The sequence below is a fragment of the Microbacterium sp. EYE_78 genome (assembly GCF_023149035.1).
Taxonomy (GTDB): Bacteria; Actinomycetota; Actinomycetes; order Actinomycetales; family Microbacteriaceae; genus Microbacterium.
Map to the genome: position 1 here is coordinate 734,552 of NZ_JAHXMY010000001.1, position 111,256 is coordinate 845,807.

Genomic DNA, 111,256 nt, shown 5'->3' on the forward strand with positions numbered 1-111,256 from the left:
GCTATCTCAGCGGCATGATCCGCGGCGACGGCATGATCTTCCACGCGACCTACGCCGACGCGAAGCGCGTCCGCACCGTCCATCGCTTCCGACTCGCCCTGGCAGACGGGGAAGCGTTGGATCGCACGCGTCGATACCTCGAGAACGCCGGCATCCCGACCTCCGAGCGCGCGTTCACTCCGGCCACCCGGGTCCGCCGGGCGATGACGGCGATCCACACCGCTCGCGGAGGCGACGTCGCGGCGATCGAGACGATCGTCGCCCAGCCCGCGGAACCGTCGCCGGCATGGCGGGCGGGTTTTCTCTCAGGAGTATTCGACGCTGAGGGCTCGTGCTCGCGCGGCATCCTCCGCCTCGTCAACACCGACGAACACCTGCTCGAGACCGTCGCCACGTCGCTGCATCATCTCGGCGTACGGTTCGTCTGGGAGCCCCGTCGTCCAAGCGGCGTCGCCGCGATCAGGGTGGCGGGCGGCCTGCCCTCGCGCGACCGGTTCTTCCGCATCACGACCCCGGCAATCACGCGCAAGCTGTCCCTGATCGGAGCGGCCGTGAAGACGGTGACCGATCTGACGGTGGTCTCGATCGTCGACATCGGGGAGAGGGATCTCATCGACATCTCCACCGACACGCAGGACTTCGTCGCGGCCGGCGTCATCAGTCACAACTGCTTCGCCCGCAACACGCACACGTACCTCGACCTCGACGCCGGCGCGGACTTCGACTCCCAGATCGTCGTCAAGGTCAACGTCGCCGAGGTGCTCGCCCGCGAACTGGCGAAGCCGTCGTGGCGGCATGAGCCGGTGGCACTCGGAACCAACACCGATCCGTACCAGCGCGCCGAAGGCCGCTACCGGCTGATGCCGGGCATCATCGACGCGCTCACGTCGAGCGGCACGCCGTTCTCGATCCTCACGAAGGGCACCCTCCTTCGACGGGACCTCCCGCTGTTGACGGATGCCGCGGCCCACGTCCCGATCCACATCGCCATGTCGATCGCGATCCCTCACGAGCCTCTCCGGCAGTTGCTCGAACCCGGTGCGCCGAGCTTCCAAGCGCGGCTCGACACCGTGAAGGCGGCCACCGATGCCGGGTTCACCGTCACCGTCTTCCTCATGCCCATCGTCCCCCACCTGACCGACGGGGTCGACGTGCTCGACGACGCGATCCGGCGGATCGCAGCCTCGGGAGCGCAGCGCGTCGTGTTCGGAGCGCTGCACCTGCGACCGGGCGCGAAGGAGTGGTTCTGGCAGTGGCTGGAGCGCGAGTGTCCGGATCTCGTGCCGGCCTACCGCGGCCTGTACCCGGGAGTCTCCGTGTCGGCTCCGAAGGGCTACCGCTCGTGGCTGTCCGCGCGCGTGCGCCCGCTGCTGCAACGACACGGCCTGCACGGGCGGTTGGAGGAGGAAGACCTCCCGCCGCGGGGGTCTCGTCCGGGACCGGTCCGGACGACGGGGCCGGTCATGAAGACCGCGACGCGCGAGCAGGCCGCCGCGATGCTGTTCTGACTCAGTCGTCCGCGATGAGGCGCTTGCCGAGCACGGATGTCGCGTCGCGCTCGTACCCGATGCCGTCGTAGAACCCTGTGACGTCGTTGCCCTCGCGGACCATGAGCATCACCTTCGGGCAGCCGAGCGCCTGGAGCCGGCGCTCGGCCTCGGCGACCAGCATCCGCCCGATCCCCTCCCCGCGCCGCTCCGCCGAGGTCGCGAGGTAGTAGAGCCACCCGCGGTGTCCGTCGTAGCCCGCCATCACCGCGCCCACCACGGCGCCGTCGTCGACGGCGATCAGCAGCAGATCCGGCCAGACGGCGCGCGCACGTGCGATGTCGCGGCGCGGATCATTCCAGGGACGGGTCAGCCCCGCCTGTTGCCAGAGCGAGACCACCTGCTCGACGTCGGGATCACGGAGCGGGCGGAGGACGACCGGCATCCGACCACCCTATCGACGCCGCTGCAGGCGTAGAGTGCGTCTCGGGGAAGATCGCCGAGCTTTGGGGGAGCGGATGATCAGTCACGTCGTCGTGATCGGCGCGGGCATCGTGGGGCTCGCGACAGCGCAGGAGTTCGCCGCGCGCGGGCACCGGGTGACCGTGCTCGAGAAAGAAGCGGGCGTCGCCGCGCATCAGACCGGCAACAACTCGGGTGTCATCCATTCGGGGCTCTACTACGCGCCCGGCAGCCTCAAGGCCCGCTTCGCGGCGGCCGGCGCCCAGTCGATGCGGTCGTTCGCGGCCGAGCACGGCGTGACCGTCGACGTGTGCGGCAAGCTCGTCGTCGCCACCGACGAGTCGCAGCTCGGTCGCCTGCGCGATCTGCACGCGCGGGGCGTCGCCAACGGCGTGCCGTGCCGGCTGATCTCGGCGGGCGAGGCGCGCGACTACGAACCGCACGTCCGGGCGGTCGCCGCGCTCCGGGTCGAGACCACGGGCATCGTCGATTACCGGGGTGTCTGCGAGGCCCTGCGTGGCCTCATCGAGGCGGACGGCGGGGCGATCCGCTTCGGGCAGGGGGTCACCGGCATCCGTGACACCGGTTCGGGTGTCATCGTGACCACGGATGCGGACGAGATCGCCGCCGACCTGCTCGTGAACTGCGCGGGGCTGCACAGCGACCGCATCGCACGACTCGCCGGGCTGCGACCCGATGTGCGGATCGTCCCGTTCCGTGGCGAGTACTTCACGCTCACACGGGACGCCGAGCAACTCGTGCGAGGCCTCATCTACCCCGTCCCCGACCCGGCGTTCCCCTTCCTCGGCGTGCACTTCACGCGGATGTTCGACGGCACGGTGCACGCCGGACCCAACGCGGTGCTGGCCCTCGCCCGCGAGGGCTACACCTGGGGCGATGTCGATCCGCGAGACGTGGCGGACAGCGCGCTGTGGCCGGGGCTGTGGCGGCTCGGCGGGAAGTACTGGCGCACCGGGATCGACGAAGTGCGGCGCTCGCTGTCGAAACGGCGCTTCACGGCCAGTCTCAACGAGCTCATCCCCGACCTCGCGGCCAACCAGCTGCGTCCGACGCACGCGGGCGTCCGCGCCCAGGCGATCCGCCGCGACGGCAGCATGGTCGACGACTTCCACATCGAGCGCGGCCCGCGGCAGGTCCACGTGCTGAACGCACCGTCGCCCGCCGCGACGGCCGCGCTCGAGATCGGGAGGTCCATCGCCGACGAACTCGCGCCGGCGCCCCGATGAGGCTTACGCGTCGACGTTCGCGGCCTGGCGGCCGCTGAGCTCTTCGAGCACATCGTCGCCGGCGCGGACCTCCTCGAACGGGGCGTCGATCTCGGCACGCTCGAGCATCTCCGTCATGCGACGACGACGCTGACGCGTGATGAGCGTGACGACCGTGCCGGAGCGCCCGGCGCGGCCGGTGCGACCCGAGCGGTGCGTGTAGGTCTTGTACTCGTCGGGGGCGTCGGCCTGGACGACCAGATCGATGTCGTCGACGTGGATGCCGCGGGCCGCCACATCCGTCGCGACCAGCACGTTGACCTTGCCGTCGGTGAGGCGCTGCAGGTTGCGGGTCCGCTTGGCCTGGTTGAGGTCGCCGTGCAGGGCGACGGCGGCGATCCCGGCATCCTCGAACTGCTCGACGAGCATCTCGGAGAAGGCGCGCGTCCGTGTGAAGACGAGCGTCTTGCCGTCGCGGTCGACGAGCGAGGCGAGGATCTCGGCCTTGTCGCGGTGATCGATGACGAGCACGCGGTGATCGATCGTGCCGGTCTCCTGCGTCTCACCGGCCACCTCGTAGACGGCCGGGTCGACGAGGAACTCGTCGACGAGCGCGGCGACCTCGCGGTCGAGCGTCGCAGAGAAGAGCAGCTTCTGCGCATCGTCCTGCACGAGGCGGAGGATCCGCTGCATCGGCTCGAGGAAGCCGAGCTCGCTCATGTGATCGGCCTCGTCGAGGACGACGATCCCGACCTCGGAGAGGTCGAGCTTGCCCTGCTTCTCGAGGTCCTCGATGCGACCGGGGGTGCCGATCACGATGTCGACGCCCTTCTTCAGCGCGCCGACCTGGCGCCCCTGCGGGACGCCGCCGTACACCTGCGTGGTGAACAGGCCCACGCTCTGCGCGAGCTCCTGCACGGTGCGGTCGATCTGCAGCGCGAGCTCACGCGTCGGCGCGAGGATGAGCGCCTGCGGCGAGCGACCCCACGCACGGCGCTTGCCGGCCTGACCGCGCAGCACGCGCTCGACGAGGGGGGCACCGAACGCGATCGTCTTGCCCGAGCCGGTGCGGCCCCGGGCGAGCACGTCGCGCCCCTCGAGGATCGGGCGGACCGTGGCCGCCTGGATCGGGAACGGGCTCGACGCGCCGAGGCCCTCGAGGGTCCGGACGATGTTCTGGCCGAGCCCGAGGTCGGCGAACGATGCCTGCTCGACGGATGCGGCATCCACCGCTTCGGCCTGCAGTCGCTCGTGCACGACGTCGACGTGGTCCTGGTGCGCCTTCGCCTTCTCGGCCGCGTTCCAGTCGGATCGGTTCGCACGCTCGTCCCGACGGGGACGGTCGTCGAACGAACGAGCCGGACGGTCGCTCCGGTCGAACCGGGGACGGTCGCCCCGGTCGTCCCGACGCGGACGGTCATCGAACGAACGAGCCGGACGGTCGTCGCGACGCGGACGGTCGTCGAACGAACGGGCCGGACGGTCGTTCCGGTCGAACCGGGGACGGTCGCCCCGGTCATCCCGACGCGGACGGTCGTCGAACGAACGGGCCGGACGGTCGTTCCGGTCGTACCGGGGACGGTCGCCCCGGTCATCCCGACGCGGACGGTCGTCGAACGAACGGGCCGGACGGTCGTTCCGGTCGTAACTCCTCACCTCCGCGCCCGAACGGCGCGGATCGGTCCCGCGGGCAGGGCGCCGCGCCGAATCTGAGGAGTTGCTGCTCGCGCTCCGGTCGAACCGGGGACGCTCGCCCCGGTCATCCCGACGCGGACGGTCATCGAACGAACGGGCCGGACGCTCGTTCCGATCGAACCGGGGACGCTCGCCCCGATCATCGCGACGCGGACGGTCGTCGGACCGGTCGCCGCGGGCGTGCGAGCGGATGCCGCGGGCCTCGGCACGACCGGCGCGGTCCTGCTCCGTCCAACGGCCCTTCGAGGCCGCGCCCTCTTCGGGTGCACGGTAGCCGCGGTGGTTCGGGCTCTTGCTGCCGGCGGTGCCGGCGGACGACTGGCCGGGGCGGCGCTTCGCGTCCTGGTAGGAGGTCTTCTTGCCGTATCGGGGCTCGAAGTTCTGCGCGCGGCCGCCGGCCGGCTTCTTGTTCTTGGGCATGCGTGTGTCTTCCTGAGTTCTCGCACCACAACAGCGCCGTGCGCACGCACGGACATACCCGGACTTCCGTCGGCCGGGGGCCATTCCAGTAACTGGTTCCGAAACCGCGGATCGGGTTTCGAGATCGGCCCCGAGGACTACACAGGATGCCCGCGCACAGCGCGGTGTCCTCCGCCGACCGGCCCAGACTACCGGAGCACCCTGGGAACCCGCCCGTCGATACGCTGGCCGCATGGCCGCCGATCCCACCGGAACCCGCTTCTCCCTGCACGCCGGCGCCGTCACGGCGCAGATCACCGAGGTCGGGGCATCCCTCCGCGCCCTCCGCGTCGGCGACGTCGACCTCGTGCCCGACTATCCCGACGGCGTGCCCACCCCCGCCGCGTGCGGCGTGGTCCTCGTCCCGTGGCCCAACCGCATCCGCGACGGCCGGTGGACCGATGACGGCGAGGAGCGGCAGCTGGCGATCTCCGAACCGAAGCTCGGCAATGCGTCGCACGGTCTGCTCCGTTTCGCCGCGTACCGCGTCACGGAGCAGACGGATGCCGCGATCACCCTCGCGGCGCAGGTGTTCCCCCAGACCGGGTATCCGTACCACCTCGACACCCGCGTGACGTATCGCCTCACCGGCAGCGGGGTCTCCGTCGAGCACGCGATCACGAACGTCGGCGACGGTGACGCGCCGGTGGCCGTCGGCACCCACCCGTACTTCCGCATCTCCGACGTCGACACCGCCGATCTGTCGCTGCAGCTCGATGCGAGCACCTGGTTCCGCCTCGACGAGCAGAGCATCCCGGTGGCCGAGGAGACCATCGACCCTGCGCACGACCTACGCGCGCCGCGTCGGGTCGGTGAGCTGTCGCTCGATGCGGCGTTCACGGGCATCCCCCGCACCGATGGCCGGATCGCCGCGCACCTCGTCGCACCCGACGGACGTCGCGTCAGCGTGTGGGCGGGCGAGGGCTTCGACTACGTGCAGCTCTTCACGACCGATCGCTTCGCGGGGCACGACGTCGCGGTGGCCATCGAGCCGATGACCGCACCCGCCGACGCGTTCAACTCCGGCCGCGACCTGCGCCGCCTGGCGCCCGGTGAGACGTGGACGCTCGAGTGGGGCGCCGACCTCGTCGACGCCCCCTGACGATCAGCGCTGCTGGTCGTCGGGCTGCGGGTCGGACGACTGCTCCCCGGGCGACTGCTCGCCGGTCGACTGCTGGTCGTCACGGCCGGGAGCAGGGATCTCGACGTCCGGCGACTCCTCGATGACGAGCGCCGTGTCGACCGCGGCCGCACCGGTCACCGTGGCGGCCGCCGCGCTCTCGCGTCGCGCTCGGCGCGAGGCCGGCACCGAGACGGCTGCCCCGTCGGGGGTGGGTACGACCTCCTCGCCGCGCCCCGCGGCACGGCGCTCCTTCGCCCCTTCGACGAGGTTGTAGAGCGCCGGCAGCACCAGCAGCGTCAGCACGGTCGACGAGACGAGGCCGCCGATCACGACGAGGGCGAGCGGCTGCGAGATGAACCCGCCGTGCCCCGTGATGCCGAGGGCCATGGGCGTCAGGGCGAAGATCGTCGCCAGCGCCGTCATGAGGATCGGCCGCAGTCGTCGCGCACCACCCGCGAGCACGGCCTCGGGCGTCGACAGCCCCTTCTCGCGGTACTGGTTGACGAGGTCGATGAGGACGATCGCATTCGTCACGACGATGCCGACCAGCATCAGCACGCCGATGAGCGAGGCGACGCCGAGCGGGACGCCGGAGACGATCTGCAGCAGGATGGCGCCCGTCGCCGCGAAGGGCACCGACACCAGCAGCAGGATCGGCTGGCGCAGCGACTTGAAGGTCGCGACCATGACGATGTAGACGATGAGGATCGCCGCGAGGATCGCGAGGCCCAGCTGGGCGAACGCGTCCTGCTGCTGGGTGACGACACCGCCGATCTCGGCATCCGCTCCGTCGGGCAGATCGACGTCGGCGAGCGCGGTGGTGACGGTGGCCGACGATGCGTTCAGATCGTCGGAGCTGGGGGTGACGGTGACGGATGCCGTGCGCTGGCCGCGCTCGCTCGTGATCGAGGCGGGGCCCTCGGACTCCTCGACGGTGGCGACCTCGTCGAGGCGGACGAGGCCGTTCGCACTCGCGATCTCGAGGGCGCGCAGCTCGCCGATCGTCTGCGGGATGTCCTCGGCCTGCAGGTAGACGGTGAGCGACGCGTCGTCGATCTCGACGGTGCCGATCTGCCGCGGCTGCATCGTGTTCGACACGAGCCCGCCGACGGCGACCTCGGAGAGGCCGAGCGCTGCGGCATCCTCACGGTCGACCGTGACCGAGACGAAGGGGAGGGATGCCGAGAGGTTCGAGTCGACCTGCTCGACGCCGTCCGCGTCCTCGAGTGCGTTCACGACCTGGTCGGTCGCGTCGCGGAGCACGCCCGCGTCGGGGGCGGTCACGTTCACCTCGATGTCGGTCGACCCGAAGCCGCCCTGCGATGCGGCGACGGAGATCTCCCCGGCGTCGTCGAGGTCGGCGAGGGCGTCCTGCACGTCCGCGCGCACCTGCTCCTGATCGGCGTCCGTGTCGGTGGTGATCGAGTAGGTGATGCCCGCACCGCCACCCGAGAACGCGTCGCGCAGCTCGGACCCGCTCGAGCCGATGGAGGTCTGCACCGTCTCGATCCCGTCGACGCCGAGGAGCACGTCCTCAACCCGCTCGGCGGCGGCATCCTGCGCGTCGAGCGACGCGGTGTCGCCGATGTTCTGCGTGACGGTGAAGGTGTTCTGGCCCGAGTCGCCGAGGAAGTTCACCTTCATGAGCGGTGCCGCCGCGATCGTGCCGGCGAGGACGAGCACCGCGAGCACGAGGGTCACGGCCGAGTGGCGGAGGGTCCAGCGCAGGACGGGCAGGTAGCTCTTCTGCAGGCGGGAGGGCGGCGCCGCCGGGTCCTCGGGGTCGATCGCGCGGCCGCGCTCGTCGAGCACCGGCTTGCCGGGGCGCAGGAACCAGTACGCGAGGACCGGGACGATCGTGAGCGAGACGAACAGCGACGCGAGCATCGCGATCGTGACCGTCAGCGCGAAGGGGCGGAACAGCTCCCCCGTCAGATCGCCGACGAACGCGATCGGCAGGAACACGGCGACGGTCGTGAGGGTGGATGCCGTGATCGCCGCCGCGACCTCGCGCACCGCGAGCAGGATGGACGCGCGCTTGTCGGCGTCCCCGACGTAGTGGCGCTTGATGTTCTCGATGACCACGATCGAGTCGTCGACGACGCGGCCGATGGCGATCGTCAGTGCTCCGAGCGTGAGGATGTTGAGCGAGTAGCCGAACGCCTGGATCCCCACGAACGTGATGAGCACGCTGGTCGGGATCGAGATGGCGGTCACCAGGGTCGAGCGCACCGAGAGCAGGAAGACCAGGATGACGATGACCGCGAACGCGAGGCCGAGGAGCCCTTCCTGCGCGAGCGCCTCGATCGACTGCTCGATGTACGGGGCCTGATCGAAGACGACGGTGACCTCTGTCCCGCCGCCGAGCGACTCCTGCAGCTCGGGGATGAGCGCCGTCACGAGGTTCGAGACCTCGACGGTGTTCGCGGCCGGGAGCTTCGTGATCGAGACGGTGAGCGCCGGCTCGCCGTCGACCCGCGAGATGGAGGCGATGGGGTCCTCGGCCAGCGACACGTCCGCGACGTCGCCGACGGTCACCGCCCCCGCGGCGAACTGGTCGGCGTCGGTGGGGACGAGCGGCAGCGCCGCGATCTCGTCGGTCGAGGTGATCTTCGTGCCGGTCTGGACGGTGAGGGTCTGGTCGCCCTCGTCCACCGTGCCGCCCGGGAACAGCACGCCGTTCTGGTCGAGCGCATCGGTGATGGCTGCCTGCGTGTAGCCGCGTTCGGCGAGTGCCGCCTGGTCGGGGACGATCGTCACCCGCGCGGTCTGCCCGCCGACGATCTGCGCGGCGGCGACACCGTCGACGTCTTCGATGTCGGGCACGACGCTGTTCTCGAGGCGGTTCTGCACCGCGTCGGCGTCGTCGAAGCCGGTGACCGCGAGCGAGATGACCGGCAGGTCGTCGGTCGAGAACGCCAGGACGCTCGTGTCGATGCCGTCCGGCAGCGAGTCGTCGATGCGGCCGATCGCCTGCGTGATCTTCTGCTCGGCCGTCGCGAGGTTCGTGCCGTAGGCGAAGGACGCCTGGATGATGGACGCGTTCGTCGTGCTGGTCGCGGACGTCGACTCGAGGTCGGGCACGGCTTGGATCGCCTGCTCGATGGGCGTGGACACGTCGTTGTTCACGACGTCGGGCGATGCGCCCGGGTAGGTCGTGAGGATCGACAGCTGGGGCAGCTCGATCGGGGGGATCAGCTCCTGCTTCAGATTCGTCAGCGCCAGCCCCCCGAAGATCGCGGCGACGATCGTGATCAGGGCGATGAGGGCGCGGTTCTTCAGGCTCAGGACGGCGAGGTGAGACAACGAGGGCCCATTTCCACGATGCAGGGTGCGGGGATCGGCGTCAGTATCGCACGCGCGGGTTTCAGGATGCCTGATAGCCCGACGCGGGGTCAGCCGAGCGGTCGGACCGATCCCAGCATCAGCCCGACACCGGCGAGCAGGACGCAGAGGACGAAGGTCCCGAGGAGGTTCGCCCAGGCACGGTCGCGCCGCCCCGCCCGGGCGAGGCGCACGGTGTCCAGCGCCATCGTGCTGAAGGTGGTGAACCCGCCGAGCAGTCCGACGCCGATCACGGCCGGCCACGCGGCCCCGATCACGTCGCCGAGTCCCGTGAGGACACCCAGCGCGAAGGACCCGATCGCGTTGACCACGAGGATGCCGATCGGGAAGGCGTCCGCGGGCCGACGGCCCGACAGCGCCCGGTCGAGCAGGTGACGGAGCCCCGCGCCAACCCCGCCCGCGGCGGCGAGCAGCGCCACATCGACCGCGTTCACGCGGCGCCCCCGGAGGCGTCGCGTGCACGAGCGGTGAGCATGAGCCCCGCGGCCGCGGCGACGACGCCGCCGAACAGCGACACGGCGACGAGCAGCATCCCGACGACGGGGGCGTCCGTGAACACCTGGAGCGCCTGCACCGCGAACGCACTGTAGGTCGTGAAGCCGCCGAGGACGCCCGTGCCGAGCAGCAGTCGGAGCCCTGGGCGACGGTCGCCGAGTGCTCCGGCGAGCGCGCCGAGCGCGAACGAACCGGTGATGTTGATCGCCGCGGTGACGGCGGGGAGGACGAGCGGGTGGGCGTCCGCCGGGATCGGGAGCACGAGCGCCGCACGAGCCGCCACGCCGGCCGCGCCGCCCACCACGACGGTCAGCAGGGCGACCCACCAGACCGGACGCGCGGATGCCACGCGCCACACGCTAGCGGCGGCGAGGGGGGACGGATGCCGCGGGCACGCCGCATCCGTCCATTCCGATCAGCCGAGGATGAGCCGTCGGATGGCGGATTCGGGCGAGACCGTCGTATCGAGCAGGATGCCGCGCCGGTAGCGGTCGAAGACCCGGGGGTCGATGTACGAGCTCCGCGCGACGGACGGGGTGTTGCCCAGCGCCTCCGACGTCACCTTCACCGCGAGGACCTCGGCGCGCTTGAGGTCGGTCTTCTTCGTCACGGTGCCGATGCGCGCCAGAGCGTCGGCGGCGACGATCGTGCCTCGGAGTGTCCGGAAGTCCTTCGCCGTGAAGGCGCCACCGGTCATCGTGCGGACGTAGACGTTGACGTCACGCGGACTGAGGGCGACGCGTCGCCTCCCCCGCAGGAACGCGAGCAGCGGTGAGCTCGGCCGGCCGGCGACGAGTAGGCCGACTGCGGCGGCGAGGTCGATGTCCTCGACCTCCATCTCCTGCCGCTGCCCGCTCTTGCCGGGGAAGCGGAGGGCGACGACGTCGCCGTCCACCTCGGCGTCGCGACGGAGCAGCGTGGTCAGGCCACGGCTGCCGTGCTTGATGAGGTATCGCTCTGCCCCCACGCGGGGAGCTGCGAGGTCGAGCAGTCGGAAGGCGGCGGCGAGCACCCGTTCCTGGTCGATGTCCTCCCGGCGCAGCGACGAGGTCACGCGCCCGCGGGCGCGCGGCAGGGCCTCGGCGAGCAGCAGCGCCCGCGCGTACTTGCCCTTGTCCCGCCCCGCCGTCCACTGCGGGTGGTACATGTACTGCACGCGCCCGGCGTCGTCGACTCCCGTCGCCTGGATGTGTCCGTTCGCGTCCGAGCAGATCCACACGTCCTGCCATGCCGGTGGGATCACGAGTGCCCGGATGCGGTCGGCCTCGACCTTCGGCAGCGGCGCGCCGTCGGCATCCACGTATCGGAAGCCGGTGCCCGATCCGAGGCGCCGGTAGCCGATGTCCGTGCCGGGCCGGACGCGCTTCAGTCGCGGCAAATCAGTGCGAGCGGAGCATGTCGATCAGCTCCGCCTTCCGCTTGCTCGAGTACCCGCTCATGCCCAGCTCCTTGGCCCGCGCGCGGAGGTCGGCGACGGTCCAGCCCTCGTAGTCACCGGACCTCCCGCCACGACTGCCGACGGCCTTCCGGCCATCGCGGGCGGCCGCGTTCGAGATGCGCGCCGCCTTCTCCTTGGACGCGCCGTCCTTCCGGAGCTCCTCGTAGAGCTCCGGGTCCTTCAGGCTGTTCGAGCCCCGTCCTGCCGGCATGGTGCACCGCCTCATCGGTCCGGAATCAGGCGCGCTCGCGCCCACGTCCGGCCACGGTATGACATCGCGGCCCGAACCTGTCAAGGGGTGTCGCCAGCTGTGAGAACGCTGATAGCAAGGGACGGACGCACACCCGCGTCACTCCCGCCTGCGGGCGGATCAGCGGAGACGGAAGAGGGAGCCTCCCATGAATCTGGCACTCATCATCATCATCGTGATCGCCATCGTGCTGGCGATCGTCGGCGGTATCACGGAGGGGCTCCAGTTCCTGCTGTGGGTCGCCATCATCGTCGGTGTCATCGCCCTGATCGCATTCTTGCTGCGGGTACTGCGCAAGAACACCTGATCACCCGAACGCCTGACGCGCTCCCCCAGGTGCGTCAGCGGCGCTCTCCCCCAGGAGCGCGTGAGGCCCCCTCCCGTCTTCGGTCGAGGGGGCCTCTCCGTGTCGGCCGATCACGCGTCGTAATGCCGGCGAAGGGCGGCGCGCACGAACTCCGCGCCGACCGGGCCGCCGTAGTTCGCGCCGAAGCGCCCGTCCGCGACGTACATGTCTGCGAGGCCGAGGACGTAGGCGCGGACGTCGCCGCCGTCGGCTGCGGGCGTCCCCGGGATGCCGGTGAGCCACGCGACGTGCCGTGCGGCGAGATCCTGCGCCTCGGGCGATTCCGGGGGGATGCCGCGGGCCGCCGCGTCCGCCCATGCCCGGGCGAGCCCCTCGGACCGGCCCTTCCACTGCGCGCGATCCTCGCCGGACAGGCCGCGCCACCATGCGTCGCCCCGGGCGTACGCGTCGGCCCCCCAGCGATCCGTCACCTCCCTCTCGTGCTCCGTGTGATCGAAGCCGTCGAACATCGCCTGCGGCATGGGTTCCTCTCCTTTCTCCAGGGCGTCGATGGTCGACGCCACGGCGGCGATCTGCCGCGAGATCCGGTGCTGCTCGGACTGCAGCCAGGCCAGATGGGACGCGAGTGCGGTGGTCTCGTCGACGTCCCTCGCGAGGACGTCCGCGATCTGCGGCAGTCCGACGCCGAGCTCGCGCAGCAGCAGGATGCGCTGGAGACGACGGAGCGACGCCGCGTCGTAGTAGCGGTACCCGTTCGCCCCCACCCGGGCGGGGGCCAGGATGCCGACCTCGCCGTAGTGGCGCAGCGCTCTGCTCGTCGTGCCCGCCAGCCGGGCCAACTGCTGGATCGACCATTCCGCCGTCATGACGACCACGCTAGAAGTTGACGCTGCGTCAAGGTCAACACGCAACGCGAACACGTGATGACACTCGAGATATATCGTGTTATGGTTCGTCAACGCGATATATCTCGATTCGCGCTCGACCCAGGAGATGACATGACTCTCGAGAAGTGGCTGGTCCAGCCGGGTGAGACCCGGATCATCGACCTCGACGGCATCCGCCGACTGAAGGTCGGCCTCGTCGGCGGTCAGATCGACGTCGTCGCGCACGACGAACCCGGCGTGCGCATCGAAGTGCACTCGGTGACCTCGAAGGAGCTGCGCATCGAAGCACAGGACGGTTCGGTGGAGATCGACCACGCGCAGCTGCGCTGGGACAACTTCCTCGCCTCGTTCCGCAACTTCGGCAGCGGCGGGCCGCAGGCCGAGATCAGCATCGCCGTGCCGCGCGCCATCGCCCTCACCCTCGGCGTCGTCAGCGCGAGCGCGCTCGTGGCCGGGCTCGACTCCGACGCGAAGCTCAACACCGTCTCGGGCGACATCATCGTCGACGGCCTCGCCGGCGACGTGACCGCCAACTCGGTCTCGGGCGACGTGCAGATCCGATCGCTCACCGGCACCCTCAGCGCGAACTCGGTGTCGGGCGACGTCACCGCTGTGGGCACCATCCGGACGGCGACCATCGACACCGTCAGCGGCTCGGCGCTCATCGATTCCGCAGGGCCCACCCAGAACGTCTCGTTCAACACCGTCGGCGGCGCGGCGACCGTGCGTCTCGACGAGGGCGTCGCGGCCAAGTACGTGCTGCGGACCGTGAGCGGCAAACTGCGGGTCGACGGCGTCGACCGTTCGGGCGGCATCGGCTCGAGCTACACCGGCACGACCGGTGAGCTCAGCGGGTCGTTCGCGGACGTCCGCGCGAACACCGTCTCGGGCGACGTGACGGTCCTCCGCCGCGCCGAGGTGACCGCCGAGCCGGGCGACGCCCCGACCCCCGAGGAGTGGTGACCATGGCATCCGTCTTCTCCCACGGCGACCTGCGCCTGTACCTCCTGAGCCTGCTCGACGAGGCACCGCGCCACGGCTACGACCTGATGCAGGCGCTGTCGGACCGCACCGGCGGCACCTACACGCCGAGCGCCGGCACGGTGTATCCGCGCCTGGCCAAACTCGAGGAGGAGGGCCTCGTCACCAAGACCGTCGACGGTCGCAAGACCGTGTACGAGATCACGGATGCGGGCCGCGCCGAGGTATCGTCCCGGTCCGGCGACATCGAGGGCATCGAGGCGGGCCTGGCCGACAGCGTCCGATTGATCGCCCAGGAGGTCCGAGCCGGTGTGCGCGAGGCGATGAAGAGCCTGCAGGCGGACCTCGCCGCGGCATCCGTCACCACCACCGAGCACGCCCCCCGTCAGCACGGCGGCGACGCCCGCACGGAGGCGCGCGAGCAGGTGCGCCGGGCCGAGTCGCTGCTCGGGGACTTCCGCACCGATGTGCGGACCGAGCTGCGCAGTCACGTCGCGCGGGGCGGCGACCTCGCGGCATCCGTCATCGACGAGCTGGCGACGGCGCTCGACGATGCCGCCGCCGCGATCCGTCGAGCGACGCGCGGCTGAGCTCAGGCGCCGGGCCAGAGCTCTTCGGGCCAGGTGTTTTTCTTGGGTCGGAACGGATCCTCGTCGTCTCCCACGGGCTCACCCAGGGGGACGACGAGGATCGGTCGCGGCTGCCGGTGCGCCAGACGAGCGGCGACCGATCCGGTGAAGAACTCGCGGATCGAATCGCCGATGCCGCGCTTGCGGGTGCCGACCACGATGAGCCGCGCCTCGGTGCGCTCGGCGAGGTCCTTGATCGCGAGCGCGGGGTCGCCGGCGAGGAGCTCGAGCGACCACGGCACGTCGACATCGGCGAGGGATGCCTCGGCCTCGCCGCGCAGCCGCGCCGCGAGCTCCTCGCTGGGCACGGCGTCGAGGTTGATCGGCGCCGTGTGCACGTAGCCGTCGGGGTCCTCGTACGACACGAACCGCGTCACGTCGACGTGGGCGACCAGCAGCGACGCACCGTGCAGTTTCGCGTAGTTCGCCGCCTCGCGCAGCACGCGTGCCGACCGACCGGGCACGATCCCGGCGATGACGGGTCGGTGCGGTCGTCTGTTCACCGGAGGAAGCGGCGCGGCATCGGCCATGTCGGGTCACCTTTCGTCGATCTCCACCGTTCGGGGCGGCGGGAAGGCTCCGTGATATCCTGAATGCTACTCTTCCCGGCCTGTGCCGGACTATTGCTGCGTCGGGCTGTCGGATAGGCCCGCATTCGTGAAATGAGGGGGTTACGCATGGGGCGTGGCCGTCAGAAGGCGAAGAACACGAAGATCGCTCGTGAGCTCAAGTACGACACGTACAGCCTGAACATCAATGCGCTCGAGCGTGAGCTCGGCGCACCCGGCGACGAGCAGTACGAGGACAAGTGGGCCGACCAGTACGCCGACGAGGACGACGAGGACGACCCGTCTGCGCCGACGTCCGCGTCGTACGAGAAGGCCTGATCGACACGCGAATGTGACGGATGCCGGTGCTCACCAGGCGCCGTGACGCTGTTCCCACTCCTGCTCGACCGTCTTCCGTCGCGCCAGGACGAACCCGGCGGGCAGCGCGAGCACCGAGACCACCGCGAGCATGACGAGCGGGATCGTCCACGAGTCCGTCGCGTCGTGGAGCAGACCGATGCCGAGGGGCATCAGCATCGTCATGCCGTAACCGAGGCTCTGCATGAACGAGCTCAGCGCCACCGTCGCGTCGTGCGTGCGGGTCCGGAGGCCCACGAGCGTCAGCACAGCGGGGAACAGCAGCGGTGTGGTGCCGATGAGCGACGTCCAGAGCCAGGGCGCGGCCGCCGGGGCGAGCAGCATCCCGCCGTATCCGACGAGTCCTGCTCCTGATGCGATCATGAACAGCGGCAGCACCACCCCGCGCCGTGCGACGAGGGCCGGGACCACGAGCGAGGCGGGCAGGCCGATCAGCGCGAACAGCGACAGCAGCACACCGGCGACCTGCGGGGTCACGTCCGCGATGTCGACGAGGATCGTCGGCAGCCACGCGAAGGACGTGTAGGCGATCGCGCTGGAGACGAAGAACGCGATCGCGAGCGCCCAGGCGGTGGGGAGTCGCCACATCCGCCCGAAGACGCGGGTACTGACCTGCTCGAGGTCGACGTCGGCGGCCGCCGCCGCTGCCCGCTCGCGGATGGACAGCAGGATCCAGGGTACGAGACCCGCGACCGCGAAGACCGCCCAGAGCCCGAGGGAGGTGCGCCACCCCGCCGCATCCGACACCGGCACCGCGATGAGAGGTGGCAGGAACGTCGAGACCGCCATCATCGTCGAATAGAGCGTCGTCAGCAGCCCGATGCGGTCACCGAAGTACTTCTTCGTCAGCGCCGGGAGCAGGACGTTGCCGACCCCGACGCCGGCGAAGATGATCGCGGATCCCGCGAGGAGACCCCCGGCATCCTGGGCGGCGGCACGGGCGACGAGCCCGAGCGCCGCGGCGACGAGCGCGGCGATCGTGGTGCGCTCGAGCCCGAACCTCCGCTCGAGCCCCGCCGCGAGGAGGCCGAAGACCGCAAAGCACAGGGGCGGCACTGTGCCGATGAGGCCCGCGACTGCCGCGGGGACGGCGAAGTCCTCGGCGATCTCGCCGTAGAGCGGCGACAGCGAGGCGACAGCCGACCGCAGCGACAGCGCCAGCAGGACGATCCCCGCCAGGGCCAGCGCCCTCCCCCGCCAAAGCGGGCGGGATGCGGGGGTGCTCAAGACTCCTGGGTGCCCTCGACCCAGGCGAGGTACTCGTCGGTCACGGTTCCGGTGACGTACCGGCCGTCGAAGCAGCTCATGTCGAGGTCCTCGACGTCCGGCGCCCCGTCGAGGATCGCGGCCTTCAGGTCGTCGATCTCCTGGTAGACGAGGTAATCGCAGCCGAGCTCCTCGGCGATCTCGGGGATCGTCCGGTTGTACGCGACGAGCTCGTGACGCGACGGCATGTTGATGCCGTAGACGTGGGGGAAGCGGATGGGCGGGGCGGCGGAGGCGAACGTCACCGACTTCGCCCCGGCATCCCGGGCCATCTGGATGATCTCCCGCGAGGTCGTGCCGCGGACGATCGAGTCGTCGATCAGCAGCACGTTCTTGCCCTTGAACTCGGTCGACATCGCGTTGAGCTTCTGGCGCACGCTCTTCTTGCGGATCGCCTGGCCCGGCATGATGAACGTCCGGCCGATGTAGCGGTTCTTGTAGAAGCCCTCGCGGTACTCGATCCCGAGCTTGCGCGCGACCTGCATCGCGGCGGGGCGCGAGGAGTCGGGGATCGGCATGACGACGTCGATCGACCCCTCGGGGGTGTACTTGGCGATCGTGTCGGCGAGACGCTCGCCCATGCGCAGACGCGCCTCGTACACCGAGATGCCGTTCATCACGGAGTCCGGGCGAGCGAGGTACACGTACTCGAACGAGCACGGCACGAGCTGCGGGTTCGTGGCGCACTGCTTCGTGAAGAGGTTGCCGTCGAGGTCGATGAAGACCGCCTCGCCGGGTTCGACGTCGCGGACGACCTCGAAGCCGCCGTTCTCGAGGACCAACGACTCGGAGGCGACGGTCCACTCGTAGCGGCCGTTCTCGGCCTGGCGAGTGCCGAGGATGAGCGGACGGATGCCGAAGGGATCGCGGAACGCCAGCAGACCGTACCCAGCGATCAGCGCGATGGCGGCGTAGGAGCCCTCGACGCGCTGGTGCACCCGGGAGACGCCCTCGAAGATCTGCTCGTGGTCGAGTTCGAGACCCGAGATGACCGCTTGCAGCTCGTTCGCGAGGACGTTCACCAGCAGCTCGGTGTCGGAGCTCGTGTTCAGGTGACGGCGGTCGGTGCGGAACAGCTCCTCGGTGAGCTCACGCGTGTTCGTGAGGTTGCCGTTGTGCACGAGGACGATGCCGTAGGGGGCGTTGACATAGAAGGGCTGCGCCTCTTCTTCGTTCGACGCCGTGCCCTTCGTCGCGTACCGGACGTGACCGAGGCCGATCGTGCCGAGGAGCGACCGCATGTCGCGGGTGCGGAAGGCCTCGCGGACCATGCCGCGGTTCTTCGCGATGTGGAAGATGCCGCTCTGCTCGGCGGTCGCGATGCCGGTGGAGTCCTGACCGCGGTGCTGCAGCAGCAGCAGGGCGTCGTAGACCTCTTGGTTGGCGGGCCCCTGAGCGACGACGCCGACGATTCCGCACATTGGTGTAGCTCAGTCCGTTTCTGCGTAGGAGCCGACGAGACGCACCGCGCCGCCGTCGACGCCCTTCGCGCCCTGCTCGTAGTCGCCGGCCGGCAGTGCCGCATCCGACACCGTCCCGACCTGCCAGGTGTGGATGCCCTCTGCCGAGAGGGTGGATGCCGCGGCGTCGGCGGCCTCCGCCGAGACGACGGCGAGGAAGCCGATGCCGAGGTTCCAGGTGCCCTCGGTCTGCTCGAGCGACAGCCCGCCGAGGTCGGCGAGGACGCGGAACACCGGAGACGGCGACCAGGTGGAGCGGTCGACGTCGACCCAGGTGCCGACGGGAAGCACGCGCGCGAGGTTCGCCGCGATGCCTCCGCCGGTGACGTGGCTGAGCGAGTGGATCGCGCCCGGGTGCGCGTCGATCGCGCGCAGCAGCGGTGAGGTGTAGAGGCGGGTGGGCTCGAGGAGCTCCTCACCCCACGTCCGACCGAAGTCGGCGGCGTTGTCGCCGTAGCCGATGCCGGCGTTCGCGATGATATGCCGGATGAGCGAGTACCCGTTGGAGTGCGGCCCGCTCGAGGCGAGCGCCAGCACGACATCGCCGGAACGGACGCGGTCGGCGCCGAGGACGGCATTTGCCTCGACGACACCCGTCGCCGCGCCCGCGACGTCGTAGTCGTTGACGCCGAGGAGCCCGGGGTGCTCGGCCGTCTCGCCGCCGACGAGCGCCGTGCCCGTGGCCGAGCAGCCGTCGGCGATGCCGCGGACGATGTCGGCGATGCGCTCGGGGAAGACCTTGCCGGTGGCGATGTAGTCCGTCATGAAGAGCGGCTTCGCGCCGACCACCACGATGTCGTCGACGACCATGCCGACCAGGTCCTGGCCGATCGTGTCGTGCTTGTCGATGGCCTGCGCGATGGCGACCTTCGTGCCGACGCCGTCGGTCGAGGTCGCGAGCAGGGGCTTCGCGTACCCGAGCAGTGCGGATGCGTCGAAGAGGCCGGCGAAGCCGCCGACGCCGCCGAGGACCTCAGGGCCCTGGGTGCGACGGACGGCCGATTTCATCAACTCGACGGCGAGGTCCCCCGCCGCGGTGTCGACGCCGGCAGCGGAGTAGGGATCGGTGGGAGTCGAGGCCACCCGCACAGCCTACCGGCCAGCACGGCGCCCCGATTCGCCCCGGAGCGGACAGGCCCTCCCTAGAATGTGCCCATGAGCGGGGCTGAGCGGCCCGAATGGGTGGTGCGGGAGGACGCGAGCGCGACGGTGCTCGTCGCCCTCTTCCTCCGCCAAGCCCTCGGCATCCGGGCACCCGAGGAGCTCCCCCACCTGCGGGGCGCCCCCGCCGCGCCCGCGTCGGGTGACGACGACGATGCTCGCCTGCTCCAACGGCAGTGGCTCGCCTACTGGGCGATGGCCGTCGAACCGCAGGCGCATCCGTCGCCCGTGCCGCTCGAGCTGGTCGACGGCTACGAGACGCTCGCCGTCCTCCCGGTCGACGGCTTCGACGAGCTCCGCGCCGCGATGTCGCCGCTCGCCGCCGATGCGGTCGCCTTCGCGCGGCGCGCGAACGACCGGTACAACCTGCAGGCACGAGGCGGATCGGCCAGCAGCTACCGCGCGTACGCCAGCGCGATCGCCGAGCACGAGCGCCGCGTCGGTCGTCGCGCGCACTCGTTCGAACTGAACGTGCAGGTGCTCCCGCTGACGCAGCGGGGGGTGTGGTGGATCGGCTCCCTGACGATTGCCGTCACGGACGGACTCCGCGGGGATGTCGCCGCGTTCGATCCGGCGATCCAGCCGATCATCGCCGAGCTCGCCTGACGGCGCGGGCCTCAGTCGTCGGACTCGACCGTCTCGCGCTCGATGCGCACGCTCCGTGCGCGTCGGCGCAGGACGCGATCGAAGATGAGGGCGACAGCGCCGCCCAGGGCGAGCCCCACCGGGATGCAGGCGAGCAGCAGGAAGCCGAAGACCTGCGCCTCGGAATACCTGGCGCCGGTGCTCTCACTGATCTGATCGGTGCCGACGGCGTAGGTGAGGATCAGCGCGAGCACGATGCCGAACGCGCCGCCCACGGCGAAGAAGGCGCCGAAGCGGGGGCTGCGGCGAAGCTCCGCGGATTCGACGTGCGTCTCGGTGTGCTCGGCCATACGTCCATTGTCCACCCGCGGACCGCGCAGCCGGGTCAGCGCGGTCCGTCGCCCGACGGCTGCTCGTGCAGCTCGCTGCGGGCGCTGTTGCGCTTGCGGCGCTGCACCGAGCCCGCGGCCAGCAGCACGGTGAGGACGGATGCCGCTGTCGTGACCCCGACGGCGATCCACAGCCCCGCCGAGCCGCCGCCGTCCTCGGCCGGTTCCGCTCCGGCCGTCGGGGTGGCGGCGGCATCCGTCCCAGGGCAGTCGGCTTCGACCGCGAGGTCGAGTGCGCCGGGTGCTCCGCTCCACAGCACGTCGACGCCCTCGGACGTGAGATCGGTGGCCGCCTCGACGCCGTCGAGCATCGCTGTGCCGTCGCCCTCCGAGATCGCCGCCGCCCGCAGGTCGATCGTCGCGAGCGCCGCCTGCGGGATCAGCTCGGTGCCGTCGGGCTGCACGTCGAACAGCAGCATCCCCTCGCCGCCGTCGACCACCACCGTCGGGTTCGAGAGGGTCGTGGCGACGCCCGCCGCGCTCGTGTACGAGACGTCGCCCTCGAACGCGATGCTGCCGGTCGGGCCGACCGGATCGAGGACGCCCGCACCCCCATCGAGCAGCAGGACCCCGTCCTCGAGCTCGATCGCACCCGACGGGGTGAGGTCACCGCCCCCGGACGGCCACGAGACGCGGGCGGCACTGACGGTGCAGGTGCCGGCATCGGCGAGCGCCGGCGACGGCGCCAGGGCGACGGCGGCCATCGCGACGGCGGCGGCCGCGAGGGCGGTGCGGGTGCGCATGAGTGTCATCTCCGTGTGGTCAGGGGCGCAGCGGCAGCAGCCCCACGAGATCGGCGCGGGTGCCCGACGCACGGACGGACCCGGCATCGACCGCGTCCGACCAGGCCGCGCGCCCGGTCGCGAGCGCGATCCAGGTCGCGGCATCCATCTCGATCACGTTCGGCGGCGTCCCCCGGGTGTGGCGGGGGCCCTCCACCGCCTGCACGGCGCCGAACGGGGGCACGCGGACCTCGACCGAGTTGCCGGGTGCCTTCTCGGCCAGCAGCTGCAGCAGGTATCGCACCGCGGTCGCGAGCTGCGGGCGGGCGGGCTGCCCGGCGGCCACGGCGGCGAGCGCATCGCGGCCCTCGCCGGTGCTGATCTTGCGGGGCATGGATGCCACGGTAACGCCCGCGGGCCGCTCGGTAGGCTGGCGGGGTGAAGATCCTGGTCCTCGGCTCGGGCGCGCGAGAGCACGCCATCATCCTCGCTCTGGCCGCCGAAGGCGCGGGGCACGAGATCTTCGCGGCCCCGGGCAACGCCGGCATCGCCGCCGACGCGTCGATCGTCCCAGGGCTCGATCAGAACGACCCGGCCGCGGTGACCGACTACGCCAACCGGGCGCACATCGACCTCGTGGTCATCGGGCCCGAGGCACCGCTGGTGGCGGGCGTGGCCGACGCGCTGCGTGAGCGAGGCATCCCCGTCTTCGGTCCGGGCAAGGCCGCGGCGCAGCTGGAGGGCTCGAAGGCCTTCGCGAAGCGGATCATGGATGCCGCCGGGGTCCCCACCGGCCGTTCGGTGCGCGCGCAGACCCGTGACGAGGTGGCCGCCGCCCTCGACGAGTTCGGCGCCCCCTTCGTCGTGAAGGCCGATGGGCTCGCGGCGGGCAAGGGCGTCGTGGTCACCTCCGACCGGGACGCGGCGCTCGCCCACGCCGATGCGTATCTGCCGACCGGGCCGATCCTCGTCGAGGAGTTCCTCGCAGGCCCCGAGGTCTCGCTCTTCTTCGTCTCGGACGGCGACACCGTGCGGGCGCTCAGCCCGGCGCAGGACTTCAAGCGCGCCTACGACGGCGACGAGGGCCCGAACACCGGCGGGATGGGCGCGTACTCGCCGCTCCCCTGGCTCGGCGAGCGCTTCGGCGGCGAGGAGGCGTTCGTCGCGCAGGTCACCGCCGAGGTCGCAGAACCCGTCATCCGGCAGTTGGATGCCGAGGGCACCCCCTTCATCGGGCTGCTCTATGCGGGCCTCATCCTCACCGATGCCGGCGTGAAGGTCATCGAGTTCAACGCGCGGTTCGGCGACCCCGAGACGCAGGTCGTGCTGGCACGCCTGCGCAGCCCCCTGTCGCGGCTGCTGCTCTCCGCCGCGAGCGGGACGCTCGAGTCCGAGCCGGCACCCGACTTCGCCCCCGACGCGGCGGTCACCGTCGTGCTCGCCAGCGAGGGGTACCCCGAGTCCCCGAGGACCGGTCGCGTCATCGAGGGTGCGGATGCCGCGGCATCCGTCGACGGCGTGCACCTCGCCCACGCCGCGACATCCCTCGAGGACGGCGGGCTCATCGCGACCGGCGGGCGGGTGCTCAACGTCGTGGGCCTCGGCGCCGACTTCTCGACTGCTCGAGCGCGGGCATACAAGGCGCTCGGCCGGATCAGCCTCGAGGGATCGCACTTCCGCAGCGACATCGCGGCCCGCGTCGCGCAGTGACGCGCTCGCCCTACGCCGGCAGGATCTCACCCGAGCGGGCCTCGATGGCCCGCTCGAGCCGGTCGTCGTCGGCGACCGCGTAGAACTCGTCGTCGAGCGCGTCCCAGAGGCGGGCGTCCTCGTCAGAGATCTCCTCCTCGCCGGTCGGACGGAACCGCAGGTACTCCGCGCGGGCGCGGTCCACGACCGCCGCCGCCTCGGTCATGCCCAGCCAGTGGAACGCGGAGATCGCCTCGTCCACGTGCGCGAGGTCGTCCGCGAAGAACAGCGTCTCGATCGCCCCTCCGACCAGTCCGCCGTTCATGGCCCGATCATGGAACGCCAGCGCGGCACCGAGACGGCGCAACCCCTCGGTTGCGGCTGCGTCGTCGTCCTCGAAGGCCTCGACCGCCGGCCCGTGGAGCGTGTCCAGCCACGTCGTCGTCATGTCCTCTCCCCGTCGGTCACCGAGCCGGACGCATCCGAGCCCACACCTCGTCGATCGATTCGGCATCCCGGAGCGTGAGCTGCAGCGGGGATGCCGAGGCGAAGACGATGCCGGCGACCGCCGCCGGGCCGTCACAGGTCGCCAGGACTCGACCGCCGTCCCCCGGCTCGAGGACGTCGGCGGACGCATCCGACCACTCCAGCGTGAAGGTGGCCGTCGGGTCCTCTGCGCGGCAGTCGTACTCGACCTGGTACTCGACGTCCGGCTCGACGGGTGCCGTCACCTGCATGCGCGTCACGGGGCCGTCGGGTCCGTCGCTCTCGTGCTCGAGGCGGGAGATCTCCTCGGGGTCCGGCCGCGGCACGCGGTACTCGGGCAACGGGACCGCAGAGGATGCCGTGGGCGTCGGCGTCGGCGAGACGGAGGGTGGCGCCGACGGTGACGTCGAGCGCGAGGGCGCCGCCTCGTCCACCCCGACGGTCGACACGCACCCCGTCAGCAGGATCGCGAGCGCCGCCGACGAGACGGACGCCGCGCGACGACATCCGCGGGTCGACCGTGACATGTGCCGAGTGTAGGCCGAATGGCCCCCGTGCGCCCGCGTCGCGATAATGGCCCTGTGACGGATGCCGCGACCCCCCTGCCCGGATGGACCCACGTGTACTCGGGCAAGGTCCGCGACCTCTACCGTCCCGAGGACGGCGCGGATGGAACCCTCCTCGTCGTGGCGAGCGACCGCGTCAGCGCGTTCGACCACGTGCTGGAGCCGGCGATCCCCGGCAAGGGCGCCTTGCTGACCAGCCTCAGCCTGTGGTGGTTCGCGCAGCTCGCCGGCGCCGACGGGGGCCGCGCAGTGCCGAACCATCTCGTGCCGGGCGCCACGCCGCCCGCCGAGACCGCCGGTCGCGGCATGGTCGTGCGCGAGCTCGAGATGCTGCCCGTCGAGTGCGTCGTCCGCGGGTACCTCACGGGGTCGGGATGGGCCGAGTACCAGCAGAGCGGCACCGTCTGCGGCATCCCCCTCCCGGACGGCCTCGAGAACGGCGACCGCCTTCCCGAGCCGCTGTTCACACCCGCCTACAAGGCGCCCCTCGGCGAGCACGACGAGAACATCTCGTTCGAGCGGACCGTCGAGCTCGTCGGTGCCGATCGCGCCGCCGAGCTGCGGGACCTGTCGCTCGAGATCTACCGCCGCGCCGCGGCCCTCGCCGAGGCGAAGGGCCTCATCCTCGCCGACACGAAGTTCGAGTTCGGTCTCGATGACGACGGCGTCCTGACCCTCGCCGACGAGGTGCTGACGAGCGATTCGTCGCGCTACTGGGATGCCGAGCGCTGGCGCACCGGCGCGACGCCGGCGGACCGCATGGCGAGCTTCGACAAGCAGATCGTCCGCGACTGGCTCGCCGCCAACTGGGACAAGACGGGGACGCCGCCGGTCGTGCCCGTCGACATCGTCGAGAAGACCGCGGCGACCTACCGCGAGCTGCTCGGCCGCCTCACCGCCTGACCCCCGGCATCCGCCACCACTCGAGGAGCACCCGCATGCCCATCTGGACCCTCCACGGCGACGGCCGTCGTGTCGCCCCCGGCGCCGTCGTCAAGCCGCACGAACGCCTCGGCTGGGGCAGCACCGTCGCCATCGGCGCGCAGCACGTCGTCGCGATGTTCGGCGCCACGTTCCTCGTGCCGCTGCTGACCGGCTTCCCGGTCAGCACGACGCTGCTGTTCTCGGGGCTCGGAACGCTGCTGTTCCTCGTCCTCACGCGCAACAAGCTCCCCAGCTACCTCGGCTCGTCGTTCGCCTTCATCGCGCCGATCACGGCGTTCGGCCCCGGCGACGGCGCACCGCTCGACAGCCCCGAGCAGATCGGGCAGGCGCTCGTCGGCGTGTTCGTCGCCGGCGTCCTGCTCGCCGGTGTCGGATTCCTCGTGCAGGCGACCGGGACGCGCTGGCTCGAGCGGCTCATGCCGCCGGTCGTCTCGGGCGCCATCGTCGCGCTGATCGGGCTCAACCTCGCCCCGGCCGCGTGGAACAACTTCAAGACGGATGCCGTCCTCGCCACCATCACGCTGGTCGCCTGCATCCTCTTCGCCGTGCTCTTCCGCGGGTTTCTCGGCCGCATCTCGATCTTCCTCGGCGTAGTGGTCGGGTACGTCGCGGCGCTCATCATGGGTCGCGTCGACTTCAGCGGTGTCGAAGACCTCGTCGAGCAGCGAGCCTGGATCGGTCTCCCGACCTTCCACCTGCCGTCCTTCGGCGATCCGGTCGCCTGGGGACTCCTGCCGATGTTCCTGCCCGTCGTCCTCGTCCTCGTCGCCGAGAACGTCGGCCACGTGCGCGGTGTGGCGACGATGACCGGAGACCCCACGGTCAACACGCGCACCGGCCGCGCCCTCCTCGCCGACGGTCTCGCGACGACTCTCGCCGGTGCGTTCGGCGGCTCGGGCACGACCACCTACGGCGAGAACATCGGCGTCATGGCGGCGACCCGCATCTACTCGACGGCGGCGTACTGGGTGGCCGGCATCATCGCCGTGCTGCTCTCGTTCTCGCCCGTCGTCGGCGCCGTGCTGTTCACGATCCCGAGCGGCGTCATCGGCGGCGTGACGACGGCGCTCTACGGCCTCATCGGGGTTATCGGCATCAAGATCTGGGTCGACAACCAGGTCGACTTCTCGCGGCCCGTCAACCAGTACACGGTCGCCGTCGCCTTCGTCATCGCGATCGCGAACTTCACGATGGACCTCGGCCAGCTGCAGTTCGGCGGCATCGTCCTCGGCACGGTCGCCGCGCTCGTCGTCTACCACGCCGGCAACGCGATCGCGCGGGCACGCAGAACCGGTGCGGACGACGGCGGGCCCATCGTCCCGATCGGTCAGCTGGGCGGCGACCCGGACTGACGGGAAGAGAATCGGATGCCGGTGCGTTCCCTATCCACATGAATACACCGGCACCCGAGCGTCTCGAGGGCGCGACGCACATGGGCGCGGTCACGCTCCTCGTCGGCGACCTCGACGGCATGACCCGCTTCTATCGCGACGTCATCACCCTCGAGGTGATCGCGGCCGAGGGCGACACGGTCACGCTCGGCCGCGCCGGTGCACCCGTCGTGATCCTGCGGCATGAGCCGGCCCTCCGCCATGCCGCCCCCGGTTCGGCGGGACTCTTCCACACCGCGATCCTGTTCGAGTCGCAGACCGCCCTCGCAGCCGCCCTGTACTCCCTCGCCCGGCACGCGCCGCAGACCTTCACCGGCAGCGCGGACCACCTCGTGAGCCAGGCGTTCTACGCCACCGACCCCGAGGGCAACGGCATCGAGCTCTACTGGGATCGGGACCGGGCCGAGTGGTCGTGGACCCACGGACAGGTCGAGATGGACACCCTCTTCCTCGACCCGAACACCTTCGTCCGCGAGCACCTCACCGACGACGCGGCGCAGGGCGCCACCGCCGGAGACCCGGCATCCGTCGGCCACGTGCACCTCTCGGTCGGCGACGTCGAGACGGCACGCGCGTTCTACGTCGACGCCCTCGGCTTCGACATCACTGCATCCCTCGGCTCGTCGGCCCTGTTCGTGAGCGCAGGCGGGTACCACCACCACATGGCGATGAACGTCTGGAACTCCCGAGGGGCCGGTCCACGCATGCCCGCCCTCGGGCTCGGCAGGGTCGATCTCGCACTGCCGTCCGCCGACGGCCTGGGCGAGCTCGGCGAGCGCTTGCGGCGTTCCGGCATCCGCACCATCGACGACGGCCGGACCGTGAGCTTCACGGATCCGTGGGAGAACGCGCTGCACGCGAGTGTGGCCTGAACCGGCCGGGTGATGCTCAGGCGGAGTCGCGGACGACGAGCTGCGTCTCGAGCAGCGTGACGTGCGGCGGCTGACCGCCCGCCAGAAGCGACAGCAGCGTGTCGGCCATGAGCTCACCCTGCTCGAAGGACGGCTGGCGCACCGTCGTCAGCGCCGGCGTGACCGAGGTCGCCACCGGGGAGTCGTCGTAGCCCACGATGGCCACGTCGTCGGGGACACCGATTCCGGCACGCGCCAGTTCGACGAGTGCGCCGCGCGCCATCAGGTCGCTCGCCACGAAGAGCGCGTCGAACGCGACGCCCGACGCGATGATGCGGCGCATCGCGGCCGCTCCCCCGTCGGCGGTGAAGTTGCCGTCCTCGATCGCGACCGCTGTCAGGCCTGCGGCATCCAGCGCCTCCTGGAACCCGGCGAGACGGTCGATGCCACCGGGCATGGTCGGCGGTCCGGTGATCGTCGCGATGCGACGATGGCCGCGGTCGACGAGGTGCTGCGTGGCCACGCGGCCGCCCTCGACGTTGTCGACGTCGACGTAGTAGTCGCGCTCGCGCTCGCGCACGGGGCGTCCCCCGTAGACCACCGGCATCGCGGCGGCGATGCGGTCGATGAAGGCGTCGCTCGTGTGGTGCGACACGATGATGGCCCCGTCCACCGCGCCGCTGCGAAGATACGCCGTCGCCTTGTCGTCGGGGTCGTCGCTCGCGATGATCAGGTTCAGCACGTAGTCGGACTTCGACATCCGCTTGTTGATGCCCGTGACGATGGACGCGAAGAACGGGTCGCCGAAGAAGCGCGTGGTGTCCTCGGGGACGACGAGGGCGATGGCCATCGTGGCGCGACTGGCCAGCGACCGTGCCGCGCGGTTGGGCACGTAGCTCAGCTCGCTGATCGCCCGACGCACCGCCTCGAGGGCCGCGGGGCTCACCGCCGTCGACCCGTTCACGACGCGCGACACCGTGGAACGCGACACGCCTGCGGCGGCCGCGACCTCTTCGATGGTCACCGGCGTGTGGACGGTATCGGTCACGGTCACCTCGGGACTGCGTTCATTCGATCGCTCGGGCTGCGATGACCCGACGATACTCCAGCGCGCTGTCCTTGAGTGTGCGGCGCTGCGTGGCGTAGTCCACGCGGATCAGACCGAACCGCTTCTCGTACCCCCACGCCCACTCGAAGTTGTCCATGAGCGACCAGTAGAAGTACCCGCGGACATCGACGCCGCCCTCGGCGGCATCCGCGATCGCGGCGAGGTGACCGCGGAGGAAGGCCACGCGGTCGGCGTCGTGCACCCGCAGCCCGTCGCCCTCGGTGACCGCCTCGTCGTCGAAGGCGGCGCCGTTCTCGGTCACGTAGAGGGCGGTCCCGGCATCCTTCGCGTACTCCGCCCAGACACGCTGCAGCAGCACCGTCAGGGCCTCGGGCTGCACCTCCCAGTGCATCGAGGTGCGCGGCAGACCGCGCTCGTACCAGTAGATCGCGTCTCCGGCAGGCCACGGCGACCCGATCACCCGGTCGGTCGGGGCGTCGCCGGGCAGGGGCGGGTCCTCGGGCGGTGTGCCGCCCACGAACTCGCCGTGGTAGTAGTTCACGCCCAGGGCATCGAGCGGGCGCGAGATCGTCTCGAGGTCGCCGGGGAGGACGGCCTCCTCGAAGCGCTCGACCGCCGCCGCATCCACCGCCCGGATGTCGGCGACGATGTCGGCCGGGTACCCGCGTCCGAAGATCGGATCGAGGAACCAGCGGTTGAACTGGCCGTCGATCCGTCGCGCTGCGTCCACGTCCTCCGGCTTCGCGGCGTCGGCGGGCTCGGCGACGGTCAGGTTGAGGGTGATGCCGAGACGGAGGTCGGCGTCGCGGCGACGCAGCTCGTCGACGACGAGACCGTGGCCGAGCAGGAGGTGGTGCGATGCCCGCATCCCGTCGGCGATGGAGAACCGGCCAGGAGCGTGGATGCCGCCGGTGTAGCTCAGGAACGACGAGCACCACGGCTCATTGAGCGTCGTCCAGTTCACGACGCGATCGCCGAGCGCGTCGTGGACCGACATCGCGTAGTCGAGGAAGCGCTCGCTCGTCTCGCGGACCGTCCAGCCACCCCGATCCTCGAGCGCCTGCGGCAGGTCCCAGTGATACAGCGTGAGCCAGGGCAGGATGTCGGCGCCGAGCAGCTCGTCGACGAGCCGCTTGTAGAAGTCGAGTCCCTTCTCGTTCACCGCGCCGCCGTCCGGCCGCACGCGCGACCACGACGTCGAGAACCGGTACGTGTCGAGACCGAGCTCCTTCATGAGGGCGACGTCGTCGCGGTACCGGTGGTAGTGGTCGCAGGCGATGTCGCCGTTGTCGCCGCCGATGACCGCCCCGGGCACGCGACTGAACGCGTCCCAGATCGAGGCCGTACGACCGTCCTCGAACGCGGCCCCCTCGATCTGGTAGGCGGCGGTCGCCGCGCCGAACAGGAAACCGGTGGGGAATCGGGTGGACACGGGGGCAGAGTACTCCTGCGCCATCACGCTCATGTGATGACCCTCAGCCCTTGACTGCGCCGGCCATGATGCCGCTCACGAGCTGTTTGCCCGCGAAGACGAACAGCAGGATCAGCGGGATCGTGGCCAGCAGGACGCCGGCGAGCACGACCGAGTAGTCGACGAAGTAGTTGGCCTGCAGGAGCGACAGCGCGACAGGGAGGGTGGGGCTCTGCCGGTCGAGCACGATGAAGGGCCAGAAGAACTGGTTCCAGGCACCGACGAAGGTGAACAGGAACAGCATCGCCGCGGCGGGACGCGCGGCGGTGACGCCGACGGTCCAGAACGTGCGCAGCTGGCTCGCACCGTCGACGCGCGCGGCCTCGATGAGCTCGTCGGGAACCGTCTGACCGATGTACTGCGTCATCCAGAACACGCCGAAGGCGCTCGTGAGGGCCGGGATGATGATGGCGCCGATCGTGCCCGTCCATCCGAGGTCCGCGAAGAGGATGTACAGGGGCACGACGCCCAGCTGCATCGGGACGGCCATGGTGGCCACGACGAAGGCGAGGAGGAACTTGCTCCCTCGGAAGCGCAGCTTCGCGAAGGCCCAGCCGGCCAGCGTCGAGAAGACCACGACGGATGCCGCGATCACCGTCGAGCTGAAGATCGAGTTCCACAGGGCCAGCCAGAAGTTCACCGCGGGGTCGTTCATGACCGACAGCGCGTTGCTGACGAAGTTCGCGCCGGGGATCCAGGACAGGTTCGGGTCGTTGATCGTGAACTGGTCGCCGGAGCCGATGAGGAACGACCAGTAGTAGGGGAAGATCGCCGACACCGCGACGACGCCGAGCCCGACGTAGACCCAGAAGCCGGCGCGGACGCCGCGGATGCGGGTGGTCCGCTCGCCCCGACGGCGGCGCGCGGCGTTCGGGATGTTCTCCTCGACGATGGCCAGGGGCGGCTCACTGATGGTGGTCATCGTGCGGTGTCCTTCCGTGCGCGTCGCGGCGTTCGCACGCCGCGGCCACCTTCGTCGCGGACGAGGCGGCGGGTGATGAGGAGGTTCACGAGACCGATCACCACGATGATGATGAACAGGATCCACGCGAGCGCGGCGGCGCGGCCGAAATTGAACTCGCCCCAGCCGATGTTGTAGAGGTACAACGTGATGGTCAGCCACTGCTGCGCGGGGCCGCCCTCCCCGGTGTTGTCGAACATCCGCGGCTCGTCGAAGATCTGCAGTCCGCCGATCGTCGAGGTGATGATGACGAAAATGAGCGTCGGGCGCAGTGACGGCAGCGTGATGCTGAAGAACTGGCGGAATGCACCCGCCCCGTCCACGGTGGCCGCCTCGTAGTACTCCCGGGGGACGGCCTGCATGGCCGCCAGCAGGATGAGCGCGTTGTATCCCGTCCAGCGGAAGTTCACCATCGTCGCGATGGCGACGTGGCTCCAGAACGGGTCCTTGTGCCACGCGATCGGCTCGAGCCCGACGGCGCCGAGCGCGTTGTTCACGAGGCCGTGCACATCGCCGAACATGTTGCTGAAGATGAGCGCCACGGCGACGGGGGCCATGACGAAGGGGAGCAGGACGCTCATCCGCCAGAAGGTCTTCGCGCGGATGTTGCGGTCGAGCATGGCGGCGATGAACACCGCGAGGATCAGCTGCGGAACGGTGGACAGCAGGAAGATGCTGAAGGTGTTGCGCAGGGCCACCCAGAACTTCGGGTCGTTCAGGATCCAGGCGTACTGGTCGAACCCGACGTAGGTGCCGGAGTTGCGGATCAGGTCCCACTCCTGGAACGAGATCACCGCGGTGAATCCGATCGGGAACAGGCCCACGACCGCGAAGAGGATGAAGAAGGGCGAGATGTAGAGGTACGGCGAGACCTTCACGTCCCACCGGCTGAGCTGCTGGCGGAAGGAGAGCACACGGACAGGACGTTCCGCCGGTGCGGAACGGTCCTCCAGCGGAGTCCGTGGTCGGGTGTCGGTGGTGGTCACGTGGCGTCTCCGTCGTCGTCGAGCGGTGGTGGGGATGCCGGCCGTCGCAGGGTGACGGCCGGCATCCCGGTCATGTGCGGGTCAGAAAGCCTCGACCTCGGCCACCCAGGTGTCCCAGGCCGCGGTCTCGGACTCCGAGCCGTCGAAGACGCGGTTGACCGCGTTCTGCAGTGCGTCGTGGTACTTGAAGTAGTCCGCGCTCTTGAACGGCAGGACCGTGACCGCCTCGGCGCGGTCGGCGCCGATCTCACCGGTCTTCGCACCGCCGAAGTAGTCGTTGACGTAGCCGGTCAGGTCGGCGTTCTCATACGCGTCGACCTGGCTGGGGAACGCGCCGACGTTGACGAACGCCTCGACCTGCTGCTCGGGAGCGGACAGCCAGTCGGCGAGCTTCTGCGCCTCCTCGACGTTCGCGCCGTTCGCCGGGACGGTCAGGTACGAGCCGCCCCAGTTGCCGCCGCCGTTCGGGAAGGTGTTCGCGATCTTCCAGTTCGCCTGGTCGGGCGCGTAGCCGGCGATGATGCCCTGCATCCAGCCGGGGCACAGCACAGTCGCGAAGTCGTCGCCCTGGAAGGACGCGATCCAGTCGTCGCCCCACTGCGCGGAGTAGGCCGAGTTCGGCACGGCGCGCTCGGTGACGCTCTTGTAGGCGTCGGCGATCTCGGGGTTCGAGGTCGCGATGACCGTGCCGTCGGGCTCGTCGTAGGTGTACTCGATCTGGTTGACGATGCCCTGCAGGACCGAGTTGGCCGAGTCGATCATGGCCTTGCCGGATGCCTCGCGGTACTGGTCCGCGACGTCGAAGTAGGTGTTCCAGTCGCCGTCGAACAGCGCCTCGACCTCGGCGGGCTCGGAGGGGAGGCCCGCGGCCTCGAACAGGTCGGCGCGGTAGCAGATCGCCTGCGGGCCGATGTCGGTGCCGTAGCCGATGAGGTTGCCGTCGGCATCCGTCGCGGCCTGCTCCTTCCAGTCCAGCCAGCGGCCCTTGAGGTCGTCGGGGACGGGAGCGAGCAGGTCGGAGTACTGCATGGCCTCGCTGAGCCAGTCGACCTCGACGGCCTCGATGTCGGCGAGTCCGCCCTTGCCGAGCTTCTGGAAGAAGTTCTTGCGGGCGTCGCCGGACTCGGCTGCCTTGTTGTGGACGATCGTGACGTTCGGGTTCTCGTCCTCGTACTTCTGGAGGAACTCGTCCGTGTATCCGAAGTTGTTGAAGGTCGCGATGGTCAGCGTGACCTTCTCGCCGTCGCCGGTGTTCGCGGCGTTCTCGCCGCCGCCGGCGCAGCCGGCCAGGACGAGGGCGGACGTCGAGGCGACGGCGGCGAGGACGCCGACGCGGCGCAGGGCGCGTGTGTTCACAGGACACTCCTTTGTGGTGTGGAGAGGGCGCACGTGCAGACAGCCGGTGCGTGGCTGCGGATCGGATGTGGGAGCGCTCTCAGCGGTTGCGAGTGACGCTATGGGATCGCTCCCACGGTGTCAAGAGAGCGCTCCCACGCACCGCGTCACGGTTTGGTCACGGGACCTCGCTGCCGGCCGCCCACGGCGTCGCCCGGCGGGCTCTAGACTGGTCGCGCACCCCTGCCCGCGACATCCCGGAGCTTTCTGATGCCCACCATCGTCGTCGACGTCATGCCCAAGGCCGAGCTGCTGGACCCGCAGGGGAAGGCCGTCGCCGGTGCGCTGCACCGCCTCGGGCACGCCGGGTTCGGCGACGTCCGCATCGGCAAGCGCTTCGAGCTCACCGTCGACTCGGCCGACGAGGCCACCCTCGCCGCGGTCAAGACGATCGCCGACGAGATCCTCTCGAACGCGGTCATCGAGGACGTCGTGGGCATCGAGGTGGTCGAGTGACCGCCCGCATCGGCGTCATCACGTTCCCCGGCTCCCTCGACGACGGCGACGCGCGGCGGGCCATCCGCCTCGCGGGCGCCGAGCCGGTCGCCCTGTGGCACGGCTCCCACGATCTCGACGGCGTCGACGCGCTCGTCCTGCCGGGCGGGTTCAGCTACGGCGATTACCTGCGCGCCGGCGCGATCGCGGCGCTCGCGCCGATCATGTCCGAGGTGAAGGATGCCGCGGCCAAGGGGATGCCGATCCTCGGGATCTGCAACGGCTTCCAGATGCTCGTGGAGGCGCACCTGCTGCCGGGCGGGCTCATCCGCAACGCGCACCAGCAGTTCATCCGCCGCGATCAGCGCCTGGTCGTCGAGAACGACGACACCGCGTGGACGAGCGGCTTCCGCAAGGGCCAGGAGATCGTCATCCCGCTGAAGAACGCCGACGGCGGCTACATCGCCTCGGATGACACGCTCGCGCGCATCCAGGGCGAAGGCCTCGTCGCGTTCCGCTACGCCGGCGTCAACCCGAACGGGTCGATCGACGACATCGCCGGCCTCACCAACGAGCACGGCAACGTCGTGGGACTCATGCCGCATCCCGAACACGCGATCGAGGCCGGGTTCGGACCCGACACCTCAGCCGCGATGCGCTCCGGTGTCGACGGGCTGACGTTCTTCACCTCGGCGGTCGCCGCCGTCGTGCACGCCGCCGCCTGATCCCTCAGACCGTGCCGGCCGGCGGCCAGACGCCGACGATGACCGCCATCACGAGCAGGGTCACCAGTTCGTGCGCGATGTTCAGCACGGTGAGGGACGACGGACGCCCCTCGAAGGCGTCGTGGGTGATGAACCGCGCCGCGGTGAGACCCGCCCACAGCAGCACCGAGGTGACGACCGCCGCCCAGAGGTAGGACCCCTCGTAGAAGTGCCAGGCGATGGTCGTCGCCCCTGCCAGCACCCAGGCCGTCGCGAAGCTCACGAACAGGGTGACGACGATGGCGACGGTCGCCGTGGACGCGGGGCGGTCCATGTCGACGCCGGCCAGCCGCGACCAGCGTGTGCCGAACACCTTCGGCGCGTACCAGATCGACCCGACCACCATACTGGAGAGAGTCGCGAGGATGACGGTCCAGTAGTTGATCTCGGGGATCACGGCGACCTCCAGGTCAGGGTTGCGGGGCTGGTGCAGTTGGGGCGACAGTAGCGCCACACGGGCGAAACGGGGCGGAAACGCGGCGGGTCTAGCTTCGGCATCGCACCTCCATGTCCCGAAGCATGAACCCGGAGTCCCCCTTGCCTCGACACCCCCGCGCCATCGCGCTCGCCTTCGCCGCCGCCACCGCCCTCTTGCTCGCCGGCTGCGCCGCCGGAGGTGAACCCGCCGGCGCCGAGGGCGACGTCGACCACGGTGAGATCAGCGTGCAGTACTCGTGGATCAAGAACGAGGAGTTCGCCGGCGAGTTCTACGCGTACGAGAAGGGCTACTACGAGGATGCCGGCTTCTCCGACGTCGTCGGCATCTCCGGCCCCGACACCGGGGTCGCGAAGCTCCTGTCCGGCACCGTGCAGGTCGCGCTGAGCGATGCGGCATCCGTCGGTGCGGCCGTCGCCGAGCAGGACGCGCCGCTCAAGATCATCGGCGCCACGTTCCAGAAGAACCCCTTCACGATCCTGTCGCTCGCCGACGGAGCGAACATCACGACACCGCAGGATCTGATCGGCAAGAAGATCGGCGTACAGGACTCCAACGCCTCGGTGTTCGCAGCCCTGCTGAACGCGAACGGCATCGACCCCGCCGACGTCGAGGTGGTCCCGGTCGACTTCAACCCGACCCCGGTGATGAACGGCGAGGTCGACGGCTTCATGGCGTACCTCACGAACGAAGCCCTGACGGTCGAGCTTGCCGGGTACGACGTGACGAACCTCGCCTACGCGGAGAACGGCGTGCCCTACGTCGCCGAGACCTTCACCGTGACCGACCAGTACCTGGCCGAGAACGAGGAACTGCTCACGGACTTCCTCACGGCCGAGATCAAGGGGTGGACCCACGTGTTCAAGGAGCCGGCGGCCGACACCGTCTCGCTCGTCGAGCAGTACTACAACCAGGCGGCCGAGGAGTCCGAGGACGGCCTCGAGTCCGTCTTCGGAGCACTCGACCCGGAGAAGACCATGAAGGGCATCGAGGCGCAGAACCTGCTGATCTCGACCGATGAGACCGAAGCGAACGGCCTGTTCACGATCTCGGACGAGCTCAAGCAGCAGACCGTCGACTCCCTCGCCGCCGCCGGCTGGGACGTCAGCGTCGAGGACCTCTTCGACACGACGATCATCGACGGGATCTACGCCGAGAACCCCGAGCTCAAGGACTACCTGCCCTGACATGACCAGCACCAACGTCGCGGATGCCGGGCCCCTCGCGGGTACCGGCATCCGCATCGACGGTCTCGCGAAGACCTTCCACACCGGACCCGGACGCACCGTCGAAGCCCTCGCCGACACACACCTGCACACCGATCAGGGCTCGTTCCTGTCGCTGCTCGGCCCGTCGGGATGCGGCAAGTCCACCATCCTGCGCATCCTCGCCGACCTCGAGCAGCCCACGGAGGGCGAGGTGCGCGTCGACGGCAAGTCGCCCGCGCAGCTGCGCCGCGACCACGAGCTCGGCATCGCCTTCCAGGACCACGCGCTGCTGCCGTGGCGGAGCGTCCTCGCCAACATCCGCCTGCCGTTCGAGGTCGCCGGGCGCACACCCGACCGCGACTACATCGACGAACTGATCGGGCTGGTCGGTCTCCGCGGCTTCGAGAAGGCGAAGCCCGCACAGCTGTCGGGCGGCATGCGGCAGCGGGTGTCGATCGCCCGCGCCCTCAGCCTCAAGCCGTCGGTGCTCCTGCTCGACGAGCCCTTCGGCGCACTCGACGACATGACGCGGCGAAACCTGAACCTCGAGCTGCTCCGGATCTGGACCGAGAAGCCCGCGACGACGCTCATGGTCACCCACGGCATCTCCGAGGCGATCTTCCTCTCCGACCGCGTCGCCGTGATGTCGCCCCGACCGGGACGCATCAAGGAAGTCATCGAGGTCGACCTGCCCCGCCCGCGCCTGCCCGAGATGCAGCGGACGCCCGAGTTCCACGCGCTCGTGGACCGGGCATCCGATCTGCTGTTCTCGGACGACGGTCGCGCGGCAGCCGAGTCATGACGAGCGCACCGGCTGCCCGGCGGACGCGCCGCGCGCCGCGCGGGACGGCCGCCGTCCTCGGCGTCGTCGCGCTGCTCGGCGCGTGGTGGCTGTTCTCGGCGACCGCCTTCGTGCCCGCCCCGGGCACGACCTTCACGCCGGTGCCCGACCCGTGGACGGTGTTCGCGACGATCGCCTCGGACGGCCTGGCCGCGTACTGGCCGGTGTTCCAGGTGACGATCTCCGAGGCGCTGATCGGGTTCGCCTGGGGCAACGCGATCGCCCTCCTGCTCGCCTCGGTGGTCCTGCTCGTCCCGAGGGCCGAAACCGTCGTGACGCAGATCGCCGTCGTCAGCTACTGCCTGCCGGTGGTCGCCGTGGGTGGCATCGCCGTCGTCGTCCTGCCGGCCGCCAAGCGCGCCGGCGACCTCAGCGCGACGGCGATCTTCCTCGCCGCCCTCGCCGTCTTCTTCACCACGGTCGTCGGCGCCCTCGTCGGGTTCAAGGCGGCCGACCGCGCCTCGCTCGACGTCGTCCGGGTGTACGGCGGATCGCGCTTCACCCAGCTGCGCAAGGTGCGCCTGATCGCGGCGGCGCCGGCGATCCTCAACGCCCTGCAGATCGCGGTGCCGACGGCGTTCCTCGGGGCGATCCTGGGCGAGTACATGGGGGCGATCGACCAAGGCGTCGGCATCACCCTCATCAAGCTGCAGGGCGACCTCGACTCGCCCCGCGTCTGGGCCGTCTTCCTGCTGACCGCGTTCGTCGCACTGCTCGGCTACGCACTGCTCGGCCTCGTGAGTCGCCTGGTGACCCCCTGGGTCTCGGGAGTGCGCCGATGAAGGGCGCCGGCCGCGCGCTCGGCCGCTCGAGCGCACACGCTGTACTGACCCTCGCCATCGTGGTCGCCGCGTGGTGGGCGGTGGTGTCCTTCACCGGCATCTCGCCCTACGTCGCCAAGGGACCGGTGGACGTGTGGGAGTTCCTGTTCACGGACGAGGATGCCGCGGCCCACCGGGACGCCCTCGCCCCGCTCGTGCGCCAGACCCTCGGCGACGCCGCGCTCGGATTCGTGACCGGGATGGCGGCCGCCCTCGTGCTCGCGATCGTCTTCTCTCTCTCGCGCGCGGTCGAAGCCGGCGTCATGCCACTCGCACTGCTGCTGCGCAGCGTCCCGCTCGTCGCGATCGCCCCCGTCATCATCCTCATCACGGGGCGCGGCACCGCGGCATCCGTCGCCGTCATCGGCAGCATCGTCGTCCTGTTCCCCGCCCTCGCGTCGATCCTCTTCGGCCTCTCCCGAGCGTCCCCGCAGAGCCTCGACCTGGTGCGCGTCTACGGCGGCGGACGCTGGACGCAGTTGCGCAAGGTCGACGTGCCGGGCGCGCTGCCCTCGCTGTTCGCCGCGGCGCGCGTGTCCGTCCCGGGGGCCGTGACCGGCGCCCTGCTGGCCGAATGGCTGTCGACGGGCACGGGGATCGGCGGCATGATCCAGAAGTTCACCGCGCAGGCGCGCTTCGACGACCTGTGGGCGTCGGTCGCGATCATCACCCTCGTGACGCTCGTCCTCTACAACCTGGTGCAGATCGTCGAGAACGTCGTCCTCGCCCGCATGGGTATGACGACGACCGTCGACTGACCCGCCGGTAGCCTCGGAGCATGGCTTCGATCAGCGTCAGCGTCCCGTCCGAGAAGCTCGCCGAGAACCTCGCCGACACCGGCGCCGAGGTGGTGGTGTGGAAGATGGACGGCCCGCCGCCGCGACAGGTGATCGACATCGTCGTTCCCCCGTACATGTCGGCGGGTGAGGGTCTTCCCCTCCTCGCCGATGTGCGCACCCGACTCGTGCAGGGTCAGTCGATCGGCTACGAGGGCACCGAGGAGAAGCTGCCCGCGGGGGTCGTCTTCGCGAACGCATCCACCGTCCACGAGACGTCGACGGCCGAGCTCGCCCTCGCGCTCACCCTCGCCGCACAGCGCGAGTTCGTCCGCTTCGTCCGGGCGCAGACAGAGGGCGAGTGGTCGCCGGTGCGAGCCGACAGCCTCGCAGACCGGCGGGTCCTGGTGCTCGGCTACGGCGGCGTCGGCAAGGCGATCGCCGCGCGGCTCGCCCCGTTCGAGGTCGAGATCATCCCCGTCGCCTCGACGGCGCGGGACGAGGACGGCGTCCACGTGCACGCGGTCGGCGAGCTCGAGGACCTCCTCCCCACGGCCGAGATCGTCATCACGTCGCTGCCGGGCGGCGAATCGACCCGCCACATCATCGACGACGCCTTCCTCGCGTCGCTCCCCGACGGGGCCCTCGTGGTCAACGTCGGCCGCGGCTCACTCGTCGACACCGACGCGCTGGTCGACCACGTCCGGCGCGGCCGCATCCGTGCCGCGCTCGACGTGACCGAACCCGAGCCGCTCCCGGCGGACCACCCGCTGTGGACGCTCGACGGCGTGCTCATCGCACCGCACGTCGGGGGCGCGACCTCGGCGATGTTCCCGCGGGTGGAGCGCCTCATCCGGCGTCAGATAGAGCACCTGCAGCGCGGTGAGGAGCCGGAGAACGTCGTCATCCGCACCTGAGGCCGCCGGTCGCGCGTCGACCGCGAAGGCCGGTCAGACCTCGAACACGCTGTGCACGGGGCCGCAGACCGCGCGCCCGCCGAGCCCGGACAGCTCCATGAGCACCGAGGTGCCGGCGAGCGCATAGCCGAGCGACTCGAGCAGCTGCTGCCCCGCCCGCAGGGTCCCGCCCGTCGCGAGCACGTCGTCGACCAGCAGCACGCGCGCGCCGTCGACGAGGTCGCCCGACATCTCGATCGTCGCGCTGCCGTATTCGAGGTCGTAGCTGACCGATCCCGCCGGTCGAGGCAGCTTGCCCGCCTTGCGGATCGGCGCCAGTCCTGTCCCCGAGGCGATGGCGATGGCGCCGGCGAGCAGGAATCCGCGCGCCTCGACACCGGCGACCACGTCGAACGTGCCGACGAACGGCTCGGCCATCGCCATCGCGATGGTGCGCAGACCCGCGGCATCCGCCAGCAACGGCGAGACGTCACGGAAGAGGATGCCGGGCTCGGGGAAGTCGGGAATAGTCGCGATGAGCGCTTCGGCTCGGGCGAGTGCGTCGGGATTCACTGGGTCGAGGGTAGTCGACCCGGCTGATGGCGCCCGGGGTGCACGGCGGCGCAGCGCCGACTCCTCGAAGAACGCGCGCGGCCCGGTCCGGGGCAGCTCCGACGAGCCCCCCGCGCGCACATCTGAGGAGTTGCTGCAGTCGAGGCCACCGGACGTCGCCGCCCGCGCCCGGCCGCCGGGTGCGCAAGCGCTTGCACTACACTGGCGCGCATGACTTCCCCCTCCCTCGCGACCACCGCGTCGACCCTGGCTGAGATCGGCGAGAGCCGTCCGGGCGCCGAGTGGTGGCGCACCGCAGTGATCTACCAGATCTACCCCCGCTCCTTCTCCGACGCGTCGGGCGACGGCATCGGCGACCTCCCCGGCATCACCTCGCGCCTCGACGACCTCGCCTCGCTCGGCATCGACGCGGTCTGGCTGAGCCCGTTCTTCACCTCGCCGCAGAAGGACGCCGGCTACGACGTCGCCGACTACCGCGACGTCGACCCGCTGTTCGGCACGCTCGGCGACTTCGACGACATGCTCGAGGCGGCGCACGCCCGCGGCATCCGCGTCATCATCGACCTCGTCCCGAATCACTCCTCCGACCAGCACGTGTGGTTCCAGCAGGCTCTCGCCGCCGGGCCCGGCAGCCCCGAGCGCGCGCGCTACATGTTCCGCGACGGCCAGGGCGAGCACGGTGAGCTGCCCCCCAACAACTGGGAGTCCGTCTTCGGCGGCCCGGCCTGGACCCGCATCCCAGACGGTCAGTGGTACCTCCACCTGTTCGACAGCACGCAGCCCGACTTCGACTGGACCAACCGAGAGGTCCGCGCCGAGTTCGAGGCGACCCTCCGCTTCTGGCTCGACCGCGGTGTCGACGGCTTCCGCGTCGACGTGGCGCACGGCCTCATCAAGGCCGACGGCCTGCCCGACTACACCCCGCCGGCCGAGGCCGACTCGATGGGCGGCGCGGAGCCGGTCCCGTATTGGGGTCAGGACGGCGTCCACGAGGTCTGGCGCGAATGGCACCGTGTGCTCGCGGAGTACGACGGGGACCGCGCGCTGTGCGCCGAGGCGTGGCTGCCCACGGTCGACGAGACCGCCAAGTGGGTCCGCTCCGACGAGATGCACCAGGCCTTCAACTTCCCCTACGCGATGAGCGAATGGGATGCCGCGCAGCTGCGCGAGGTCATCAGCGAGTCGCTGCGCGCCTTCCCGGCGGTGGGCGCCCCCGCGACCTGGGTGCTCTCCAACCACGACGTGATCCGCCACGCGACCCGCCTCGCGATGCCCGGCCACCCGCAGGGCCACGGCGTGGGACCGACGACGCCCGGCAAGCCCGACCCCGCCGCGGGCCTTCGTCGCGCTCGTGCGGCGACCGCGCTCATGCTCGCCCTCCCCGGCTCGTCCTACCTGTACCAGGGCGAGGAGCTCGGCCTCCCCGAAGCCATGGAGCTGCCCGACGACGTCCGCGAGGACCCGACCTGGTTCCGCACCGAGGGCGAGCGCTACGGACGTGACGGATGCCGCGTGCCGCTGCCCTGGACCGCCGATCAGGGCGCGTTCGGCTTCAGCCCGACGGGCGAGAGCTGGCTGCCGCAGCCCGCCGAGTGGACCGCGCTCGCGCGCGACGTCCAGGAGGACCAGCCGGACTCGACGCTGTGGCTTTACCGCACGCTGCTCGCGACGCGCCGTCTGCACGACCTCGGCTCGGGTCGGATCGAGTGGCTCGAGGGCCACGGTGACGACGTCATCGCGTTCCGCAACGGCGACATCACGGTGATCGCGAACGCCGGCACGACCCCCGTGGCCCTGCCGAAGGGGATGCTGCTGGTCGAGAGCGACGCGTTCGAGGGCTCCGAGCTCCCCGCCGACACCACGGTGTGGATCGCCGCCGACTGACGTGACCGGCATCGACGACGTCGCCCGCGCCGCAGGCGTCTCGGCGGCGACCGTCTCTCGCGCGCTCAGCGGGCGCGGGCGCATCTCGGATGCGACCCGCGCCCGCGTGCGCGCCGCCGCGGCCGACCTCGGCTACGTGGTCTCGGCCGCGGCATCCGCGCTCGCAACCGGGCGCGCCGCGAACATCGGCGTCGTCGTGCCGCTGCTGGACCGCTGGTTCTTCGCGAACGTCCTCGACGGCATCGCCGGGCGACTCGCCCCTCGCGGCTACGACATGACGCTGTACAGCATGACCGCCGATCCGTCGCAGCGGTCAGACGTGCTGGACGTGTCGCTGCGCCGCGGCCGCGTCGACGCGCTCATCGTCCTCTCGCTCGAACTGGACGAGGACGAGGTCGATCGGCTCCTCGGACTGCACCTGCCCGTCGTGGGTCTCGGCTCGGCGAGCGCACGGCTGCCGGCGCTGCGCGTCGACGAACGGGCCCTCGCCCGCGCCGCGACGCAGCACCTGTTGGACCTCGGTCACGGTCGCATCGCGCACATCGGCACCAGCCGCCCCGGTGAGCCGGGGCTGGACATCCCGTCGCTGCGCCGGCAGGGCTTCGCCGAGGCGATGGCGGATGCCGGCCGCACCGCCCCCTTCGCAATGGCCGACTTCACGATCGAGGGCGGACATCGCGCGGCCGCCGCGCTGCTGGATGCCCCGGACCGACCGACCGCCGTGTTCGCGGCATCCGACGAGATCGCCTTCGGCGTGCTGTTCGCGGCCCGCGAGCGAGGGCTCGACGTGCCGCGCGACCTGTCGGTGATCGGCGTGGACGGCCATGAGATGGGCGGGTTCTTCGGCCTCACCACGATCGCGCAGTTCCCGCACGAGCAGGGCGAACGAGCGGCGGATGCCGTGCTCGCGCTGCTGGACGGGGAGGATGCCACCGGGGAGCTGCCGTTCCGCCTCATCGAGCGGACCTCGACCGGGCCGCCGCCGCATGGAGAAACCGCAGAGGTTGCGGGGCGTCACGCCCCGTAGGCTCGAAGACATGCCTCTCGACCTCGACGCGATCTACACCGACCTGCACCGGCACCCGGAACTGTCATTCCAGGAGACCCGGACCGCCGGTGTCATCACGCGCGAGCTCGCGGCGATCGGACTCGAGTACGAGGAGGGCGTCGGGCGCACCGGTGTCGTCACGGCGATCCGCAACGGCGAGGGACCGGTCGTCTGGCTGCGCGCCGACATGGACGGCCTCCCCGTGGAGGAACTGACAGGTCTGCCCTACGCGAGCACCGCCCGCGGGGTCGACCCGGCGGGCACCGACGTGCCGGTCATGCACGCATGCGGGCACGACATGCACGTCACCGCCCTGCTGGGCGCACTCGAGAAGCTCCAGGCATCCCGCGAGGAGTGGTCCGGCACCGTCGTGGCCGTCTTCCAACCGGCCGAGGAGTACGGGGCGGGCGCGCAGGCGATGATCGCCGACGGCGTCTTCGACCGCTACCCGAAGCCCGACATCGTCCTGGGTCAGCACCTCACCCCGCTGCCGGCCGGCACGATCGGTGTGCGACCCGGCACCCAGATGGCGGCATCCGACGGGCTGACCGTGAAGCTCCTCGGCCGCGGCGGACACGGATCACGACCCCACGCGACGATCGACCCGGTCGTCATGGCCGCCGCGACCGTCATGCGACTGCAGACGGTCGTCTCGCGCGAGGTCGACCCGCGCGAGATGGCGGTCGTCACCGTCGGGTCGATCCACGCCGGACTGAAGAACAACATCATCCCCGCCGAGGCGACCCTCGAGCTGAGCCTGCGGTACCCCGACGACGACGCCCGCGCCGACATCCTCGCCCGCGTGGAGCGCATCGTGCGGGCGGAGGCCGCGGCCTCCGGAGCGGAGCAGGGACCCGTCATCTCGACCCAGCACAGCCTGCCGCCGACCATCAACGACCCCGCCTCGACGGCGCGCCTGACGGCCGCGCTCGACGCGGCCTTCGGGCAGGGCACCGTCATCGACCCCGGCATGTTCACCGGAAGCGAGGACGTCTCGTGGTTCGCTCGCGAAGCCGGCGTCCCGCTCGTCTACTGGTTCTGGGGCGGTGTCGAGCCGCAGCGCTTCGCGGACGCGGTCGCCGCGGGCACGGTGTCGAAGGACATCCCGACGAACCACTCCCCCTACTTCGCCCCGATCCTGCACCCGACCATCGAGCGCGGCGTCGATGCGCTGACCGTCGCCGCAAGGGAGTTCCTCGCGTGAGCAACAACGACGACTGGCTGCCGTTCGCCCCGCTCGACCCGCAGGAGCACGTCGAGCCCGAGAAGAAGCCCCGCAATCCGAACCGGACCCCGATGATCCTCGGGGCCGTCGCGGGGGTGATGCTCATCGCCGCCATCGTGGTGGTGAGCGTCTACCTCCTGCGCGTCACCGCCCCGACGACCGCCGGCCCCGCGGCATCCGAGTCGGCCGAGGCGGACCCCGCGCCCCAGCCGTCGACCCCGCAGCAGCAGCCGCAGCCGAGCGCGACGCCGACCGAGGAAGCGCCCTCGACGGCCATCGCGCTGAACGGGAGCGGGTTCACGCTCACGACGGCCGACGGCGAGTTCACGCACCGGTGGGCCGACGACCCGGCGCCCGCGATCGAGGCGCTCACCGAGGCCTTCGGCACGGCGCCGGAGGAGGACTTCGTCAACGGCGACGCTGAGAACTGGGCCTACGACATCTACGTGTGGAAGGGCTTCCGCTTCTACGACGTGTTCCTCGGCGACGGCGGCCGCTCGCGCAGTGAGGTGCCGGCGCCGACGTACGTCGCGGTGACCGCCGGTCTCCCCGCGGACGTCCGGGTCACGAACGAGTTCGGCATCACGGTGGGGCAGAGCCTCGACGACGCCCGCGCGAAGAACCCGGTGGACGAGGTCGCGCTCACGAACGGCCGGGTCCGGCTCGCTTTCGGGGACGGCCGCGGGACGTTCTACAACGACGGCAACCGGGTGTTCAGCGCCTTCGTCGAGTCGGACGAATCTGCCCAAGAGGTGGCCTCGGTCACGTACGTCTTCCGCGCCCGCGGTCAGTGACCGCGGGCGGATGCCGCCGGTGACGTCGCGCGGGCATCGATCAGCTCGCGTCCGGACAGGACCCCGGGCAGTCCTCGACCCGCCTGAGTGGTGAAGAAGAGCACGACGGCGAGCAGCCCGAAGGCCCCGGCCGCGATCCCCGCATCCCCGAACAGCTGAGCGACGAGCAGGTACCCGCCGATCCCGCCCGCGAAGCGCAGCAGGCGCGCCGGCACCTCCGGCATCCGGCCGCCCGCGAAGCGGAGCTCGACGGCGAGATCCCCGACCGACCGACCGCTCGTGAGGATGACCGCGAGCCAGACGGCGATCGGGACCCACGCGGCGGCGAGGTCGCCCCAGGTGCCGTCCTCGACGAGGTCACGCCGTCCGAGCACGAACTGCAGGATGAGCTGCACGGCTGCGCCCGCCGCCGCAGCGAGGATGGAAGCGCCGAGCACGTCGCACACGATCGCGAGCAGCCGCCGCCACCGCGTGACGGGTCGTGGTTCGTCGGCGTCCGCTGCCCGCTCGACGCCGCGGAGGCGGCCCGGCACGAACAGGCCGAGGAGCGAGCCGACGATCGCACCGGTGACGTTCGTCGTGAGGTCGCCGACGTCGAAGAGACGGTATGCGCAGGGGAAGACGCCCCACACGCCGGTGAGCTGGGTGAATTCGACGACGAGCGAGACCGCGAGACCGGTCGCTGCCCCGATGAGCACGCCGCGCCGCCCGACGACCCGAACGAGGAAGCCGAGAGGAACGAACAGCAGGACGTTGAAGGCGACCTGGAGCAGGCGCACATCCGTGAGCGGGCTGCCGTCGGCGATCGCGCCCGCGATGTCATCGATCGTCGGGCGGAGGGTCAGCACGGCTCCCGCACAGCGGTAGTCCGATGACGAGGGGATCGGCAGGAGCGTATAGGTCCAGATCGCGACGAAGTAGACGAGGGATGCCGCCCAGAATGCGAGTCGCGGAAGCGTCAGCCGTCCGCGGCGTCGATAACTGACGGCGACGAGCGGGACGAACAGCAGCACCCCCAGGATGACACCGAAGAGCACGGCCATGAGGGCGGAGTACAGCTGGGCGGCCATGTCGGGAGTCTATTGACACGGACGGAACGCCTGACGTTGCACGGATTCCGCTCGAGGCGTAATGTCGCCCGCCGTGACCACTGATAGTCGCGACCCGAACGCGGCCCCGTCGCCCGCCGTCAAGCGCATGCTGATCGGCGAGCCCCTCGACTCCGAGAAGCTCGACGGGCAGCTCCTGCCGAAGAAGCGGGCGCTGCCGATCTTCGCCTCGGATGCGCTCTCCTCCGTCGCGTACGCGCCGCAGGAGCTGCTGATGATCCTGCTCATCGGCGGCACCGCGTTCATGGCCTTCGCGCCGCACGTCGCGGCGGCGGTCGTCGTGCTCCTGATCGTCGTCGTGCTGAGCTACCGACAGCTCATCAAGGCGTATCCCTCGGGTGGCGGCGACTACGAGGTGGCCCGCACGAACCTCGGCGAGAAGGCCGGGGTCGTCGTGGCATCCGCCCTGCTGGTCGACTACGTGCTCACGGTGGCGGTGTCGGTCTCATCCGGCGTCGACAACATCATCTCAGCGATCCCCGTGCTCGACCCGTGGCGCGTCGAGCTCGCCATCGGCTTCGTCGTCCTGCTGGTGATCGTGAACCTGCGCGGTGTGCGCGAGGCATCCCAGGCCTTCGCGATCCCGACCTACATCTTCATCGGCTCGGTCGCCCTGATGATCGTGACGGGGCTCTTCCGGTGGGCCGTCGGCGATGCGCCCGTCGCCTCGAGTGCCGAGTTCACGGTGCAGACCGAGAGCCTCTCGCAGATCGCCTTCATCCTGCTGATCCTGCGGGCCTTCTCGAGCGGATGCTCCGCCCTGACCGGCGTCGAAGCGGTGAGCAACGGCGTCCCGGCGTTCCGCAAGCCGAAGATCAAGAACGCGCAGACGACGCTCGTCCTGATGGGCGGGATCGCGATCCTCCTGTTCACGGGGCTCACCGCCCTCGCCCTCATCTCCCGCGTGCACTACGCCGAGAACCCGTGCGACCTCGTGGGCTTCGACTGCGCGGCCGGTCCGCAGCCGAGCCTCATGGCGCAGGTGGCGTCCGCGACGTTCGGCGGTGACTCGATTCCGTTCTTCGTCATCCAGGCCGCGACCGCGTGCGTCCTGCTGCTCGCGGCGAACACCGCGTTCAACGGCTTCCCGCTGCTCGGGTCCGTCCTCGCGCGCGACAGCTACGCGCCGAAGTCGCTCAATTCGCGTGGCGACCGACTGGTGTTCTCGAACGGGATGCTGATCCTCGGCGGCGCTGCGATCCTCATTCTCGTCGTCTTCCAGGCCGACCTGACCACCCTCATCCAGCTGTACATCATCGGTGTCTTCGTCTCGTTCTCCCTCGGCCAGATCGGGATGGTCCGTCACTGGCGGCGCGAGCTGCGACTGCTGAAGAAGCACTCGGCCGCGCGGCGCGAGGCCCTGACCGGTCTCGCGATCAACAGCGTCGGCGCCGCGTTCACGGTGGCGGTCCTCGTGGTGGTGACCGTGACGAAGTTCACCCACGGTGCCTGGCTCGTCTTCCTCGCGATGCCGGTGCTCGCCTTCCTCATGGTCGGCGTGAACCGCTACTACCGCGACGTCGAGCACGAGATCGCGATGGACGACACCGTGCGATTCGGCTCGACGGGCGACCTGGCCATCGTGCTGGTGGGCAAGCTGCAGAAGCCCGTCGCGAAGGCCATCGACTACGCCCTCGCCGCGAAGCACGACAAGACGCTCGCCGTCCACGTCGCCATCGCGGGCGACGACATCGCCGAGCTGAAGGCCGACTGGCAGTACCACGGCATGCCGGTGCCCCTGATCGTGGTCGACTCCCCCTTCCGGCAGTACGCATCGCCGTTGATCGGGTTCATCGAGAAGTATCGCGAGAAGCACGGTCCGTCGGTGGTGACGGTCTACCTGCCGCAGTACATCGTGGGTCACTGGTGGGAGACACCGCTGCACAACCGTCGTGCGCGTCGCATCGCGCAGCAGCTCATGATGGTGCACGGCGTCACCGTGACCCTCGTGCCGTGGCTGCTCGACTCGTCGGAGATCATCTACGGCCGTCGCTCGCGACCGCTCCCGGGCGATGACCGCGGTGGTCGCATCGAACAGCGTCATTACGGTTTGGTGGAGCATTCCGACAACTGAGGGATCCCGGGCGCCGGCTCTGCCAGGATGACGGCATGACTGCGCAGAGCCGCTCGAAGGCACTGGTTCCGCTCCTGATCGCCGCGGGGGTGCTGGCCGTCGCCGTCGTGTTGGTGCTCGTCATGTTCCTCGGTCGGCCGACGGAACCTGCCGCAGCCCCCTCGCCGTCGTCCACCCCCGTCGACCAGCAACCGTCCCCGACGCCGTCCCCGACCCCGACTCCCAGCTCGACGCCGAGCGCGAGTGCGGATGCGACACCTCGCGAGGTCGCGGTGGGCCCGGATGGCTTCGACATCGTCGCCGAGGACGGGACCAGCCTGTTCACCTATCTCTGGACCGACGATGCGGATGACGCCGTCGCGGAGCTCACCGACGTGTTCGGTGCGGAGCCGAGCGAATCGCTCGTCGAGGGTGATCAGACCCACTTCCCGGACTACACCTCGTACAACTGGGATGGGTTCGCACTGCGCGACATGATCCCCAGTGAGGGCGGCAAGTCACGGGACGAGTACTTCACCCCGTCGTACGCATCCATCACGGCGAATGAGGTGAACGGGATCGCCGTCGTGGGCGAGTTCGGTCTCGCCGTCGGACTGAGCGTCGACGACGTCCGCGCGCTCGATCCCGACGAGGAGATCGAGATGTCCGACGGCACGCCGCGATTCTTCTTCGCGACCGATCGGGACGATGACGCCGTCGAGGACGAGGTCTACGGCTATTCGCCGTGGGTCGAGACCGACGGATCCGCCGTCGTCCAGATCACCTACCGTCCGTATTCGGAGCTCTGACGGCCCTCCGCTACCACCGGCCGCGGGTCCGTGTACCGGCGTAGCCTAGAGGGGTGTCTTCCCCCGTCCTGTCCGAGTCGGCCACGTTCGACGCTGCCCGGTTGCGTGCGGATTTCCCGATCCTGCAGCAGGAGGTCAACGGGCACCCCCTGGTGTATCTGGATTCGGCTGCGACGAGTCAGAAGCCGCGGCAGGTGCTGCAGGCGGAGTACGACTTCCTGACCTCCAGCAACGCTGCCGTGCACCGCGGTGCGCACACCCTGGCCGCGGAGGCGACCGACCTGTTCGAGGACGCCCGGGCTGCGGTGGCCCGGTTCGTGGGTGCACGGCCCGAGCAGCTCGTGTGGACCAGCGGTGCCACGGCGGGGCTGAACCTCATCGCGTACAGCATCTCCAACGCGACCCTGGGTCGGGGTGCGCCCGCATCGGCCCGGTACGTGCTGCAGCCCGGGGATGAGATCGTGGTGACCGAGGCGGAGCATCACGCGAACCTGATCCCGTGGCAGGAACTCGCCGCCCGCACCGGTGCGGTGCTGCGCCACATCCCGGTCCACGACGACGGCCGGCTCGACATGGACGCCGCAGCCGACCTCATCGGCGACCGCACCCGGATCGTCGCGTTCTCGCACGTGTCCAACGTGCTCGGGATCGTGAACCCCGTCACCGAGCTCGTCGCCCTCGCCGGGCGGGTCGGCGCGCTCACGGTGATGGACGCGTGCCAATCCGCCCCGCACATGCAGCTCGACCTGCCCGCCCTCGGTGTGGACCTCGCCGTGTTCAGCGGCCACAAGATGCTCGGCCCCTACGGGATCGGCGGGCTCTACGGCCGCAGCGAGATCCTCGAAGCCCTGCCCCCGTTCCTCACCGGCGGGTCGATGATCACCACCGTCACCCTCGACGAGGCCGGGTACCTCCCCCCGCCGCAGCGGTTCGAGGCCGGGACGCAACCCATCGGCCCCGCGATCGGGCTGGCCGCAGCCGTCGCCTACCTCCAAGACGCCGGGCTCGCCGCCGTCCACGCCCACGAACAACGCCTCGCCGCACGCATGCGCGACGGCCTCATCGACATCCCCGGCATCCGCCTCCTCGGCGACGCCGACGGCGCCGAACGCGTCGGGCTCTGGGCGTTCGAGGTCGACGGGGTCCACGCCCACGACGCCGGACAATTCCTCGACGCCCAAGGCATCGCCGTCCGCGTCGGCCACCACTGCGCCGCACCCCTGCACCGCCGATTCGGGATGACCGCATCCGTCCGCGCATCCGCCGCCCTCTACAACACCGACGCCGATGTCGATGCCTTCCTGGACGCCGTCACCGGCATCCGCCCGTACTTCGGAGTGAACGCATGAACGGTCTCGACTCGCTCTATCAGGAGCTCATCCTCGATCACTCGAAGCACCCGCACGGGCGCGGCCTGTCGGAGGAGGCGGGACGCTCGGCGAGCTCGCACCAGCACAACCCGATGTGCGGTGATGACATCACCCTTCGGGTGCGCGTCGACGACGACGGAGAGCGCATCGTCGATCTGTCCTGGGAGGGGTCGGGCTGCTCGATCTCGCAGGCGTCCGCCTCGATGCTCGCCGCCCTCGTCGAGGAGGACGGCGGAGACGCCGGCCTGCCGCGGGAGGATGCCGTCGCGCTGATCGACCGGTTCCGCGAGGCGCTCCGGTCGCGCGGCAGCATCCCGCTCGACGAGGAGACGTTCGCCGATGCGGCGGCCCTGTCGGGCGTCTCGAAGTTCTCGGCGCGGGTGAAGTGCGCGATGCTCGCGTGGGTCGCGCTCGAGGACGCCCTCGCCCGGGCCTGAACGCGAGGACGCCCTCGCCCGGGCCTCAGCCGGCGGACGAGGGCGTCGCTTGGCAGGACGGTCAGGCCGTCTGCAGCACCTCGCGCTCGAGGCGAGCGTACGACGCCTCCATGCCGTCCGCCATCCCGGTGGCGAGGATCATGTCGCGCGTCTCGCGATCGGGGTACTCGATCAGCAGCGTCAGCAGCGTCGCCCCGTCCTCTTCGTAGAACTGCAGGTCGTTGGTCGTCGACGGGCCGTCCATGCCGATCATCTTCTCGGTGCTGACCGAGCGGCGCGGCTCGTCGAGCAGCAGCGTCTCGCCCTCGAAGCCGAACCGGCTCTCGGGGTTGCCGTCCTCCTCCCAGACGTTCCGGTAGTGCTCGCCGACCACGCACTCGACCATCGACCACCCGTCGGGGCCCAGCATCCACTTCTTCAGCAGTTCCGGGTCGTTGTGCGCCCGCCACACCAGGTCGCGCGGTCCGTCGACCAGGCGTGTGATGCGGACGTGCGTGTCGTCGAGCAGCTCGACGTTCGTCCCTTTGCCCTGGAACCACTCGCGGAGGTCGTGCAAGACCGTGTCGAGCTGGCCCATCGCGAGACGGGAGCCTTCGACCGCGCCCATGGCGACAACCTGCTCGAGCGCCTCCGCCGACGTGAAGTACGAGACGTTGGACAGGCGGGATCCGCCCGGCGTCTCATCGAAGGAGAAGACCATGCGCATCGACGGGAACTCAGCGATCGGCTGCCCGTGCTCGTCGGCGAATGCGTCGAGCACCTCGAAGCCGCGTCCCTCGTCGATGGAGAGGAACTCCCAGGTGCCATGGGACTTCTCGCCCTGCGGGCTGGTCATCGCGTAGTGCGCGTGGCCGCCGACGGTGAAGTCGAACTCGGTGAAGGTCGCCGGCCAGCCGGGAGGGCCCCAGAAGCGCTCGAGCTGACGCGGCTGCGTGAACGCGCGCCACAGCCGATCGACCGGGGCGTCGACGTCGGCGGTGAGCGTCATGGTGAGGTTCTCGGCATCGGTGGTGATGTCGGTGACGGGCATGTCCTTCTCCTTCTTCGGATGGGGTGTGTCAGTTCTCTGATTCGGCCAGGAAGGCGTCGAGTCGGTCGATGCGGGCGCGCCACATGTCCTCGTAGTGTGCGAGGAGCGCCCGCGCGCGGGCGATCATCGCGGGGTCCGCTCGGACCAGGCGCTCGCGACCCTCGGCGCGTTTGACGACGAGCTCCGCCGCCTCGAGGACCGCGACGTGTTTTTGCACGGCCGCGAACGACATCTCGTAGTCGGCTGCCAGAGCCGAGACGGACTGTTCGCGCTCGAGCGTGCGCCGCAGGATGTCGCGGCGGGTCCGCGTTGCGAGCGCGTGGAACACGCGGTCGATCTGTGCATCGGTGAGCTCCATTTGTGCAACCATTTGGTTGTACGTTAGGGGGTGGGATGCCGGGTGTCAAGAGGCGCCGCTCGTCGGCTTCCAGAGGGCTCCGCGACACCGGATTCGGAGGATGTCATCGGATTCGGATCGGTCGGGGCGTTCTGATCCGACTCCGGCGCGTTCCTCCGAATTCGGTGATCTCCGTCGGACGCGTGGGTGAGGTGAGTCTCATCTTCGGCCTGTGGAAACCGGCCGTTCGGGGGCGGTTTCGGCGGGGTGGATGTCGGAGGTTGCTGCTGCAATCGGGGTATGACGGATGCGGTGGAAACCCCAGATGGCGACGACCATTTCGCCACGCTGGCGGGGATCATCGCTGACGCCGGCGAGGTCAGTCTCGGCCTCGCCCGCATGCAGATCGCGGAGCTGCGCGCGCTGGCCGCGGCTGGCCGCTCGGCGCAGGCGCGGGCGCAGGCCGTCACCGCGAACACCCGCAGCGGCTTTGAGTGAACCCGACCGTGAGGCTGGCGAATCCGGCCCCCGACCGACTCGCGCGCAGCTCACGCGCAGCACACGCGCAGCACACGCGACCGCCACGCGGGGCGCACACGACCGAGGAGAAGCTCAGGCGACCGACGCGCACGCGACACAGGTCGTCGCCTGCGGACGGACCTCGAGCCGCGCGTCGGGGATGGGTGTGCCGCACCGCTCGCACACGCCATACGTGCCTGCGTCGACCCGCGACAGGGCGGTCGCGACCTGCGCCAGCTCATCGCGCGTCGAGATCCGCAGCGCCTCGACGCGTTGCCATTCACCCGAGAGCGTGGACCCCTCGGGGTCGTGCTCGTCATCGGCGTTGGCATCGGCCCGGTCATTCCGGAGGTCGGCATCGTCGTCGTCGAGCCGGGCGAGCAGCGACTCGAGCTCGGCCCGCCGTTCGCGCAACCTCCCGACCGGATCCACCCCGCCATCGTAGGGCTACCGCCCGACACGAGGGCCGTCAAGACCGTCGCCGCATCAGCTCCCCACCACGAGAGTGGGCATCTGACCGAAGGGAGCCACCATGGCCGAAGACGAAGGCACCGACGCCACCGAATCCACCGAAGGCACCGACACCACCGAGGGCGCGGAGCACGCCGACCCCGAGGAGATGCCCGACACCGACGAGCTCGAGGAGCCGAGCGTCGCGAAGGAGCCCGGCGAAGAGCCGAAGGCACCCCCGCAGCAGGACGGGGAGCCCAGCCATCACGCGGTCGGCATCGGCGTCGTCGAATCGGGTCCGGTCGACCCGGGCGAGAGCCCCGACGAAGACCCCTACGAAGCCTGACGGCCGCTGTCCTCCGCGGTCCCCGTCACGGAAACGCCGTCGCTGCCGAGGAGACACTGGATCGTCCGATCGCGGTCGGTCCCGTCCCAGCCGCCCTCGGCGGGCACGTAGTACGAGAACTCGAGGGGCGAATCCTCGTAGGGGGCTCTGACGAATACGCCGAACTCGTTGAGGCAGCCCTCCTCGGCTTCGGCGGCCACCGCGTCGTCGCCCGGATACTCCCCGTTCGGCAGCGTGAACACGTGGTACACCTCATACGTGTGCGGGTCGTCGCAGGGGATCGCGGCGACGCTGGACACGGAGTCCTCGGGAACGTCCGGATCGGACTCGCTCGACTCGTCGAAGCAGTCCCCGACCTCGAGGTCGTACACGTCGAGCTCGCCACCCACGGTGATCTCGCCCGACGCGTCGCGGTAGACCATCCCGGACATCTCGTAGAAGATCGCCTCGCTGCACCCGACCAGCACTGGCGCCGCGAGGAGCAGCCCCGCTGCGCCGAGCAACCCCGCTCGCCTCGCGCGTGTCGACATGTGGTCCCCCGGGAGTGCGCGCCGAGGTGACGGCGCCAGCGTAGCCGACAGGGGTGGGATGCCGGTGGCCCGCCGATAGGATGATGGCGACCCCCGGCATCCCTCAGCCTTGGAGCCCAGCCGCGTGAGCACCCCAACCACTCCCTCCGTCGCCGACACCGTCGAGAACGCCATCGCCACGCCGGAGAGGGAACAGCCCTTCGCCGCGCTCGGCCTGAAGCCCGACGAGTACGACCGTATCCGCAAGATCCTCGGGCGCCGCCCCACCTCGGGCGAGCTGGCGATGTACTCCGTCATGTGGAGCGAGCACTGCTCCTACAAGTCCTCGAAGATCTACCTGCGCCGCTTCGGCGACAAGGTCTCGGACCAGATGAAGGAACGGCTCATGGTCGGCATGGGCCAGAACGCCGGCGTCGTCGACGTCGGCGAGGGCTGGGCCGTCACCTTCAAGGTCGAGTCGCACAACCACCCGAGCTACATCGAGCCGTTCCAGGGCGCCGCGACGGGCGTCGGCGGCATCGTCCGCGACATCATCTCCATGGGCGCGCGCCCCGTCGCCGTCATGGACCAGCTGCGCTTCGGCGCCATCGACGACCCCGACACCGCCCGCGTCGTGCACGGCGTCGTCAGCGGCATCAGCTTCTACGGCAACTGCCTCGGCCTGCCGAACATCGGCGGCGAGACCGTCTTCGACAAGGTCTACCAGGGCAACCCGCTCGTGAACGCCCTCGCGGTCGGCGTCCTCCGCCACGAGGACATCAAGCTCGCCAACGCCACCGGCGCCGGCAACAAGGTCGTCCTCTTCGGTGCCCGCACGGGCGGCGACGGCATCGGCGGTGCCTCGATCCTCGCCTCCGACACGTTCGCCGACGGCGGCCCGACCAAGCGCCCCGCTGTGCAGGTCGGCGACCCGTTCGCCGAGAAGGTGCTCATCGAGTGCTGCCTCGAGCTGTACCAGGGCGAGCTCGTCGAGGCGATCCAGGACCTCGGCGCCGCGGGCATCTCGTGCGCCACGAGCGAGCTCGCCGCCAACGGCGGCTCGGGCATGAAGGTCGACCTCGAGAAGGTGCTGCTGCGCGACCCGTCGCTCACGCCCGAGGAGATCCTCATGAGCGAGAGCCAGGAGCGCATGATGGCGATCGTCGCGCCCGAGAAGCTCGACGCGTTCCTCGCGGTCGTGCAGAAGTGGGATGTCGAGACGAGTGTCCTCGGCGAGGTCACCGGTGACGGCCGCCTGCAGATCTTCTGGCACGGCGAGCAGATCGTCGACGTCGACCCCTCGACCGTCGCGGTCGACGGCCCCGTCTACGAGCGCCCCGTCGCCTACCCGACCTGGATCGACGCGCTGCGCGACGACTCGGCCGCGCACCTCGAGCGCAGCGACGCCCCGGAGGTCCTGCGCGAGCAGTTCCTGCAGTTGCTCGGCAGCGCGAATCTCGCCGACACGTCGTGGATCACCAACCAGTACGACTACTACGTCATGGGCAACACCGCGCTCAGCTTCCCCGACGACGCGGGCATGATCCGCGTCGACGAGGAGTCCGGCCTCGGCTTCGCCATCGCGACCGACTGCAACGGCCGCTACTGCCAGCTCGACCCGTACGCCGGCGCGCAGCTCGCCCTCGCCGAGGCCTACCGCAACGTCGCCGTCACCGGCGCGCAGCCGACCGCCGTCACCGACTGCCTCAACTTCGGCAGTCCCGAGAACCCTGAGGTGATGTGGCAGTTCGGCCAGGCCGTCGACGGCCTCGCCGACGCGTGCCTCGAGCTCGGCGTCCCGGTCACCGGCGGCAACGTCAGCTTCTACAACCAGACCGGCGACCAGCCGATCTTCCCGACCCCGGTCGTCGGCGTGCTGGGCATCATCGACGACGTCGCCCGCCGCATCCCGAGCGGTTGGCAGGACGCCGGCGAGAACATCTACCTGCTCGGCACGACCTCGACCGAGCTCGACGGCTCGGCGTGGGCCGGCACCGTGCACGACCACCTCGGCGGCCGCCCGCCGAAGGTCGACCTCGCCGGCGAGAAGACCCTCGCCGGTCTCCTGCAGGCCGCCCGCGACGAGATGCTCGTCTCGAGCGCGCACGACCTGTCGGCCGGCGGTCTCGGCCAGGCCCTCGCCGAGGCGACGATGCGCTTCGGCGTCGGCGCCCGCGTGTGGCTGCGCGAGATCATGGAGCGCGACGGGGTCGATGCCGCGACCGCCCTGTTCAGCGAGTCGACCGGCCGCGTCATCGTGTCGGTGCCCCGCGAGGAGGACGTGAAGTTCCGTGGCCTCTGCGAGGGGCGCGGCTACCCGGTCCTCCGCATCGGCGTGACCGACTCGGCACCCGCAGGAGAGCAGCCGGCGCTCGAGGTGCAGGACGTCTTCTCGATCCCGGTGCCCGAGCTGCGCCGCATCTCGAAGGCGACGCTGCCGGAGGCCTTCGGCGCGATCGTCGACGAGGTGCCCGCGTGAGCGACGATCCGGAGTACGCCGAGTTCATCGGGCGCAAGCGCGCCCGCACCAAGGTGATCGCCTGGACGGTCATCGTGTCGATGGTGCTGGTGGGCGGCGGCGCGACCGTCCTCACCCTGCTGTTCGGCTGACCCGCGGCATGGATGCCACCGCGCCTGCCCTCCCGGGTCGCGCGGTGCTGCAGCAGCGCTGGAGCGGCGCGTGCTTCCTGCACTGGCGCGTCGACCCGGCGCGGGTCGCGCCGCTCCTGCCACCCGGGACCGAGCCCGACGTGTTCGACGGGTCGGCGTGGGTCGGCCTCATCCCGTTCGTCCTGAGCGAGTTCCGCTTCCTCCCACTCCCTCCGGTCCCGTTCGTCGGCCGGTTCGTCGAGATCAACGTGCGGACGTACGCGAGGGATGCCGACGGCCGCCGCGGCGTCGTCTTCCAGACACTCGAGGCCGAGCACCTGCTCCCGGTCCTCGGCGCACGCGCCGTGTTCGGGTTGCCCTACCGATGGGCGAAGGCCGCGGTCCGCACCGACGGCGGCGCGCTCGAGTACGCGTCGCGACGGCATCCCGGGTTCGGCGACCGCGTGCGCACCCGCATCCGCGTCGTCCCGGGGACGCAAGTCGTCGACGACGAGCTGAGCCGGTTCCTCACGGCCCGATGGGGCTTTCACGAGCGGCACCTGGGCCGCACGATCTGGGCAGCGAACGAGCACGAGCCGTGGCCGCTGGTGCGAGCCGAGCTCGAGCGCCTCGACGACGGCCTGCTCGCGGATGCCGGATTTCCGGATCTCGCGGGCCGGGCGCCGGATTCGGTGCTCGCGATGCCGGCCGGCCACCCGGGGGTCGTCACCCGGTTCTCAGCCGCATCCGTCGTGCGCTCCTGAGAACACTGTCACCGAGCGCGGATAGCATTGCCGCATGCAGCTCTGGGTCGTCGCGATCGGGGCCGCGGTGGCGGAGTTCTGGTGGGTGGCGCCCGCCGCAGCCGGAGCCGGCGCGGTCGGATTCGTCGGCGTGCGCCGTGGTCGGTCCACCCGTGCCCGGCGCCTGGGACTGCACGCCGCGCAGCGCGAGTTGCAGCAGGCCCGCTCCGACGCGATCGGAGCCCGAGCCGCCGCCCGCGTCGCGCAGGCCGAGCTGACCCGGATGGAGGCCGAACGGGCCGCAGGTCGGGTCCGGCCCGAGGACGTCCGACTCGCGCGACGCGCGCTCGACGACGCGCAGCGCGCCAAGGCGTCGGCCACCGCGACCATCCGCGTCGCCCGCGCGCGCGTCGGCGCTGAGCGTGCCGCCGTGCCCGCCCGCGGCACCGACCCGCAGCACCTCCCGCTCGCCCGCCTGATGGCCTCGCACGACGCGGTCGCTGCGCGCTGGATGGAGTACGAGACGGATGCCGCGCGCCGCCTCGCGTTCCCCGCGCTGAGCGACGCCCGGGTCCCGGCGACGAGCGAGTTCCTCCGCCTCGAAGGCATCGCCCGTGAGCTGCGCCCGGCATCCGCCCTGGCGAAGACCAGCCCCGACGAGTTCGCGGCCTATCGGTCCGCGGTCGACGCGGTCCGCCGGGCCTTCGACGCCGCCGAGCAGGAGGCGTGGCGCCTCGCCGGCCACCGCCCGGAGGGCGTCCCGAACGATCCGCCGCTCACCCAGCGGTGGACGGTGGTCGCGACCGAGGCGCTGGCCCGCTCGGTCGACGGGCTGACGCGAGCCGCGGAGGGTGCGGCATCCGCTCTCGACGCCTATCGCTCGCGGCGCGACGGTCGTGACCGCGACCAGCCTCGCCCGTAAGGTGGAGCGGGTGGACGGGTTCTGGGCTTTCGCGAGCAGCTACTGGTGGCTCGTCTTCCCGCTGTTCGGACTCGCCTCGGCCGCAAGTGGCTCCTGGGCTGCCGCGTCCAAGCGCCGCCACAAGCAGCGACTCGAGATCATGAAGGCGAAAGCCGAGCTCACCACGGCGCGCGCCGCCGCGAAACGCGGTGTCGGGTCGGCCTCGGCCGCAGAGATCGAGGCGCCGTCGCAGTCCCTCACCGACCAGCTCGACGACCTCCGCGCCGTCCACGACGAGGTCACCCACCGTTGGCTCGACTACGAGCTCGACGTCGCCAAGCTCATCGCCTTCCCGTCGATGAGCGACGGGCGCGACCCGCTGACCGCGGGGTTCCTCCGCGCGAAGAAGGTCGCCGACCGTGCGAAGCCGGCCGACGGGGTGAAGCCGTCGGCCGAACAGGTGACGGAGTACCGCCGTGCCGTCACCGACTTCGAGGTCGCCTTCGACCTCGCCGAGCGCGAGGCGCGGCGGGTGCGGGACTCGGGACTGACCGATGCCGAGCGGAAGCGGCTCGCCACGGCATCCCGCATGCTCGCCGTCGCGACGGACGACGCGGCCACACCGGCGGAGCGGCACCTGGCGTATCAGCGCGTGCGCGAGGAGATCGACGGCCTCATCGCCCTGTCGGACGAGGCCGTCGAGGTGCTCGAGAAGAAGGTGGCGCAGCCGCTCACCGAGCGCCCGTCGACGGAACCTCCGGCGCCCGCACGCTGATCCGCTCCCGGGCGTAGACGACGACCAGGGCGCCGGCCACCGCGGTGACCACCGCGCCGACGACGAGCAGCGTCCCTCCGCCGATGCGATCCACGAGAGGCGACCTGCCGAGGTGAGTGCGGCGACACGGTGCATCCCCCGATCGCAGCACAACGGGGACCCGGCCGCAGCCGGATCCCCGTCGAACGCCCGCGGTCAGTCCGCGATGAGGGTGTCGTACGCGTCGGTGTGGGCCGCGATCCACTCGTCGATCGCGTCGGCCTCCTTGCCCTCGCCGAACTCGTTCACGACGGTGTCCTCGAGCGACGCGTACTGCTCGTCGTCCAGCGAGATGCCCGCGATGTACTCAGCAGCCTCGGGGAACTCCTCGGCGAACCCGGCGGTGCCGAGGAAGTGGAGCGCCTCGGCCTCGCCCATCGCGCCGCGCGGGTCCTCGAGGTCCTTCAGGCCGTACGCCTCGTTGGCCCAGAAGGGACGCCACGAAGTCACGACGATGTCGCGTTCGGCGGCGATCGCGCTGTCGAGCTCGGTGAGCATCGCCGCGGTCGACGAGGTCTTCAGCTCGTACGTGCCGTCGAGGCCGTACTCGGGGATCATCGAGTCCTGCGTCTGGGCGGTGAGGCCCGCTCCCGGCTCGATGCCGAAGACGGTGCCGTCGAAGCGGTCGGCGTTGTCGGCGAGGTCCTCGATCGAGTCGATGTCGACGTACTCGGGGACGGCGATCGTCAGCTTCGCGTTGCCGTAGTACGCCCCGAGGTCCTCGATCTGGTCGCCGTACTTCTCCATGTAGGACTTGTGGGTGAGCTCCGGCCATGCCGACGGGTAGATGTCGACGTCGCCCTGTGCGAGGCCGGCGTAGAGCGGCCCCGCCTCGGTGAGCTCCTGCATCTCGACCGTGTAGCCGATCTTCTCGAGCTGGTCCTCGAGCAGGTACGCCGTGCTGAGGCCGTCGGTCCACGACGGCAGGAAGCCGAGCGTGATGGTGCCGAGGTCGCCGTCGCCGCCCTCGTTCGAGCCGCCTTCGGCCTGGTTGCCGCTCGCGCAGCCGGCGAGGGCGAGGGATGCCGCGGCGCCGAGCGCCACGAGACCGGTGAAGTGTCGCTTGTTCATCGTGTGCCTTCCGTATGTGATTGCTGGTTCCGTATCGTGCAGGTCCGGGTGCATCCGGACCGTGCGGCCCGAGGCCGCACGTCTGTGGGGGTCAGGCCCCGGTGGAGATGGGCGCGCGCCGGGGCGACGCCGTCTCGCGCTCGGCCGCGGCCGCGGCGTCCTGCGCCGGGGTCGCGGCAGTCGTCGCGCCGTCCTTCGCGCCACCGCGCCGACGCGAGACCGCCCCGAGCAGCGAGCTGCGCTGACCCTTCAGGTCTCCGAGGGCGCCGGTCAGCCGATCGAGGTACACGGCGAGGATGACGACGCTGAGGCCGGCTTCGACGCCCTTCGCGATGTCGACGGTCGACATCGCCTGCACGATCTCCTTGCCGAGCCCGTCGGCGCCGGCGATGCCCGCGATGACCGCCATCGACAGGGCGAGCATGATCAGCTGGTTGACCCCGGCCATGATGCTGGGCATGGCCAGCGGCAGCTGCACACCGCGCAGGATCTGCCCGGGGGTCGCGCCGAACGCGTGCCCGGCCTCGACCGTCTCGGAGTCCACTCCGCGGATGCCGAGCTCGGTGAGTCGCACGCCCGGGGGAAGGGCGAAGATGACCGTCGCGACGACGCCCGGGACGACGCCGATGCTGAAGAACACGATCGCCGGGATCAGGTACACGAACGCCGGCATGCTCTGCATGAGGTCGAGGATCGGACGCACGGCGGCGCTCAGCCGGTCGTTGCGCGCCGTCGCGATGCCGACCGGCACGGCGATGACGACCGCGATGAGCGCGGCGATGAGGACCAGCGCGAGCGTCTGCATGGAGGTCACCCACTGGCCGACCGCGAGGATCAGGACGAAGCTGACGACCGTCCCGAGCGCGAAGCGCCACGAGCGGAACACCCACGCCAGGGCTGCGAGGATCGCGATGACGGCGACGATCGGCAGGCTCAGCAGGACGTCGGCGAGGGTGTCGACCAGCCAGCCGACAGCCGTCGAGACGGCCGACAGCAGCCAGCCCAGGTTGTCACGGATCCAATCGACGCCGGCGTCCGCCCACTCGCCGATCGGGATGCGGAACCCGTCCATCAGCGCACCTCCTCCTTCTCGGATGCCGCTGCTCCGTCGGCGGCACCTGCCAACGCCTCGTCGATCACGGCGCCCGGCACCGGGTCGAGGATGACCGGGATCTCAGTCGTCTCAGTGGTCTGGGGGCCGAGGGCGGTGAGCAGCGTGATCCGCGGGATGACGCCGACGAGGCGGCCATCGGCATCCGTCACCGCGAGCGGCAGCGGCGACTCGGCAGCGGGGACGAACAGGTCCATGAGCACGTCGTCGCGGCCGACGGCCTGCGGCACGGGCCGCAGCATCGACGCGAGCGAGCTCTCGCCGCGACGGACGAGCTTCAGGGCGTCGCGGTCGGTGATCATGCCGACGAGGGTGCGGCTGCGGTCGGTCACATAGACGGCGGCCATGCGGGCGTCGCGCATGGTGCGCAGGGCCGTGCGGGGGCCGGCGGCATCCGTCACCGACACCGAGCCGGGACGCTCCATGACGTTCGCGGCGGTCAGCACGCGGGCGCGGTCGACGTCCTGGACGAACTGCTCGACGTAGTCGTTGGCGGGGTCGGTCAGGATGTCCTCGGGCGTGCCGATCTGGACGATGCGGCCGTCGCGCATGACCGCGATCCGGTCGCCCAGGAACATCGCCTCGTTCAGGTCATGGGTGATGAAGACGATCGTCTTCTGCAGCTTCTGCTGCAGTTCGAGCAACTGCTCCTGCATCTCGCGACGGATGAGCGGGTCGAGCGCACTGAACGCCTCGTCCATCAAGAGGATGTCGGTGTCGGCGGCGAGCGCGCGGGCGATGCCGACGCGCTGCTGCATGCCGCCCGAGAGCGCGGACGGCAGCTTGTCGCCCCAGCCCTCGAGGCCCACGAGCGCGAGGATCTCCTCCGCCTTCGCGAGACGCTCGGCCTTGGGGGCGCCCTGCAGCTCGAGCGGGTAGGCGACGTTGGCGGCGACCGTGCGGTGCGGCAGCAGCGCGAAGTGCTGGAACACCATCGCGATGCGCTCGCGACGGATGCCGCGCAGTTTCGAGGCGGGGATGCCGGTGATCGGCTCGCCGTGGACCAGGACCTCTCCCCCGGTCGCGTCGTGCAGGCCGTTGAGCATGCGGATGATCGTCGACTTGCCCGAGCCCGACAGGCCCATGATGACGAAGATCTCGCCCTTCTCGACGCGGAAGCTCGCGTCGATGACGGCGGCGGTGCCAGCATCGCGGACCCGATCGCGGGACTCCCCGGACTGGAGGCGCTTCACCGCCTGCCCGGGATTGCGTCCGAAGACTTTGAACAGGTTCTTCGCTTCGACAGCGGCAGTTGTCACGTGCTTCCCTCGGCGGGCGCGCACGCGTCCGCATCGGTAGCGCCCGGGTGGCGATCACCGGCATCCGCACGAGCGTCATCCACTCGAGTGCGAAGCTTCGGCGACGAACATCGGGATCGTCGCCCAGACCGCCGACCATACGTCTGTGCGTCGCCGCCTCGGGAAGGCGGGTCGAACAGCCGCGGACTGGTCGTCGAGGGCACCATGCCCGCCCACGACGGTAACGACAATCGTTGACGCGGATCAAATCGATCCATCGACTTGCATGAACGCCGCCCGACGACTATCGCGCGCGCGCACGTCGGGTCCGGCTGCAGTGGGACTCTTGACGGATTCGAGGTTCAGTGGTTACCTACTCATGTAACTAACCAACGAACAGTGCGGAGTCGGAATGGTCGACGAAGGACGTCCGCTCTTCCTGCAGATCGCGGAGAGCATCGAGGACTCGATCATCGACGGGAGTCTGTCCGAACAGGACCAGGCGCCGTCGACGAACGAGCTCGCCGCGTTCCATCGCATCAACCCGGCCACCGCAGCGAAGGGGATCACGATGCTCACCGACAAGGGCGTGCTGGTCAAGCGCCGCGGCATCGGCATGTTCGTCGCCGACGGCGCCCGCGAGCTCCTGCTCACCGAGCGGCGTTCGGCATTCGCCGACCGCTACCTCGACCCCCTCATCGCCGAGGCACGAAAACTCGGCCTCGGCCCCGACGACCTCGCCCGCCTGCTGGCGGAGCGTGCCACCGCATCCAGAGCGAAAGGAACCGCACGATGACCGCCGTCATCGAGGTGAAGAACCTCACCAAGCGTTACCGCGACACCACCGCCGTGGACGACATCTCGTTCACCATCGAGCGCGACTCGATCTACGGCCTCCTCGGCCGCAACGGCGCCGGCAAGACCACCGTCATGTCGATCCTGACGGCGCAGAACTTCCCCACCGCGGGCGACGTCCGCGTCTTCGGGGAGTCCCCCTACGAGAACGCCGCCGTCCTCAGCCGCATGTGCTTCGTCCGCGAGAGCCAGAAGTACCCGGACGACGCCACGCCGCTGCACGCCTTCCGCATCGCGCGGCTGTTCTACCCGCACTGGGACCAGCCGCTGGCGGACAAGCTCGTCAGGGAGTTCCGGCTTCCGGTGAAGACCCGCATCAAGAAGCTCTCTCGAGGACAGCTGTCGGCAGTGGGCGTCATCATCGGCATCGCGGCCCGTGCCGAGGTCACCTTCTTCGACGAGCCGTACCTGGGGTTGGATGCCGTCGCGCGCCAGATCTTCTACGACCGCCTCCTCGAGGACTACGCAGAGCACCCGCGCACGATCATCCTCTCGAGCCACCTCATCGACGAGGTGTCGAACCTGCTTGAGAAGGTCATCGTCATCGACGGCGGACGCATCGTCATGGACGAGGACACCGAGTCCGTGCGGGACCGTGCGGCGACCATCGTCGGCGAGAGCGCGGCCGTCGAGGCGTTCGTCGCCGACCGCGAGGTGATCCACCGCGAGAGCCTCGGCCGCGTGACGAGCGCCACTGTCGTCGGCGTCCTGACCCGGGCGGACCGCGCCGAACTGGCGGCATCCGGTCTCGACGTCACCCCCGTCTCGCTGCAGCAGCTCATCGTGCGGCAGACCCAGAACTCCGCCAAGACCGACGAAGGAGCACTCCGATGAACCGCACCCTCAACGTCGTCCGCATGCAGCTCGTGAACCGCGCCACCTACATCTGGGTGCCGCTCATCGTGCTCGGCGGCACCGTCGTCATCAGCCTCGCCATCTTCGGTCTCATCTCCAGCAACGGCGTCGAGACCACGATGTTCGGCGGCGGGGCGCAGGCGCCGCTGTGGTACTTCCTCGCCGTGGGTGTGCAGGCACTGACGCTCACGTTCCCGTTCTCGCAGGCGATGAGCGTGACCCGACGGGAGTTCTACCTCGGGACGCTCCTCACCGCAGCGCTGACCTCGCTCGGCCTCGCCGTGCTCTTCGTCATCGGTGGGTTCATCGAGGAGGCTACGAACGGCTGGGGCATGAACGGCTACATGTTCCGTCTGACGTGGGTGTGGTCGCAGGGCCCGCTCGTCGCCGGGCTCTTCTTCTTCACCCTCGCCTTCCTGTTCTTCGTCGTCGGCTTCTGCTTCGCGACGATCTACAAGCGGTGGACCAACGTCGTCATGACGCTCGTCATCGTCGCCATCGCGCTGCTGCTGGTGGCCGCGATGTGGCTGATCGGTCAGCTCGACGCCTGGCAGCCGGTGCTGACCTGGTTCGGCTCGCTCACGCCCATCGCCCTCACGGGGTCGATGCTGCTGGGCTCGGCGGTCCTGGCGGCGATCTCGTACGGGATGCTGCGCCGCGCCATCGCCTGAGGTGGGGAACGGCAGCGGCCGGGGATCGCGTGAGCGGTCCTCGGCCGCGGTACGATTCGGACCCACCGAACCGAAGCGGAGAGCGCCATGGCACGTCTGGAATCCGAAGCCTCCGCCGACGTCCGCGCCGCCGAAGCGGCCGCAGATGCCGAGCTGGGCGGAATGGATGCCGGATTCCGGGAGCGCTTCGACGAGGTGTTCCCCGTGCTCCACGGCCTGTTCCTCGAGCTGTACGGCGACCGCGACGACGGCCGGGAGGCGCTGGCCGCCGTCGTCGGTTCGGCCGCGGGAGCGTGGCGGGACCGGCCGCAGAGCTTGAAGGCGCTCGATGCCCGTCGATCGACCGATCCGGAGTGGTACCTGTCGGAGCGGATGCTGGGGGGCGTCTGCTACGTCGACCGCTATGCGGGTTCGCTGCGCGGCATCCGGGATCGCATCCCCTCATTCCAGGAACTGGGACTCACCTACCTGCACCTCATGCCGCTGTTCGCCTCCCCCGAGGGCAACAACGACGGCGGGTACGCGGTGTCGAGCTACCGCGAGGTGGACCGGCGTCTGGGCACGATGGCGGACCTGGCGGAGCTGGCCACCGACCTGCGCGAGGCGGGCATCTCGCTCGTCGTGGACTTCATCTTCAACCACACGAGCAACGAGCACGAGTGGGCGCGGAAGGCGGTCGCGGGCGAGCCGGGGTACGAGGACTTCTACCTGATCTTCCCCGACCGCACGATGCCCGACCGCTATGAGCAGACCGTCCGCGAGATCTTCCCCGACGACCACCCCGGGTCGTTCGTGCAGCTGCCCGACGGGCGCTGGATCTGGGCGACGTTCTACCACTTCCAGTGGGACCTGAACTATGCGAACCCTGCGGTCTTCCGTGCGATGGCCGGCGAGATGCTGTTCCTCGCCAACCAGGGCGTCGAGGTGCTGCGGATGGATGCCGTCGCCTTCATCTGGAAGCGACTCGGCACGACGTGCGAGTCGCTGCCCGAGGCGCACCTGCTGCTGCGGGCGTTCAATCAGGTGCTGAAGCTCGGCGCCCCGTCAGTGCTGTTCAAGTCCGAGGCGATCGTCCACCCCGACGAAGTGGTCACCTACATCTCGACCGACGAGTGCCAGCTCTCTTACAACCCGCTGCAGATGGCGCTCGGCTGGGAGGCCCTCGCGACCCGCGACGGCAGGCTGCTGCAGAAGGCGCTCGACGAGCGCCACGACCTCCCGCCCGGCACCGCGTGGGTCAACTACGTCCGCAGCCACGACGACATCGGCTGGACCTTCGCCGATGAGGATGCCGCAGCCCTCGGCATCGACGGCTACTCCCACCGGCGGTTCCTGAACGACTTCTACGTGGGCCGGTTCCCGGGCACGTTCTCGCGCGGGGTGCCGTTCCAGGAGAACCCGAAGACCGGCGATGCCCGCGTGACCGGCACGACCGCGTCGCTCGCCGGCGTCGAGGCGGGCGATCCCGGCGGCGAGGACCGCGTCGTCCTGGCGCACGCGCTCGCGCTGTCGACCGGTGGCATCCCGCTGCTCTACCTCGGTGACGAACTCGGCCAGCTGAATGATTACGGCTACCGGGACGACCCGGCAAAGGCGGGCGACAGCAGATGGGTGCACCGGCCCGAAGCCGATCCTGCGGCGTTCGCGTCGCGGCACGACACGACCACGGTGGCGGGCCGCATCCACACCCGCCTGGTGGCGCTGATCGACGCTCGGCGGCGGACGCCGGAGTTCGCCGGCAACCCGCTGACGCCGTTCCACACCCCGCATCCGTCGGTCGTGGGCTTCCAGCGGATCGGCGCGGGCACGGTGGTCGTGCTCGCGAACGTCGGGGACCACGCCGTGACGATCGACCGCGTGACGCTGTCGGGATTCGAGTCGGCGGCGACGGACGTCGTGGACGGGTCGTCGGTCGACCTGTCGGGCGGGCTCGAACTGCCGGCGCACGGCTTCCGCTGGCTGCGGGTGCGGCCGGCCTGAGGGCGACCGCGTCCGTGATTGCAATGGATGCCGCGCGGCGCGCCGCGGCATGCGCCTCTCCCCCGGCGTGTCGCCGCGGATCCATTGCATCCGCTGACGGCGGAGAGGCTCAGCGCTCTTCGGCTGCCTCTGTGTGATGGCGGATGACCTCGGCAACCACGAAGTTGAACCACTTCTCGGCGAACTCGGGGTCGAGGTCCGCCTCCGCGGCGAGGCGGCGCAGGCGCGCGGTCTGCTGCTCTTCCCGCGAGGGGTCGGATGCCGGCATCCCGTATTCGGCTTTGAGGACGCCGACCTGCTTCGTGCAGCGGAACCGCTCGGCGAGCATGAAGACGAGCGCCGCGTCGATGTTGTCGATGCTGGAGCGCAGGGTCTGGAGCTGGGCGTTCGGGTCGGTCATGATTCCTCCAGAACCGAGGGTATCGCGGCGATCCGGCTCACCCCGGCTCGGTCGTCCGGACGGCGCCGCACGACAGGCACGACCACGCGACGACGAACCGCTCGTCGTCGAGGATCTCGAACCGCAGCGGATCGCCGCAGGTCGGGCAGCGGTACGGCGACGTCCTTGCCGGCGTGCCCATCAGCTCGGGATCAGCGGCCTCACGCGCCGCCTGACGATCACGGAACTGGTGACGAGGATCGGGCTGGGCGCGCCGTCGCACGATCTGCGACGCGCGCACGTCGCCTGCGACCACCTCTTCGGCCAGGCCGAGGATGAGGCCGAACGAGACTGCGACGTCATGGGCATCCGCGCCCCGTCCGATCGCGTCGGCGACCGCATCATCGAGGTCGGCCAGCGCGCCCTCCGCAGCCCGTGTGCTCGCACCGGGCGCTCCGCCCTCCGTGACCATGAGGGCGTGGCGGAACAGCGCAGCCAGCGCGTCGCGCTGCTCGTCGTCGAAGTGCCGGCTCATCGGCTCGGGAACGGCAGCAGCATGGTCGGCGTCGGCGCCGCTGTGCGGTGCCGCACGCGGCCAGGGGCGCCGGTCCGCAGGTCGAGCGGAAGCGACACCACCTCGTCGGCCTGCTGACCGGCGACGAGCAGCGTGTCCCGGACCACGACGTGGTGGCGCGGCACGCGCGTTCCCGTTTCGGCGAGCGCCACCGGCTGCAACGTCTCACCGGCCCCGCGGACGCGCACCACTGCGATCGTGTCGCTCCCGCGCAGCCCCGCGTACAGGAACTCCGCGTCATGCGACATCGCCAGCTCCGCCGCACGGTCGTCCGGCAGGACGCCCACCTGCGCGCCGCCGACCATGCGGAATCGACCTTCGGCGTCGGGAGCGAGGGCGAAGACCTCGTCGCTGTACTCGGTCAGGACGTAAAGGTGACCGCTCGGGTGCCACCGCATGTGGCGCGGACCGGTGCCCGGCGGCAGTGCGAGGCGCTGGCGCTCCCGACCGTCGCGCCAGAACCGCACGAGGTCGAGGCCCAGGTCGGTCGTCGCGATGATGCCACCCGGCAGCGCGGCCGCCTGGTGGGCATGCGACGGACGGCCGGCGACGGCATCCGTCTTCGGCGCCTCGTCCACCTCCGGAAGGAGGTGCGCGAACTCCTCCCCCGCCACGGCGCGAAGGGCGCGGACAGCGGCGGCGTCGTCGAGCACCGGCTCATCGGCCGCCGTCCACGACCACGCCCGGACGGGGCGCCCGTCGGCGGCCAGCGCGACCTGCACGACCGCGCCGTCGCCGTAGCAGGACACGATCAGCCGGTCGGCCAGCGCCAGGACGTGGCACGGGCTGTCACCGACCGCGACCTCGTCACCGAGCGGCACGAAGGTGCGGTCGCCGGAGCGGCGGTACGCGCGCACCGCCCCTCGCCCCTCGAGCGCCGCATAGACGACGTCGAGGATCGGATGCCCCGCGACCCACGACGGCGATGCGGCCGCCACGACGTCGCCGCCGAACCCCAGCGGGCCGCCGGCCAGCGGCGAGTCGACGCCACCGGCATCGAGCAGCCCGATGCCCGTCGCCGAGCCATCCATGTCGGCGGAGTACCCGCCGAGCAGGAACCGCACGGGTCAGTCGAGCAGGTCGTGGCGCACGATGACCGCGTCGCGGGACGGGCCGACGCCGATGACCGAGATGCGTGTACCGCTCATCTTCTCGAGCGCGAGGACGTAGTCCTGCGCCGTCTGCGGCAGATCCTCGAAGGTGCGGGCCGTCGAGATGTCCTCGCTCCATCCCGGGAAGTGCTCGAGGACCGGGGTCGCGTGGTGGAAGTCGGTCTGGTTGACCGGGACCTCGTCGAACCGCTCGCCGTCGACGTCGTACGCGACGCAGACGGGGATCTCCTTCAATCCGGTCAGGATGTCGAGCTTGGTGAGCACGAGGTCGGTGATCCCGTTGATGCGGGTCGCGTAGCGCGTGATCGGCGCGTCGTACCAGCCGACGCGGCGCGGCCGGCCGGTCGTCGTGCCGAATTCGAACCCGCGCGAGCGCAGGAAATCGCCGTTCTCGTCGAACAGCTCGGTCGGGAACGGACCCGAGCCGACGCGCGTCGTGTAGGCCTTCACGATGCCGACGATGCGGTCGAGTCGGTTCGGGCCGACGCCCGATCCCGTCGCAGCCCCGCCCGCCGTCGCGGAGGAGGAGGTCACGAACGGGTAGGTGCCGTGGTCGATGTCGAGCATGGTCGCCTGGCCGCCCTCGAAGACGACGACGTCGCCGGCGTCCAGCGCATCGCTCAGCAGCAAGCCCGTGTCGCACACCATCGGGCGCAGGCGATCGGCGTACGAGAGCAGGTCGTCGACGACCTCGTCGACGGTGATGGACCGGCGGTTGAAGACCTTCACCAGCAGGTGGTTCTTCTGGTCCAGCGCGCCCTCGACCTTCTGGCGCAGGATGTTCTCGTCGAAGAGGTCCTGCACGCGGATGCCGGTGCGGTTGATCTTGTCGGCGTAGGTCGGGCCGATGCCGCGCCCGGTCGTGCCGATCATGCGCTTGCCGAGGAAGCGTTCGGTGACCTTGTCGAGCGTGCGGTGGTACTGCGTGATGATGTGCGCATTGGCGCTCACCTTCAGGCGCGAGACGTCGACACCGCGGGCGTGCAGTGCGCCGAGCTCCGCGAAGAGCACCTCGAGGTCGATGACGACGCCGTTGCCGATGACGGCGTTGACGCCGGGCGACAGGATGCCGCTGGGCAGCAGGTGCAGGGCGTACTTCTCGTCGCCGATCACCACGGTGTGGCCGGCGTTGTTGCCGCCGTTGAACTTGACGACCCAGTCGGTGCGCTCACCCAGGAGGTCGGTGGCTTTGCCCTTGCCCTCGTCTCCCCATTGCACTCCGACGATCACGATGCCTGGCATGGGCTCTCCCCCGTTATCGGACGGTTACACCCCATCCTATCGGGCCGGGTGCGCGGCACCGACGTGCGGTCATCAGCGGCGCCAGTCCTCGATCGAGCGGCGCGAGCGCATCACCTGACGGAGTTTCTGCAGCACGTACTCGAGGGCGTCCGACTCGGTGTCGAACACCCGCAGCGTGCGGCCCATGGCCCCGCCCCGCTCGTCGGACACCCATACCCGCCATGCGCCGTGATCGTCGCGCGCGAGGACGACGGCGTCCGTCGCCACCGTGCCCACTCCGTACAGCACGGGCGAGTCCAGCGCCTCGTCGCGCACGATCGCCTGCAGCTGTCCGACATCCACCCGCCCATTCTCGTCGCGGCAGCCACGCTGACGGCGTCGTCTCCGCACGGTGCTCCGCGCGCTATCGTTCGCTCATGCGTACCCGAACGTGGCCGACGGTGTGGTCGGTCCTGCGGCTGCTTGCGGCCGCCACCATCATCGCGGCGCTGGTGGGGCAGTTCGTCGCGACCGTCCGCGCCTCGATCGCTGCGGACCGCGACACGGCCACGACGATCGTGAACTTCTTCAGCTTCTTCACGATCCTGTCGAACATCATCGGCGCGCTCGCCCTGCTCGCTGCCGTCGTGTGGTTCTGGATGCGGCCGTATCACGAGCAGCGCGAGCCGCGAGGCATCGCGCTGGCACTCGCGGTGGCGACCACGTGCCTCCTCATCACGGGCGTGGTCTACAACATCCTGCTGCGTCCCCTGCCGAACAACGCGGACGACCACGTCGCGTGGGCGAACGAGATCGTGCACGTCGTGGCTCCGGCGTTCCTGCTGCTGGACCTGCTCATCGCCCCCACCCGCCGCGCGCTGCCCTGGCGGTCGGTGCTGGCCGTCCTCGCCGTGCCGAGCATATGGATCGCCTACACGCTGCTGCGGGGGCCGTTCGTCACCGACCCTCGGCTCGGGGTCGCGTTCTGGTACCCCTACCCGTTCCTCAACCCGAACGGCGTCGCCGGCTGGGGCGGGGTGTGGGCCTACGTCGCGGGTATCGCCGCCGCCTTCGTCGCGGTCGGCTCCTTCGTGGTGTGGATCTCGCGTCTGCGCGGGCGGGAACGCGAGGCATCCCCCGCCGTCGTCCCCGCGACCCCCTGAGTCGTCAGCGCCCCGAGGACTCGCGCACGATCAGGTGCGTGGGCAGCGGGGTGTCCTCGGTGAGACCGTCGGGCTCCTCCACCGCGAGCAGGACCTTCTGCATCATGAGCTCTCCGAGCGCGCGGAAGTCCTGCCTGACGGTCGTCAGCGGCGGCGACAGGTACGCCGCCTCGGGCACGTCGTCGAACCCGACCACTGCGACGTCCTCCGGCACCCGCAGGCCCCGCGCCCGGAGGGCCGACAGCAGCCCGATCGCCATGTGGTCGTTGCCGACGAAGACGGCGTCGCCCGGCTCGACGGCGAGGGTGCGGCCGATCTCGAACCCGCTCGCGGCCGACCAGTCGCCGTGCACCGGTTCACCGGCGGACAGTCCGTGCGCGGCGAGCTCGTCCCGCCACCCGCGGATGCGCTCGACCGCGTCCGGATTTCGCACCGGTCCTGCGATGTGCAGGATGCGTCGGTGCGCCAGTTCTGCGAGGTGGCGGACCGCCGAGCGCGCACCGCGGTACTGGTCGATCGACACGAGGGACGGGTGCCGTCGCTGCGTCGCCGCCGCGGCGACCATCGGCACTCCGAGGTCGAGGCCGCGGACGACCTCGAGGACGCCGAGGTCGGTCACGACCAGGACGATCGCGTCGACGCGCTGGCGCAGGAGGCCCTCGACGACCGAGCGGACGCTCGCCGGGTCGGTGTCGGGCGATGTGACCGAGTCGACGGAGTACCGCTCGACGCGCGCCGCGACGTTGAAGTGCATCGCGATGGACGTCGGCCCGAAGTCCGCCGTGCCCGGCGTGATCAGCCCGATGGTCCGGGTGCGCTTGGTGACGAGCGCGCGGGCCGCCGGCGACGGGCTGTAGCGCAGCTGCGCCATCGCCTGCTCGACGCGGGCTCGGGTGGCGGGTCGGACGTTGGGCAGATCGTTGAGCACCCGCGACACGGTCTGGTGCGAGACCCCCGCGAGGCGCGCGACGTCGAAGATGTTCGCGGACTTCGCGCCGCGCTCGTCGCTCACGACTCGTCCTCGGGCCGCGCGACGAGCGCCAGCAGCGAATCGACCGTGAGCGAATCGGCGGGGATCGTGTCGACGAGCCGTCCGCCGCGCATGATCGCGATCCGGTTCGAGACCCGCAGCACCTCTTCGAGCTCGGCGGAGATGAACAGCACCGAGAGGCCGTTGTCGGCGAGGTCGGCGACGAGCCGCTGGATCTCGACCTTCGCGCCGACGTCGATGCCGCGGGTGGGCTCGTCGAGCACCAGCACCCGCGGCGACAGCGCGAGCAGGCGGGCGAGCAGCACCTTCTGCTGGTTGCCGCCCGACAGGGTGCCCGCGGGCCGGTCAGGGTCGGCGGGTCGGATGTCGAGCGCCTCGATCCAGCTGAGCGCCAGTTCGCGACGTCGCGCACGACTGAGGCGATGCAGGATGCCGCGATCGGCCTGCAGCGCGAGGGTGATGTTGTCCTGCACGCTCAGCTCGCCGATGATCCCCTCGGTACGGCGGTTCTCCGACGAGTACACGATGCCCCGGCCGATCGCGCGGCGAGGGGTCGCGAGGACGGCCGGCGTGCCGCGCACCTCGAGGACGCCCGCGTCCGGACGGTCGACGCCGGTGAGCGCACGCGCCAGTTCGCTCCGCCCCGAGCCGAGCAGCCCCGCGAGCCCGACGACCTCGCCCTCGCCGATCGTCAGGGTCGCTCCGGTCAGCCCGGTCCCCGAGGCGAGGTCGCGTCCGGCGAGCGCGACGGGGCCGGATGCCGCGGCATCCTCCCGCTGGTGGACGTCGATCTCGTCGGCGCCGCGGCCGAGCATCTTCTCCACGAGGTCGACGCGCAGCAGCTCGGTCGGCACGTACTCGCCGATGCGGCGGCCGCCGCGGAGCACCGTGATGCGGTCGCAGATCTCGTAGACCTGGTCGAGGAAGTGCGACACGAACAGCACCGCGACGCCGCGCGAGGTGAGTTCGCGGATCACGCGGAAGAGCTCGGCGACCTCGTCGAGATCGAGGCTCGAGGTCGGCTCGTCGAGCACGACGACGCGCGCGTCGACCGAGATCGCGCGGGCGATGGCGACGAGCTGCTGCACCGCGAGGGAATGCCGCGACAGCCGCGAGCGCGGATCGATGGCGAGGCCGAGTCCCTCGAGGATCTCGCCCGCGCGGCGGTGCGTCTCGCGCCAGTCGATCGCTCCGAATCGACGGCTCTCGCGGCCCAGCAGGACGTTCTCGCCGACCGACAGGTTCGGCAGGAGGTCGATCTCCTGGTACACCGCGCTGACGCCGGCGGCGAGCGCATCGGCCGGCGAGGCGAAGTGCACCGGCTCTCCGCCGATGCGGATCGTCCCGGCATCCGGTCGGAGCGCGCCCGTGATCGCCTTGATGAGCGTCGACTTGCCGGCGCCGTTCTCGCCCATGAGCGAGTGGACCTCGCCCGGCAGCAGGCGGAAGTCGACCGCGTCGAGCACCGTCTCGGCGCCGAAGCGGACGGTCGCGCCGGTCACGTCCACGACCGGCGCGACCGCTGCTTCGCGCGCATCCATACGGACCATCATGCCCGCGGCGAGCCTCCCCCGAGGTTCACCGCGACGTTCGCGACGTCCGCGCGACCAGCAGCCGCTGCACGACGACGAAGACGAGCAGCAGCGCGCCGATCGTGATGCGCGTCCAGGACTGGTCGACGCCGAGGAACGAGATCGCCGTCTTGATCGTGCCGTAGACGAAGACGCCGATCATGGAGCCGAGCACGAAGCCGCTGCCGCCCGTGAGCAGCGTGCCGCCGATCACCACCGCGGCGATGGTGTCGAGCTCGGTCCCGATGCCGTTCAGGGGGTAGGACGCTCCGGTGTACGCCGTGAAGACGACGCCGGCGAGTCCCGCACACACCCCGCTGATGACGTAGGCGAGCAGCTTCGTCCGCACGACCGGCAGACCCATCAGGCGCGCCGACTGCTCGTTGCCGCCGATCGCGTAGATCGTCCGGCCGAACCGCGTGAACTGCAGGATCAGGATGCCGACGACGACCACGACGAGCGCGAGGATGCCGGTCGGCGTGATGTAGAAGCTACCCGGGCCACCCTGCATGCGGGTCGACTGCAGCCACAGGATCGCCGGCTCCTCGACGCGGATCGAGGAGAGGCTCACCATGAACGCGAGCCCGCGGGCCGCGAACATCGCCGCGAGCGACGCGATGAACGGCTGCACCCCGAAGTACTGCACGAGCACCCCGACGAACAGGCCCATCAGGGCACCGAGGACCAGCATGACCGGGATGACGAGGGCCACCGGCATCCCCTGGCTCAGCATGCTGGCACCCAGCATCCCGGTGAACGCCATCACCGCGCCGACCGAGAGGTCGATCCCGCCGGTGAGGATGACGAAGGTCATGCCGACCGCGAGGATCAGCAGGTACGCGTTGTCGAGCAGGAGCGCCGACAGCACGCGCGGGGTCACGAAGTTGCCGAAGTAGGCCTGCGCCCCGATGAGCATCGCGACGAGGATGACGACGGCGGCGAACACGGGCACCCACGAGGCGTGCCGGCTGCGGAAGCGCTGGATCGTGTCGGCGAACCCGCCGGTGCGACCGAGGTCGGCGGTGACGGCGCTCACGAGGCCACCTCCGCAGTGCGACGGCCGCCGCCTCGGACGGCATCGGCCCCCTTCGCGAACAGCGACCGCGTCCGCGGCGACTGGACGAGCACCACGATGACCACGACGATCGCGAGGAACAGCGGGCTGACCGCCGGCGGCACCCCGAGGAAGGTGATCGTCGACTTGAGCGTCTGGATCGTGAAGACGCCGACGACGGTGCCGGCGATCGTGAACTTGCCGCCCATGAGGCTCGTGCCGCCGAGGACGACGGCGAGGATCGCGTCGAGCTCGATGTAGAGGCCCGCCGCGTTGGCATCGGCCGCCATGATGTTCGACGAATAGAGGATGCCGGCGAACCCCGCCAGCAGGCCGCTCGCCGCGTACGCGCCCCAGATGATGCCGCGCGAGCGCACACCCGCGAGGCGGCTTGCCTCGGGATTGATGCCGACGGCCTCGGTGAGGACGCCGAGGGCGGTCCGGCGCTGCAGCACGGCGACGATGACGATCGCGATGACCGAGACGTAGAAGGCGAACGGCAGGCCCACGAGGTAGCCCTGCGCCATGAAGCGGTAGGGCGCGCTCGTGATGGTCGTGATGAAGCCGCCCGTGATGAGGAGGGCGACGCCGCGACCGGCGAGCATGAGCACGAGGGTCGCGATGATCGGCTGGACGCCGACGACCGCGACGAGGAAGCCGTTCCACACCCCGAGCAGCAACGCCACGAAGACGGCGAGCGCGATCGCGATGAGGACGGTCGACAGGTCCTCGGGAGCGGGCGAGGCCGAGATGTAGGTGAGCGCGACGGCACCCGAGACCGCCATGATCGCGCCGACCGAGAGGTCGATGCCGCGCGTCGCGATGACGAGGGTCATGCCCAGAGCCACGAGCATGAGCGGCGCGCTGTTGCGCAGGATGTCGATCAGCGGACCGTACAGCTGACCGTTCTGCACCGTGATCGAGATGAAGGAGGGCCTCGCGATCGTGTTGACGATCACGAGCACGAGCAGTGCCGCGATCGGCCAGACGAGGCGGTGCGCCAGGAAGCGCTTCAGGGTCGGGTTCATGCCGCTGTCTCCGGGTTGAGGCGAGACGACGTCGTCTCGCCGGACTCTTGCGCGATGAGGGCGACCAGATCGTCGACCGTCACGTCGGCGGCGTCCAGTTCGCCGATCTTAGAACGGTCGCGCAGCACCACGATGCGCTGGGCGATGCGGACCACCTCCTCGAGCTCGGAGGAGATGAAGACGACCGAGAGGCCCTCGGCCGCGAGCTCGGCGACCTTGCGCTGGATGTCGGCCTTTGCGCCGACGTCGATGCCGCGCGTCGGCTCGTCGAGGATGATCAGCTGCGGCGCGGTGGCGAGCCATCGCGCGAGCAGGACCTTCTGCTGGTTGCCGCCCGAGAGGTTGCGGACGAGCGCGTTCGGGTCGGCGGGGCGGACGCCGAGCGCCGAGATGTACTCCGAGACGATGGCGTCGCGCTCGGCGCGGCCGATGGGACGCATCGCGCCGCGCTTCGCCTGGATGCCGAGGACGATGTTCTCGGCCACGGTGAGGTCGGCGATGATGCCCTCGGCGCGACGGTCCTCGCTCGAGAAGGCGATGCGCTTGTCGATCGCATTCCGCGGGGTCGTGATGCGCGCGGCATCCCCCCGCACTTCGTGGGTGCCGGCGTCGGCGCGGTCGGCGCCGTAGACGAGGCGGACCAGTTCGCTGCGGCCTGAGCCGAGCAGGCCCGCGATGCCGACGACCTCGCCCTCGTACACCGCCATGTCGACCGGTTCGATGACGTTCTTGCGGCCGAGCCCGGCGACGCGGAGGACCGGCGTCGCGCTGCGGTCGATCTCGCGCTCCGACGTACGGGAGAGGGCTTCGAGCTCGTCGAGCTGGCGGCCGATCATCTTGGCGATGAGCTCGCCACGGGGAAGCTCCGCGGGCAGGTACTCCCCCACCAGCTGGCCGTTGCGAAGGACCGTCAGGCGGTCGGAGATCTCGTAGACCTGGTCGAGGAAGTGCGTGACGAAGAGGATGGCGACACCGCGGTCGCGGAGGCCGCGGACGACGGTGAAGAGCTGCTCGACCTCGCTGCGATCAAGGCTCGACGTCGGCTCGTCGAGGACGAGCACGCGGGCGTCAGCGACCGTCGCGCGGCTGAGGGCGACGAGTTGCTGCACCGCGATGGAGTGGGACGACAGGGCGGAGCGCGGATCGATGTCGAGCCCGAGGGCGGCGAGATGACGCGTCGCCTCGCGGTGGGTGGCGCGCCAGTCGATGAAGCCCGCCCGCCGCACCTCGCGGCCGAGCATGACGTTCTCGCCGACCGACAGGTTCGTGCAGAGGTTGACCTCCTGGTACACCGTGGAGATCCCGGATGCCTCTGCGTCGGCGGTCGAGCGGAACACCCGCTGCTCGCCTGCGACCTCGATCGTCCCGCCGTCGATCGCGTGGACGCCCGTGAGCGCCTTGATGAGCGTCGACTTGCCGGCACCGTTCTCGCCCATCAGGGTGTGGACCTCGCCGGAGCGGAGCGTGAGATCGACGCCGTCGAGCGCGAGCACCCCGGGGAATCGGATGGTGACGTCCCGCATCCGCACGACCTCGTCGCGCGGCGGGGCGGTGGCCGGGAAGACCGGCGTGGCTGCGACATCGACCATGAAGCGCGCCTTTCCGTGATGACCGCCGGGGACCGGAATCCGGTCCCCGGCGGTGGTTCGGTGATCCGCAGGGTTCCGGGATCAGTAGGGGCGGGAGTCGAGGACCTCGGCGGCCTGCTCGGGCGTGAACGACTGATCCTCCACGATCGTGCGCTTCTCGACCTCGTCACCGGCGACGACAGCCTTGACGAGCTCGGCGGCCTTGTCACCCAGCAGCGGGTTGCACTCGACGATGAAGTTGAACTCGCCGTTCGCGAGGGCGGTCATGCCGTCCTTCACCGCGTCGATCGTCACGATCTGGATGTCCTTGCCCGGGGTCAGACCCGCGGCCTTGATGGCGTCGAGCGCGCCCAGGCCCATGTCGTCGTTGTGGGCGAAGAGGACGTTGATGTCCTTGCCGTACTTCTGGAGGTAGCCCTCCATGACCTTCTTGCCGCCGTCACGGGTGAAGTCACCCGTCTGCGAGTCGAGCACGTTCACGTCGGTGCCCGCGATCGCCTCGTCGAAGCCGGTCGCCCGGTCGAGCGCGGCCGAGGATCCCGTCGTGCCCTCGAGGACGACGAGGTTCGCGCCCTTGCCGTCGAAGTTCTCCTTGACCCACTCGCCGGCGGTGCGGCCCTCCTGCTCGAAGTCGAGCCCGACCCACGAGGCGTAGAGGTCTTCGCTCGCCGAGACGGTGCGGTCCTCGAGGACGACCGGGATGCCGGCATCCTTCGCCTCCGTCAGGACGTCGTCCCAGCCGTCGACCGTGATCGGGGCGATGACGATGGCGTCGACACCCTGGTTGATGAAGTTGCGGACCGCGGAGATCTGCGCCTCCTGCTTGTTGTCCGCGGCGTTGAAGATCAGCTCGAAACCGTTCTCCGCCGAGAAGGCGCTCTTCATCGATTCGGTGTTGGCGGCGCGCCAACCCGACTCCGATCCGGTCTGCGCGAAGCCGATCGTGATGACGTCGTCACCGCCGCCACCGCCCGCCGCGGGCGTCGCGCCACCGGCGCATCCCGTCATCGCCAGTGCGAACGCCCCCAGCATGGCCGCGGCCGCGTAAACACTCTTCTTCATCCCAAAACCTCCTTGTTCGGGTCCGGCTCACCGCCGGTGTTCCGGGCCGCCATGGCCTCCGGATGCTCGAATGTTAGCCTTCACATTTTCGCGGGCACAAGATTGTGAGCGATAACATTCGGGTAACGCACTAGTCGCGCGTCGAATTTCGTCCGGTGCGACCTGTGCGACGGCCCCTGCACATGTGAACACTCACATCGCTGCGCCGGTCGGCGGCGATCCCTTGCGACGCGGCGTCACACCGCATCCACTCACCGGCGCGTCGTCGGAGATTCCCGCGATACGGCCCGCGCGTAACCCCGCCGCGGCGCTGACGGCCCGCTCGATAGGATGGAGACCATGTCGAAGGTCCTCCAGTCCCTGCCCGTCGGCGAGCGCGTCGGCATCGCCTTCTCGGGGGGTCTCGACACCTCGGTCGCGGTCGCGTGGATGCGCGATAAGGGCGCCGTCCCCTTCACGTACACCGGCGATCTCGGCCAGTACGACGAGGACGACATCGCCTCCATCCCCGGCCGTGCACTGCAGTACGGGGCCGAGGGATCCCGCCTCATCGACTGCAAGCCGATGATGGTCGAGGAGGGCCTCGTCGCCCTCTCCTGCGGCGCCTTCCACATCCGCTCGGGCGGACGCACCTACTTCAACACGACGCCGATCGGCCGCGCCGTCACGGGCACGATGCTCGTCCGTGCCATGAAGGAGGACGGCGTCGACATCTGGGGCGACGGCTCCACCTATAAGGGCAACGACATCGAGCGGTTCTACCGCTACGGCCTGCTCGCGAACCCGGCGCTGCGCATCTACAAGCCGTGGCTGGATGCCGACTTCGTCACGGAGCTCGGCGGCCGCACCGAGATGAGCGAATGGCTCGTCGCGCACGGCTTCCCGTACCGCGACTCGGTCGAGAAGGCGTACTCCACCGACGCGAACATCTGGGGCGCGACCCACGAAGCCAAGACCCTCGAGCACCTCGACGTCTCGCTCGAGATCGTCGAGCCCATCATGGGCGTCCGGTTCTGGGACCCCGAGGTCGCTATCGAGACCGAAGACGTGTCGGTCACCTTCGAGGCGGGACGGCCCGTCGCGATCAACGGCGTCGAGTACGCGGATGCCGTGGCCCTGGTCATGGCGGCGAACGAGATCGGCGGGCGCCACGGCCTCGGCATGAGCGACCAGATCGAGAACCGCATCATCGAGGCGAAGTCGCGCGGCGTCTACGAGGCGCCGGGTATGGCGCTGCTGTTCATCGCGTACGAGCGCCTGGTCAACGGCATCCTGAACGAGGACACCCTCGCCACCTACCACGAGCAGGGCCGACGCCTCGGTCGCCTCATGTACGAGGGACGCTGGCTCGAGCCGCAGTCCTTCATGCTGCGCGAGTCGATCCAGCGCTGGGTGGGCTCCGCGATCAGCGGCACCGTGACCCTGCGTCTGCGCCGCGGCGAGGACTACACGATCCTGAACACCGAGAGCCGCAACCTGTCGTACTCCCCCGAGAAGCTCTCGATGGAGCGCGTCGGTGACGCCGCCTTCGGTCCGACCGACCGCATCGGTCAGCTGACGATGCGCAACCTCGACATCGCCGACTCGCGCGCCCGCCTCGAGCACTTCGTGTCGCTCGGCATGATCGGCGGCGCGACCGCCGACCTGGTCGGCGAGCTCGAGCAGGGCGGCGCCGACGCCATCACCGGGAACTCCGGTGAGGTCGACGAGCTGGCGGGTGCGATCGACGAGGCGGGGGACTCGGCGTCCTTCGACTTCGGCGCCGACTGACACCCCCTCGCCGGCGTCGCCGCCCCTCGGCGTCTACCGGCCGCCGACCCAGCCGGGCGCGGCGTACTCCTCGCCCGGACGGCGCACGAACCACGCGCCCGCCCGGCGCGGCAGCGTCAGCGGCTCGCGCAGCAGCGCACGCCCGTCGCGCTCGAGCGTGAGGTCGGTGTCCCAGGGCGACACGTTGATCGCGTGCACGACCTCGACCCCCTCGGGGGTCCGGCAGGGCACGACGACGACGCCGCGGCTGTCGGACGTGATCCGCACGGCCGGCTCGGCGCCGAGGCGGGACAGCACCGCGTCCCAGATGCCGGGCAGGCAGGGCAGGTCCGCGGCCGCGAGCACCACGCGGCCGCTCCCGACACCGACCTCGAGCACGCACGGCTCGCCGCTGCGCGCGAGCTGCGCGAGCACCGTCGCCTCGGCGGCGGGGTCGCGGAGCGAGAGCGGATGGGCGAACCCGACCGCGACCTCCGCACCGTCCCACGCCGGCCGGCCGTCGACGGTCGCGGCCGCCACGAACGGCGTGCGCCCCGGGGTCGCCGCGTACGTCATGGCGTGCAGGCCCGACTCGTCGCGGACGCCGATGTCGATGCCGAGGCCGTCGATGAGCGACGTGGCGGGCCGGCCCTCGAGATCGTGCTGCGGCAGCGGCCCGGACAGCAGCAGCCGCCCTCCGCGTCGCACCCAGGTGACGAGCGCACCCTGGATGTCGTCGTCGAGGTACGGCGTCGGCGACAGCGCGAGGATCTGATCCGTCGGCAGGCCGTCGAACGCCGCCGGCCCGTCGATCAGCGTCGCGCTCGGGGCGTGTCCGCCGACCACCAGCGCGCGGGTCAGGATCTCGCGGGCGCCGGATCCCCGGAATCGCTCGAGGTCCGCGACGAACGCGGCCTCACGCGCTGACCCCGGAACACGGTACTCCGTCATGTAGTGATCGACGACGAAGCCGATCGCCACCGGCGGCCGCTCCGGCCGCGCCGCACGCAGGGTCTGCGCCTGGTCCGCGACCGCCCGCGTCAGCCGCGTCGTCTCGTCGAACCACGGCGCGAGGTCGCCCTCGGGACGGATGGGCGCGGCGAACCCGTGGCGCTCCCCGGTGAAGGCGATGCGGTCGTTGCCGTCGCCGGCGGGCTCGAAGAGCATCGGATTCCGACCACCGGCCAGCAGGTAGTAGTTGACGATGGATGCGCCCTGGGCGATCGACAGCTGCAGTTTCAGCGCGGCCGCCTCCGGTCCCGTCGTCACGTCGAGCGCCTCGCCGTAGTCGCCCGACCCCACTTCGAACTCCAGCACGCCGTACGGCTGCCCGGGGCGGCAGGTCGCGGCCAGGAACGCGTTCGAGACCCACAGGCCGGGGAGTGTGTCGAGGTCGAGGTCGCCGATGTAGATGTCGTTCCCGGGGATCACCTCGCCGTCCGCCCAGGTGCGGTGCAGCTGCGAGATGCCGAGGGGGAACATCGTCGCCCGGTCGCCCCAGCAGCCGTGGACGTTCACGAGCAGCGGCACCTCGGCGCCGACGCCGCGCTCCCGCATCCACTCGGCCAACAGGCCGGTGTAGCGCGCGTACCGGTCCCGCGTGAACCGGCCCAGATCGCGGTGCAGGGCCAGCACCTGATGTTCGTTCGGGCTCCGCAGCGCGGGCGCCCACGTCGACTGATCCGTGACGTCGAACGACGTGTCGCCGACCCGGTACCGCGCCTGCACGTCCGCCGTCGACGTCGATGCGACGAGTGTCTCGACGAGCTCGGCGACCGTCCGGTCCGAGAGGTCGGGGCTGTTCGTCACCCAAGGCAGCATCCCGATCTCATTGTCGAGCTGCACCGCGACGACGGGTCCGCCACGCGACACCGCGTGCGCCCCGAGGATCGGGATGACGGCGTCGTACCACCCCCGCACGGCCTCGAGATAGGCGGGATGCAGGTAGTCGACGATCGTCTCGGGGCGCATCTCGCCGCGCCAGCCCGGGCAGCGGATCTCAGGATGCCGCCGGATCACCGAATACCCCAGCCCCTCGTTCTTCAACTCGGCCATGACGAAGGGACCCGGCCGAGCGATGACGGACAGCCCCCGCTCCGCGCACAGGTCGAGGAAGCGCGGCAGGTCCAGGTGGGGGTGGCGGTCGCCGAAGTCGACGGAGCCGCCCGGGAGCTCGTGCACGAGCCACGGGATGTACGTCGCGATCGCGGTGACGCCGGTGCGGACGGCGGTGTCGAGTCGATCGGCCCACTGGTCGGCGTCGAGCCGGAAGTAGTGCACCTCCCCCGAGACCACGAGATCGGTGCGCAGGTCGACCGGAGCGGTGACGGGTGTCGGCATCGTGTGACGCTAACCGCGGTAAACGGTTACATCAACCGATCTCGCGACGCTGTGCATCTGCCGAATGAAGTTGCACACGTGTGTGCACGTTCCTATTCTGGAGGGGTGACAGACACCGCTTCTCCCCGCCGCGCGCGAAAGGATGCCGCGGCCAACCGTCTGGGACTGCTCTCGGCCGCCGCGCGGACCCTGGCGCACGACCCGACCGCCTCGGTCGACACCATCGCCCGCGCCGCGGGGCTCAGTCGCCGCGCCCTGTACGGGCACTTCGACGACCGCGACGCGCTCGTCCGCGAGCTCATCGCCACGGGTGCCGAGCGCTTCAACGCGATCGCCGAGCGGGTCGACGACACCGCCTCCGCCCCCGTGGTGCTCGCGCGCCTCGCGCTCTCGCTCTGGGACGGCGCGGCGCACGTCCAGTTCGCGGCCGCGATCGCGCTCGACGACACGCACGTGGGCGACACGGCCGCCGTGCTGACCCCGCTCCGCCGCCGCGTGCTGCGCCTGGTCGAACGCGGTCGCGACGAGGGCACCCTCCGCACGGATCTGTCCGCCCCCACCGTCGCCCGCCTGATCGAGGAGGCGGCACGCACGGTGGTCACGCGCCTCGACGGCGCCCGGCCGGATGCCGCAGACGTCGCCGCACGAGCCATCCTCGGCGTGGCGGGGCTCAGCTGGCGTGAGGCCGACGCCGTGCTCCGGACCGCGCGGTCGTGAGGATCGAGCTCGACGCCGTCTCCAAGGGACGCGGCGGCAGCATCCTCGCGCCGACCTCGCTCGTGATCGAGACCGGACGCGTGGTCCTCGCGACGGCCGAGACCGAGCAGCGCCCGTCGGTGCTCGGCTTGATCGCGTCCGGGCGGATGCGTCCGTCCGGCGGCACCGCGAAGATCGACGGCCGGCGCAGCGCGCGCCGGCTGCGCCGTACGGCCGCCCTCATCGACGCGCCCGACGTCAACGATCCGGCGCCCGACGTCACGGTCGCCGGGGTCGTGGAGGAGGAGCTCATGTTCGCCGGGCGCCGATCCGACCCGATCGCGGCCCGCCGCTGGCTCGACGAGCACGGCCTCCGGTCGCTGGCGGGCACGCCGATGGCCGAGGTGCCGGCGGACGACCGCATCCGCATGCTCCTCGAACTGGCCGCGCTCCGTCCGACGGTCCAGGCACTCGTCCTCGTCTCCCCCGACCGTCACGGCGGCGACCCGGCGCACTGGTGGCGGATCGCCCAGACGTTCGCCGACCGCGGCTACGCCGTCCTCGTGATCGCCGGCGTCGCCGCGGCGAGCGCGCTCCGCCGGCCCGCGCCGACGCATCGTCGCCGCGTCCGGATGCGGGCGGGCGCCGCCCTGCGCTCGCACCATGCCCAGACCTCCCGAGAAGGCACCCCCCGATGAAGATCCCCGCCATGTTCGCCGCAGAGTTCCGGCGTCTCACCTCGACGCGGATGCGGGTGATCGCCCTCATCGCGCTCGTCCTCGTCCCCGTCCTGTACGGCGGTCTGTACCTGTGGGCGAACCAGGATCCCTACGGCAACCTCAGCGAGGTCCCGGTCGCCCTCGTCGTCCAGGACGACGGCGCGGAGCTCAACGGCGACACCCGCAACCTCGGCGACGAGGTCGCATCCGACCTGGTCGAAGACGGCACCTTCGACTGGCACGAAGTGGATGCCGCAGCCGCCGAGCGGGGTCTCGGCGACGGGGCGTTCGACTTCGCCGTGACCCTGCCCGCCGACTTCACGGCCTCGGTCGCCTCGATCGCGACCGCGGACCCGCATCAGGCCGCCATCGATCTGACGACCAACGACGCGAACAACTACCTCGCCTCGACCATCGGGGCGCAGACGGTGGAGCGCATCCGTTCGACCATCACCGAGAAGGTCGTGCGCGAGGCCGGGCTCACCATGCTCGACGCCCTGCACATTATCCGGGTCGATCTCCTCGACGCCGCCGACGGCGCGACGCAGCTCTCCGACGGTCTCATCACCGCCGGCACCGGCGCCGACGACCTCGGGCGCGGCGCGGCGACCCTCGCCGGCGGCACCGCAGCCCTCCGCGACGGCTCCGCCGACCTCGCCCACGGCGTCGACTCGATCGCCGCGAATCTGCATACCCTCTCGGACGGGGCGGAGCAGGTCGCGAGCGGCACCGCCGAGCTGCGCGAGGTCGCCGACCGGGTGGGTGCGGCATCCGATACCGTCACCTCGGCCGTCCCCGGCGTGCGCGACGACCTCGCGGCGGCACTGCGCGAGCAGGGGCTCGGCGACGACCGGATCGCGGAGGTCCTGCACACCCTCGACCCGCTGGGCGACCGGGTCGCCGCGCTCGATGACCGCGTCCAGTCCGCGGTGTCCGACATCGACCGACTCGACGACGGGGCCGCGCAGGTCGCGACCGGCAGCGCGGAGCTCGCCGCGGGCGCCGGCACGGCCGCGGCCGGCGCGCACGACCTGGCGCGCGGCGCGGCGCAGGCCGACGACGGCGCCCAGCGACTGAGCGATGGGGCCACGACGCTGGCCTCCGGCATCCATCGCCTGGAAGACGGCGCCACCGCCCTGCGGGACGGGTTGCGCGACGGGGCGGCGGAGCTCCCCGACGACGACGACGGCACCCGCGCGGCGCAGGCGGCGACCCTCGGCGACCCGGTCGGCGTCTCGGAGGACGCGCTGACGCAGGCGCAGAACTACGGCGCGGGACTCGCCCCCTTCTTCGCAGCCCTCGCCGGCTGGATCGGCATCTACGCGCTGTTCCTCATCGTCAAGCCGGTCTCCCGACGCGCCGTCACGGCGCTCCGTTCCCCCGTCCGCGTCGCCCTCGCGGGGTGGGCGACGCCCGCCGTCCTCGGAGCGGTGCAGATGGCTGCGCTGTTCGGCGTCCTCTCGGTCACGCTCGGCTTCGCCTTCGCCCATCCCCTCCCGACCCTCGGCATCCTGCTCCTCGCCTCGGCCACGTTCGCGGCGATCATCCTGGCCCTGAACGTCTGGCTCGGCTCGGTGGGGCAGTTCGTCGGCCTCGTGCTGATGGTGCTGCAGCTCGTGACCGCCGGCGGCACCTTCCCCTGGCAGACCCTCCCCGCGCCGCTGGCGGCGCTCCACCAGGTCCTGCCCATGGGCTACGTCGTCGACGCGATGCGGCAGGTGATGTACGGCGGCGACGCCTCGAGGGCGTGGGCGGATGCCGCGGTCCTCGCCGCCTGGATGCTCGGCGCGCTCGTGCTCGCGATCCTCGGCGTCACCCGCATGACGCATCGGCGCACCATGCGTGACCTGCAGCCGAGCCTGATCGGCTGAGTCAGCCGCCTGCGGCGGGCGGCGTCTCCTTCGCGTCGGCCAGCTCGTCGACGTGCAGGTGCTGCCGGTCGATCGTCCCGTTGCGGTAGGCCTGCCTGCCCACCATGTGCGCCGACAGCGGAGCCGTCGCGAACTGGATCAGCAGCACCGGCACGAGGAACGCGGCGACCGCCCACGACTGCAGTTCGATCGCCACGGCGATCGCGATGAGCAGCAGTCCGAGCACCTGCGGCTTGGTCGCCGCGTGCAGCCGGGTGGGGACGTCGCGGAACCGGAGCAGCCCGATCGCCGCTGTCAGGCAGAGGATCGCGCCTACGAGGATCAGGAGCAGCGAGACGACGTGGAGGATCTCGGTCATCGGTCCGCTCCGTCCCGGCGGGCGACGAAGCGCGCGATCGAGATCGACCCGAACACGCCGACGGCCGCAACGATGAGCAGCACCGGCAGGGTCCGGGTGTGGTGGTTGATGGCCATCTCCGCGCCCAGGACGCAGATGAGGAGCGTGAGCAGGACGTCCGACGCGACGGCCCGGTCGAGGATCGACGGTCCGACGATGATCCGCCAGACGGTCAGCAGCGCCGCGACGCCGAAGACGGCGGCGATCACGATGATCAGAACGGCGGTCACGAGGCCTCCCCCTTCGCGGCATCCCGAGCATCCGCGCCGTGCGCGCGCCGTGCGCGCGCCTCGCGGACGGCCTCCAGCTGCGCGTGCGACCCGACCGCGCGCACGAGCCGCTCCTCCCACTGCTGCACCATGTGCCGCTGCCGCTCGACCTCCGCGTCGGTCGAGGCGCCGATCACGTGCAGGTAGAGGATGCGACGGTCGCGGTCGGCGTCGAGGACGAGCGACCCCGGGATGAGGGATGCCGTGACCCCTACGTGGGCCATGATCAGGTCGTCGTCGGTGACCAAGGGCACCGCGACGACCGCGACGCCCGGCTGCCTGCGCACGTCGAGCACCTGCCATGCGACCACCAGGGAGCCCTTCACGAGGGCGAAAGCGAACTGGACGACGAAGACGATCAGCCACCAGGGGTTGAGACGGCCCGACAGCTCCACCGGGGGCAGCCGGAACACGGTCGTCACGAAGACGGCGATGACGAGACCGGTCACGAAGGCGAGCAGCGTGAACTGCCCCCACAGCAGCATCCACAGTGCGATCAGCCAGACGAAGAACGGCAGCTGACGCCACACGGCGGTGAGCGCGTTGCGGCGCACCTCAGTTCCCATCGCCCACCTCCTCCTGAAGCTGGGTCAGGGTGACGGGGTACGGCAGCGCCTCGCCGATGCTCGCACACAGCCGGTACAGCGGACCGGCGAAGATCGTGAGGGCGAGGGTGACCGCCACCATGCCGGCGGTCGATGCGGTCATGATGCGAGGGATGACACGACGCTCGGTCTGGATGCCTGCCGCCGGTGCGTCGTCGAGGTACGAGATGCGGTCGGCGACGCCGGACTCCTCGGAGTGGTCCTCCTCCTCGCGCCAGAACGAGAGGTTCCAGGCGCGCATGAGGGCGTAGAGGGTGAGGAGCGAGGTGATGATGCCCGCGACGATGACGGCGTACATGAGCGGTGTCCCGACCGCGGCCCCCGCGTCGAACAGGGCGTACTTGCCGATGAATCCCGAGAAGGGCGGCAGCCCGCCGAGGTTGATGGCCGGGATGAAGTAGAGCACCGCCAGCACGGGGGCCGCACGCATGAGGCCCTTCACCTTGAGGATGGAGGTCGACCCCGCGCGTCGCTCGACCAGTCCCACCGCGAGGAACAGCGTCGTCTGCACGACGATGTGGTGGACCATGTAGTAGATCGTCGCGCCGAGCGACTCCGGCGTCGCGATGGCGAGTCCGAAGATCATGTAGCCGATGTGGCTGACGAGCGTGAACGACAGGATGCGTTTGAGCTCGGCCTGCGCGACGGCGCCCAGGATGCCGACGACCATGGTGGCGAGGGCGACGATCAGCAGCAGCTGGTTCACGTCGTTGTCGCGGAAGATCTGCGTCTCGGTGCGGATCATCGCGTAGACGCCGACCTTCGTCAGCAGACCCGCGAACACCGCCGTCACCGGCGCCGGCGCGGTCGGGTACGAGTCGGGCAGCCAGAACGACAGCGGGAACACGGCGGCCTTGATGCTGAAGGCGAGCAGCAGCATCAGGTGCAGGACGAGCTGCACCTCGTCGGGCAGCTCCCCCATCCGATCGGCGAGCTGCGCCATGTTCACGGTGCCGAGGGCGCCGTAGATCGCGGCGATCGCGGCGAGGAACAGGATCGATGACACCAGCGAGACGACGATGTAGACGACGCCGGTGCGGATGCGGGACTCGGTCGAGCCCAGGGTGATCAGCACGTACGACGCCACGAGCAGGATCTCGAACCCGACGTAGAGGTTGAACAGGTCGCCCGCGATGAACGCGTTGAAGATGCCGGCGGCGAGGATCAGATACGACGGGTGGAAGATCGAGACCGGCGTCTCCTCGTCGCCGTCGGCGGCACCCTGCCCGACGGAGAAGAGGAGGACGGCGAGCAGCACGATGCTCGAGACCACGACCAGCAGGGCCGCGAGGCGGTCGACGTAGAGGACGATGCCGAAGGGGATCGGCCACCCGCCGACCGAGACGGCCAGCGGCATCCCGTTCGCGTCGACCGCGTACAGGAGCACCCCCGCGATGATCGCGACGACGGTCAGCGTGACGATCGAGACGCCGACCTGCACCCGGCGGCGGCGGCCGAAGATGAGCGCGATCCCCGCGCCGAGCAGCGGCAGGGTGACCAGAAGCGGGACGAGGGCGCTCATCGGTCACCTCGCGGGCGATCGACGGGCGCGTCGTCGCGGAGCTCGGCGATGTCCTGCGCGTGGAGGATCACGATGGGCGAGGTCTCCGTCCCGATGAAGTCGGTCGTGGCGTCGTCGTCCTCGTCGGTGATCTCGTCGTCCATCGTCTCCTCGTCGCGCGTGCCGCGCTCGCGGACCTCGCGGTCGGCCTCGTCATCGGCGACGGTGTCGGCCTGACCGAGCTGCCATGACCGGTAGATGAGGGCGAGCAGGAACGCCGAGACGGCGAACGTGATGACGATCGCGGTGAGGGTGAGCGCCTGCGGCAGCGGGTCGCTGAACCCCTCGGGGCTGTCGGCGTCGCCGTAGAACGGCGCCACCCCCGGAGCGCCCATGACGACCAGGAGGAAGAGGTTCGCCGCGTTGCCCAACAGGAGGAAGCCGATCAGCACGCGGGTCAGGCTCCGCTCGAGCATGGCGTAGACACCGGCGGCGAACAGCGCGCCCATGATGATGATGAGGACCAGCGAGACGGTCATGCGCCCACACGCTCCCGGTGCGCCTGCGTCTGCCGGTCGACCTCGGCGCCCAGCGATCGCAGCACGTCGAGGACGAGACCGATCACGACGAGGTAGACGCCCACGTCGAAGATGGTCGAGGTGACGAACTCCACGTGACCGAACAGCGGGATCTCCGCCTCCCAGAAGGTGCTCGTGAGCGGCGCCGCGCCGAAGAACAGCGGCACGATGGCGCACGCCAGGGCCAGGGTCATCCCCGCACCCAGCAGCCGTCCGGCGTCGGTCGGCGCGGCCACGCCGAGCTCGAACCGTCCGCCCGCGACGTACCGCATCACGAGGGCCATGCCGGCCACCAGTCCGCCGGCGAACCCGCCGCCGGGGAGGTTGTGCCCGGCGAAGAGCAGGTAGAACGACACGACGATGATCGAGTGGAACAGCACCCGCACGATCACCTCGAGCATGAGCGACCTGTTCTCGGGCTTCACCTTGAGCCCGCCGAGGAGCCACGTCTGCCGGGTCGACTCCGGCGCCGCGGACCGCGGGCGCGGCCCCTCCGCCGTCTCCACCAGGGGCCGACGCACCCGCGACCGGTTCGGCAGGGCGGGCAATGACGACAGCGAGTCGGCCCGGTTGGTGACGAACACGAGCGAGGCGACACCGGTCGCGGCGAGGATCAGCACCGACAGCTCGCCCATCGTGTCCCAGCCGCGCAGGTCGACGAGGGTCACGTTGACGACGTTTCGACCGTGCCCGATGTCGTAGGCGAGGCCCGGGAAGGGATCGGAGATCGGGTCGGCGACTCGCGCACCCGTGGCGATGAGGGCGATCGCCGCCATGGTCACGCCGACGCCGATGCCCAGGACGGCGCGGACGACGGGCAGCACCGAGGCGTTGTGGTCGCCCAGGCGCGCGGGGATGCGGCGCAGCACCAGCGCGAAGGCGATCAGCGTCACCGTCTCGACGAGGATCTGGGTGAGGGCGAGATCGGGGGCGCCGCTCGTCGCGAACAGGAGCACCATGCCGAGGCCCGTCACCGAGACCAGCACGACTCCGGTGTAGCGCTTGCGCGCACGGACTGCGACGAACCCCGCGAGTATCATGATCGGCGCGGCGATGAGCTGCGCCGGACTCTGCCACGCGTCGAAGGCGACCTTCCACGCGGGACCGGCGGCCGCGAGCGCCGTCACCTCAGCGGCGATGAACACGACGAAGATCGTCCCCACGTAGAAGGGCAGCGAGCCGCGCTGCGTGAGCGACGTCGTCCACACAGACAGCCGCGCGATGCCGCGCAGGCTGACGTTGTAGGCGTCATTCGCCGTGAAGGGCAGCAGGCGCCGCGTCCACCGCATGCGCTGGAAGACCCAGAACAGCGCTGCGCCGAGCAGGATCGAGCCGATCGAGAGGAACAGCGCCGGCTCCCATCCGTGCCAGAGCGCCAGGTGGTACGGCTTGCCCCCCTCGTCGAGCGGGATGGTGTCGGCGTACCCGGTCAGTGCGACGTCGAGCAGGGGGGACGCCACGCCGGCGACGATCGTGAGGCCGCTCAGCAGGATCGGCGCCACGAGGAAGCCGAGCGGCGGGTCCGGCCACTCGGTGCGCTCCTTGGCTGTGCCCGCGGCATCCTTCTTCGTCCAGAACGCACCCCACACGAAACGGATGCCGTAGGCCGCCGTCAGCGCGGAGCCGAGGACGATGCCGATCAGCGGGAACAGGGCCGCCGCATCCGTCCCTCCCTCGAGGAAGGAGGTCAGCGTGGCCTCCTTCGCGACGAAGCCGACCGTCGGCGCGACGCCGACCATCGAGGCGATGGCGATGATCGAGAAGGTCGCGAGCGTCGGCGCCTGCCGCCCGACGCCGGAGAGCTCGGTGATGTCACGCGTGTTCAGCTGGCGGTCGATGACGCCGACGATCAGGAACAGCGAGGACTTGAAGAGCGCATGCCCCACGAGCAGGGCGAGGCCCGCCAGCGCCGAATTCCGTTCGCCGTACCCGAGGACGACGGTCAGCATGCCCAGCTGACTGACCGTGCCGAAGGCGAGGACGCGCTTGAGGTCGGACTCGCGGAGGGCCTGCAGCCCGCCGAGGAGCATCGTGAACAGGCCGAGGGCGAGGACGATCGGACGCCAGGGCTCGGTCTCGGCAAAGCCAGGTGCGAACCGGGCGATGAGGTAGATGCCGGCCTTCACCATCGCGGCCGCGTGCAGGTACGCGCTGACCGGGGTGGGCGCGGCCATCGCTCCGGGAAGCCAGAAGTGGAACGGGAAGATGGCGGACTTGCTGAGCGCTCCGACGAGCAGCATCACGATCGCGGCGTTCAGAGCGACGGCCTCGCCGCCCTCGAAGATCGGACCCGCCTCGATCATCGCCGTGATGCTGGTCGTGCCGTACAGCACGACGAGCATGACGACGCCGATGAGCATCACGAGTCCGCCGAGCGTCGTCACCAGGAGCGCCTGCAACGCTGAACGGCGACTCGCGCCGCGCCGATGATAGAAGCCGATGAGCAGATACGACAGGACGCTCGTGACCTCCCACAGCATGATGAGGACGACGATGTCGTCGGTCAGCACGAGGCCGTACATGGCCCCCGCGAAAGCGAGGAGCACCGCCGAGAAGGTGGCGAGCCCCTCTTTCTTCCCTGCGAAGTACCAGCGGCAGTAGATCATCACGAGGGCGCCGACGCCGGTGACGATGAGCGCCATCACCCAGGCGAGGACGTCCATCCGCATCGACAGCTGCACCTGCAGGTCGGGGATCCAGACGTATGTCTCGAAGGGGATATCTCCGGCGAGGACGCGAGGCGTCTGCATCGCCGTGTGCACGAACGCGACGATCGGCACGACGGCGGCGACGAGGAAGACCCGGGACCCCCACCGCGCGACGAGCACCGGCAGCACGAGCGGCACCAGCGCGAACGCGAGGAGGAGGATCAGCAACCTGGCCTCCTCAGGAAATCGCGGGGGTCGAGACGTCCAGTCTACCGGCTGGGTCCAAGGTGGCGCCCGGCGGGCTCTCAGGTCAGCCGGATACAGGCGCGGTCGTGTTCCCCCGCCGGAATGTACAGCTGAGGGTGAGGGATGCCGGCTGCCTGCCGTCGAGCATCGCCACGACCGCTTCGCCCGCCGCGCGACCCTTCGCCCCGGAGTCCTGCACGAGCGTGGTCAGCTCGTAGGGAGCGAGGCCGTCGACGAGGATGCCGTCGAACCCGGTGACGCTGAGGTCCTCGGGAACCCGGAGCCCGGCCTCCTCGGCCGCGCGGATCACCCCGGCCGCGAGGAGGTCGCTCTGTGCCAGGACGGCCGTCGGTCGCGCCCCGGCCAGGAGCACTCGACCCGCAGCGAACCCCTCGTCGATCGAGCTCTCGGCTGCGGCATAGGCAGGCGCCTCGGGGAAGACCTCTCGGACGCCGCGCAGTCTGTCGCGCGTCACCGGGACGACGATCTCGTCGCCGTCCGAGACGAATCCGCGTACCCGCGCGGCGTCGCGGGCGAGCGTCACGACGGCGACCTCGCGGTGCCCGAGGGAGCGCAGGTGCTCGGCCGCCGCTCGCTGCGCCTCGGTGTTGTCGAGGAGGATCCGAGGGACCTCGGGCCCGGCGTCGCCTTCGACGACGACCACGGGGATGCCGCGACCGCGGACGACGTCGACGGCGGAGCGCTGGGCGTCGCTGAACCCCATGAGGACGGCCGCGTCGATGGGCGCCGAGGTGAGGGTGGGGGCGGAGGCGACGGTGCCCTCGTCGTGCAGCAGGAGCACCCCCGCGCCGACGGGTGCGATGGCCTCGCTGAGCCCGTCCATCACCGAGCTGGTGACGGGGTCGAGGAAGGCCGAGGCGAGGCGCTCTCGGAACAGCACCGCGACGATCCCCGCTCGTCCCGTCCGCAGCGACGCCGCGCGCGGGTCGGGTCCTGTGTAGCCGAGCGCCTCCGCCGCCGCGGTGACGCGTGCTCGCGTCGCCTCCGAGACGGAGACCTTGCCGCTGAAGACGACCGAGGCGGTCGATGGCGAGACGCCGGCTTCGCGAGCGACGTCGGCGATCGTCGCGCGCCGGGAGGTCATGCACCGATCGTAACGGGCACCCCTATCGGGTCGAATCGTTTCGACGACGGCAGTACCCTGAGGGCATGACATCGACGTCGACCCGCGCCTCCCTGCTGGCCTGGCGCCTCGCCGTGTTCGCGATCTTCACCGCCAGCGGCCTGAGCATCGCCACGTGGGCTTCTCGGGTGCCCTCGATCCGGTCCTCCCTGGGCGTCGACAACTCGACGATCGGGCTTCTGCTGCTCGGAGCGGGCGCGGCATCCATCCTCGGGCTCTCGCTCGCATCCGTCCTCATCGCGCGGCTGGGCACCCGCCGCGGGATGCTGCTCATGATGCTGACCTTCGCAGCAGGACTCGTCCTCATCGGCGTCGGAACCGACCTCGTCGGCTCGCTCCCGCTCGTCCTGGTCGGTCTCGCCTTGTTCGGCCTCGGCAACGGGGCGCTGGACGTGATGATGAACGTCGACGGCGCCGCGATCGAGGTGCAGGTGGGCAAGACGATCCTGCCGCTGTTCCACGCGTTCTTCAGCTTCGGGACCGTCATCGGCGCGGGACTCGGCGCCCTCGCCGCCGCGAGCGGTGTGAGCGTCTTCGTGCACGCCACGTCGGCGGGGCTCGCGATCGCCGTCATCGCGGTGGTCGCGTTCGCGTACGTGCCGCAGCGCGATCTCGGCGGCGACGACGCCGCGGCGGATGCCGGGTGGCGGGAGCGACTCGGCGTCTCGCTCTCCGCGTGGCGCGAGCCGCGCACCTACGCGCTCGGCGTCGTGATGCTCGGCATGGCCTTCGCCGAAGGCGGTGCGAACGACTGGATGGCGCTCGGCGTGACCCAGGGCCACGGCGGTGCCGAGGAGCAGGGCGCACTCGCGCTCACCGTCTTCTCGGTTGCGATGGCGGTCCTCCGCCTGCTGGGCGGGCCACTCGTCGACCGGTTCGGCCGTGTCGCGACGCTCCGCGTGCTCGCCGTCACGGCGGTCGTCGGCATCCTGCTCTTCATCCTCGCCGACGACCTTCCGCTCGTCTTCGTCGGCGCAGCACTCTGGGGCATGGGCGCCTCGCTCGGGTTCCCGCTCGGCATGTCGGCGGCGGCGGACGATCCCGCGAAGGCCGCCGCGCGCGTCAGCGCTGCGGCCACGGTGGGCTACGTCGCGTTCCTCTGCGGCCCGCCGATCCTGGGAGTGATCAGCGACCACGTCGGCCTGCTGAACACGCTGTTCATCATCGCGGGGCTCGTTGCGGCCTCGGGGCTGGCATCAGCCGCTGCGCGACCGCTGCCCGGCACGCGCGGCACCGGGCACTGACGACCGAGAAGCGGCGGGTCAGAACAGGCGCGGGGCGCCCGATTCGATGCCCTTCATCTCCTCGTAGTCGAGGGTGACGCAGCGGATGCCGCGGTCCGCGGCAAGGACCTTCGCCTGCGGCTTGATCTCCTGCGCGGCGAAGACACCCGTCACCGGCGCGAGGTGCGGATCGCGACCGAGCAGCTCGAGGTAGCGCGTGAGCTGCTCGACGCCGTCGATGTCGCCACGACGCTTCACCTCGACGGCGATCGTTCCTCCCGCAGGGTTCCGGAGGAGGAGGTCGACCGGCCCGATCGCCGTGGGGAACTCGCGTCGGACCAGGGTCAGGTCCTCGCCGATCACACCGACCTGCTCGGCGAGCAGTCGCTGCAGATCGGCCTCGACACCGTCCTTCACGAGGCCCGGGTCGATGCCGAGCTCGTGCGATGAGTCGTGGAGCACCTCGTAGATCCGGACGGTCAGCGCGTCACCGGTCTTCGCGTGCGTCACCCGCCACTTCTCGATCACGTCGATGTCCTCTTCACCGGGCTCCACGACCGTGAGGGTGCACGGCGGGCTCATCCAGTTCAGCGGCTTGTACGAGCCGCCGTCAGAGTGGACGAGCAGGCTGCCGTCCCCCTTGTGCACCAGCAGCCGCGTGGCGAGCGCGAGGTGCGCGTTGAGACGGCCGGTGTAATCGACGGAGCAGCGGGCGATGACGAGACGCACGGCGACGAGCCTACCCGCGGCATCCGGCTGCATCGGCCGAAGCCCATAGGCTGGTCGCATGACGTCACGCTCCCCCTGGTCCTGCATCCTCTGGGACGTGGACGGAACGATCGTGGATGCCTCCGACGGCATTCTCAGCCGACTCGACCGGTGCCTGACCCATTTCGGACGGCCCGCCCCGACGCGTGCGGAACTCGTCCACTGGATCGGACCGCCCATGTACGAGTCGTTCCAGAAGAACGTCGGGATGACGCCGGAAGAGGCCACCGAGGCCGTCGCGTACTACCGGGCGCTCGGCAAGGCCGACGGCTACACCGCTCGCGCGCGGGTCTACCCCGGCGTGGGGGAGCTCATCGCGGAGCTCGCGGCGTGCGGCATCCCGCAGGCGACCGCGAGCTCGAAGCCGGAGATCCAGGTGGTCGCGCTGATGGACCACTTCGGCCTGTCCGAGCACATGCAGGCGATGGCCGGCGCGACGCCGGACGAGAAGACGCTCGCGTCGAAGGCCGACATCGTCGCGGAATCCCTGCGCCGACTCGCTGCCGCAGGTGTCGACACGAGTCGGCCGATCCTCATCGGCGACCGGCACCACGACATCGACGGCGGAGCCGCCAACGACGTGCCCGTCATCTTCGTGCGGTGGGGCTTCAGTTGGCCCCACGAGTCAGAAGGGGCGCAGGCGGCGGTCGACACGGTGGCCGAACTCCGCCGCCTGCTCCTTCTCGAAGACGAGGTCTGAGACCTCACATCTGAGAAGACTCAGATCTGAGAGGACTCAGAGGGGACGGATGTTCTCCGCCTGCAGGCCCTTGGGGCCCTGTGCGATGTCGAACTCGACTCGCTGGTTCTCTTCCAGCGAGCGGTAGCCCGAGGACTCGATGGCCGAGTAGTGGGCGAAGACGTCGGCGCCGCCTTCATCGGGAGCGATGAACCCGAAGCCCTTCTCCGAGTTGAACCACTTGACGGTACCGCTGACGCTCATGAACTGCCTTACTGATAGTGCCGACGACTGTTGCGCCGGTCGCTCCCAACCTAGCCGCCATGCCTCGCGGTGTCTCCCCCCGAGTAGGAAGGTGACACAAACGTTGCCGGATGGTCATGCGGCCGTCGCTCGGGCGTCGCGGGACTGAGAAGAGAGAGGAGTGACCTGTGGACGGACGCGCGATCCAGCGAGCCGCCGCCGCGCGTGCGGAGGAACTGCCGGGTGCCGAGCTGACGCATCCCTTCGGACCGGAGTGGGATGTCTGGAAAGTGCGCGGCAAGGTCTTCATGCTCCTCACCGACCTCGGCGCGGACCCCATCGTCACGCTGAAGACCCATCCGGACGACGGCATCGCCCTCCGCGGCATGCACGGCGCCATCAGCGCCGGCTATCACATGAACAAGCGCCACTGGATCAGCGTCCGCCCCGGCACCGGCGTCGACGGCGACCTCGTCACCGACCTCGTCACGGAGTCCTACCGCCTCGTCGTCGCGGGGCTGCCTCGGCGGGTGCGTCCCGTGGATCCCGAGCTCTTCGGTCGAAGATGAAGGGATGCCGCGTCGCACCAGGCGCGCCATCGGGACATCGCGGGAACGATGAAGCCGGTCGGGGTTCTCACCACCGACCGGCTTCGTGTCGCACTGTCTGTGCGCGAGGGGGGAGTTGAACCCCCACGCCCTTTCGGGCACTGGCACCTGAAGCCAGCGCGTCTGCCTATTCCGCCACTCGCGCGAACCCGCGTCGCCGCGGGATCAACTTTCCGAGGATATCATGGCGCGAGCCCGCCGGAGAAACGCGCGCAGCCTTGTTCCCCAGACCCTGCCAGGGTCGACAACTAGCATGTGAGCACCGGTCCAGACTGCCTGAGGAGCCCCGTGGGACTACTTGACAGCTTCGAGAAGGGAATCGAGCGCGCCGTGAACGGTGCGTTCGCCAAGACCTTCCGCAGCGGTGTGCAGCCTGTCGAGATCGCCTCTGCACTGCGCGCCGAACTCGATGCGAAGGCCGCCGTCGTCTCGCGCGACCGCATCCTCGTCCCGAACACGCTGGTGGTGCGTCTCGCTCCCGCAGACCACGAGCGGATGGGCGCCCTGGGCGGGGCGCTGAAGGACGAGCTCCTCCAGCTCGTCGAGGGGCATGCGAAAGCCCAGAACTACAGCTTCGCCGGTCCCGTCACCCTCGCCGTCAACGCGGACGAGACCCTGACGACCGGCACCGTCCGGGTCGACTCGCGGTCCGCTGCGGCCGCAGAGGTGTCGTGGCACGGCGTCGTCGAGATCGACGGCAACCGGCACCCGCTGGTGAAGAGCCGCACCGTCATCGGTCGCGGGTCGGATGCCGACATCACCATCCCCGACGCCGGCACGAGCCGGCGCCACGTCGAGATCCTGTGGGACGGGCGCCGCGCGATGGTCCGCGACCTCGGCTCGACCAACGGCACGCAGCTGAACGGCCAGAAGGTCTCCGAGGCGGGCCTCGAACCCGATTCCGTCGTGACCATCGGCCGCACGCGCATCGTCTTCCGCGTCGTCGCGCAGTCGGCGCCACCGAAGCCGGGGGATGCCGCGACCCGACTCTTCGACCTCGGAGGCCAGCCGTGAGTGAACTGACCCTCCTGCTGCTGCAGGTCGGATTCCTGATCCTGCTGTGGTTCTTCGTCTTCGCAGTGGTCTACTCCCTGCGGGCCGACCTGTTCGGGGTGAAGGTGCGGAAGATGCCCGAGCCCGCCACGGCGGCGCCCGGGCCGATCGCGACCGCCCCCGCCAACGCCGAGACCTCCATCGTGACGCCCGTGACGCCGCGCGCGTCCGCACCGTCGGGTCCTCAGAAGGCCACCGTCAACACGGTCGCCCGCATCGTCATCACGAGCGGACCCAAGGCCGGTCTCGAACTCCCGCTGGGCGATGAGCCGCTCACGATCGGGCGCTCCAGCGAGTCCGGACTGGTGATCCGGGACGACTACACGTCGAGCCACCACGCACGGCTCGTCCTGTGGGGCGAGCAGTGGATGCTGCAGGACCTGGACTCCACGAACGGCACCTGGCACGACGGCCAGCGCGTGGCATCCCCCGTCCCGATCGTCGTCGGCGCACCGATCAAGGTCGGCGCGACGACCTTCGAGCTGCGGAAGTAACGGCCCGAACCGATGGTCTTCGAAGGGTCGAGCGCCGCCATCTCGCATACCGGGAAGGTGCGCTCCAACAACCAGGACTCGGGCTTCTCGGGCTCGAACCTGTTCGTCGTCGCCGACGGCATGGGCGGGCACGCCGGCGGCGACATCGCCTCGAGCATCGCCGTCCACCACCTCGAAGGACTCGACCACTCCTATCCGACGCCCGCCGAGGCGGAGCGCGAGCTGCGCGAAGCGATCGTCGACGCGGCGCACGTCCTCGTCGACACGGTCGCCGAGCGACCCGAGCTGGCGGGCATGGGCACGACGGTGAGCGCGGTGCTCATGGTCGACGAGTACGCCGTGATCGCCCACATCGGCGACTCCCGCGTCTACCTCTTCCGCGACGGCGCGCTCACGCAGATCACCACCGACCACACTTTCGTGCAGCGGCTCGTCGACTCCGGGCGCATCACACCCGAGGAGGCCCGCTACCACCCGCGGCGCTCGGTCCTCATGCGGGTCCTGGGCGACATGGGCACCGACCCCGAGGTCGACGCGTTCATCATGCAGACCCAGCCGGGCGATCGCTGGCTCATCTGCTCCGACGGGCTGTGCGGCGTGGTCGAGGACACCCAGACCGCGAAGATCCTGCGGCAGGACCTCGCCCCGGGACGCACCGCGGACATGCTGTTGAAGCAGGCGCTGGATGCGGGCGCCCCCGACAACGTGACGATCGTCCTCGTCGACGTGGGCGGCCGGCACCCGATGTTCAGCGGCACGGCCACCGTGGTGGGCTCGGCTGCGACGCCGAAGGGCCTCGACATCCCTGCCGCGCGGCCTGTGCGCACCGGGTGGTTCCAGACCGGTCGCCAGGCGGCCAACGAACCCAGCCACTTCGAGCCGGCCGCCGAGTACCTCGAGGAGCTCATCGAAGAGGACCGTCGCCGCGCCCGACGTCGCCGCGTCTGGTGGATCGTCGGATTCATCGCGATCGTCGCCGCCCTCGCCGCGGCGGTGTTCGCCGGATACGCCTGGACGCAGACGCGCTACTTCGTGGGTCCCGACGACGACAGCGTCGTGATCTATCGCGGCATCCAGCAGGACATCGGCCCGATCTCGCTGTCCACGCCGTACGAAAACACCGACATCCTGCTCGCAGACCTGCCCGCCTACCAGCGGCAGTCGGTCGAGCAGACCATCTCCGCCCGTTCGCTCGCCGACGCTCAGGCGATCGTCGACAACCTCCGCCTGGGGACGCCATGACAGCCTCGATCGAGACCGACACCACGGTCATCAAGGCGCTGCGGAAGCTCCGGATGCCGGCCACGCAGCGCAACCGCGAACTCGGCCTGCTCCTGTTCGCCATCATCATCACCACCGCGGCGACCGTCCTGGTGCAGTTCGGCACGCATGGCGAGCTCGACCCGACGTTCCTGTCGTACACCGGCGCGCTGGCCGGACTCGCCCTCGCGCTGCACGTCGTGACGCGCATCTGCGCGCGCGACGCCGACCCCTTCGTCGTGCCGATCGCGACGCTGCTCACGGGCCTCGGTGTCGCCATGATCTACCGGCTCGACATCTCGGCCGATCGCGTGGGATGGGGCTCGCTCGGCCTCCGGCAGCTGGTGTGGGCGGCGATCGCCATCGGCGGGGCCATCCTCATCGTGGTCTTCCTGCGCAACTACCGCATCCTGTTCCGCTACACGTACATCTTCGGCGTGACCGGCATCCTGCTCCTCCTCCTGCCCTTCGTCCCCGGCCTCGGGCTCGAAGCCGGCGCCGACGTGTGGGTCTCGATCGCGGGGGTCTTCTCGTTCCAGCCGGGCGAGCTCGCCAAGATCTGTCTCGCGATCTTCTTCGCGGGCTACCTGGTGCGCACGCGCGAGGCGCTGACCTCGGTCGGCACCCGGTTCCTCGGCATCACGTGGCCGAAGGCCCGGCAGCTCGGGCCGCTCCTCATCATCTGGGCCGCATCGCTCGCGATCATCGTGTTCCAGCGCGACCTCGGTACCGGCATCCTCATCTTCGGCATGTTCATCGCGATGCTCTACGTCGCCACGGGCAAGGCGAGCTGGGCCATCCTCGGACTGCTGCTCGCCGTCGCCGGCGCCCTCGCGGCGTCGCAGATCCTGCCGTACGTCGGATCGCGGTTCTCGAACTGGCTCGACGCGTTCAACCCGGACTACGTCAACGGCAGCAGCTACCAGCTCGTCTCGGGCATCTTCGGGCTCGCGCACGGCGGTCTGATCGGCACGGGGTGGGGCCTCGGACGCCCGAACCTCACGCCGCTCGCGCACAACGACTACATCCTGCCGAGCCTCGGCGAGGAGCTCGGGCTCGTCGGCGTCTTCGCGATCCTGGTGCTGTACATGGTGTTCGTCAGCCGCGGCATCCGCGTCGGCATCGCCGGTCAGGACGACTTCGGCAAGCTCCTTGCGACCGGCCTGTCGTTCACGCTGGCCCTGCAGGTGTTCATCATGGTCGGCGGCGTGACCCGCCTCATCCCGCTGACGGGGCTCACGATGCCCTTCCTCGCCGCGGGTGGGTCGTCGCTCATCGCGAACTTCCTCATCATCGGGATCCTGCTGCGGATCTCGGATGCCGTCCGCTCCAGGCCCCGGGTGGTGATCGGATGACCAAGCAACTCCGCCGTCTGAGCGTCGTCGTGCTCCTCATGTTCCTCAGCCTCTTCGTCGCGACGAGCTGGATCCAGGTCGCCATCGCCGGCCAGCTCGCCGAGAACCCCGAGAACCGTCGCACGCTGTACGACTCGTACGAGGTGCAGCGCGGCACGATCTTCGCCGGCAGCACCGCGATCGCGTCATCGCAGCCGAGCGATGACATCTACAGCTGGATCCGGCAGTACCCGGATGCCGAGATGTGGGCGCCCGTGACCGGGTTCATCAACCCGGTCCTGCGCTCCTCCACCGGGTTGGAGCGCGCCATGAACGCCGCTCTCGCCGGCACCGGCAGCCAGCAGTTCCTGACGCGCCTCGACCAGATCGTCAGCGGTCAGCCGCCCCGCGGGTCGAACGTGCTGCTCTCGCTCGACCCCGATGTGCAGAAGGTGGCGTACGACGCCCTCGACGGACTCGAGGGCGCGGTCGTGGCCATGGAGCCGGACAGTGGCCGCATCCTCGCGATGGCCACGAGCCCCAGCTTCGACACCAACCTGCTGGCGTCGCACAACAGCTCCGAGGTCAACGCGGCCGACCAGCAGCTGCGCGACGACCCGCTGCGTCCGCGCACCAACCGCGTGACGGAGGAGACGGACCCGCCGGGGTCGACCTTCAAGCTCGTCGTCGCGGCGGCAGCGCTCGCCTCGGGCGAGTACACGCCCGACTCGACCTTCGACAACCCGGCGACCTTCCGTCTGCCCGGGACCGACAACATCCTGCACAACTTCGACCGCGGCACCTGCGGACCGGGCGAGGAGACCACGCTCGAGACCGCGCTGCGGCTCAGCTGCAACATCCCGATGGCCGAGCTCGCCCTCGAGCTCGGAACGGATGCCATCCGTGAGCAGGCGCAGAAGTTCGGGTTCAACTCGTCCTTCGAGATCCCGTTGGACGTCACCGCGTCGAGTTACCCCGAAGGGTTCGACGAGCCGCAGACCGCGCTCAGCGGCATCGGGCAGACCGACGTCCGCGCGACGCCCCTGCAGATGGCGATGGTCGCCGCGGGCATCGCGAACGACGGGATCGTCATGAATCCGCGGATGGTGGACCGTGTCGTGGCCGCCGATCTCGCCGTCCAGGACGAACCCGCGGACTCGCAGTTCGGTCAGGCGCTGACCCCCGAGCAGGCCGAGACGCTGACGCAGATGATGGTCGGCAATGTCCAAAACGGCGCCGCGAGCGGTGCGAGAATAGAGGGCGTCGACGTGGCTGGGAAGACCGGCACGGCGGAGCACAACCCGGGTGACCCGTACACACTGTGGTTCACCGGGTTCGCGCCCGCGGAGGACCCGGAAGTGGTCGTCACGGTGATGGTTCAGGACGGTGGTGGGCTCGGCCAGGACGGTACGAGCAATGGGATCGCGGCCCCGATCGCGAAGAGAGTGATTGAGGCGGTGCTGAGCGAATGAGACCGACGCAGGGTGTGAGCTTCGGCGGACGGTACGAACTGGACTCGCGGATCGCGATCGGCGGCATGGGCGAGGTGTGGGAGGCCACCGACCACGTCATCGGCCGCACGGTCGCCATCAAGATCCTCAAGGACGAGTACATGGGCGACCCGGGCTTCCTCGAGCGCTTCCGCGCCGAGGCCCGTCACGCCGCCCTCGTGAACCACGAGGGCATCGCGAGCGTCTTCGACTACGGCGAGGAGAACGGCTCCGCCTTCCTCGTGATGGAGCTCGTCCCCGGAGAGGCCCTCTCGACGATCCTCGAGCGCGAAGGCGCCCTGTCGACCGACAAGACCCTCGACATCGTCGCCCAGACCGCATCGGCGCTGCAGGCCGCCCACGCGGCGGGTCTCGTCCATCGCGACATCAAGCCCGGCAACCTGCTGATCACCCCCGACGGCCGGGTGAAGATCACCGACTTCGGCATCGCCCGCATCGCCGACCAGGTGCCGCTCACCGCGACCGGTCAGGTGATGGGGACGGTGCAGTACCTCTCGCCCGAGCAGGCGTCGGGGCACGCGGCATCCCCCGCGACCGACATCTACTCGCTCGGCATCGTCGCCTACGAACTCCTCGCGGGGCGTCGTCCCTTCACGGGCGAGTCGCAGGTCGCGATCGCGATGGCGCAGATCAACGACACCCCGCCGCCGCTGCCCGACACCGTGTCGGAGCCGGTGCAGCGCTTCGTGATGAGCATGATCGCGAAGAAGCCCGAGGACCGGCCGGCATCCACGTCGGCGGTGGCGCGCGCCGCGAACGCGCTGCGCCGCGGAGATGTGGCCGGTGCCGCCGCCATCGTCCCCGCGATCGCGGGCGCCGCGTCGACCGACGAGTTCACCAAGCTGCTGACCTCGCCCGGCGGGTCGGACGCGACCACGCGCATCCTGCCCTCCGCCGGTGCCGCGGCGGCGGGAGCCGGTGTCGGCGCCGCGGTCGGCACGGGCACCGCTGCGCTGGCGACGGACGCCGAAGGCCAGGAGCCGGCGAAGAAGAAGCGCAGCCGGTGGACCTGGCCGCTCATCGCCCTCATCGTGCTGCTCGCGATCGTGCTGATCGGCACCTCCATCGCGTTGCTCAGCGATCCGCAGGGTGCGCCCGAGGAGACGCCGACGACGCAGAGCTCGGCACCGTCGACACCGTCGACACCCCCGAGCAGTGCGCCCGCACCCTCGACCCCCGCAGCGCCGACCAGCGGGAACCCCGGCTCGCTCGACCTGCTCGGTCAGACGTGCGAGGACGCCACGGCGACGCTCACCGACGAGGGCTTCGAAAGTGTCGTCTGCCAGGACGGCGACCCCGCGCCCTCCGAGGATGAGGTCGGTCAGGTCTACCGAGTCAACCCGACCGGCGACGTGGACTTCACCGAGCGGGTGACGCTCCTCATCTACACCGAGCAGACCGAGATCGGCACGCCGGCGGCGCCGCGCATCGAGGGCGGCAACGGCGACGGCACGGTCACGGCAGGTTCGACCGTCCGCGTGATGTGGGACAGCTTCACCTGCCCCGCCGGCGCGCCGACCGCCAGCAGCTACGTCATGACGCTCTCGGGCGGTGTCTTCGAGATCAACGGCGAGTCGACCGCGAGCTTCTCCATCGACCAGCGCCCGCAGGGGATCGTGGTCGACGAGAACAGCACGGCACTGTCGGTGACCTACGCAGTCACGTGCTCCGGCGACAACGGCGACCGCAGCTCGGGCGACTCCCCGGAGGCGTCCGCATCTATCACTCCGGCCGAAGCACCCCCCGCCGAAGGCGAGGGCGACGGCAGCCAGGGCTGATCACCCCGCCTTTCAGGAGCCTTTCGACCACGGTCGGTTAGGCTTTCGGAGTTCCAGTCCGGGGAGTGTTGTGTCCGTCCAGTCACGCGTACTATCGGGCCGCTACCGCGTCGATGACCTCATCGGCCGTGGCGGTATGGCTTCGGTGTACCGCGGCGAGGACCTGACGCTCGGTCGGGCGGTGGCGATCAAGCTGCTCGAGCCCGACCTCGCCGCAGACGGTGCGTTCCGCACGCGATTCCGCCTCGAGGCGCAGTCGGCGTCCCGGATGTCCCACCCCGCGATCGTCCGCGTCTTCGACGCCGGTGAGGAGACGAGGACGGATGCCGCGGGCCGGGCGCATCCCGAGCCCTACATCGTCATGGAGCTCGTCACCGGTCGCCTGCTGAAGGACATCATCGCCGAGGGGCCCGTCCCGCTCGACGACGCGCTGCGCTACACAGACGGCATCCTCGAAGCCCTCGAGTACTCGCACCGCGCGGGCGTGGTGCACCGCGACATCAAGCCCGGCAACGTGATGGTGACGGATGCCGGTCAGGTGAAGGTCATGGACTTCGGCATCGCACGCGCGGTGTCGGACTCGTCGTCCACGGTCGCCGAGACCACCAACATCATCGGCACCGCGTCGTACTTCTCGCCCGAGATGGCCAAGGGTGACCCGGTCGACGCGCGCGCCGACATCTACTCGGCCGGCATCGTGCTCTACGAGCTGCTCACCGGCCGGCCGCCCTTCCGCGGCGAGAACCCCATCGCCGTCGCCTACCAGCACGTGTCCGAGGCCCCGGTCCCACCGTCCGAGGTGACGGATGCCGCGCCTCGATCGCTCGACGCGCTCGTCCTGCGCGCGCTGGCGAAGGATCCCTTCCAGCGCCCGCAGACGGCTGTCGCCTTCCGGGATGCGCTGGCGTCCGCGACCGGTCGGAAGGCGCCGAGCAAGCGCCGCGTCGAATCGCTCAGCAACGAACTCTACGGCCCCGATCCTCGTCAGGCCGCCGAGACGGCTCGATCGCTTCGACAGTTGACGAGCGACGACACCATGCGTCGGACGCAGGCAGGGCCGCCCGTCGCGTGGGTCTGGGCGGGGATCGCGATGCTCGCCGTGCTCCTCCTCTCGGTCTTCATCTGGGTCAACACCATCCGGCCCGACACCGAGGCGATCAGTCCGAACGTCCTCAAGGTGCCCGACATCGTCACGATGACATGGGACCGGGCCGAGGAGGTGCTCGCCGACGAGGAGCTCCAGGCGCAGCGCGCGACGGAGGCGAGCGCCGAGATCCCCGAGGGTGCCGTCATCCGCACCGACCCCCTGGCGGGGACGACGGTGGCGCCCGGCGACCTCATCACCGTCTACGTCTCGAGCGGTGTGGAGACCTCCACCGTCCCGACGCTGGAGAACCTCACGCTCCAGGAGGCGACGACGGCGCTCGAGGACGCAGGGCTCCGCCTCGGCTCGGTGACACGGCGGAACGACCCGAAGCTCTCCGCGGACATCGTGATCAGTGCGACGGCCGGGGGATCCTCCGTCACCGACGGCTCGGAGTTGCCGGAGGACACGGCGGTCGACGTGGTGATCTCGAGCGGCACCGTCACCGTCGAGGACTTCGCGCTCAACTACTCCGTCGACAAGGCCGTCGAGATCCTCGAGTCCGAGGACTACGGACTGACGCCGGTCGTCGTCGAGGACCCGTCGTGTCCGGCCACCGATCCGCGGATGGTGAAGGTGCAGTCCGCGATCGGCGAGGTGCCGGTCCGAAGCGAGATCACACTCACGACCTGCAGCGGCTGACGCTCAGACCGGCTGGCGGTGCGGAGACAGACCGGCGCCGCGCGCCGCGGCGCCGGACACGCCGATGCCCTCCAGCCATGTGCCGAGCAGCAGATGGCCCCCGGCGGTCAGGACGCTCTCGGGATGGAATTGGACGCCGTGGATCGGCAGTGTCCGGTGGGTGAGCCCCATGACGGTGCCCTCCTGCGTCCACGCGGTGACGCGGAGGACGTCAGGGATGGTGTCCCGCGCCGCCGCCAGTGAGTGGTAGCGGTTCGCGATGAAAGGCTGGGGCATCCCGGCGAAGACACCGCTCCCGTCGTGCTGGACCAGGGATGTGCGACCGTGCATGACCTCGGTGGCGTACGACACCGTGCCGCCGAACGCGACGGCGATCGCCTGATGACCGAGACAGACGCCGAGCAGCGGGATCGCCCGGTCGCGGCACCGGCCGACGACCTCGAGGGACGCGCCCGCGTCCTCGGGTGTGCCTGGCCCCGGCGAGAGGAGGACGGCGCGGGAGGCATCCGTCCGCAGGAGCACGTCAGGGTCGTCCGATTCGATCAGATCGATCTCCGCACCGAGCTCCTGCAGATACCCGGCAAGGGTGTGGACGAAGCTGTCGTGGTTGTCGACGACGAGCACCCGGATGCCACCGCGCACGGTCAGCCTCCGCCGACCGTCGACTCCTCCGCGGGCCACAGCGTCTGGAACACCCACGGGAAGGCGTAGAAGTAGAGCAGGTAGAGGATCGCGGCGACCAGCGCCAGCAGGATGAAAACCCGCACCCACCAAGGGCCGGGCAGTACGCGCCAGAGTGCGGCGTACATCAGGCGGTCACTCCCTCGGTCAGCGACGCCGGCGGACCGTCCGCGGCGGGGGTGAACTCTTCGAAGACCGCGTACGCGATGATGCGCTCGAGCGAGTTGAATTTCGGCGCGCAGCTCGTCAGCGTCAGGTATTTGCCGTTCGCCGCGACATCCGTCTTGTTGGGGACGGGCAGCAGCACCTCGACCTGGGTGTCCTGCACGTACTCGAGCGACCGGAACCGGTAGGTGTAGTACCCGGCCTTCGTCTGCACGACGATCGCGTCGCCGATGACGAGCCGGTCGATGGGGTCGAAGGGCGCGCCCGAGGTCCACCGGTGCGCGGCATACGCGCTGTTGCCCTCGGCGCCCGGCATCGCAGTGTCGGGATAGTGCCCGATCTCGCCGCGGTCGAGGATGTCGGGTCGGGAGATGCCGGAGGCGATCCGGAACTGCCAGTCGGCTCCGAACCGGGGGACCCGCATGATGCCGAAGACCTCGGCGTGCGACTGCGCACCGAGGACGGGCACGGCGTCCGCCTCGGGGGTGTCGGCCGGGTCCGTCTCTCCCGGTTCTGGATCGGTCGGCTGCTCCTCGGCCTGGCCCGCCCACTCGTCCGCCAACGCCTGCGCCTGCGAATGCTGCTGATTCTGCACGATGGCATCGCCGATCCAGGTGTGCCATGAGACGTAGAGCAGGGCGACGACTCCGACGGTGATGAGGATCTCGCCGAGCACGCTCAGGAAGGTCGCGCGGTGCCGGGGACGACGGCGGCGGCGCGCGCGGCGCGTGGGGTGGTGCTCCGGGGAAGGCGAGGAGGTCACGGATCGGATCTTAGCCAGCGAAGGCTGTGCTGGGGCTGGCAGGTAGACTTCCAGCCATGGCACGTGGAGACAAGGACGAGGACCAGCTCGTCGAGCCCGAGGGCGATGCAGCCCCGAACCCGATCTGGTTCAAGCCGATCATGCTGGGCCTGATGCTGATCGGGCTCGTCTGGATCATCGTGTTCTATCTGAGCGGTCAGGCGCTCCCGATCCCGAGCATCGGGGCCTGGAACCTCGTCATCGGGTTCGGCATCGCGTTCGTGGGGTTCCTGATGACCACCCGCTGGCGCTGACGCTCCGACGTCCGCCGACAGGAATTACACCCGTGTGATTCATCCCCAGCTGGGGATGAATCTGTGGATAACTCAGAGATAGAGCAGTCCGGGCACCGTCACGGCGAGGGCGACCAGCGCAACACCGACGGTGACCAGCAGTCCCACCTGCAGCCCCTGACGATTGCGCGCGCGCGTGCGCGAGAAGATGAATGCCACGAGCAGCCCGACGAGCCCGCCGCCGATATGCGACTGCCACGAGACGCCCGAGCCGACGAACGAGAACACCAGGTTGATCCCCAACAGGATCGCGATCGGCAGGATGTTGACGCCCAGGTTGCGGCCGATGATGAGCATCGCGGTCAGCAGGCCCCAGACGGCGCCCGATGCTCCGACGACCGCGGATCCGGGCGCTATCAGGGCGACGAGCGCGGAGCCGCCGATGGCGCTGAGGACGTAGAGAGCCAGGAACCGGACCTTCCCGAGCAGCGGCTCGAGGCTCCGGCCCAATGCCCACAGCGCCAGCATGTTGAGGGCGACGTGGAACGGCAGCGGTGCGGAATGCACGAGCGCCACGGTGACCATCCGCCACGGCTCGAACGGTGCGCCGGTCGCCGGCACGACGTACGGCGGAGCGAAGGCGAGCGCACCCGTGACGGCGCCGCCGACGACGGGGATGAGCTGGATGACGTAGACCGCGATCGTCACGATCATGATCGCGTAGGTGACGACGGGGCGGTCGCCGCGCATCTTGCGCGCGAACCGCCCCGGCATCCGCTTCACCTCAGCGGACCGCGCGCCCTTCTGCTGCTCCGCGAGGCACTCCGGACAGATGACCCCCACCGGCATCGGTGTCTGGCACTCGTGGCAGATGGTGCGCAGGCACCGCTGACAGAGCACGAAGCTCTGGCGGTCGGGATGCCGGTAGCAGAAGTTGTCCGGGTTGGCCCGGGGATCGGCGGCGGTCACGAAGGGGTCAGGCCTCGGAGATCTCGATCGACGAGATGACGACGGGCTCGACGGGTCGGTCCTGTGCACCGGTCGGCACGGCGCTGATGGCGTCGACGACAGCGCGCGAGGCGTCGTCGGCGACCTCGCCGAAGATGGTGTGCTTGCCGTTGAGCCACGGCGTGGGATCGGTCGTGATGAAGAACTGCGAGCCGTTGGTGCCCTCGGCCTTGCCGGTGATGGCGTTGCGACGCAGCCCGGCGTTGGCCATGGCGAGCAGGTAGGGCTTCGCGAAGGTCAGTTCGGGGCTGATCTCGTCGTCGAAGTTGTAGCCCGGGCCGCCGATGCCCTGGCCGAGCGGGTCGCCGCCCTGGATCATGAAGCCCGGGATGATGCGGTGGAAGATGACGTCCGTGTAGAGGGGACCCTCGCCGGGCTTGCCGGTGGCGGGGTGGGTCCAGGCCTGGGATCCGTCGGCCAGACCGGTGAAGTTCTTGACGGTGCGCGGCGCCTGATCGCCGAACAGGTTGACGACGATGTCGCCGTGGGTGGTGTGCAGGGTCGCGACAGCGGAGTGAATCGGCATACTCATCATCCTCTCACTTGCAACCCCCCGCGCCGCCTGAATGCGTCTGGCAGTATGGACCCACTACGTCCCCGGATGACCCCGAAAAGGGAGGGCCCGTGAGCCTCAACCGCAAGACCAAGAAGGAACTCCGCAAGCTTCAGAAGCAGGCCGCGAACCTGTGGGAGTCGCAGCAGGTCCTGGTCGGCCAGGCCGGCGACGTCGCCCGTGAGGCGGGTCGCCAGCTCGGCAAGTACAACCACGACCACGTCGTGCCCGCCGCGAAGCACTCCTACGACAAGTTCGCCGCCCCCTACGTCGACCGGGGTGTCGACGCCGGTCGCAAGGTGCTGAACGACGCCATCGTCCCGGCCGCGGGTGCGGTCGTCGGGACCGCCTTGTCCGTGTGGGACGTCGCCAGCGACAAGCGCCACCGTCTCGCTCACGGCAAGGGCCTCGGCGGCTTCGACAGCGACGACTTCCGCAAGAAGGCGAAGAAGGCCGGCAAGAAGGCGACCAAGAAGCTGAGCGTCCCGCAGAAGAAGCAGGGCATCGGCGCCGGAGGCGTCATCGCGATCATCCTCGGCGTCGCTGCGACGGCCGGTGTGCTCTACGCCGCGTGGCAGACCCTTCGCGCGGACGACGAACTGTGGGTGGCGGACGACCCGCTGCGCGCACCGGATGCCTGAATCCTCGCCGGTCCCGTCGGAGCGCGTCGCAGCAGCGGCGCGCTCCCGGTCGTTGTCCGTCGAATTCGTCGCGCGCCCGGCGGCCGGCAGCCTCGAGGAGGCAGCCGCACTGCTCGGTCTCGGTCCCGCCGACATCGTGAAGACCCTCGTCGTCAAGCGCAGCGACGACACCTATCTCTTCGCGCTCGTCCCGGGCGATCGGGCGATCTCGTGGCCGAAGCTGCGGGCGGTCGTCGGCGTGAACAAGCTGCGGCTCCCGGATGCCGACCTCGCCCTCGCCGCCACGGGGTTCGAGCGCGGGACCATCACCCCGGTCGGCAGCACGACCGAGTGGCCGGTCTTCGCGGACGCATCCATCCGGGGGCGACGGATCGCCATGGGCGCGGGCGCGCACGGGTACAGCCTCTTCGTCGACGCCGACGAGCTGCTGGATGCCTACCGGGCGACGGTCGCCGACATCACCGACCCGATCGGCGAGCTGCAGCGCTGACACTCACTCCGACGGGATCAGCCCCGCCATCCTCATGGCGGTGTCGACGAGGCCGACACGAGTGAGCCCGGCGACATCGGAGATCCGGAACCACGCTGCCTCATCGGTGGAGCCGTCGGTCTCGTTGCGCAGGGCACCGCCGACGATGTGCGCGCGGTAGATGATCCGGAGCGCCTGCACCGGACCCTCGCCATGGAACCTGTCCTTCGCGGCGATCACGAACGAATCGGTACCGAGGATGCCGTCGAGTTCCACGTGGAACCCCGTCTCCTCGAAGACCTCCCGCACCGCGGCATCCATCGGATCCTCTCCGGGGTCGATGCCGCCGCCGGGCATGGTCCACGCAGGTCGCTGCGGGCTGTTCCAATGCGCGAGCAGGATCCGGTCGTCCTCGGTGACGACGGCGTAGGCAGCGACGCGGATGTCCACGGCCTCACCCTAGCGTCGGGGGACTGCCTGGGGCGCGAGCTCCCCAGCCACGCACCCCAGGCGATGTCGCAGGCATGCCCCAGAGTGCCCCGCGTACCCCCGCGGAGCTGCTGCCCATCGCTGGATCCGATCTTCGGGTGACCGTCTCCATCGGCGACATGTCCATGGTGCGCGCGTGACCGCAAGAGGAGCGCAACACCACCTCAAGGTCAGCGCAAGATGTCCGTCTTCTGCTCGGCGGAGGCGGCTGCCGCGTGCGGCGCACATCCCGGTGCGGGACACGAAACGCCGGCCCCCGAGGGGACCGGCGTTTCTGGACTGTGGAGCCTAGGAGATTCGAACTCCTGACATCCTGCTTGCAAAGCAGGCGCTCTACCAACTGAGCTAAGGCCCCCGGTGCGGTGACGGT

At 70.2% G+C, this 111,256-nt stretch carries 115 protein-coding genes and 3 tRNA genes (2 of these 118 cut by a window edge); 56 read left to right on the forward strand and 62 right to left on the reverse strand.

Annotated features, from left to right (window positions below; genetic code table 11):
- Window positions 1-1,508, forward strand: the 3' portion of a protein-coding gene (locus KZX17_RS03475) for an intein-containing Rv2578c family radical SAM protein (RefSeq protein WP_248170737.1). The gene continues 595 nt to the left of window position 1, outside the view; only the last 1,508 of its 2,103 coding nucleotides appear in the window; the start codon falls outside the window, past its left edge; the stop codon is at window positions 1,506-1,508.
- A 1-nt stretch (window position 1,509) separates the two neighbouring features.
- On the opposite strand, the gene KZX17_RS03480 is transcribed toward KZX17_RS03475, so the two are convergent.
- Entirely contained in the window at window positions 1,510-1,932 is a 423-nt protein-coding gene (locus KZX17_RS03480) for a GNAT family acetyltransferase (protein WP_248170736.1), read from the reverse strand.
- Window positions 1,933-2,005: 73 nt separating this feature from the next.
- On the opposite strand from KZX17_RS03480, the gene lhgO reads away from it, so the two are divergent.
- Window positions 2,006-3,196 carry an L-2-hydroxyglutarate oxidase gene (lhgO, locus tag KZX17_RS03485; protein ID WP_248170735.1) on the forward strand — a complete coding sequence of 397 codons (1,191 nt, stop codon included), beginning with the start codon at window positions 2,006-2,008 and terminating at the stop codon, window positions 3,194-3,196.
- Window positions 3,197-3,199: 3 nt separating this feature from the next.
- Here the strand turns inward: lhgO and KZX17_RS03490 are convergent, their stop codons facing one another.
- The gene (locus KZX17_RS03490; RefSeq protein WP_248170734.1) at window positions 3,200-5,290 is read right to left on the reverse strand and encodes a DEAD/DEAH box helicase; all 2,091 of its coding nucleotides are present in this window, start codon (window positions 5,288-5,290) and stop codon (window positions 3,200-3,202) included.
- 232 nt (window positions 5,291-5,522) lie between these two features.
- On the opposite strand from KZX17_RS03490, the gene KZX17_RS03495 reads away from it, so the two are divergent.
- Window positions 5,523-6,431 (forward strand): aldose 1-epimerase family protein, encoded by a 909-nt coding sequence (locus KZX17_RS03495; RefSeq protein WP_248170733.1) that lies wholly within the window; start codon window positions 5,523-5,525, stop codon window positions 6,429-6,431.
- Between the two features lie 3 nt (window positions 6,432-6,434).
- On the opposite strand, the gene KZX17_RS03500 is transcribed toward KZX17_RS03495, so the two are convergent.
- From KZX17_RS03500 to KZX17_RS03520, 5 genes are all read right to left on the reverse strand, one after another.
- Window positions 6,435-9,758 carry an efflux RND transporter permease subunit gene (locus KZX17_RS03500; protein ID WP_248170732.1) on the reverse strand — a complete coding sequence of 1,108 codons (3,324 nt, stop codon included), beginning with the start codon at window positions 9,756-9,758 and terminating at the stop codon, window positions 6,435-6,437.
- Between the two features lie 89 nt (window positions 9,759-9,847).
- The gene (locus KZX17_RS03505) at window positions 9,848-10,231 is read right to left on the reverse strand and encodes a CrcB family protein (protein ID WP_248170731.1); all 384 of its coding nucleotides are present in this window, start codon (window positions 10,229-10,231) and stop codon (window positions 9,848-9,850) included.
- On the reverse strand, window positions 10,228-10,641 hold the full coding sequence (locus tag KZX17_RS03510; RefSeq protein WP_248170730.1) for a CrcB family protein: 414 nt from the start codon (window positions 10,639-10,641) through the stop codon (window positions 10,228-10,230). The genes KZX17_RS03505 and KZX17_RS03510 overlap by 4 nt, the downstream gene beginning before the upstream one ends.
- A 66-nt stretch (window positions 10,642-10,707) precedes the next feature.
- Window positions 10,708-11,670 carry a DNA topoisomerase IB gene (locus KZX17_RS03515; protein ID WP_248170729.1) on the reverse strand — a complete coding sequence of 321 codons (963 nt, stop codon included), beginning with the start codon at window positions 11,668-11,670 and terminating at the stop codon, window positions 10,708-10,710.
- Between the two features lies 1 nt (window position 11,671).
- Entirely contained in the window at window positions 11,672-11,941 is a 270-nt protein-coding gene (locus KZX17_RS03520) for a Rho termination factor N-terminal domain-containing protein (RefSeq protein WP_248170728.1), read from the reverse strand.
- A gap of 187 nt (window positions 11,942-12,128) precedes the next feature.
- On the opposite strand from KZX17_RS03520, the gene KZX17_RS03525 reads away from it, so the two are divergent.
- Window positions 12,129-12,287 carry a hypothetical protein gene (locus KZX17_RS03525; RefSeq protein ID WP_164499361.1) on the forward strand — a complete coding sequence of 53 codons (159 nt, stop codon included), beginning with the start codon at window positions 12,129-12,131 and terminating at the stop codon, window positions 12,285-12,287.
- A gap of 110 nt (window positions 12,288-12,397) precedes the next feature.
- On the opposite strand, the gene KZX17_RS03530 is transcribed toward KZX17_RS03525, so the two are convergent.
- Window positions 12,398-13,153: a MerR family transcriptional regulator gene (locus tag KZX17_RS03530; protein ID WP_248170727.1), complete on the reverse strand. Its 756-nt coding sequence runs from the start codon at window positions 13,151-13,153 to the stop codon at window positions 12,398-12,400.
- Between the two features lie 132 nt (window positions 13,154-13,285).
- Between KZX17_RS03530 and KZX17_RS03535 the strand changes: the two genes are divergently transcribed.
- On the forward strand, window positions 13,286-14,137 hold the full coding sequence (locus tag KZX17_RS03535) for a DUF4097 family beta strand repeat-containing protein (RefSeq protein ID WP_248170726.1): 852 nt from the start codon (window positions 13,286-13,288) through the stop codon (window positions 14,135-14,137).
- A 2-nt stretch (window positions 14,138-14,139) separates the two neighbouring features.
- Window positions 14,140-14,745 carry a PadR family transcriptional regulator gene (locus tag KZX17_RS03540; protein WP_248170725.1) on the forward strand — a complete coding sequence of 202 codons (606 nt, stop codon included), beginning with the start codon at window positions 14,140-14,142 and terminating at the stop codon, window positions 14,743-14,745.
- 2 nt (window positions 14,746-14,747) lie between these two features.
- On the opposite strand, the gene KZX17_RS03545 is transcribed toward KZX17_RS03540, so the two are convergent.
- The gene (locus KZX17_RS03545) at window positions 14,748-15,314 is read right to left on the reverse strand and encodes a universal stress protein (RefSeq protein ID WP_248170724.1); all 567 of its coding nucleotides are present in this window, start codon (window positions 15,312-15,314) and stop codon (window positions 14,748-14,750) included.
- Between the two features lie 147 nt (window positions 15,315-15,461).
- On the opposite strand from KZX17_RS03545, the gene KZX17_RS03550 reads away from it, so the two are divergent.
- Window positions 15,462-15,671 carry a DUF3073 family protein gene (locus KZX17_RS03550; RefSeq protein WP_248170723.1) on the forward strand — a complete coding sequence of 70 codons (210 nt, stop codon included), beginning with the start codon at window positions 15,462-15,464 and terminating at the stop codon, window positions 15,669-15,671.
- A gap of 30 nt (window positions 15,672-15,701) precedes the next feature.
- Here the strand turns inward: KZX17_RS03550 and KZX17_RS03555 are convergent, their stop codons facing one another.
- Genes KZX17_RS03555 through purM form a run of 3 tightly spaced genes read right to left on the reverse strand, consistent with a single transcriptional unit; the run spans window position 15,702 to window position 19,525 of the window.
- A complete protein-coding gene (locus KZX17_RS03555; RefSeq protein WP_248170722.1) occupies window positions 15,702-16,937 on the reverse strand; it encodes a CynX/NimT family MFS transporter in 1,236 nt (411 codons plus the stop codon).
- Window positions 16,934-18,397, reverse strand: a complete 1,464-nt coding sequence (purF, locus tag KZX17_RS03560; protein WP_248170721.1) for an amidophosphoribosyltransferase — start codon at window positions 18,395-18,397, stop codon at window positions 16,934-16,936. Before purF ends, KZX17_RS03555 begins: the two co-directional genes overlap by 4 nt.
- A gap of 9 nt (window positions 18,398-18,406) precedes the next feature.
- Window positions 18,407-19,525 (reverse strand): phosphoribosylformylglycinamidine cyclo-ligase, encoded by a 1,119-nt coding sequence (gene purM, locus KZX17_RS03565; protein WP_308194512.1) that lies wholly within the window; start codon window positions 19,523-19,525, stop codon window positions 18,407-18,409.
- Window positions 19,526-19,591: 66 nt separating this feature from the next.
- On the opposite strand from purM, the gene KZX17_RS03570 reads away from it, so the two are divergent.
- On the forward strand, window positions 19,592-20,203 hold the full coding sequence (locus tag KZX17_RS03570) for a zinc-binding alcohol dehydrogenase (RefSeq protein WP_248170719.1): 612 nt from the start codon (window positions 19,592-19,594) through the stop codon (window positions 20,201-20,203).
- A gap of 11 nt (window positions 20,204-20,214) precedes the next feature.
- Here the strand turns inward: KZX17_RS03570 and KZX17_RS03575 are convergent, their stop codons facing one another.
- The 3 genes from KZX17_RS03575 to KZX17_RS03585 are packed head-to-tail and all read right to left on the reverse strand — an operon-like array spanning window position 20,215 to window position 21,687.
- Window positions 20,215-20,532 carry a potassium transporter Trk gene (locus KZX17_RS03575; RefSeq protein WP_248170718.1) on the reverse strand — a complete coding sequence of 106 codons (318 nt, stop codon included), beginning with the start codon at window positions 20,530-20,532 and terminating at the stop codon, window positions 20,215-20,217.
- Window positions 20,533-20,567: 35 nt separating this feature from the next.
- Window positions 20,568-21,314, reverse strand: a complete 747-nt coding sequence (locus KZX17_RS03580; protein WP_248170717.1) for an HtaA domain-containing protein — start codon at window positions 21,312-21,314, stop codon at window positions 20,568-20,570.
- 19 nt (window positions 21,315-21,333) lie between these two features.
- On the reverse strand, window positions 21,334-21,687 hold the full coding sequence (locus KZX17_RS03585) for a sterol carrier family protein (RefSeq protein ID WP_248170716.1): 354 nt from the start codon (window positions 21,685-21,687) through the stop codon (window positions 21,334-21,336).
- A 44-nt stretch (window positions 21,688-21,731) separates the two neighbouring features.
- On the opposite strand from KZX17_RS03585, the gene purD reads away from it, so the two are divergent.
- Window positions 21,732-23,003: a phosphoribosylamine--glycine ligase gene (gene purD / locus KZX17_RS03590; protein ID WP_248170715.1), complete on the forward strand. Its 1,272-nt coding sequence runs from the start codon at window positions 21,732-21,734 to the stop codon at window positions 23,001-23,003.
- Between the two features lie 10 nt (window positions 23,004-23,013).
- On the opposite strand, the gene KZX17_RS03595 is transcribed toward purD, so the two are convergent.
- The gene (locus KZX17_RS03595) at window positions 23,014-23,430 is read right to left on the reverse strand and encodes a hypothetical protein (RefSeq protein WP_248170714.1); all 417 of its coding nucleotides are present in this window, start codon (window positions 23,428-23,430) and stop codon (window positions 23,014-23,016) included.
- A gap of 16 nt (window positions 23,431-23,446) precedes the next feature.
- Complete coding sequence (locus KZX17_RS03600) at window positions 23,447-23,995, reverse strand: hypothetical protein (RefSeq protein WP_248170713.1); 549 nt, start codon at window positions 23,993-23,995, stop codon at window positions 23,447-23,449.
- 18 nt (window positions 23,996-24,013) lie between these two features.
- On the opposite strand from KZX17_RS03600, the gene KZX17_RS03605 reads away from it, so the two are divergent.
- The 3 genes from KZX17_RS03605 to KZX17_RS03615 are packed head-to-tail and all read left to right on the forward strand — an operon-like array spanning window position 24,014 to window position 27,242.
- Window positions 24,014-24,937: a phosphoribosylaminoimidazolesuccinocarboxamide synthase gene (locus KZX17_RS03605; protein WP_248170712.1), complete on the forward strand. Its 924-nt coding sequence runs from the start codon at window positions 24,014-24,016 to the stop codon at window positions 24,935-24,937.
- A gap of 35 nt (window positions 24,938-24,972) precedes the next feature.
- Window positions 24,973-26,331, forward strand: coding sequence for a uracil-xanthine permease family protein (locus KZX17_RS03610; RefSeq protein ID WP_248170711.1), 1,359 nt, complete (start codon window positions 24,973-24,975; stop codon window positions 26,329-26,331).
- Between the two features lie 38 nt (window positions 26,332-26,369).
- Window positions 26,370-27,242: a VOC family protein gene (locus KZX17_RS03615; protein WP_248170710.1), complete on the forward strand. Its 873-nt coding sequence runs from the start codon at window positions 26,370-26,372 to the stop codon at window positions 27,240-27,242.
- 16 nt (window positions 27,243-27,258) lie between these two features.
- Here KZX17_RS03615 and KZX17_RS03620 read toward each other — a convergent pair whose 3' ends face one another.
- The 5 genes from KZX17_RS03620 to KZX17_RS03640 all read right to left on the reverse strand — a co-directional run bounded on the left by KZX17_RS03620 (window position 27,259) and on the right by KZX17_RS03640 (window position 33,064).
- The gene (locus KZX17_RS03620; protein WP_248170709.1) at window positions 27,259-28,269 is read right to left on the reverse strand and encodes a LacI family DNA-binding transcriptional regulator; all 1,011 of its coding nucleotides are present in this window, start codon (window positions 28,267-28,269) and stop codon (window positions 27,259-27,261) included.
- Between the two features lie 19 nt (window positions 28,270-28,288).
- Window positions 28,289-29,755: a GH1 family beta-glucosidase gene (locus KZX17_RS03625; RefSeq protein WP_248170708.1), complete on the reverse strand. Its 1,467-nt coding sequence runs from the start codon at window positions 29,753-29,755 to the stop codon at window positions 28,289-28,291.
- Window positions 29,756-29,765: 10 nt separating this feature from the next.
- Complete coding sequence (locus KZX17_RS03630) at window positions 29,766-30,683, reverse strand: carbohydrate ABC transporter permease (protein ID WP_248170707.1); 918 nt, start codon at window positions 30,681-30,683, stop codon at window positions 29,766-29,768.
- The gene (locus KZX17_RS03635) at window positions 30,680-31,708 is read right to left on the reverse strand and encodes a carbohydrate ABC transporter permease (protein ID WP_248170706.1); all 1,029 of its coding nucleotides are present in this window, start codon (window positions 31,706-31,708) and stop codon (window positions 30,680-30,682) included. The genes KZX17_RS03630 and KZX17_RS03635 overlap by 4 nt, the downstream gene beginning before the upstream one ends.
- Window positions 31,709-31,789: 81 nt before the next feature.
- Window positions 31,790-33,064: an ABC transporter substrate-binding protein gene (locus KZX17_RS03640; RefSeq protein WP_248170705.1), complete on the reverse strand. Its 1,275-nt coding sequence runs from the start codon at window positions 33,062-33,064 to the stop codon at window positions 31,790-31,792.
- Between the two features lie 249 nt (window positions 33,065-33,313).
- On the opposite strand from KZX17_RS03640, the gene purS reads away from it, so the two are divergent.
- Both purS and purQ read left to right on the forward strand, forming a co-directional pair.
- Window positions 33,314-33,559, forward strand: a complete 246-nt coding sequence (purS, locus tag KZX17_RS03645; RefSeq protein WP_248170704.1) for a phosphoribosylformylglycinamidine synthase subunit PurS — start codon at window positions 33,314-33,316, stop codon at window positions 33,557-33,559.
- A complete protein-coding gene (purQ, locus tag KZX17_RS03650; RefSeq protein WP_248170703.1) occupies window positions 33,556-34,263 on the forward strand; it encodes a phosphoribosylformylglycinamidine synthase subunit PurQ in 708 nt (235 codons plus the stop codon). Before purS ends, purQ begins: the two co-directional genes overlap by 4 nt.
- 4 nt (window positions 34,264-34,267) lie before the next feature.
- On the opposite strand, the gene KZX17_RS03655 is transcribed toward purQ, so the two are convergent.
- A complete protein-coding gene (locus KZX17_RS03655; RefSeq protein WP_248170702.1) occupies window positions 34,268-34,699 on the reverse strand; it encodes a DUF1761 domain-containing protein in 432 nt (143 codons plus the stop codon).
- A gap of 140 nt (window positions 34,700-34,839) precedes the next feature.
- Between KZX17_RS03655 and KZX17_RS03660 the strand changes: the two genes are divergently transcribed.
- Genes KZX17_RS03660 through KZX17_RS03680 form a run of 5 tightly spaced genes read left to right on the forward strand, consistent with a single transcriptional unit; the run spans window position 34,840 to window position 39,301 of the window.
- Complete coding sequence (locus KZX17_RS03660) at window positions 34,840-35,925, forward strand: ABC transporter substrate-binding protein (protein WP_248170701.1); 1,086 nt, start codon at window positions 34,840-34,842, stop codon at window positions 35,923-35,925.
- Between the two features lies 1 nt (window position 35,926).
- Window positions 35,927-36,748, forward strand: coding sequence for an ABC transporter ATP-binding protein (locus KZX17_RS03665; RefSeq protein WP_248170700.1), 822 nt, complete (start codon window positions 35,927-35,929; stop codon window positions 36,746-36,748).
- Complete coding sequence (locus tag KZX17_RS03670) at window positions 36,745-37,569, forward strand: ABC transporter permease (RefSeq protein WP_248170699.1); 825 nt, start codon at window positions 36,745-36,747, stop codon at window positions 37,567-37,569. The genes KZX17_RS03665 and KZX17_RS03670 overlap by 4 nt, the downstream gene beginning before the upstream one ends.
- Window positions 37,566-38,366 carry an ABC transporter permease gene (locus KZX17_RS03675; RefSeq protein WP_248170698.1) on the forward strand — a complete coding sequence of 267 codons (801 nt, stop codon included), beginning with the start codon at window positions 37,566-37,568 and terminating at the stop codon, window positions 38,364-38,366. The genes KZX17_RS03670 and KZX17_RS03675 overlap by 4 nt, the downstream gene beginning before the upstream one ends.
- A 20-nt stretch (window positions 38,367-38,386) precedes the next feature.
- Window positions 38,387-39,301: a 2-hydroxyacid dehydrogenase gene (locus KZX17_RS03680; protein WP_248170697.1), complete on the forward strand. Its 915-nt coding sequence runs from the start codon at window positions 38,387-38,389 to the stop codon at window positions 39,299-39,301.
- Window positions 39,302-39,334: 33 nt separating this feature from the next.
- Here KZX17_RS03680 and KZX17_RS03685 read toward each other — a convergent pair whose 3' ends face one another.
- A complete protein-coding gene (locus tag KZX17_RS03685; RefSeq protein ID WP_248170696.1) occupies window positions 39,335-39,853 on the reverse strand; it encodes an adenine phosphoribosyltransferase in 519 nt (172 codons plus the stop codon).
- Between the two features lie 210 nt (window positions 39,854-40,063).
- On the opposite strand from KZX17_RS03685, the gene KZX17_RS03690 reads away from it, so the two are divergent.
- From KZX17_RS03690 to KZX17_RS03705, 4 genes are read left to right on the forward strand one after another with little or no spacing between them, the layout of a single operon-like run.
- The gene (locus KZX17_RS03690) at window positions 40,064-41,737 is read left to right on the forward strand and encodes a glycoside hydrolase family 13 protein (protein WP_248170695.1); all 1,674 of its coding nucleotides are present in this window, start codon (window positions 40,064-40,066) and stop codon (window positions 41,735-41,737) included.
- Between the two features lies 1 nt (window position 41,738).
- A complete protein-coding gene (locus tag KZX17_RS03695; RefSeq protein ID WP_248170694.1) occupies window positions 41,739-42,764 on the forward strand; it encodes a LacI family DNA-binding transcriptional regulator in 1,026 nt (341 codons plus the stop codon).
- A 10-nt stretch (window positions 42,765-42,774) separates the two neighbouring features.
- Entirely contained in the window at window positions 42,775-43,989 is a 1,215-nt protein-coding gene (locus KZX17_RS03700; RefSeq protein ID WP_248170693.1) for an amidohydrolase, read from the forward strand.
- On the forward strand, window positions 43,986-44,804 hold the full coding sequence (locus KZX17_RS03705) for a hypothetical protein (RefSeq protein WP_248170692.1): 819 nt from the start codon (window positions 43,986-43,988) through the stop codon (window positions 44,802-44,804). The genes KZX17_RS03700 and KZX17_RS03705 overlap by 4 nt, the downstream gene beginning before the upstream one ends.
- Here KZX17_RS03705 and KZX17_RS03710 read toward each other — a convergent pair.
- A complete protein-coding gene (locus KZX17_RS03710) occupies window positions 44,798-45,874 on the reverse strand; it encodes a VanZ family protein (protein ID WP_248170691.1) in 1,077 nt (358 codons plus the stop codon). The genes KZX17_RS03705 and KZX17_RS03710 overlap by 7 nt on opposite strands.
- A 61-nt stretch (window positions 45,875-45,935) precedes the next feature.
- Here KZX17_RS03710 and KZX17_RS03715 point away from each other — a divergent pair, with 61 nt between their 5' ends.
- Genes KZX17_RS03715 through sufU form a run of 4 tightly spaced genes read left to right on the forward strand, consistent with a single transcriptional unit; the run spans window position 45,936 to window position 50,582 of the window.
- Entirely contained in the window at window positions 45,936-47,987 is a 2,052-nt protein-coding gene (locus KZX17_RS03715) for an APC family permease (protein ID WP_248170690.1), read from the forward strand.
- A gap of 35 nt (window positions 47,988-48,022) precedes the next feature.
- Window positions 48,023-48,775 (forward strand): hypothetical protein, encoded by a 753-nt coding sequence (locus KZX17_RS03720; RefSeq protein WP_248170689.1) that lies wholly within the window; start codon window positions 48,023-48,025, stop codon window positions 48,773-48,775.
- Between the two features lie 53 nt (window positions 48,776-48,828).
- Complete coding sequence (locus KZX17_RS03725) at window positions 48,829-50,124, forward strand: SufS family cysteine desulfurase (protein WP_248170688.1); 1,296 nt, start codon at window positions 48,829-48,831, stop codon at window positions 50,122-50,124.
- The gene (gene sufU / locus KZX17_RS03730) at window positions 50,121-50,582 is read left to right on the forward strand and encodes a Fe-S cluster assembly sulfur transfer protein SufU (RefSeq protein ID WP_248170687.1); all 462 of its coding nucleotides are present in this window, start codon (window positions 50,121-50,123) and stop codon (window positions 50,580-50,582) included. Before KZX17_RS03725 ends, sufU begins: the two co-directional genes overlap by 4 nt.
- A 61-nt stretch (window positions 50,583-50,643) precedes the next feature.
- Here sufU and KZX17_RS03735 read toward each other — a convergent pair whose 3' ends face one another.
- Entirely contained in the window at window positions 50,644-51,612 is a 969-nt protein-coding gene (locus KZX17_RS03735; RefSeq protein ID WP_248170686.1) for an SRPBCC family protein, read from the reverse strand.
- A 28-nt stretch (window positions 51,613-51,640) separates the two neighbouring features.
- Window positions 51,641-51,982 (reverse strand): helix-turn-helix transcriptional regulator, encoded by a 342-nt coding sequence (locus KZX17_RS03740; RefSeq protein WP_248170685.1) that lies wholly within the window; start codon window positions 51,980-51,982, stop codon window positions 51,641-51,643.
- A gap of 267 nt (window positions 51,983-52,249) precedes the next feature.
- Here KZX17_RS03740 and KZX17_RS03745 point away from each other — a divergent pair, with 267 nt between their 5' ends.
- Window positions 52,250-52,447 (forward strand): hypothetical protein, encoded by a 198-nt coding sequence (locus KZX17_RS03745; RefSeq protein ID WP_248170684.1) that lies wholly within the window; start codon window positions 52,250-52,252, stop codon window positions 52,445-52,447.
- A 114-nt stretch (window positions 52,448-52,561) separates the two neighbouring features.
- Here the strand turns inward: KZX17_RS03745 and KZX17_RS03750 are convergent, their stop codons facing one another.
- Window positions 52,562-52,900, reverse strand: a complete 339-nt coding sequence (locus tag KZX17_RS03750) for a TraR/DksA C4-type zinc finger protein (protein ID WP_248170683.1) — start codon at window positions 52,898-52,900, stop codon at window positions 52,562-52,564.
- A gap of 100 nt (window positions 52,901-53,000) precedes the next feature.
- Between KZX17_RS03750 and KZX17_RS03755 the strand changes: the two genes are divergently transcribed.
- On the forward strand, window positions 53,001-53,264 hold the full coding sequence (locus KZX17_RS03755) for a hypothetical protein (protein ID WP_248170682.1): 264 nt from the start codon (window positions 53,001-53,003) through the stop codon (window positions 53,262-53,264).
- Here the strand turns inward: KZX17_RS03755 and KZX17_RS03760 are convergent.
- Window positions 53,252-53,794, reverse strand: a complete 543-nt coding sequence (locus tag KZX17_RS03760; RefSeq protein ID WP_248170681.1) for a septum formation family protein — start codon at window positions 53,792-53,794, stop codon at window positions 53,252-53,254. The genes KZX17_RS03755 and KZX17_RS03760 overlap by 13 nt on opposite strands.
- A 124-nt stretch (window positions 53,795-53,918) precedes the next feature.
- On the opposite strand from KZX17_RS03760, the gene purL reads away from it, so the two are divergent.
- The 5 genes from purL to KZX17_RS03780 are packed head-to-tail and all read left to right on the forward strand — an operon-like array spanning window position 53,919 to window position 58,781.
- Window positions 53,919-56,252 (forward strand): phosphoribosylformylglycinamidine synthase subunit PurL, encoded by a 2,334-nt coding sequence (purL, locus tag KZX17_RS03765; protein WP_248170680.1) that lies wholly within the window; start codon window positions 53,919-53,921, stop codon window positions 56,250-56,252.
- Complete coding sequence (locus KZX17_RS15000; protein WP_282443369.1) at window positions 56,249-56,383, forward strand: hypothetical protein; 135 nt, start codon at window positions 56,249-56,251, stop codon at window positions 56,381-56,383. Before purL ends, KZX17_RS15000 begins: the two co-directional genes overlap by 4 nt.
- 8 nt (window positions 56,384-56,391) lie before the next feature.
- Window positions 56,392-57,126 (forward strand): YqjF family protein, encoded by a 735-nt coding sequence (locus KZX17_RS03770; protein WP_248170679.1) that lies wholly within the window; start codon window positions 56,392-56,394, stop codon window positions 57,124-57,126.
- A 34-nt stretch (window positions 57,127-57,160) separates the two neighbouring features.
- Entirely contained in the window at window positions 57,161-58,027 is an 867-nt protein-coding gene (locus KZX17_RS03775; protein WP_248170678.1) for a hypothetical protein, read from the forward strand.
- Window positions 58,002-58,781, forward strand: coding sequence for a hypothetical protein (locus tag KZX17_RS03780; RefSeq protein WP_308194509.1), 780 nt, complete (start codon window positions 58,002-58,004; stop codon window positions 58,779-58,781). The genes KZX17_RS03775 and KZX17_RS03780 overlap by 26 nt, the downstream gene beginning before the upstream one ends.
- Window positions 58,782-58,976: 195 nt before the next feature.
- Here the strand turns inward: KZX17_RS03780 and KZX17_RS03785 are convergent, their stop codons facing one another.
- The 3 genes from KZX17_RS03785 to KZX17_RS03795 all read right to left on the reverse strand — a co-directional run bounded on the left by KZX17_RS03785 (window position 58,977) and on the right by KZX17_RS03795 (window position 62,261).
- Window positions 58,977-59,891: a glycine betaine ABC transporter substrate-binding protein gene (locus KZX17_RS03785; RefSeq protein WP_248170677.1), complete on the reverse strand. Its 915-nt coding sequence runs from the start codon at window positions 59,889-59,891 to the stop codon at window positions 58,977-58,979.
- Window positions 59,892-59,982: 91 nt separating this feature from the next.
- A complete protein-coding gene (locus KZX17_RS03790) occupies window positions 59,983-60,963 on the reverse strand; it encodes a proline/glycine betaine ABC transporter permease (RefSeq protein WP_248170676.1) in 981 nt (326 codons plus the stop codon).
- On the reverse strand, window positions 60,963-62,261 hold the full coding sequence (locus tag KZX17_RS03795; protein ID WP_248170675.1) for a glycine betaine/L-proline ABC transporter ATP-binding protein: 1,299 nt from the start codon (window positions 62,259-62,261) through the stop codon (window positions 60,963-60,965). The genes KZX17_RS03790 and KZX17_RS03795 overlap by 1 nt, the downstream gene beginning before the upstream one ends.
- Before the next feature lie 391 nt (window positions 62,262-62,652).
- Here KZX17_RS03795 and KZX17_RS03800 point away from each other — a divergent pair, with 391 nt between their 5' ends.
- The 4 genes from KZX17_RS03800 to KZX17_RS03815 all read left to right on the forward strand — a co-directional run bounded on the left by KZX17_RS03800 (window position 62,653) and on the right by KZX17_RS03815 (window position 66,601).
- A complete protein-coding gene (locus KZX17_RS03800; protein ID WP_248170674.1) occupies window positions 62,653-63,036 on the forward strand; it encodes a GntR family transcriptional regulator in 384 nt (127 codons plus the stop codon).
- Window positions 63,033-63,929, forward strand: coding sequence for an ABC transporter ATP-binding protein (locus tag KZX17_RS03805; RefSeq protein WP_248170673.1), 897 nt, complete (start codon window positions 63,033-63,035; stop codon window positions 63,927-63,929). Before KZX17_RS03800 ends, KZX17_RS03805 begins: the two co-directional genes overlap by 4 nt.
- Window positions 63,926-64,621, forward strand: coding sequence for a hypothetical protein (locus KZX17_RS03810; RefSeq protein WP_248170671.1), 696 nt, complete (start codon window positions 63,926-63,928; stop codon window positions 64,619-64,621). Before KZX17_RS03805 ends, KZX17_RS03810 begins: the two co-directional genes overlap by 4 nt.
- An 87-nt stretch (window positions 64,622-64,708) precedes the next feature.
- Entirely contained in the window at window positions 64,709-66,601 is a 1,893-nt protein-coding gene (locus tag KZX17_RS03815) for an amylosucrase (RefSeq protein WP_248170670.1), read from the forward strand.
- 109 nt (window positions 66,602-66,710) lie between these two features.
- Here the strand turns inward: KZX17_RS03815 and KZX17_RS03820 are convergent, their stop codons facing one another.
- The 5 genes from KZX17_RS03820 to KZX17_RS03840 all read right to left on the reverse strand — a co-directional run bounded on the left by KZX17_RS03820 (window position 66,711) and on the right by KZX17_RS03840 (window position 70,250).
- Entirely contained in the window at window positions 66,711-67,001 is a 291-nt protein-coding gene (locus KZX17_RS03820; protein ID WP_248170669.1) for a chorismate mutase, read from the reverse strand.
- A 37-nt stretch (window positions 67,002-67,038) separates the two neighbouring features.
- Window positions 67,039-67,515, reverse strand: a complete 477-nt coding sequence (locus KZX17_RS03825; protein ID WP_248170668.1) for a hypothetical protein — start codon at window positions 67,513-67,515, stop codon at window positions 67,039-67,041.
- Entirely contained in the window at window positions 67,512-68,618 is a 1,107-nt protein-coding gene (locus tag KZX17_RS03830) for a beta-propeller fold lactonase family protein (RefSeq protein WP_248170667.1), read from the reverse strand. Before KZX17_RS03830 ends, KZX17_RS03825 begins: the two co-directional genes overlap by 4 nt.
- Before the next feature lie 3 nt (window positions 68,619-68,621).
- Window positions 68,622-69,908 (reverse strand): adenylosuccinate synthase, encoded by a 1,287-nt coding sequence (locus KZX17_RS03835; protein WP_248170666.1) that lies wholly within the window; start codon window positions 69,906-69,908, stop codon window positions 68,622-68,624.
- A gap of 72 nt (window positions 69,909-69,980) precedes the next feature.
- A complete protein-coding gene (locus KZX17_RS03840) occupies window positions 69,981-70,250 on the reverse strand; it encodes a hypothetical protein (RefSeq protein ID WP_248170665.1) in 270 nt (89 codons plus the stop codon).
- Between the two features lie 74 nt (window positions 70,251-70,324).
- Here KZX17_RS03840 and KZX17_RS03845 point away from each other — a divergent pair, with 74 nt between their 5' ends.
- Complete coding sequence (locus KZX17_RS03845; protein ID WP_248170664.1) at window positions 70,325-71,050, forward strand: Pr6Pr family membrane protein; 726 nt, start codon at window positions 70,325-70,327, stop codon at window positions 71,048-71,050.
- A gap of 4 nt (window positions 71,051-71,054) precedes the next feature.
- Here the strand turns inward: KZX17_RS03845 and KZX17_RS03850 are convergent, their stop codons facing one another.
- The 6 genes from KZX17_RS03850 to KZX17_RS03875 form a co-directional block, all read right to left on the reverse strand.
- Entirely contained in the window at window positions 71,055-72,062 is a 1,008-nt protein-coding gene (locus KZX17_RS03850) for a LacI family DNA-binding transcriptional regulator (protein ID WP_248170663.1), read from the reverse strand.
- Window positions 72,059-73,582: a sugar ABC transporter ATP-binding protein gene (locus KZX17_RS03855; RefSeq protein WP_248170662.1), complete on the reverse strand. Its 1,524-nt coding sequence runs from the start codon at window positions 73,580-73,582 to the stop codon at window positions 72,059-72,061. Before KZX17_RS03855 ends, KZX17_RS03850 begins: the two co-directional genes overlap by 4 nt.
- Window positions 73,583-73,619: 37 nt before the next feature.
- Entirely contained in the window at window positions 73,620-74,648 is a 1,029-nt protein-coding gene (locus tag KZX17_RS03860; RefSeq protein ID WP_248170661.1) for a sugar ABC transporter permease YjfF, read from the reverse strand.
- Window positions 74,645-75,694: an ABC transporter permease gene (locus KZX17_RS03865; protein WP_248170660.1), complete on the reverse strand. Its 1,050-nt coding sequence runs from the start codon at window positions 75,692-75,694 to the stop codon at window positions 74,645-74,647. Before KZX17_RS03865 ends, KZX17_RS03860 begins: the two co-directional genes overlap by 4 nt.
- On the reverse strand, window positions 75,691-77,283 hold the full coding sequence (locus tag KZX17_RS03870) for a sugar ABC transporter ATP-binding protein (protein ID WP_248170659.1): 1,593 nt from the start codon (window positions 77,281-77,283) through the stop codon (window positions 75,691-75,693). Before KZX17_RS03870 ends, KZX17_RS03865 begins: the two co-directional genes overlap by 4 nt.
- Window positions 77,284-77,364: 81 nt before the next feature.
- The gene (locus KZX17_RS03875) at window positions 77,365-78,345 is read right to left on the reverse strand and encodes an ABC transporter substrate-binding protein (RefSeq protein ID WP_248170658.1); all 981 of its coding nucleotides are present in this window, start codon (window positions 78,343-78,345) and stop codon (window positions 77,365-77,367) included.
- 339 nt (window positions 78,346-78,684) lie between these two features.
- Between KZX17_RS03875 and argG the strand changes: the two genes are divergently transcribed.
- The gene (argG, locus tag KZX17_RS03880) at window positions 78,685-80,115 is read left to right on the forward strand and encodes an argininosuccinate synthase (protein ID WP_248170657.1); all 1,431 of its coding nucleotides are present in this window, start codon (window positions 78,685-78,687) and stop codon (window positions 80,113-80,115) included.
- 33 nt (window positions 80,116-80,148) lie between these two features.
- Here argG and KZX17_RS03885 read toward each other — a convergent pair whose 3' ends face one another.
- Window positions 80,149-82,434, reverse strand: coding sequence for a beta-galactosidase (locus KZX17_RS03885; RefSeq protein WP_248170656.1), 2,286 nt, complete (start codon window positions 82,432-82,434; stop codon window positions 80,149-80,151).
- Between the two features lie 105 nt (window positions 82,435-82,539).
- On the opposite strand from KZX17_RS03885, the gene KZX17_RS03890 reads away from it, so the two are divergent.
- Genes KZX17_RS03890 through KZX17_RS03900 form a run of 3 tightly spaced genes read left to right on the forward strand, consistent with a single transcriptional unit; the run spans window position 82,540 to window position 85,720 of the window.
- Window positions 82,540-83,151, forward strand: a complete 612-nt coding sequence (locus KZX17_RS03890; protein ID WP_248170655.1) for a helix-turn-helix domain-containing protein — start codon at window positions 82,540-82,542, stop codon at window positions 83,149-83,151.
- A complete protein-coding gene (locus KZX17_RS03895; protein ID WP_248170654.1) occupies window positions 83,148-83,828 on the forward strand; it encodes a hypothetical protein in 681 nt (226 codons plus the stop codon). The genes KZX17_RS03890 and KZX17_RS03895 overlap by 4 nt, the downstream gene beginning before the upstream one ends.
- Complete coding sequence (locus tag KZX17_RS03900) at window positions 83,825-85,720, forward strand: YhgE/Pip family protein (RefSeq protein ID WP_248170653.1); 1,896 nt, start codon at window positions 83,825-83,827, stop codon at window positions 85,718-85,720. The genes KZX17_RS03895 and KZX17_RS03900 overlap by 4 nt, the downstream gene beginning before the upstream one ends.
- A gap of 1 nt (window position 85,721) precedes the next feature.
- Here KZX17_RS03900 and mnhG read toward each other — a convergent pair whose 3' ends face one another.
- From mnhG to KZX17_RS03935, 7 genes are all read right to left on the reverse strand, one after another.
- Entirely contained in the window at window positions 85,722-86,078 is a 357-nt protein-coding gene (gene mnhG / locus KZX17_RS03905; RefSeq protein WP_248170651.1) for a monovalent cation/H(+) antiporter subunit G, read from the reverse strand.
- On the reverse strand, window positions 86,075-86,347 hold the full coding sequence (locus tag KZX17_RS03910) for a monovalent cation/H+ antiporter complex subunit F (protein ID WP_248170650.1): 273 nt from the start codon (window positions 86,345-86,347) through the stop codon (window positions 86,075-86,077). The genes mnhG and KZX17_RS03910 overlap by 4 nt, the downstream gene beginning before the upstream one ends.
- A complete protein-coding gene (locus KZX17_RS03915; RefSeq protein WP_248170648.1) occupies window positions 86,344-86,952 on the reverse strand; it encodes a Na+/H+ antiporter subunit E in 609 nt (202 codons plus the stop codon). The genes KZX17_RS03910 and KZX17_RS03915 overlap by 4 nt, the downstream gene beginning before the upstream one ends.
- A complete protein-coding gene (locus tag KZX17_RS03920; protein ID WP_248170647.1) occupies window positions 86,942-88,513 on the reverse strand; it encodes a Na+/H+ antiporter subunit D in 1,572 nt (523 codons plus the stop codon). The genes KZX17_RS03915 and KZX17_RS03920 overlap by 11 nt, the downstream gene beginning before the upstream one ends.
- Window positions 88,510-89,031 carry a Na(+)/H(+) antiporter subunit C gene (locus tag KZX17_RS03925; protein ID WP_248170645.1) on the reverse strand — a complete coding sequence of 174 codons (522 nt, stop codon included), beginning with the start codon at window positions 89,029-89,031 and terminating at the stop codon, window positions 88,510-88,512. Before KZX17_RS03925 ends, KZX17_RS03920 begins: the two co-directional genes overlap by 4 nt.
- Complete coding sequence (locus KZX17_RS03930) at window positions 89,028-91,946, reverse strand: Na+/H+ antiporter subunit A (RefSeq protein ID WP_248170644.1); 2,919 nt, start codon at window positions 91,944-91,946, stop codon at window positions 89,028-89,030. Before KZX17_RS03930 ends, KZX17_RS03925 begins: the two co-directional genes overlap by 4 nt.
- An 82-nt stretch (window positions 91,947-92,028) precedes the next feature.
- The gene (locus KZX17_RS03935; protein ID WP_248170643.1) at window positions 92,029-93,069 is read right to left on the reverse strand and encodes a LacI family DNA-binding transcriptional regulator; all 1,041 of its coding nucleotides are present in this window, start codon (window positions 93,067-93,069) and stop codon (window positions 92,029-92,031) included.
- Between the two features lie 65 nt (window positions 93,070-93,134).
- Between KZX17_RS03935 and KZX17_RS03940 the strand changes: the two genes are divergently transcribed.
- Window positions 93,135-94,352, forward strand: coding sequence for an MFS transporter (locus tag KZX17_RS03940; RefSeq protein WP_248170642.1), 1,218 nt, complete (start codon window positions 93,135-93,137; stop codon window positions 94,350-94,352).
- 18 nt (window positions 94,353-94,370) lie between these two features.
- Here KZX17_RS03940 and nucS read toward each other — a convergent pair whose 3' ends face one another.
- Complete coding sequence (nucS, locus tag KZX17_RS03945; protein ID WP_248170641.1) at window positions 94,371-95,060, reverse strand: endonuclease NucS; 690 nt, start codon at window positions 95,058-95,060, stop codon at window positions 94,371-94,373.
- 58 nt (window positions 95,061-95,118) lie between these two features.
- Between nucS and KZX17_RS03950 the strand changes: the two genes are divergently transcribed.
- Entirely contained in the window at window positions 95,119-95,799 is a 681-nt protein-coding gene (locus KZX17_RS03950; protein ID WP_248170640.1) for an HAD hydrolase-like protein, read from the forward strand.
- A gap of 36 nt (window positions 95,800-95,835) precedes the next feature.
- On the opposite strand, the gene KZX17_RS03955 is transcribed toward KZX17_RS03950, so the two are convergent.
- Window positions 95,836-96,042 carry a cold-shock protein gene (locus KZX17_RS03955; protein ID WP_064002832.1) on the reverse strand — a complete coding sequence of 69 codons (207 nt, stop codon included), beginning with the start codon at window positions 96,040-96,042 and terminating at the stop codon, window positions 95,836-95,838.
- Window positions 96,043-96,209: 167 nt separating this feature from the next.
- On the opposite strand from KZX17_RS03955, the gene KZX17_RS03960 reads away from it, so the two are divergent.
- Window positions 96,210-96,590: an MmcQ/YjbR family DNA-binding protein gene (locus KZX17_RS03960; RefSeq protein WP_248170639.1), complete on the forward strand. Its 381-nt coding sequence runs from the start codon at window positions 96,210-96,212 to the stop codon at window positions 96,588-96,590.
- Between the two features lie 100 nt (window positions 96,591-96,690).
- Here KZX17_RS03960 and KZX17_RS03965 read toward each other — a convergent pair.
- Window positions 96,691-96,774 (reverse strand) — tRNA-Leu (locus KZX17_RS03965).
- A 143-nt stretch (window positions 96,775-96,917) separates the two neighbouring features.
- Between KZX17_RS03965 and KZX17_RS03970 the strand changes: the two genes are divergently transcribed.
- The 7 genes from KZX17_RS03970 to pknB all read left to right on the forward strand — a co-directional run bounded on the left by KZX17_RS03970 (window position 96,918) and on the right by pknB (window position 105,845).
- Window positions 96,918-97,643: a DUF3662 and FHA domain-containing protein gene (locus KZX17_RS03970; protein WP_248170638.1), complete on the forward strand. Its 726-nt coding sequence runs from the start codon at window positions 96,918-96,920 to the stop codon at window positions 97,641-97,643.
- Entirely contained in the window at window positions 97,640-98,176 is a 537-nt protein-coding gene (locus tag KZX17_RS03975) for an FHA domain-containing protein (RefSeq protein WP_248170637.1), read from the forward strand. The genes KZX17_RS03970 and KZX17_RS03975 overlap by 4 nt, the downstream gene beginning before the upstream one ends.
- A gap of 12 nt (window positions 98,177-98,188) precedes the next feature.
- Window positions 98,189-99,418 (forward strand): Stp1/IreP family PP2C-type Ser/Thr phosphatase, encoded by a 1,230-nt coding sequence (locus KZX17_RS03980; protein ID WP_248170636.1) that lies wholly within the window; start codon window positions 98,189-98,191, stop codon window positions 99,416-99,418.
- On the forward strand, window positions 99,415-100,791 hold the full coding sequence (locus tag KZX17_RS03985) for an FtsW/RodA/SpoVE family cell cycle protein (protein ID WP_248170635.1): 1,377 nt from the start codon (window positions 99,415-99,417) through the stop codon (window positions 100,789-100,791). Before KZX17_RS03980 ends, KZX17_RS03985 begins: the two co-directional genes overlap by 4 nt.
- Window positions 100,788-102,242: a penicillin-binding protein 2 gene (locus KZX17_RS03990; protein WP_248170634.1), complete on the forward strand. Its 1,455-nt coding sequence runs from the start codon at window positions 100,788-100,790 to the stop codon at window positions 102,240-102,242. The genes KZX17_RS03985 and KZX17_RS03990 overlap by 4 nt, the downstream gene beginning before the upstream one ends.
- Window positions 102,239-104,059: a protein kinase gene (locus KZX17_RS03995; protein ID WP_248170633.1), complete on the forward strand. Its 1,821-nt coding sequence runs from the start codon at window positions 102,239-102,241 to the stop codon at window positions 104,057-104,059. The genes KZX17_RS03990 and KZX17_RS03995 overlap by 4 nt, the downstream gene beginning before the upstream one ends.
- 70 nt (window positions 104,060-104,129) lie before the next feature.
- Window positions 104,130-105,845 carry a Stk1 family PASTA domain-containing Ser/Thr kinase gene (pknB, locus tag KZX17_RS04000; protein WP_308194506.1) on the forward strand — a complete coding sequence of 572 codons (1,716 nt, stop codon included), beginning with the start codon at window positions 104,130-104,132 and terminating at the stop codon, window positions 105,843-105,845.
- 3 nt (window positions 105,846-105,848) lie between these two features.
- Here pknB and KZX17_RS04005 read toward each other — a convergent pair whose 3' ends face one another.
- The 3 genes from KZX17_RS04005 to KZX17_RS04015 are packed head-to-tail and all read right to left on the reverse strand — an operon-like array spanning window position 105,849 to window position 107,454.
- Window positions 105,849-106,487, reverse strand: coding sequence for a gamma-glutamyl-gamma-aminobutyrate hydrolase family protein (locus KZX17_RS04005; protein ID WP_248170631.1), 639 nt, complete (start codon window positions 106,485-106,487; stop codon window positions 105,849-105,851).
- A gap of 2 nt (window positions 106,488-106,489) precedes the next feature.
- Window positions 106,490-106,654, reverse strand: a complete 165-nt coding sequence (locus KZX17_RS04010; RefSeq protein WP_248170630.1) for a hypothetical protein — start codon at window positions 106,652-106,654, stop codon at window positions 106,490-106,492.
- On the reverse strand, window positions 106,654-107,454 hold the full coding sequence (locus KZX17_RS04015; protein ID WP_248170629.1) for a class E sortase: 801 nt from the start codon (window positions 107,452-107,454) through the stop codon (window positions 106,654-106,656). Before KZX17_RS04015 ends, KZX17_RS04010 begins: the two co-directional genes overlap by 1 nt.
- Before the next feature lie 56 nt (window positions 107,455-107,510).
- Between KZX17_RS04015 and KZX17_RS04020 the strand changes: the two genes are divergently transcribed.
- The gene (locus tag KZX17_RS04020) at window positions 107,511-107,747 is read left to right on the forward strand and encodes a cell division protein CrgA (RefSeq protein WP_248170628.1); all 237 of its coding nucleotides are present in this window, start codon (window positions 107,511-107,513) and stop codon (window positions 107,745-107,747) included.
- Window positions 107,748-107,819: 72 nt separating this feature from the next.
- Here KZX17_RS04020 and KZX17_RS04025 read toward each other — a convergent pair whose 3' ends face one another.
- Window positions 107,820-108,695, reverse strand: a complete 876-nt coding sequence (locus KZX17_RS04025; protein WP_248170627.1) for a rhomboid family intramembrane serine protease — start codon at window positions 108,693-108,695, stop codon at window positions 107,820-107,822.
- Window positions 108,696-108,702: 7 nt separating this feature from the next.
- On the reverse strand, window positions 108,703-109,260 hold the full coding sequence (locus tag KZX17_RS04030; RefSeq protein ID WP_248170626.1) for a peptidylprolyl isomerase: 558 nt from the start codon (window positions 109,258-109,260) through the stop codon (window positions 108,703-108,705).
- A 98-nt stretch (window positions 109,261-109,358) separates the two neighbouring features.
- Between KZX17_RS04030 and KZX17_RS04035 the strand changes: the two genes are divergently transcribed.
- Window positions 109,359-109,928 carry a DNA helicase gene (locus KZX17_RS04035; protein ID WP_248170625.1) on the forward strand — a complete coding sequence of 190 codons (570 nt, stop codon included), beginning with the start codon at window positions 109,359-109,361 and terminating at the stop codon, window positions 109,926-109,928.
- Complete coding sequence (locus tag KZX17_RS04040) at window positions 109,921-110,418, forward strand: aminoacyl-tRNA deacylase (protein WP_248170624.1); 498 nt, start codon at window positions 109,921-109,923, stop codon at window positions 110,416-110,418. The genes KZX17_RS04035 and KZX17_RS04040 overlap by 8 nt, the downstream gene beginning before the upstream one ends.
- Before the next feature lie 3 nt (window positions 110,419-110,421).
- Here the strand turns inward: KZX17_RS04040 and KZX17_RS04045 are convergent, their stop codons facing one another.
- The 3 genes from KZX17_RS04045 to KZX17_RS04055 all read right to left on the reverse strand — a co-directional run.
- A complete protein-coding gene (locus tag KZX17_RS04045) occupies window positions 110,422-110,847 on the reverse strand; it encodes an NUDIX hydrolase (RefSeq protein WP_248170623.1) in 426 nt (141 codons plus the stop codon).
- Between the two features lie 321 nt (window positions 110,848-111,168).
- Window positions 111,169-111,241 (reverse strand) — tRNA-Ala (locus KZX17_RS04050).
- 14 nt (window positions 111,242-111,255) lie between these two features.
- Window position 111,256 (reverse strand) — tRNA-Ile (locus tag KZX17_RS04055); it runs 73 nt beyond the window's last position.

Bases quoted from the DNA above. Each gene is read 5' to 3' on its own strand.
- KZX17_RS03985 (WP_248170635.1), top strand. From the start codon at position 99,415: ATGACAGCCTCGATCGAGACCGACACCACGGTCATCAAGGCGCTGCGG.
- KZX17_RS04040 (WP_248170624.1), top strand. From the start codon at position 109,921: ATGCCTGAATCCTCGCCGGTCCCGTCGGAGCGCGTCGCAGCAGCGGCG.
- KZX17_RS03615 (WP_248170710.1), top strand. From the start codon at position 26,370: ATGAATACACCGGCACCCGAGCGTCTCGAGGGCGCGACGCACATGGGC.
- KZX17_RS03480 (WP_248170736.1), bottom strand. From the start codon at position 1,932: ATGCCGGTCGTCCTCCGCCCGCTCCGTGATCCCGACGTCGAGCAGGTG.
- KZX17_RS03550 (WP_248170723.1), top strand. From the start codon at position 15,462: ATGGGGCGTGGCCGTCAGAAGGCGAAGAACACGAAGATCGCTCGTGAG.
- KZX17_RS03545 (WP_248170724.1), bottom strand. From the start codon at position 15,314: ATGGCCGATGCCGCGCCGCTTCCTCCGGTGAACAGACGACCGCACCGA.
- KZX17_RS03940 (WP_248170642.1), top strand. From the start codon at position 93,135: ATGACATCGACGTCGACCCGCGCCTCCCTGCTGGCCTGGCGCCTCGCC.
- KZX17_RS03570 (WP_248170719.1), top strand. From the start codon at position 19,592: ATGAGCGGGGCTGAGCGGCCCGAATGGGTGGTGCGGGAGGACGCGAGC.
- KZX17_RS03525 (WP_164499361.1), top strand. From the start codon at position 12,129: ATGAATCTGGCACTCATCATCATCATCGTGATCGCCATCGTGCTGGCG.
- KZX17_RS03745 (WP_248170684.1), top strand. From the start codon at position 52,250: ATGACGGATGCGGTGGAAACCCCAGATGGCGACGACCATTTCGCCACG.
- KZX17_RS03580 (WP_248170717.1), bottom strand. From the start codon at position 21,314: ATGCGCACCCGCACCGCCCTCGCGGCCGCCGCCGTCGCGATGGCCGCC.
- KZX17_RS03680 (WP_248170697.1), top strand. From the start codon at position 38,387: ATGGCTTCGATCAGCGTCAGCGTCCCGTCCGAGAAGCTCGCCGAGAAC.
- KZX17_RS03885 (WP_248170656.1), bottom strand. From the start codon at position 82,434: ATGCCGACACCCGTCACCGCTCCGGTCGACCTGCGCACCGATCTCGTG.
- KZX17_RS03595 (WP_248170714.1), bottom strand. From the start codon at position 23,430: ATGACGACGACGTGGCTGGACACGCTCCACGGGCCGGCGGTCGAGGCC.
- KZX17_RS03855 (WP_248170662.1), bottom strand. From the start codon at position 73,582: ATGGATGCGCGCGAAGCAGCGGTCGCGCCGGTCGTGGACGTGACCGGC.
- KZX17_RS03700 (WP_248170693.1), top strand. From the start codon at position 42,775: ATGCCTCTCGACCTCGACGCGATCTACACCGACCTGCACCGGCACCCG.
- KZX17_RS04010 (WP_248170630.1), bottom strand. From the start codon at position 106,654: ATGTACGCCGCACTCTGGCGCGTACTGCCCGGCCCTTGGTGGGTGCGG.
- KZX17_RS03825 (WP_248170668.1), bottom strand. From the start codon at position 67,515: ATGAGCCGGCACTTCGACGACGAGCAGCGCGACGCGCTGGCTGCGCTG.
- KZX17_RS03790 (WP_248170676.1), bottom strand. From the start codon at position 60,963: ATGGACGGGTTCCGCATCCCGATCGGCGAGTGGGCGGACGCCGGCGTC.
- KZX17_RS03670 (WP_248170699.1), top strand. From the start codon at position 36,745: ATGACGAGCGCACCGGCTGCCCGGCGGACGCGCCGCGCGCCGCGCGGG.
- KZX17_RS03935 (WP_248170643.1), bottom strand. From the start codon at position 93,069: ATGACCTCCCGGCGCGCGACGATCGCCGACGTCGCTCGCGAAGCCGGC.
- KZX17_RS03770 (WP_248170679.1), top strand. From the start codon at position 56,392: ATGGATGCCACCGCGCCTGCCCTCCCGGGTCGCGCGGTGCTGCAGCAG.
- KZX17_RS03805 (WP_248170673.1), top strand. From the start codon at position 63,033: ATGACCGCCGTCATCGAGGTGAAGAACCTCACCAAGCGTTACCGCGAC.
- KZX17_RS03845 (WP_248170664.1), top strand. From the start codon at position 70,325: ATGCGTACCCGAACGTGGCCGACGGTGTGGTCGGTCCTGCGGCTGCTT.
- KZX17_RS03625 (WP_248170708.1), bottom strand. From the start codon at position 29,755: ATGAGCGTGATGGCGCAGGAGTACTCTGCCCCCGTGTCCACCCGATTC.
- KZX17_RS03535 (WP_248170726.1), top strand. From the start codon at position 13,286: ATGACTCTCGAGAAGTGGCTGGTCCAGCCGGGTGAGACCCGGATCATC.
- KZX17_RS03810 (WP_248170671.1), top strand. From the start codon at position 63,926: ATGAACCGCACCCTCAACGTCGTCCGCATGCAGCTCGTGAACCGCGCC.
- KZX17_RS03785 (WP_248170677.1), bottom strand. From the start codon at position 59,891: ATGAACAAGCGACACTTCACCGGTCTCGTGGCGCTCGGCGCCGCGGCA.
- KZX17_RS03870 (WP_248170659.1), bottom strand. From the start codon at position 77,283: ATGGTCGATGTCGCAGCCACGCCGGTCTTCCCGGCCACCGCCCCGCCG.
- KZX17_RS03950 (WP_248170640.1), top strand. From the start codon at position 95,119: ATGACGTCACGCTCCCCCTGGTCCTGCATCCTCTGGGACGTGGACGGA.
- KZX17_RS03715 (WP_248170690.1), top strand. From the start codon at position 45,936: ATGTCGCCCGCCGTGACCACTGATAGTCGCGACCCGAACGCGGCCCCG.
- KZX17_RS03630 (WP_248170707.1), bottom strand. From the start codon at position 30,683: ATGACCACCATCAGTGAGCCGCCCCTGGCCATCGTCGAGGAGAACATC.
- KZX17_RS03520 (WP_248170728.1), bottom strand. From the start codon at position 11,941: ATGCCGGCAGGACGGGGCTCGAACAGCCTGAAGGACCCGGAGCTCTAC.
- purS (WP_248170704.1), top strand. From the start codon at position 33,314: ATGCCCACCATCGTCGTCGACGTCATGCCCAAGGCCGAGCTGCTGGAC.
- KZX17_RS03605 (WP_248170712.1), top strand. From the start codon at position 24,014: ATGGCCCCCGTGCGCCCGCGTCGCGATAATGGCCCTGTGACGGATGCC.
- KZX17_RS03815 (WP_248170670.1), top strand. From the start codon at position 64,709: ATGGCACGTCTGGAATCCGAAGCCTCCGCCGACGTCCGCGCCGCCGAA.
- KZX17_RS03755 (WP_248170682.1), top strand. From the start codon at position 53,001: ATGGCCGAAGACGAAGGCACCGACGCCACCGAATCCACCGAAGGCACC.
- purF (WP_248170721.1), bottom strand. From the start codon at position 18,397: ATGTGCGGAATCGTCGGCGTCGTCGCTCAGGGGCCCGCCAACCAAGAG.
- KZX17_RS03995 (WP_248170633.1), top strand. From the start codon at position 102,239: ATGAGACCGACGCAGGGTGTGAGCTTCGGCGGACGGTACGAACTGGAC.
- KZX17_RS03900 (WP_248170653.1), top strand. From the start codon at position 83,825: ATGAAGATCCCCGCCATGTTCGCCGCAGAGTTCCGGCGTCTCACCTCG.
- KZX17_RS03820 (WP_248170669.1), bottom strand. From the start codon at position 67,001: ATGACCGACCCGAACGCCCAGCTCCAGACCCTGCGCTCCAGCATCGAC.
- KZX17_RS03980 (WP_248170636.1), top strand. From the start codon at position 98,189: ATGGTCTTCGAAGGGTCGAGCGCCGCCATCTCGCATACCGGGAAGGTG.
- KZX17_RS03740 (WP_248170685.1), bottom strand. From the start codon at position 51,982: ATGGTTGCACAAATGGAGCTCACCGATGCACAGATCGACCGCGTGTTC.
- argG (WP_248170657.1), top strand. From the start codon at position 78,685: ATGTCGAAGGTCCTCCAGTCCCTGCCCGTCGGCGAGCGCGTCGGCATC.
- KZX17_RS03540 (WP_248170725.1), top strand. From the start codon at position 14,140: ATGGCATCCGTCTTCTCCCACGGCGACCTGCGCCTGTACCTCCTGAGC.
- KZX17_RS03720 (WP_248170689.1), top strand. From the start codon at position 48,023: ATGACTGCGCAGAGCCGCTCGAAGGCACTGGTTCCGCTCCTGATCGCC.
- KZX17_RS03875 (WP_248170658.1), bottom strand. From the start codon at position 78,345: ATGAAGAAGAGTGTTTACGCGGCCGCGGCCATGCTGGGGGCGTTCGCA.
- sufU (WP_248170687.1), top strand. From the start codon at position 50,121: ATGAACGGTCTCGACTCGCTCTATCAGGAGCTCATCCTCGATCACTCG.
- KZX17_RS03710 (WP_248170691.1), bottom strand. From the start codon at position 45,874: ATGGCCGCCCAGCTGTACTCCGCCCTCATGGCCGTGCTCTTCGGTGTC.
- KZX17_RS03775 (WP_248170678.1), top strand. From the start codon at position 57,161: ATGCAGCTCTGGGTCGTCGCGATCGGGGCCGCGGTGGCGGAGTTCTGG.
- KZX17_RS03800 (WP_248170674.1), top strand. From the start codon at position 62,653: ATGGTCGACGAAGGACGTCCGCTCTTCCTGCAGATCGCGGAGAGCATC.
- KZX17_RS03575 (WP_248170718.1), bottom strand. From the start codon at position 20,532: ATGGCCGAGCACACCGAGACGCACGTCGAATCCGCGGAGCTTCGCCGC.
- KZX17_RS04030 (WP_248170626.1), bottom strand. From the start codon at position 109,260: ATGCCGATTCACTCCGCTGTCGCGACCCTGCACACCACCCACGGCGAC.
- KZX17_RS03920 (WP_248170647.1), bottom strand. From the start codon at position 88,513: ATGAGCGCCCTCGTCCCGCTTCTGGTCACCCTGCCGCTGCTCGGCGCG.
- KZX17_RS03600 (WP_248170713.1), bottom strand. From the start codon at position 23,995: ATGTCACGGTCGACCCGCGGATGTCGTCGCGCGGCGTCCGTCTCGTCG.
- lhgO (WP_248170735.1), top strand. From the start codon at position 2,006: ATGATCAGTCACGTCGTCGTGATCGGCGCGGGCATCGTGGGGCTCGCG.
- KZX17_RS03585 (WP_248170716.1), bottom strand. From the start codon at position 21,687: ATGCCCCGCAAGATCAGCACCGGCGAGGGCCGCGATGCGCTCGCCGCC.
- KZX17_RS03990 (WP_248170634.1), top strand. From the start codon at position 100,788: ATGACCAAGCAACTCCGCCGTCTGAGCGTCGTCGTGCTCCTCATGTTC.
- KZX17_RS03610 (WP_248170711.1), top strand. From the start codon at position 24,973: ATGCCCATCTGGACCCTCCACGGCGACGGCCGTCGTGTCGCCCCCGGC.
- KZX17_RS03735 (WP_248170686.1), bottom strand. From the start codon at position 51,612: ATGCCCGTCACCGACATCACCACCGATGCCGAGAACCTCACCATGACG.
- KZX17_RS04020 (WP_248170628.1), top strand. From the start codon at position 107,511: ATGGCACGTGGAGACAAGGACGAGGACCAGCTCGTCGAGCCCGAGGGC.
- KZX17_RS03665 (WP_248170700.1), top strand. From the start codon at position 35,927: ATGACCAGCACCAACGTCGCGGATGCCGGGCCCCTCGCGGGTACCGGC.
- KZX17_RS03690 (WP_248170695.1), top strand. From the start codon at position 40,064: ATGACTTCCCCCTCCCTCGCGACCACCGCGTCGACCCTGGCTGAGATC.
- KZX17_RS03530 (WP_248170727.1), bottom strand. From the start codon at position 13,153: ATGACGGCGGAATGGTCGATCCAGCAGTTGGCCCGGCTGGCGGGCACG.
- KZX17_RS03760 (WP_248170681.1), bottom strand. From the start codon at position 53,794: ATGTCGACACGCGCGAGGCGAGCGGGGTTGCTCGGCGCAGCGGGGCTG.
- KZX17_RS03675 (WP_248170698.1), top strand. From the start codon at position 37,566: ATGAAGGGCGCCGGCCGCGCGCTCGGCCGCTCGAGCGCACACGCTGTA.
- KZX17_RS03495 (WP_248170733.1), top strand. From the start codon at position 5,523: ATGGCCGCCGATCCCACCGGAACCCGCTTCTCCCTGCACGCCGGCGCC.
- KZX17_RS03490 (WP_248170734.1), bottom strand. From the start codon at position 5,290: ATGCCCAAGAACAAGAAGCCGGCCGGCGGCCGCGCGCAGAACTTCGAG.
- mnhG (WP_248170651.1), bottom strand. From the start codon at position 86,078: ATGACCGAGATCCTCCACGTCGTCTCGCTGCTCCTGATCCTCGTAGGC.
- KZX17_RS03915 (WP_248170648.1), bottom strand. From the start codon at position 86,952: ATGGGAACTGAGGTGCGCCGCAACGCGCTCACCGCCGTGTGGCGTCAG.
- KZX17_RS03925 (WP_248170645.1), bottom strand. From the start codon at position 89,031: ATGACCGTCTCGCTGGTCCTCATCATCATCATGGGCGCGCTGTTCGCC.
- KZX17_RS03835 (WP_248170666.1), bottom strand. From the start codon at position 69,908: ATGCCAGGCATCGTGATCGTCGGAGTGCAATGGGGAGACGAGGGCAAG.
- KZX17_RS03865 (WP_248170660.1), bottom strand. From the start codon at position 75,694: ATGAACCCGACCCTGAAGCGCTTCCTGGCGCACCGCCTCGTCTGGCCG.
- KZX17_RS03955 (WP_064002832.1), bottom strand. From the start codon at position 96,042: ATGAGCGTCAGCGGTACCGTCAAGTGGTTCAACTCGGAGAAGGGCTTC.